The sequence below is a fragment of the Kushneria sp. AK178 genome, assembly GCF_053903105.1.
In genome coordinates, this window is the sequence record NZ_CP096381.1 from 1608209 (window position 1) to 1721441 (window position 113233).

Sequence of the window (113233 nt, forward strand, 5' to 3'; positions counted from 1 at the left end):
CAGTCGCTGACAGCCGTACAGCGGGTGCTCGAAGATGGCCCGGTTATGCCATCAGTGCAAAAAGGAGAAGTCGGGCAGTGCGAAGGGCATGGGGATGTTCTGCATGTAGCCGATCACCAGCGCCAGCATGATAGGGCTGAACAGGGCAAACAGGGTCAGCATCAGCCAGTTGACGCGTTCATACCAGAGCACATTGCGATAGCGACGGTTGGAAGGCAGCGGATCCCGCAGTGAGCGGTACCCCATCGGCAGCGCCTCTTCCGAAGGCTCGTCGGTCGTTACCCCGGTCTCCTGCTGTGCCATCATGACACCATCTGCGCCTGGATCAGTGAATCGATCAGCACATCCTCACCCATCTCCGGGCGTGTTACGCGCAGAATGATAAAGGCGGTACGATGGGCGGACTCGAACGTGTTCCACGCCTCGTCAGGAGATGCCAGAAACGACTCCACCCAGCGTGAGGCCCATGCTTGGCAGGGCGTGTGGTGCTGCGGATAGCAGGGACGCGTCATCACGAATACTCCCTCGAAAGCGGTGCGGGTCATGACAGTATATCAGCGAACGTCGCTGTCGCGATTATCGGTCGTCGCGCTGCGGGAGGAGCCGGGTGTCGAGGTCGTATTGCGCTGCTGGTAGCTGCGCCTTTGCTCTCTCAGGTTGCGCTGTGATTGCCGCAGCTGCTGCTGTTGCAGGGTACGCTCTCCCCGGGAATGGGTACTCTGCTGGTTGCGCAGGCTGGATTTCTGACGGTCGATGCTGTTTTGCTGCGACTGTATGCGGGAGTGCTGCTGAGCGCGTTCAAAGCGCTGCTGTGCGTCACTCCCGGCGCGCTCCTGTGAGGCGGCAATGCCCTGTGACGTGCCCAGTGCCAGCAGCAGGGCGGCAGACAATGACAAAAGACCTGCGCGATAATAATGCATGTTGGCGCTCCTGTTATCGAGCACGGACTGTAGCGTCGCTAGCCCGCCTTGCGCGTTATACCGGCACGATAAAATTGAAACTCCTCGGCCATGGCAAGCTCATGGGCGGCCTGGCGAAATTCCTGCATGGTGCAGATATAGTGCCCGTTGGGACAGCGTAGTTCATGATGGTCCGGTGCACGGGCCGGCCAGGAAAGCGTGACATTGCAGTCGGGACAGCGCGGTCCACTGCGAGAGCCAGTCGGGTTCATGACATTTCCCTTGTCAGTATGGGAGGTAACCGGTATCTGCCATCGAAGGCATTCCTTGCCGTTCGTGGCGACGCGGACTCTAGCATAGAGTAGCGGGCCGTACAGGCTTGCCGGTATAGCCAAATAGGCTGGCAGGGCGCTTATTTAAGGTTATCTAAAGCTCGTAAACCCCGGCGAGAGGGGGCCCATAAGACCCTTCAAATGATTTTCGAGAATAATTCACAAATCACGGAACCAATCCCGAGCGCCGGAGTCAGAGATAGTGCAAGACATCCTTCTGGGTTTCTTTGCCCCTCTTTTACGAGGGGCTTTTCTTTGTCCGGCACCGGCAAATCCGGTCCTGCCGGCTACGTCTATTGATTGACTGACATTGCGCAATGCGTACAATACGCCGCACTCGCGGGAGTGGTGGAATTGGTAGACACGCTGGATTTAGGTTCCAGTGCCGCAAGGCGTGAGAGTTCGAGTCTCTCCTTCCGCACCATCAAGAGCGTCGCTTTTTTCGTTATCTCTTCCTTTTCTACCTTTGCTCAAGGGGCTCAAGGGAGAGGCTGGCAGAGCCGCACCGGCCAGCCACGATGTTTTTTAATGGCCTTTAGTCCTTCTGCAAATCCTGACGCTGTTCCTCTTCGTTGAGCTCCTTGCAGGCGTCTCTGGCCGCCTCTTCTGTCGTGTAGGTCGCGATTTCCATTCTGGTGCCCTCCAGAAACACGACGAATCCTTCGACGTGATCGTTTTCACCCGTGGAGGTGAACTCGCCTGCCTGCGCGTATTGATAGGTATAGGGCATGGTGATCTCCGGTAGTTGCTGTAGTGATGTCCCTACATGGAGGCTAGGGGAGTCGCTACCGTCATGCCATGTGGGAACTGTTACCTTTGGTCGTCGTTTGATGAGGCTTGTGAAACGTGCGCCAAAAGTGCGTTCAGGACCCATCATGTCTGCCGATATCCTGCTGATAGGGTCAAGGGGCAGGTCATGAAGATGGGGTCAGGATACTCTCTGATGGCAAGAGGCAGGCGCCTGGTCGAACGGTTTGATCACGGGCTTGCCTGTTCCATGCCGGGCTATTGCAGCTTCTGTCTGGCAGGCACGGTAGGCGACAGGCCCTGGTGCGATGCCTGTTTCAGGGGACTGCCGTGGCATGACAGTGCCTGCCCCGTGTGCAGCGAGCCGCGCCCGGCATCGGTGCCTGAAGATGTCCCCTGTGGCCACTGTCTGAAACATCGGCCCGATTTCGATGACAGCCGGGTCCCGTTTCTCTATGAAGAAGAGATTGCGCAGCTGATCCAGCGCTTCAAGTTCAGTGCCGACCGCCGCGCCGGCCGGATCCTGTTGCAGCTCATGCTGCACGCGTTCAAAACGCAGCGCGGGTCGATGGAGGCCATCGTCACGGCCGATCTGCATCACCAGCGGGCACGAGAGCGCGGGTTCGATCAGACGCTGTGGCTGGGCAGGCGAATGGCCGAGGCGCTGGATCTGCCCCTGTACCGGGCGATGCGTCTTCGCTCGACGCCGACCCAGCGAGGGCTGTCGCGTTCGGCCCGGCGGCGTAACGTTCGTCGCGTTTATCGCGTCACGTCACCGCTGCCTTCTGCCGTGCTGCTGCTTGATGACGTCATGACTACCGGTGCCACGCTCGATGCGCTTTCACGCGCCTGTCGCGAGCAGGGGGCCACCCATGTCAGGGCCGGTGCGCTTGCCCGTACCCCGGCGGCACGCGCAATCTGATAGCATGGCGCCTTCGCACGCGGAGGTCACCATGATGGCTCACCCCTTTGAACAGCTCGATCCGGCACGCATCGTGGCGGCCATGGAAGCACAGGGCTTTCGTATCGAAGGCGAGCCCTTTGCGCTCAACAGCTACGAAAACCGGGTCTTTCTATGGCGCGACGACAACGATCAGCGCTTTATCGTCAAGTTTTACCGGCCCGACCGGCTCGGGGATGCTGCCATTCTCGAGGAGCATGCCTTTGTCGATGAACTTTATGCTGCGGGCTGTCCCGTCAATCGGCTCTGGCGCAACGACCTGGGCGAGTCGCTGCATTACCATGACGGTTTTCGCCTGGCGATCTTTTATTTTGTGCCGGGGCAGGCGCCGGAGCTGGATAACCCCGAACACCTTTTTGCGCTGGGAGAGGCGATCGGTCGAATCCACACCGTCGCCCGGCGCAGGCCCTTTGCGCATCGCTCCATACTGCGACCGCACACCATCGCGCTCGAGAGTCTTGAAAGCATTCGGGCCAGCCACTGGCTCAACGCGCGCCAGCGCCGTGCCCATGAACAGATCAGTCAGGCACTGCTGGATATGCTGCCTGACAAGGCGTGGCCGGATGATGCCTTTCAGCGTGTTCATGGCGACTGCCATCTGGGCAACATGCTGGGGCGCGAAAGCTATTTTTCGCTGGTGGATTTCGATGACTGTGTCATGGCGCCGGCCGTTCAGGATCTATGGATGCTGCTGACCGGCGAGGATGAGCCGTCCTGGCAGGCCCAGCTGGCCGAGCTGCTGGAAGGCTATGAAGAATACTGCACGCTGGATCGGCGCCAGCTGGGGTGGATCGAACAGCTACGAACCCTGCGTCTGGTGCGCTATAGTGCCTGGCTGGTAGAGCGCTGGAGCGATCCGGCCTTTCCCCGGGCCTTTCCCTGGCTTGCCAGTGAACACTACTGGGATCAGCATATCAGAACCCTCGAACAGCAGCGTGTGGCGCTGTCGTCGCCCCGCTGGCTGGCCTGACCCCGCGCCGGCGCGACCCGGCCGACCGGAAATGAAACATGCCACGGCGCCCTCACGGGCGCTGGATATACCCGAAACGCAGGAAAGAAACATGAGTCAGGAGATGGAAAACCACTACCGCGAGATCCTGTCTGCCCTGGGGGAAGACCCGGAGCGCGAAGGACTTCAGGACACGCCGGCACGGGCGGCCAAGGCCATGCAGTTCTTGACGCACGGCTATCAGCAAAGCCTTGGCGATATCGTCAATGACGCGGTGTTTTCATCGGATACCGATGAGATGGTGATCGTCAAGGACATCGAGCTCTATTCGATGTGCGAGCATCACATGCTGCCCTTTATCGGCAAGTGCCATATCGGCTATCTGCCGCGCGGCAAGGTGCTGGGGCTGTCCAAGTTTGCCCGTATCGTGGACATGTATGCCCGTCGCCTGCAGATTCAGGAAGAGCTGACGCGTCAGATTGCCAACGCCGTACAGGACGCCACTGATGCCCGCGGGGTCGGTGTGATCGTCGAGGCGCGCCACATGTGCATGATGATGCGCGGCGTGGAAAAACAGAATTCCAGCATGAAAACATCGGTCATGCTGGGCGACTTCCGTGACAACCTGCCTTCACGTCAGGAGTTTCTGACGCTCGTCTATAACTGAATGTTCCGCGTGGTTGCCGCAGGCGAGTGTCGCTCCCGGTGGCAACGGTTCTCCTGTTCGGTGGCATGTCCTATGCTTGGGGAATATCCCGAGTGCTTCAGGGACCTCAAGTCGACAGGAGAACGACATGGATACGTTGAACGACCAGAGCCTTTTCCGACCCTTTGCCTACATTGACGGCAACTGGGTCGCGGCCGACAGTGGCGAGCAGATCGAGGTCGACAACCCCGCCACGGGTGAGATCATCGCCCGGGTGCCGCGGCTGGGCACCGCCGAGGCCAATCGTGCCATCGAGGCAGCCCATGCTGCCTTTGCCGACTGGCGCGGCCGAACGGCCATCGAGCGTGCTGATATTCTCCATCGCTGGTATGAGCTGATGATCGAGCACAAGCGCGATCTCGGCCGGATCATGACGCTCGAGCAGGGCAAGCCCGTTGCCGAGGCTGAAGGCGAAATCGTTTACGCAGCCAGCTTCATGCGCTGGTTCGCCGAAGAAGCGCGGCGTGTCTATGGCGATACCATTCCGGGGGCGAAGGCCGATCAGCGCATCATGGTGCTCAAACAGCCGGTCGGCGTGGTCGGGGCCATCACGCCCTGGAATTTCCCGTCTTCCATGATTACCCGCAAGGCCGCCGCTGCGCTCGCCGCGGGCTGCCCGATTGTCATCAAGCCGGCCGCCCAGACGCCGCTGTCCGCTACGGCACTGGCGGTGCTGGCCGAGCGCGCCGGGGTACCGCGTGGCGTATTCAACGTTCTGCCGGGCAGCGCCAGCGAGATTGGCCGTGCCATGACCGATTCGACGCTGGTACGCAAGATCACCTTTACCGGGTCGACCGAGGTCGGGCGCAAGCTGATGGCCCAGGCGTCGAGCCATATTCAGAAGATTTCGCTGGAACTGGGCGGCAATGCGCCCTTTATCATCTTCGATGATGCCGACCTGGATGCCGCCGTGGCCGGCGCCATGGCGTCCAAGTTCCGCAACGCGGGGCAGACCTGTATCTGCACCAACCGCTTTCTGGTGCAGTCGGGCGTGATCAATGCCTTCTGCGAGAAGCTGGCGGCTGCCATGAACGGCGAGCTGGTCGTGGGAGAAGGCATGCAGGAGGGTGTCAACATCGGCCCCATGATCAATGAGGATGCCCTCAACAAGGTGCACGAGCACGTTCAGGATGCCATCGACAAGGGGGCCGAGCTCATGATCGGGGGGCATCAGCACACGCTGGGCGGGCGCTTTTATCAGCCCACGCTGATCAATGGTGCCGACACGTCAATGAAAGTGGCCTCCGAGGAGACCTTCGGACCGCTGGCGGCTGTCTTCGCCTTCGATGACGAGGCGCAGGCGATTCGCATGGCCAACGATACCGAATTCGGTCTGGCGGCCTATTTCTACACGCGTGATGCCGGGCGCATCTGGCGCGTGGGCGAGGCGCTGGAATACGGCATCGTGGGCGTCAATGAAGGGCTGGTCTCCAATGCGGCGGCACCGTTCGGCGGCATGAAGGAATCGGGACTGGGCCGTGAAGGATCACGCTACGGGCTGGAAGAGTACATGGAAACCAAATATCTGTGCATGACGATCCAGTAATACAGACAGCGGCCCGATCAATGGGCCGGACAACAGAAAACCCCGCCATCGCGGGGTTTTTTGGTCATCGGCGGGCTGTTTGCTTTCGAGCCGTGCCGATCGGGCATGAGGCTTCAGGAGCACATGCCGGTGCTGGCATGCGCCGCCGGTGTGAATGACCAGCTTTCCACCTTGGAGTAGTGGTAGGTGCCGGCTGTCGTGACGGCAGTCACGGCAACGGCGATGGTCAGTTTCTTGATGGTCAATCCCTTGAAGGCCAATGACTTCCACATGTGAATTTACTCCGAAGTTTTTTTGATTTTTTTGCCTTCGCAGGTGAGAACGGCCAGCACTGATCGGGCTGCGCATTATTATCCGAAACGTTGAAATTCACTGTGCCGTTTGGATTAAGAAATGCTTCAGCAGCGCATGGTGGACACTTGAGCCAACACGGGGTCATCGAAGCGACATTCAGGCCCCCTGGGGGACGGGTGTGATGGCCTGATCCAGCGCCGGCAATCTCAAATACAAGGGGCCGCCATCGCGAGATGGCGGCCCCTTTCGATGAGCGCTGTGTGGCTCTCGACCTCAGTGTCTGAAGTGTCGCATGCCGGTAAAGACCATGGCCATGCCGGCCTCATCGGCGGCCTTGATGACGTCCTCGTCACGCATCGAGCCGCCGGGCTGGATGACCGCCGTGATGCCGGCTGCCGCGGCGTTGTCGATGCCGTCGCGGAACGGGAAGAAGGCGTCGGACGCCATGACGCTGCCCTTGACCTCAAGCCCCGCCTGTTCTGCCTTGATGGCCGCGATCCGCGCGGAGTTGACGCGGCTCATCTGGCCGGCACCCACACCCACCGTCTGACCGTGGCGCGCATAGACAATGGCGTTGGACTTCACGAACTTGGCGACCTTCCAAGCAAACAGCAGATCATCGAGCTCCTCGGCCGAGGGCGCGCGCTGCGTGACCGTGCGCAGATCATCGGCCGTCACCATGCCGCTATCGCGTGACTGCACGAGAAGGCCGCCGGTGACGCGCTTGTAGTCAAAGCTTTCCGGCGCGCTGTCGGGCCAGGCGCCACACGCCAGCAGGCGCACGTTTTTCTTGCCGGCCACCGCGTCGCGCGCGGCGTCGCTGATGCTCGGGGCAATGATGACTTCGACAAACTGGCGCTCGACGATGGCGGCAGCCGTTTCACCATCCAGCTCGCGGTTGAAGGCGATGATGCCGCCAAAGGCAGATTCGCTGTCAGTGGCAAAGGCCAGTTCATAGGCGCTTTTGAGCCGGTCGTCACGGCTGATGCCCACGCCGCAGGGGTTGGCATGCTTGACGATGACACAGGCAGGCGCCTCGAAGGTCTTGACGCATTCAAGCGCGGCATCGGTGTCTGCCACATTGTTGTAGGACAGCTCCTTGCCCTGCAGTTGAGCGGCACTGGCGACGCTGCCCGGTGCCGGGTCACGTTCAGTGTAAAAGGCCGCCTGCTGGTGCGGGTTTTCGCCGTAGCGCATCTGCTGGCGCTTGTGGAACTGCGTCGACCAGGTACGGGGCAGGGCAGCGGTGTCACTGTCGTCGCGCTCGACGATGCCGCCGAGGTAGCTGGCAATGGCAGCATCATAGCCTGCCGTGTGCTCGAAGGCCCTGACGGCCAGATCAAAGCGCAGAGCGCTATCGCTACCCTGTGCTGAGCCTTCCAGAGAGTCGAGAACGCGCGTGTAGTCGCCCGGATCCACCACGACGGTGGTATGGGCGTGATTCTTGGCGCAGGCGCGAACCATGGTGGGGCCGCCGATGTCGATGTTCTCGATGGCGCGCGGCAGCGTGCAGTCCGGGTCGGCGACGGTCTCCTCGAAGGGATAGAGATTGACCACCACCATGTCGATTGGTGCGATGTCATGGGCTGCCATGACGTCATCGTCCTGACCGCGGCGGCCCAGAATGCCGCCGTGGATGCGCGGATGCAGGGTCTTGACCCGACCATCCATGATTTCCGGAAACCCCGTGTGCTCGGAGACTTCGGTGACGGCAATGCCCTGCTCATTGAGAAGGCGCCATGTGCCGCCGGTCGAAAGAAGCTCGACGCCCAGTGCGGCAAGGCGCCGGGCGAAGTCCACGATACCTTCCTTGTTGGAGACACTGATCAGGGCGCGGCGGACCGGCAAACAGGCGTTGGACATTGCAGTCTCGTCTTGATGAGTCATGAGGTTTCCGTGGCAGGCAGTAGACGTGTCATGCGTGATCAAGGCATTCGGCTCAGATCAGATCGTACTGTTTGAGCTTCTTGCGCAGCGTTCCGCGGTTCAGGCCCAGCATCTGTGATGCCTGGGTCTGGTTGCCGCGGGTATAGGTCATGACCGAGCGCAGAAGCGGCGCTTCCACCTCGGCCATGACCATGTTGTAGAGGTCGGTTACGTTTTCACCATCAAGATGGGAAAAATACTGCGACATGGCCTGATCGACCGCCTCACGCAGCGTCCGTGACTGTGATGGATGCTGGTGAAGCTGAATGGGGGGTTCACCCTGGTGATCAGACAATGGATGACTACTCATGCGGCACGCGTTCCATCTATAGGGGCGAACGGAGAATTTTCGGCGAAAAGCGTTTCCAGAAAGCGCTGCTGTTCATCGCGGCTTTCAAGGGTATTGAATTCGCGGCGCCAGCGTTCGCCATGCTCGGCGCCGGCGAGGTACCAGCCGATATGCTTGCGGGCAATGCGTACGCCCATGTGCTCGCCGTACAGCGTATAAAGGGCTTCCAGATGGTCGGCCATGACGCCGGCGCGCTCATCGGCGGTCGGTGGCGTCAGCAGGCTGTTGTGCGCCAGGTAGTGCTCGATCTCGCGAAAGATCCAGGGGTTGCCCTGGGCGGCACGCCCGACCATGACCGCATCGGCGCCGGTATGGGCCAGAACCTGGCGTGCCTTTTCGGGGCCATCGATATCGCCGTTGGCAAAGACCGGTATGGACAGTGCCGACTTGATCCGGGCAATGGTGTCGTATTCGGCCTTGCCCTGGTAGCGCTGCTCGCGGGTACGGCCGTGAACGCTCAGCGCTGCAATGCCGGCGTTTTCGGCCATGCGGGCAATGGTGAGCGCGTTGCGGCTCTGATCGCACCAGCCGGTGCGGATCTTGAGCGTTACCGGAATGTCCACGGCGCCGACCACGCGCTCCAGAATATCGGCGACCAGCGCTTCATCACGCATCAGGGCCGACCCTGCTGCCTTGTTACAGACCTTTTTGGCCGGACAGCCCATGTTGATGTCGATGATTTCGGCACCATTGTCGGCATTGACGCGCGCCGCATCTGCCAGCATGGCAGCGTCGCCGCCGGCGATCTGCACCGAGCGGGGCCCGGGCTCGCCGCTGTGATCCAGTCGCAGTCGCGATTTGGGCGTGTGCCACAGCCGTTTGTCGGCGGTCACCATCTCGGAGACCACCAGACCTGCGCCGAGCCTTCTGCAGAGCTGGCGAAAGGGGCGATCGGTGATTCCCGCCATGGGCGCAAGAATGACGCGCCCGGACAGCCGGTGAGGGCCGATACAGGGCAGTCCGCTAACCATTGAGAGCTTGATCCGGAAAAGGGAGGGACATGATAGCGACCTGAGCGCCGATCTTGAAGGGTCAGGTCGCGTTGCTTCGCCGAAAGAACGGGGGTCAGTCGGCCGCGGCCGGGCGATAGCCCTCGACGCAGACCCAGCCTTCGCGCTCGCGGGGCTCGTTCATGTGGAGTCCCTGATCGCGATAGGCCTCGAGAATCTCGTCGGCCTGGTGTGACAGAATGCCCGACAGCGCCAGACGACCGCCCGGGGCGACATGGCCGGCGATGGTGCCGGCCAGCTCGACCAGCGGCCCGGCCAGAATATTGGCCACCACCACGTCAAAGCGCGACTTCGGCGCCTGTTCGGGCAGGTAGAGATCGAAATCCTGTTCCCTGACCTCGTTGCGCTCGGCGTTGTCGCGGCTGGCCAGCAGCGCCTGCGGGTCGATATCGGTGCCGACAGCACGGGTCGCGCCGAGCTTGAGGGCCGCGATGGCCAGAATGCCCGAGCCACAGCCGATATCGATCACCTGCCTTTGATCAAGCTCGCCCGCCACGGCCAGCTCATCGAGCCACTGCAGACACAGCGCCGTGGTCGGATGGGTGCCGGTGCCGAAGGCGAGGCCCGGATCGAGCATCAGATTGACGGCATCGATTGCCGGCGGATCGAACCAGCTGGGCACGATCCACAGACGCTGACCCATTTGCATGGGCTCGAAGCCGTCCATCCATTCACGGCTCCAGTCGCGATCCTCCAGAACCTCGTATTCAATCTCGGGGCAGGGCTCATCGCCGACAGCGCTCGCCCAGTGCTCGCGTACCCGCGCGATCATGTCACTGACGCCTTCGAGATTGTCATAAAGACCGGTCAGAACGGTCTGATGCCACAGCGGTGTGGTGCCGCGTTCGGGCTCGAAGACCGGGTCGTCGACGGCGTCTTCAAGCGTAATGGCCTGCGCGCCCTCGTTGGTCAGAAGCTCTTCGAGCAGCTCGGCGTGTTCCGGCGCAATATGCGCCCTGAGTTGAAGCCAGGCCATGAGGCCTCCTGCAAACCGGGTGAAAGACAGGTGCGACTGCCATAAAAGCGTCAGGGGGCGATGCGATCGCCCCCTGAGGGTCCTGTACCATGGCCGCTATCCGGCGGATCTCATTGCAGGCCCAGTTTCTTTTCCAGATAGTGGATGTTGACCCCGCCGCGCTGGAACTCGCTGTCGCGGACCAGATCCTTTTGCAGATCGATATTGGTCTTGATGCCTTCGACCAGCAGCTCATCCAGCGCATTCTGCATGCGCGTCAGCGCACTCTCCCGGTGCTCGCCCCAGGTGATCAGCTTGCCGATCAGGGAGTCATAGTTGGGCGGTACCGTATAGCCGGTGTACAGATGCGAATCCATGCGCACGCCCAGCCCGCCGGGGGCGTGATAGAAGCTGATCTTGCCCGGCGAGGGCACGAACGTGCGCGAATCCTCGGCATTGATGCGGCACTCGAAGGCGTGGCCATTGATCACCACATCTTCCTGCCGAATCGACATGGGGATGCCGGAGGCGATCTTGAGCTGCTCCTTGACGATGTCGACACCGGTGACCATCTCGGTGACCGGATGTTCGACCTGAACACGGGTGTTCATCTCGATGAAGAAGAACTCGCCGTTTTCATACAGGAACTCGAAGGTACCCGCGCCGCGATAGCCGATCTCGATACAGGCATCGACGCAGGCCTTGAGAACGTGGGCGCGCGCCTCTTCGTCGATATCGGGCGCCGGCGCTTCCTCGAGGACCTTCTGGTGGCGACGCTGCAGCGAGCAGTCACGGTCATGAAGATGGATGGCGTTGCCCTGACCGTCGGCCAGTACCTGCACCTCGACGTGGCGAGGACGCTCCAGGTACTTTTCCATGTAGACGACATCGCTGCCGAAGGCGGCGTTGGCTTCCGATTTGGTCACTGCCACGGCCGAGACCAGCTGGGATTCTTCGCGCACCACGCGCATGCCGCGACCACCGCCGCCGGCGGCGGCCTTGATCATGACCGGGAAGCCGATGCGCCGACCGATTTCAAGAATGTCGGCTTCGTTATCGGGCAGCGGTCCGTCCGAGCCCGGTACCGTGGGGACGCCGGCCCTTTTCATCGACTCGATGGCCGAGACCTTGTCGCCCATGGTGCGGATGACGTCCGCTGTGGGGCCGACAAAGACAAAGCCCGAGCGTTCGACCTGTTCGGCGAAATTGGCGTTTTCGGAGAGAAAACCATAGCCCGGATGGATGGCAGTGGCGTCCGTGACCTCGGCGGCTGAAATCAGGGCCGGGATGTTGAGATAGGACGCCGGAGAGGGCGCAGGGCCGATGCATACCGCTTCATCGGCAAGGCGGACATGAATCAGGTCGCGGTCGGCCTTCGAATGAACGGCGACCGTTTTGATACCCAGTTCCTTGCAGGCGCGCAGTATGCGTAGTGCGATTTCGCCGCGATTGGCGATCAATACCTTTTCCAGCATGCTGAAATCCTGTCAGGCAATGACGATCATGGGCTGGTCGAATTCAACCGGCTCACCATCTTCAACAAGAATGGCATCGATGACGCCGTCCTTGTCCGCTTCGATCTGGTTCATCATCTTCATGGCTTCAACGATGCAGATGGTGTCCCCCTTTCTGACGGTCTGGCCGACCTCGACGAAGGACTTGGCACCGGGCGCCGGAGCGCGGTAGAAGGTGCCGACCATGGGAGAGAGCACCTGGTGGCCGCTGGGCGCCGCCGGGGCGGTGTCCTCGGCAGCGGGGGCCGGTGCTGCACCGCCGGTTCCCTGCTGCGGCTGTGCCTGGGTCTGCGGATAGTAGCCCATCGGTGCCTGGGGCATCATCGCCTGGCCCTGCTGGCCGGGCAGATTGCGGCTGATGCGGACGGACTCCTCGCCTTCCTGAATCTCGATTTCGCTGATGTTGGATTCTTCCAGCAGCTCGATGAGCTTCTTGACCTTGCGAATGTCCATGACAATACCTGTTGATCGACCGTGCGTCGTTTGGCACCGGGCACGGGAAAATAAACTCTGTTATCGGGCAGCCAGCGCGCCGTCAAACACCTCATGGTTAACCTGACGGTCAACCGGCAAGATGGCGACATGATCTCAGACGATCACGCCGCCGCAAATGTGTCGGGGAGTTTGCCGAAAAAAGCGAACGGTGTCCAGAAAGTCGCCGAAGCGGACACGCGAAATCCGCTCAGGTCGTGTTCGTGAGCTGCTTGATCAGATCGCGCATCCGACTTCGGTCGATTTCACCCTGGGTGCGCAGCGAGGTCAGCTCGCGGCCGTGGTCGAAAAAGAGCAGGGCCGGGGGGCCGAACAGGTTGTAACGCTTGAGCAGCGCCCGTGCTTCAGGGTCGTTGTCCGTGACATCCAGACGAACCAGGGAAAACGCCTGTAGTCGGGTGCGTATGTCGGGGTCGCTCAGGACATCGCGCTCAAAACGCCGGCAGCTGATGCACCAGTCGGCGTACACCTCCACCATGACGGGGCGGTTGGCGGTATCAACAAGGCGATCCAGCGCCTGCCGGGTGGTCACCGTGGTCATGTCGAGCGATACGCCGGCCTGTTCGGCTGATGCGACGTTATCGCCTGCCAGCGGCGCCCACGGATCGTCATGGCCCATGGCCGCACCGATCAGGCACAGGACGCCCCAGAGCACAACGATCAGAGCGAGCGCCCGGTGCAGCCGTGACCAGAGCGTCTGCCCGGCGTGGGAGAGCGCGCCCATGCCCATGCCGGTCAGTACGGCAAGTCCGCCCCACAGGGCCAGTGACAGCGTGTCGGGCAAAAGGCGTTCCAGCAGCCACAGGGCGACACCGGCCAGCGCCACGGCAAAGAGCTGACGAATGCCCTCCATCCAGGCCCCGCTGCGCGGTAGCCAGCCGGCGCCGAGCGTGGCCACCAGAATCAGGGGAATTCCCATGCCCACGCCCAGCGCCAGCAGGGCGAGCATGCCGGTCACGGGATCGGACCCCGCCGACAGATAGACCAGGACCCCGGCCAGCGGCGCGGAAATACAGGGAGAGACAATCAGGGTCGACAGGGCGCCGGCCAGGGCCGCTCCCGGCAGCCCCGCCCGGCGCAGCCGGTCCTGCCAGGCACTGATGCGCTGCTGAAAACGGGCCCCCGGAGAAAACTGCCAGACATCCAGCAGCCACAGGGCAAACACCAGAAACAGGGTGGCAAAGGGGATCAGCACCCAGGGCGACTGCAGTCGCGCCTGCAGGTTGAGACCGGCGCCAAACAGCCCCATCAGGGTACCCAGCGCGGCATAGGTCAGCGCCATGCCGGCCACGTAGGCGCACGACAGCGCCAGCGCGCGGCGTTTGCCCGCGTTCTGGCCGACCACCAGGGTGGTCACGATGGGCAGCATGGGCAGTACGCAGGGGGTAAAGGCAAGCCCCAGTCCGGCCAGCAGAAAGAGGCCCATCATGACCAGCGGGCTGGACTGTCCGGGCAGGGTGGCCGTCGTCGCCTCGGCATTGCGCGGTTGATCCGTACCCTGAGCCTTATCGTCCTGTGCTCCGGTGGCAGGGGCGGGGTCCCCCGGCTCCCGGGCGCCGACAAAGCGCTCGGGCGTGGCGCCGGCGGTGGCCCGGAGATGGCGTGTTTCGGGGGAGTAGCAAAGCCCCGCCTCGGCACAGCCCTGAAAATCGATGCGAAGCGGGACCGGGGTATCGTCGGGCAACGGGTCTTCCAGCGTTGCCGTGATGATCAGCGGGTGATGAAATACCTCCACATCGCCCAGAAACTCGTCATGGATGGCCTTGCCGCGCGGAATTGCCGGCTCGCCAAGGCGAATGGTGTCGCTGTCGCTCTGGACATTGAAGCGGTGCCGGTAGAGATAATATTCATCGGCACTGGCAAATCCCACCTTGATCGTATTGCCTTCACGCCATGCCCTGTAGGTAAATGCCTGATCGACAGGCAGGAAATCGCCGCTGTCGGAGGTATCTGCAGCGGAGGTCTGCCACGGGAGATCGGCTGTGCTGTCGTTTTCGACGCGGCTGGCGCCCTCGACGGCTGGCGCATCATCATCGGCACTGGAAAAGATGTTGCCGGCAGGCGCTGTGGTTGAAAGCATCGCGCCCAGCAGCGTGACGACCAGAAAAAACAGGGCGCGCGACATCATGAACTCCGCAGCGCTGGCATTCTACAATGCCGAGAGTGAAGGACGGGGTGGTTGAATAAAACATGTCGCGGCGCTGCTGCGCCGCGACATGCTGATAGGAAGACACTTTTGCAGCGAAAGGGTTCGCCGATCAGTGCTTCGGGACCACTGGATCAGCCATCGCGATCAGTGGTTGTCCTTCTGGAAGGCATCGACGGACTTCTCGATGGCCTTGACGGCGGCCGCCTTGTCGCCCCAGGTATCGATCTTGACCCACTTGCCCTTTTCAAGATCCTTGTAGTTTTCGAAAAAGTGCGCGATCTGCTGACGCAGCAGCTCGGGAAGATCGGTCACTTCCTCGACGTCGTCATAGGCCGCGGACAGCTTGTGATGGGGGACGCAGATCAGCTTGGCGTCCTCACCGGCCTCGTCGGTCATGTGCAGAATGCCCACGGGGCGGGCACGGATGACGCTGCCGGGCTGTACCGGGTAGGGCGTGACCACCAGCGCGTCCAGCGGGTCGCCGTCATCGGCCAGCGTATTGGGGATGAACCCGTAGTTGGCCGGGTAGAACATCGGTGTCGGCATGAAGCGATCGACCAGCAGCGCGTCGAGATCCTTGTCGATTTCATACTTGATCGGCGTATGGTTGGCCGGAATTTCAATCGCCACGAACAGATCGTGGGGAACATCCTTGCCGGCGGGGATCCTGTCGAAACTCATCGATCGAGTCCTTGCGTTTGCGGGTTGAAAATTCGAGAGTGAAAATCGTGGAAAATTATACGAACCAGGCAGCACGATTACCAATCCGCTCGATCGGCAGCTCCCGATCCGCACAATACGATAAATCCGTTGTCTCGTAAAAAGGATGTCAGTGACGTGCAAAATGGCCTGTCATTAAGTTTTGGACATGCGTTCGTGGCGCCCGATCATCGCCGGCATCGCTCCTCGATGTCGGTCCAGATTCCTGATAATCCCCGCCAGCTCGATAACAAGGGCGCCTGTGCGATCATCGCGGACTCGACCTGGCGCAACGCCATTGCCCGTCAGGCCGGTGACATTTCGGTGCGCGGCTTTCTCAGCGATTACTATTCGACGCCCGATCACTGGGACATCAAGACCTCGGCAACCCGGGTGCTGCGTGCGCTCAATGGCTGGTGCTACAGCCAGAGCCGTTACGTCCAGGGCGGCAGCTATATCAGCTCCCTGTCGGCCGTTATCTTCCGGGGGCGGGAGAGTTTTCTGTTTCACATGGGCGATACGCTGGTCTTTCGCCTGCGCGGTGCCGAATTCGAACAGCTCTCGCGCGATCACGTCACGGATCTGGGCGGCTATCGCTACCCCTCCCGCGCGCTGGGAATGGACAACAACATCGACATCGATCACATGAGCCTGCCGCTCAAACAGGGCGATGTCTTTTTGTTTACCTCCCAGGCGGTGCGCGGCACGCTCACCCCCACCGACTATGTGCACGCCATCCGCCAGAAGGACAATGATCTCGACGCTGCCTGCGAGCGCCTGGCCGGCATGGCGCGGGAGCGCGCTGGTGCCCGCGGTTACGGCGCTGAAACCTTCTGTTTTCAGCTGGTGCGCGTCGAGTCACTGCCCGAGGAGGACGCGGGCCCGCCCGTGCAGCTCCCCGGCCAGCTGCCGATTCCGGCCGAGCTCGAGGCGGGCGATCGCATCGACGGGTTTCTCATTGAATCGATCATCTCGAGAACGGCACGGGCCCATGTCTACGCCGTCAGGGACGAGGCCTCACTGCGACGGATGGTCATGAAGGTGCCCAGTCCCGAGCTGTCGTCCAGAAACCCCTATCTGGAGCATTTTCTGCTGCAGCAGTGGATCGGCGAGCGGGTCCGCTCTCCCTTTGTGGTGCGTATCGTGGCCCCGCCGCGTCCCCGGCGATATCTCTATTATCTGATGCGTCCCATCGAGGGGCAGTCGCTGGATCGCTGGCTGGAGCAGCATCCGGAGGCGGGCATCGAACAGCGTCTCGATATTGCACGCCAGCTGGCCCGCGCCGTTCATGCGCTGCACCGGCGTGACATTCTTCATCAGGCCATCCGGCCCGATAACATCATGATTGATGCGCATGAGCAGGTCGTTTTGATCGATTTCGGCGCCTGTGCCCGTCGGCTTGATGACGACAACAATGCCGCGCTGGCGCTGGCCCGTGATGGCGGGCTCGGCATGCACAGTGCGCCGGAGTACGCCCTGGGGCTGGGCGTCAGTCGGCGCAGCGATCAGTACTCGCTTGCCTCGACCATCTACTGGCTGCTGACCGGCGCCATGCCCTATGACCTCGCGCCGAACACGCTCGACAGTGAGCAGGCCCTGTCAGGACTTGCCTATCGTCGCGCCCGCGATGTCAATCCACGGATTCCCGCGCGTCTCGACGGGGCGCTGGAGCGTGCCCTGTCGCCGCGCCGGGCGCTGCGGTTCAGGCGCCTGTCCGAGCTGATCCAGGTGCTGCGTCAGGCCTCGACCCATATCGATGAAGGGGACAGTGACGACGTCTCGCCGCTGCCGGACAGACCACGGAATGCATCGCCCCGTCAGGGGACGCTGCGCCTGTGGCAGGGCATTGCGGCAGCACTGCTGGTACTGCTGGTGATCGTCATGCTGTTCAAGTAATGCATCCCGCCCGACCGCATACAAGGGACCCCGGCCACTGTGGGTGGCCGGGGTCCTGTCTTGACGTCGGCATCAGGGCCGTGCTGTCAGGCGCTGTCCGTTAGAGATGGTACTCGGGCAGCTTTTTGGCGATACGCTCCAGGCGCAGGCTGGCCACCTTCGGCAGGCCGTTTTCAAAGGGCGGGAAGTCTTCGCCCTGAATCAGCGGGCGCAGGTAGCGGCGGCCGGCGTCGTTGATGCCGAAGCCATCTTCACGGATATATTCCGCCGGCATGAACTTTTCCTGATTGGCGACTCGCTCCAGCGGGGCGTCCACGATCGACCAGCGGTAGGGCTCTTCGCTGTCACGCTGGATGGCCGGCATGACGGCGTTCTTGCCCTCGAGGGCGCATTCGACGGCGCGCTGGCCCACGGCGTAGGCCTGCTCGACATCGACGGCCGAGGCCAGATGGCGTGCCGCGCGCTGCAGGTAATCGGCCACGGCCCAGTGGTACTTGTAGCCCAGGTCCTGTTTGACCATGCCGGCCAGCGTCGGGGCGACACCGCCGAGCTGGCGATGGCCAAAGGCGTCGGTGTTGCCGGCATCGGCCAGGAAGGTGCCATCTTCATAGCGGGCGCCCTCCGAGACGACCACCACGCAGTAGCCGTGCTTTTTGACCGCGGCGTCGATGTGGTTCATGACACGCTGGCGGTCAAAGGGCACCTCGGGCAGCAGGATCATGTGCGGCGGGCCGTCATTGGTTTCGCTGGCCAGCGCGCCGGCCGCTGCGATCCAGCCGGCATGACGGCCCATGGCTTCCAGGATGAATACCTTTGTGGAGGTCGAGCACATCGAGGCGATGTCCAGCGCCGCTTCACGGGTGGAGGTGGCGATGTACTTGGCCACCGAGCCAAAGCCGGGCGAGTTGTCGGTAATCGGCAGGTCGTTGTCGACGGTCTTGGCGACATGGATCGCCTGCAGCGGGTAACCCATGTGCTCGGAGAGACGGGAAATCTTCAGGCAGGTATCGGCGCTGTCGCCGCCACCGTTGTAGAAGAAGTAGCGAATGTCGTGCGCCCTGAAGACTTCGATGAGGCGCTCGTACTGACTGCGGTGGGTCTCGATATCCTTGAGCTTGTAGCGACAGGAACCGAAGGCGCCGCCGGGAGTATGCCTCAGTGCTGCGATGGCCTCGTCACTTTCCAGGCTGGTATCGATCAGCTCTTCGGTCAATGCACCGATAATGCCATTGCGTCCGGCATAGAGCGTACCAATGCGGTCGCTGTGCTTGCGGCATGTTTCGATGACGCCGCAGGCACTGGCATTGATAACGGCCGTCACACCACCTGACTGCGCGTAAAAGGCGTTATTGGAGGTCATGAGCTTCCTGCTTCTTATGGATGAAGGTCGACCAGCGCCGTAGTGGCTGACCGCACTATCTCTCGGCAACGTGGCGCGCCTCTTGATGGGCAGCGCTGCTGTTGGGCGATCAGCCGGTCGATGGCCGGCATCGGGCATGGCCCGTGGGGCGATCATAGCGACTACCTGCAGGCCTGATCCAGTCAGGGATGCAGGATCAGCAGGTGAACCGGAGCCTGACGTTGATTCACGGCCCATGCTAGGCTGATCCGGCTTTTGACGGAGAGCCCTATTTTTCATGCATATTCACATTCTCGGCATCTGTGGCACGTTCATGGGCAGCCTGGCGCTGCTGGCACGCGAGCTTGGTCATCGGGTCACCGGCTCGGACAAGGGGGTCTATCCCCCCATGAGTACACAGCTTGCGGCCAGCGGCATCGAGATCGGCGACGGCTTTGATGCGGCCAATCTGATCCCCCGACCCGACCTGGTCATCATCGGCAACGCGCTGTCGCGCGGCAACGTCGAGGTCGAGGCCGTGCTCGATCAGCGCATTCCCTATACCTCGGGCCCCCAGTGGCTTTCAGACAACGTGCTGCAAAAGCGCCGGGTGCTGGCGGTGGCCGGCACCCATGGCAAGACCACCACGGCCAGTATGCTGGCGTGGATTCTCGAGCAGGCCGGGCTGTCGCCGGGCTTTCTGATCGGCGGTATCCCGCGCAATCTGGGCATTTCGGCACGGGCGGGGGCGCCCGGCGATGTCTTCGTGATCGAGGCCGACGAATACGACACGGCCTTTTTCGACAAGCGTTCGAAGTTCGTGCACTACCTGCCGGACGTGGCCGTGCTCAACAATCTGGAATTCGATCACGCCGACATTTTCAGTGACCTGGCGGCCATCGAGCGGCAGTTCCATCATCTGGTAAGGCTGGTACCCGGCAATGGTCAGCTGGTGGTGGCGGATAACGAGGAAGCGCTCTCTCGCGTGCTGGAGATGGGCACCTGGTCGCCGGTGGCGCGCTTCGGGCGCACGGGCCGGGCCCAGTGGCAGCTCGCGGATGGTGCCGATGACCGGCATTTTGTTGTCCGCGCGCCGCAGGGGGCGGTGACGGTCGAGTGGGGCATGAGCGGTGAGCACAACCGGCGCAATGCCCTGGCGGCGATGGCGGCGGCCAGCGCCGTTGGCGTAACGCCCGAGCAGTCCGCTGCGGCGCTGGCCACGTTTGCCTCGCCGCGCCGCCGGCAGGAGGTGCGCGGGCGTGTCAACGACATTGAGGTCATTGACGACTTCGCCCATCACCCGACGGCCATCGCCATGACGCTCGAGGGCCTGCGCGCCGCGCCCGCCAGCGGGCGGCTGATTGCCGTGATCGAGCCGCGCTCCAACACCATGAAGCTGGGCACCATGAAGGCCCGCCTGCCGGCAAGCGTGGCCAGCGCCGATCAGGTCTACTGGTACCAGCCGGCTTCTCTGGGCTGGTCGGTGGCCGAGGTTGCTGCGGCATGCCCGGTGCCGGCCCGGGCCATGACTACGACCGAGCAGTTGATCGAGACGCTGGTGGACCAGGCGCGTCCGGGGGATCGAATCGTTATCATGAGCAATGGCGGCTTTGACAACGTGCATGAGCGTTTATTGAACGCCCTTGAGCAGCGCCATGGCCACGCAGTGGAAAGCGGCGCCTGACCGGTCAGCCGGTGCCGGGACCATCGGCATGGTGCGATGGCCCCGGCACTGTCAGGACTGCAACAAGGCAGCGACAGGATGGCTAGAAGGCGGGCAGCCATACAATGCGCGCACTCACCAGCAGTATCGATGCCAGCGTCAGAAGGACCAGCTGCAAGGGCGTGGCGGCATTGGTCAGGGGGCGCCGGGCAAAAAGATGGTAGCTGATGCGGGTGGCTCCGCAGATGATCAGTCCCAGCAACGCGCCCCCGATCAGATCGCTGAGCCAGTGGACGCCAAAGGTCAGCCGTGACAGGGCCATGATGCTGGCGGCCACAATGGCAACCCAGTAGGGCCAGCGTCGGGCCCGGCTTGAAAGCCCTTCGGCGATGAAGGCCGCACTCAATCCCCAGAACACCACCGCTGTCGAGGCATGGGCGCTCGGATAGGAAAATGACCCGGTCAGATGCTCCGGCGTATCCGGCCGCGCGCGCCCGATCCACTGCTTGAGCGCCGTATTGCTGAAGGCCAGCAGCGTCAGGGCGCCGCCCCAGTGAATCACCGCGGCCAGCCGCTTTCTCAGCAGCAGCCAGACCAGCCAGGGCGTGAGCATGGCGATCACGCCCAGGGCGTCGCCGATGCGATCCAGTAGCGTCGAGGCGCGCAGCAGGGGCAGATTGTCGGGGCGGGAAAAGAAGCTCTGAGCCGCAATATCCAGCGACAGCGGCTGATGCAGTCCGGCCACCAGCCATGTCCAGCCGATAAAGGCGACGATGCCCGTCAGCAGCAGCACCATGGACGCCAGCGGTATCTCGCCACCGGCACGCCGCTGGCGAAGGCTCAGCCACAGCCGGCGCGTGATGGTGTGACAACGCGCCCGGATCAGAAGGGCGCGATAAAGGCGGCTGTCGCGATCCAGCTGTCGCCGCAGCGACGATAGCGCAAAGCCAAGGACAATGAGCATGAAAAACAGGGCGGAAAGCCACAGTTCTGCCCCCGGTGGCAGATGGACCATGCGCTGCCAGCTGCGCCCCAGATAGTAGCCGGGCAGCAGGTAGGCCGGTGCCCAGAGCAGCGCCGAGATCACGTTGACGATCAAAAAGCGCGCCGGCGGCATGTACATCATGCCGGCCACCATGGGAATGATGGGGCGTACCGGGCCGACAAAGCGTCCGAACGCCACCGACAGGGCGCCATGGCGGGTAAAGAAGCGCTCGCCCTTGTCGACCCAGTGGGGATGGCGATTGAACGGCCACCAGCCGCGCAGGCGATCACGCTGGGTGCGTCCGAGCCAGTAGCTGACGCCATCGCCGATCACGGCACCGATAAAGGCACTGAACATCAGCGCCATGATGGATACATTGTCATGGCCGGCCAGTGATGCCGCCGCCGTGAGCATGACCACACCGGGCATGATCAAACCGACCAGCGCCAGCGATTCGAGCAGGGCGACAGCGCCGACAATGAGGATCAGAATCATCGGGTCGTGTGCCCACTGATCGATCAGGGCAACAGGGTTCATCAGACAGGACTCCACACAATGACTGGCCGCGCCGGGCGCGGTTTTTACTGCTGCCGACAACTGGCTTATAGTGGCGATACATAAGTATCGGACGGGTAAACGTAAAATCGCCGGCCAGTATAGTCAGCCGCTGTGCTCTCCGATAGCGTCAGGAGTCGACGACAGACAAGCGCGGCCGCGCATTTGGGAAAAGGAGAACAGCGCAGATGATGTCTGAGATGCAGCAAGAGGGTAGCGATATTGCCACGCGCATGACGCGGCTGGGCCAGCAGGCGCGCCGGGCGTCCCGGACGCTGCGCAGCAGTACCACACAGCAGCGCAACGGCGCACTCATTGCCATGGCCGCCGAGCTGTCGCAGCAGCGCGATGTGCTGCTGGAGGCCAACGCGCGCGATGTCGCCCGCGGCGAACAGGAGGGGCTGTCGGAGGCGCTGATGGATCGGCTGCGGCTGACGCCGGCGCGCATCGACGCCATGATTGCCGGGCTTGAAACCGTGGCGTCCCTGCCGGATCCGATCGGCGGGGTCGATGATCTTCGCACCCAGGCCAACGGCCTGCGCATCGGGCGCATGCGCACGCCGCTGGGCGTGATCGGCATCATCTATGAATCGCGCCCCAACGTGACGGTGGACGCCGCCGCGCTGTGTCTCAAGGCCGGTAACGCCGCCATCCTGCGCGGCGGCTCGGAAGCCTTCGAGTCCAACTGTGCCATCGCGCGCTGTATCGCCTCGGGGCTTGAGCAGGCCGGGCTGCCGGGGCATGCCGTGCAGCTGATCGAAACGACCGATCGTGAGGCCGTGGGCGCGCTGATCACGGCTCGCGAGTATGTGGACGTGATCATTCCCCGGGGCGGAAAGTCGCTGATCCAGCGTGTCTCGGAGCAGTCGAGCATTCCGGTCATCAAGCATCTGGAAGGGCTCTGCCATATCTTCGTGGACCGCCACGCCTCGCTGGAGATGGCTTTTGATATTGCCTTCAATGCCAAGTGCTTTCGCTATGGCATCTGCGGTGCCATGGAGACGCTGCTGGTGGATCGGACCGTGGCCGAGACCTTTTTGCCCGGCATGATTGAGCGGTTCCAGAGCGAGGGGGTCACGGTGCGCGGCTGCGATCGGGTGCAGGCGCTGGCCGACGTCGAGCCGGCCACCGAGGAGGACTGGCTGACCGAGTATCTGGGCCCATACCTGTCCATTCGTGTGGTCGACGACATGGACGCCGCCATCGATCACATCAATCACTACGGCTCTCACCACACCGATGCCATTGTCAGTGACCATTTCGGACATACTCAGCGGTTTCTGGCAGAGGTGGATTCCAGCTCGGTCATGATCAATGCACCGACCTGCTTTGCCGATGGCGCGCAGTACGGGCTGGGCGCCGAGATCGGTATTTCCACCGACAAGCTGCATGTCCGGGGGCCGGTAGGGCTCGAGGGACTGACCACGCGTAAATATATCGTGCTGGGCGATGGTCATGTCAGAACATAAGCCACGTGTCGCCATGTTTGGCGGCACCTTCAATCCGGTACATATCGCGCATCTGCGCGCGGCGGTGGAGCTGCGCGATGCGCTTGCGCTGGATGCCGTGCATATGGTGCCGGCCCATCTGCCGCCACATCGCAGCGCGCCAGGGGTGAGTTCCGAGGATCGTCTGAGCATGCTGAAGCTGGCGCTGGCGGACACGCCGGGGCTGATGGCCGACGACCGCGAAATCCGTCGGGACGGGCCGTCATGGTCGCTGGACACGCTCGCCTCCCTGCGCGAACAGTACGGCGCATCGGCACGCCTTGTCATGGTGCTGGGGCGTGATGCCTTTTTGAAACTGCACGAATGGCACGAGCCCGAAGCGCTTTTCGGTTACGCCCATATTGTCGTGATCGGGCGTCCGGAAAGTGATGAAGCGCACTGTCAGGCGCTCGAGGAACTGATCAAAAATCGCCGTGTGGCGAGCGTTGATGCTCTCATGGACACGCCCTGCGGCAGGGTGCTTGATTATGATCGCACCACGGCAATGGCGATCTCTGCGACCGGCATTCGCCGGACGCTGGCGGCCGGTCGCAGCGTGCGGTATCTGATGCCGCCGGACGTTGAAGCCTTCATCGATCGCCACGGCCTTTACAGTGAGCCTCCGGCGTAGCATCGGTGACGCGCCAAAAGCTGCAAATGTCTATGGTGCATGCGCTCGACAGCGGTACAATGCGCTTTAAACCCTTTATCTCCGAGGAGCTATGCAGACAGAACTTTCCTCTCTGGTGGTTGACGCCCTGGAAGAGCTCAAGGGGCGTGATATCGCCGAGCTCGATGTCTCCGCCATGACCAGCGTGACCGATGTCATGGTGGTGGTCAGCGGTACGTCCAACCGACACGTGAAAGCCCTGGCGGATAACGTGCTGGAGCGCGCCAAAAACGAGGGCGTTCGTCCTCTGGGTGTGGAAGGCGAGGCCGGCAGCGACTGGGTGCTGGTGGATCTGGGAGATGTGGTGGTGCATGTCATGATGCCCGATGCCCGCAAGCTCTATGATCTGGAAAGACTCTGGAGTGAACTGCCCAGTGACCTGAAGCGTCACGAGGCTGTCGGTGAGCACCACTCTTGAAACTGAAAATGCTTGCCGTCGGCACGCGCATGCCGGGCTGGGTCACGCAGGGCGTTGAAGAGTATCGCAAGCGGCTGCCGCGCGAGATGTCGCTTGACGTGGTCGAGCTGTCCCCCGGACCGCGCCAGAAAAGCGCCGATCCGGCAAAAGCGATACGCGTTGAGGGCGATCGTCTGCTGTCGAAAATCCGGGACAATGAACTCGTGGTGGCGCTCGATGTCGAAGGCAGGCCATGGTCGACACCGGCGCTGTCAGAGCGCATGCGCGACTGGCAGATGTCGGGCAGCGATGTGTCACTGCTGGTCGGCGGCCCTGACGGGCTGGATCAACGCTGCCTGTCCCGGGCCGATCTTCGCTGGTCGCTGTCGCCCCTGACGCTGCCTCATCCGCTGGTCCGTGTGTTGCTGGCCGAACAGCTCTATCGCGGCTGGACGCTGATGACCGGGCATCCCTACCATCGCTAGCGGGGTCCGGGCGCGTATCGTTTAACGTGCCCCGGGTGGCTTATCCGCTCACTGTTTTTGGGCAATATCGTCAATGCGCCCACGTCGCGCCACGCTGAAGGATTCCGAACAACAGGCCCGCATCTTCCGCCATCGCAGCATTCTGGCGGCGTTTTTCGTGCTTATCATGTTCTCCGGCCTGATCGGGCGCATGGTGTGGCTACAGGTTGTTCAACACGATGTCTTTATCACGCGCTCGGATAAAAACCGCATGCGCGTCGAGCCGTTACCGCCCAACCGCGGTCTGATCTTTGACCGCAACCATCAGGTGCTGGCCGAAAATCGCCCGACCTACAACCTCACGCTGGTGCGCGAACAGGCCGGCGATGTCAGCCAGACCATCGATCGTTTGATCAATATTCTCGATCTGCCCGAGGATCAGCACGATGTGCTGATACAGCGCTCCCGGGAGCGGCTGCGCTCCTATGAGCCGGCACTGTTGCTCAGCGACCTTGATGAAGAGCAGATCGCCAGAATCGCGATCAATCGCTATCGCCTGCCCGGCGTGGAGGTCGAGGCCCAGCTGATTCGCTATTACCCCGACGGCGAGTGGATGTCGCACGTGCTGGGGTATGTCGGGCGTATCAGTCAGGAGGATCAGCAGCGCATCGATACCAGCAACTACGCCGGCACCCACTTTATCGGCAAGACCGGTATCGAGCGATTCTATGAAGATGAGCTGCATGGCCGGGCGGGGGTACGGCGGGTGGAAACCAACGCCCGGGGCAGGGCGCTGCGCGAGATCGATCGCACGCCGCCGCAGCCCGGCAAGAACCTGACGCTGACGCTGGATTCGGGGCTTCAAAAGCTTGGCCATGAGCTTTTGAAGGGCAAGCGCGGCGCGGTCGTGGCCATCGAGCCGGCGACCGGGGCCATTCTGGCCATGGTATCCGAGCCCGGTTTTGACAATAACCAGTTCGTGACCGGTATCGATACGAAATCCTACGCTGCCCTGCGCGACGATGTCGACATGCCGCTCTATAACCGCGCTGCCCGCGGGCAGTACCCGCCGGCCTCCACGGTCAAGCCCTACATGGCCTCCGCCGGTCTGGAGTACGGGCTGATCCAGCCTTCCGATACGGTGTACGACCCGGGCTATTATCAGCTGCCCAACGATTCCCGACGCTATCGCAACTGGCTGCGCTGGGGGCATGGCCGGGTCGACATGAAACGAGCCATTACGGTCTCCAACGACACCTATTTCTTCAGCCTTGCCCACCGCATGGGCATCGACCGACTCTCGGAGTTCATGCACAAGTATGGCTTCGGTGAGGATCACAGCCTTGATGTCTGGGGTGCCGGCGATGGCCTGATGCCCAGTCGTGACTGGAAGCGGGGCCGCTACAACCAGGCATGGTATCCGGGTGAAACGCTGTCGGTGGGCATCGGGCAGGGTTACTGGCTGGCGACTCCCCTGCAGATGGCGACGGCCGTGGCCGTGCTGGCCAACGATGGCGAATGGGTGCGTCCGCATCTTGCCATGCAGGTGGGGGACGAGAAGATCGCGCCACCTTTCGAGAATACGCCTGACGATGTGGAACTGGATAACCCGCGCTGGTGGGATCTGATTCACGATGCCATGGAAAACGTCATGACCGGCAGCGAAGGGTCGGGGCGTGCTTCGGGGCGCAATCTTCAATACCGCATGGCGGGCAAGTCGGGGACGGCGCAGGTCTTTACGCTGGGCCAAAAGGAGAAGTATAACGCCGCCGAACTCGAAGAGCGTTTGCACGATCATGCCCTGTTTACCGCTTATGCGCCGGTGGATGACCCGAAAATTGCCGTGGCCGTGATCGTGGAAAACGGCGGCGGGGGCAGCCGTGTCGCTGCGCCGATCGCCCGCGAAATGCTGGATGCCTGGCTTCTGCCGGGCATGAAATCCGGGGATGAGGCGCAGCATCATGCCCGGCAAAACGAACATGCCGCCGATCGGATGGCGACGGGGGACTGACAATGATGATCGACTACTGGCAGCGGGTGTATCGCCGCAGCCGTCGACAGTATCAGCGTCTTGGCTGGCGCACGCTGCATCTTGATCCGTGGCTGTTGCTGGCCCTTTTGACCATTGTCGGCGGCGGGCTGATCGTGCTCTATAGTGCCGGCGGCGAGTCCACCTATCTGGTAGAGGCCCAGGCGCTGCGCTTCGTGGCCGCCTTCGTGGTCATGCTGCTGATTGCCCAGATATCGCCGCGTACCATGCAGCGCTTTGCGTGGTTCTTTTATGTCGTCGTTACCCTGATGCTGGTCGCCGTGGATATCATCGGCACGCATGCCATGGGGGCGCAGCGCTGGCTGACCATTCCGGGCGTCATCCGCTTTCAGCCTTCCGAGCTGATGAAGCTCGCCATGCCGATGATGATCGCGGCCTATCTGTCGCGGCGGGTCCTGCCGCCCGGCTGGCTCGATCTGCTGGTCTGTTTGGCCCTGATGGGCGTACCGGTCGGGTTGATTGCCAATCAGCCCGATCTGGGAACATCCATGCTGGTGACGGCCTCGGCCGTATTCGTGATCCTGCTGGCCGGACTCTCCTGGCGCTTCGTGGCGGTCTGTGCAGGCCTTGGCATCGCGGCCATGCCGCTTTTGTGGTTCAACATGCACCAGTACCAGCGTCAGCGGGTGCTGACCTTTCTGAATCCGGAAAGCGACCCGCTGGGGACCGGCTGGAATATCATACAGTCCAAGACCGCTATCGGGTCGGGCGGTATTCACGGCAAGGGCTGGATGCAGGGCACCCAGTCGCAGCTGGAGTTTTTGCCCGAGCGTCATACCGACTTCATCGTGGCCGTTCTCGGCGAGGAGTTCGGACTGATCGGCATGGCCATGCTGATGAGCTGCTATCTGCTGCTGATATGGCGCGGGCTTTACATGGCCAATCAGGCGAATGACACCTTCGGCAGATTGCTGGGCGGCAGTCTGATCCTGACCTTTTTTGTCTATGTGTTTGTCAACGTGGGCATGGTCAGCGGCGTGTTGCCCATAGTGGGTGTGCCGCTGCCCCTGATCAGCTACGGAGGCACGGCCAGCGTGACCCTGATGGCCGGCTTCGGTATGCTGATGGCCGTTTTTACCCACCACAAGACCACGCCACGCTAGAGAGAGTCGGGATGAAGCCGGATCGATGTCATTCAGGTAGGAAATGGCGCTGGGCCATGGCAATGCTGCTGGCGGTATCGCCGCTGGTGAACGCGGCAGGGGAGTATGACCCGGCCAACAACGATCAGGCACGCGACATGGTCGATCGTCTTGCCGAAGACGGGCTGGATCGCCAGGCGCTGACCTCGACCCTGCAGCAGGCCAGTCGCCAGCAGGGCATCATCGACGCGATTTCAAAGCCTGCCGAGCGCCATCTGCGCTGGGATCAGTATCGCGATATCTTTATCAAGCCCGAGCGCGTGGCCGGTGGGGTGGATTTCATTCGTGCCCATCGCGATGCCATGGCCCGCGCCGAGCAGGAATACGGCGTGCCGCGCGAGATCATCGCCGCCATCATCGGCGTGGAAACCTGGTACGGGCGCCATACCGGCAGCCATCGCGTTCTCGATGCCCTGACCACGCTGGCTTTCGACTATCCGCCTCGCAGCGACTTCTTCGGCCGCGAGCTGGCAGCCTTTCTGACCCTGACCAGCGAACAGGGGCTGGACGCGCAGGCGCTCAAGGGCTCCTATGCCGGCGCCATGGGGCTGCCTCAGTTCATGCCCAGCAGCTATCAGGCCTACGCGGTCGACTTCAACCATGATGGCGTCAAGGATCTCTGGGAGGAGCCCGTTGATGCCATCGGCAGCGTGGCCAACTACTTTGCCGAGCATGACTGGCGTCCGGGGCGGCCGTTGACAGTGGCCGCACACCTCGAGGCTGACAAGGCGCCCGATGACATCGATTTCAATCAGGCCAAACCGCCCTATATGACGGTGGGGGCGCTCAGGGATCACGGCATCGTTGCGGATATCGACATTGCCGACAACGAGTCAGTGATTCCGCTGGCGCTCGATTACGCCGAGGGTCATGACGACTACCTGTTCGGCCTGCACAATTTCTATGTGATTACGCGCTATAACCACAGCCATCTCTACGCCATGGCCGTGACCACACTGGCCGAGCAGATTCAGGCGGCACTCCAGCGGGAGAGTTGACGTGTCATTGTTGAAGGGCTCGCGGGCCGGCCGTCTGCGCTACCCGGGGCTGCTGGTGATAACGGCCATGCTGATCGGGGGCTGTGCCAGCGGCAGCGGTGGCTCGGGCGGGCGCTATGCCATGTCCCATGATGCCTATCCGGACGAGCAGGTGGATGTCTCCCGGGTACCCGATGCCGTACCGCGGGTGGAACCGCTTTCACGCAGTGGCAACCAGTCCACATATCAGGTGCGGGGCAAGCGCTATCACGTGCTCTCCTCGAGCCAGGGGTACAGCCAGACGGGGCTGGCGTCCTTCTATGGCCGGAAGTTTCAGGGCTACGATACGGCCAACGGCGAGCAGTACGACATGTATGCCATGTCGGCAGCGCATCGCTCCCTGCCGCTGCCCACCTTTGCGCGCGTAACCAACCTGGCCAACGACCGCTCCGTGATTGTTCGCGTCAATGATCGCGGCCCGTTTCATGATGATCGTTTGATTGATCTCTCCTATGCAGCAGCGTCTCGACTGGATATGCTCGGCGATGGCACTGCCAGGGTGCGGGTAACCGCGATAGATCCGCGTCAGTGGCAGGCACAACACAACAATGATCAACGCATGGCTGCCCGGTCGGAAGGCGAGGGCGTTTCGGTGACGTCCGGAACCGACGCGCCGCGCCGACAGGGCGTCAATGCGTCGTCAATACAATCGCATGTTCCTGCCACCGGCAGCAGTAATCAGGCGGGTGCCGTTTATCTGCAGGTGGCAGCACTGGGATCGGACGCGCAGGCCCGGGCGCTCAGGGACAGGCTCGAAGCGCGGCTATCACGGCCGGTTCGGGTCACACGACATGCCGCCATGCACCGGGTACAGGTGGGGCCACTCGCGGATCCGATCATGGTGGAATCAGTCAGGTCCGAACTGCATGACGCAGGCTATGACCAGCTGCATCAGGTCACTGGTACGGACTGAATACAAGCAAACAGAGAAAGGCAATATGACCCTTTTTGCAGTAAACGTACGCCGTTGGCGCCACCTTGTCGCATTCTCCTCACTGGCGCTGACACTGACTGCGGCGCCCGCCATGGCATCCGATGGCCCGTCTCCTTCCAGTTTCATTCCGTCACCGCCGGGGCTTGCCGCCACCTCGTGGGTGCTGATGGATGCCAAATCCGGGCGTGTTCTGGTCGAGCATGATGGCAATGAGCGTGTGCCGCCGGCCAGTCTGACCAAGATGATGACCGCCTATATTGCCGAAAACGAGATCGAAAACGGCAATATGTCCGCCGAGGATGAAGTGCGCATCAGCAAGGAGGCCTGGCAGACCGGCGGGTCGCGCATGTTTGTCAAGGTCAACAGCTACGTGCCGGTCCAGGCGCTGATGCAGGGCATCGTGGTACAGTCAGGCAACGATGCCACCGTGGCGCTCGCCGAACACATCGCCGGCAGCCAGTCATCGTTTGCCGATCTGATGAACGAGCATGCGCGTCAGATGGGGCTGCAGAACACGCACTTCATGAACCCGACCGGTCTGCCGGACCCCGATCACTACTCCTCGGCCTATGACATGGCGGTGATCGCGCGCCATATCATCAATGATTTTCCCGAGCATTATTCCCTTTATGCCGAGAAATACTTTACCTGGAACGGCATCAAGCAGCCCAACCGCAACCTGCTGCTGTGGCGTGACAAGACGGTCGATGGACTGAAGACCGGCCATACCGAAGAGGCCGGGTACTGCTTGGTGGCCTCGGCTCAGCAAAGCGATACCCGCCTGATTGCGGCAGTCATGGGGACCAACTCGGAAGAGGCCCGATCGCAGGAGACCCAGAAGCTCTTGAGCTATGGTTTCCGCTATTTCCAGACCCAGAAGGTGTATGACGCCGGGCAGGTGCTCACGAGTGCGCGCGTATGGGGCGGCACCCAGGATGAGGGCAGCTTTGGCGTTGCCAACGACGTGTACCTGACCGCCTCGAAGCAAAACGATGCAGGGCTTTCCAACCGCATCAATATCGACGGGGACCTGCAGGCGCCCATCCAGGCCGGCCAGCGCTATGGCACCGTCCAGATCGTACAAAATGACGAGGTCATCGACGAGCAGCCGCTGGTCGCGCTTGAAAGCATCGAGCAGGGTGGTCTGTTCAAGCGTCTCTGGGACGGGCTCCTGAAGTTCGTTCAGGGCCTGTTCTGACGTCTGACGATCAAGTCAGGTCCATGACCATGAGGGGGGATTCGGCTGACGAATCCCCCCTTTTCCATTAAAATGGCCGGTAATCGGGCGAATTTTCTGCCTGCAATGATCAAGAGGTTTATCATGTCCGGGCCTTCATCCCAAAAGCCTGCTGCCATCCTGTCGTCTCCCGGTGATGCCGGTAAACACCAGGAGGCACCGAAAATCGAGTTTCCCTGTGATTACGCCATCAAGATCGTGGGGAACAACGATGTCGAGTTCGATCGTGACATGCTCGATATCGTGGAGCGCTTCTCACCGGAGCTTGACCGCTCCCGGGTGACCCATCGCGACAGCCGCAATGGCAAGTATCGTTCCCTGCATGTCACCATTTATGCCACCGGCGAAGAGCAGCTCAACGAGCTGTTTGTCGCGCTCAAGGCCACCGGTCGTGTGCAGATGGTGCTTTGATTCCTGCCGGCTTTCCCCGAGGTAGCCCTGATGAGCGACACAAGGCTGGATGATCAGTCCATTGGCGTATATCGTCTGGGGGTATGTGACTACACCACGATCTGGGAGGCGATGCGCCGTTTTACCGATGAGCGCGATGCCACGACTCAGGATCAGATCTGGCTGGTCGAACACTTCCCCGTCTTTACCCAGGGGCGAGCCGGCCGGCCCGAGCATCTGCTCAATCCCGGCAATATTCCGCTGGTGCACAGTGACCGTGGCGGACAGGTCACCTATCATGGGCCCGGGCAGCTGGTCATGTACCCCCTGATTGATGTCAAAAGGCGACGTATCGGGGTGCGTGCCATGGTGGATGCCCTTGAAAATGCCGTGATCCGCTCGCTGGGCGAGCATGGCATCAGCGCCCGCTCGCGCGCCGATGCGCCGGGCGTCTACGTGGCGGATGCCAAGATTGCCTCGCTCGGACTGCGTATTCGCCGGGGCAGCAGCTTCCACGGCATTGCCTTCAATATCGATATGGATCTTTCCCCCTTTGACCATATCAACCCCTGCGGTCATGCAGGGCTTAGAATGACACAGCTTCGCGATCTGTCGTCGCAACCACCGGACATGGCGCGTGAAGCACAAGGATTGCTCGGAGCCTTTGCCGCCGAACTCGGCAACCCCGAGCTTCAGGAGATGGTGAGCGCACCCGGGGTGCTGACCCACATTTCTCGAGTAACAGGATCAAACTGATGACCGAGACGACTGCTACCACCCCCAAACAGCGGGCCGAAAAAGGTGTCAAGCTGCGCGGCGCCGACAAGGTATCCCGCATTCCGGTCAAGGTCATCCCGACCGAGACCCTGCCGACCAAGCCGGACTGGCTCAAGGTGCGCATGCCCATCTCCCCGGAGGTGACACGCATCAAGGAGACCCTGCGCCGGCACAAGCTGGTCACGGTATGCGAAGAGGCGTCCTGCCCCAATCTGGGTGAGTGTTTCAACGGCGGTACCGCCACCTTCATGATCATGGGGGACATCTGCACGCGCCGCTGCCCGTTCTGTGACGTTGCCCACGGCCGTCCCAACGCGCTCAACGAAGACGAACCGCGCGAGCTGGCCGAAGCCATCGCGGAGATGCGTCTGAAGTATGTCGTGATCACCTCCGTGGATCGTGACGATCTGCGCGATGGCGGCGCGCAGCACTTCAACAACTGCATCGAAGAGATCAGAAAGCGCAGCCCCGACCTCGAGGTCGAGGTGCTGGTGCCGGACTTTCGCGGTCGCATGGAGAAGGCGATCGATATCATGCGTCAGGAGCCGCCGGATGTGTTCAATCACAATCTGGAAACGGTGCCGTCGCTGTATCGTCGCGTGCGTCCGGGCGCGGACTACCAGTGGTCGCTGGATCTGCTCAAGCGCTACAAGGAGGCCCGCCCCGAAGTGCTGACCAAGTCAGGGCTGATGCTGGGCGTTGGTGAAACCGATGACGAGGTGGTCGAGGTCATGCGTGACCTGCGCGCCCATAACGTCGACATGCTTACCCTCGGGCAGTACATGCAGCCCTCGCGTAGTCACCTGCCGGTCGATCGCTGGGTGCATCCCGACACCTTTGCCTGGTTTGCCGAGAAGGGCTACGAGCTGGGCTTCAAGCATGTTGCGTCGGGCCCGCTGGTGCGTTCGAGCTACCATGCCGACAAGCAGGCTCACGGCGAAAGAGTTTCCTGAGCCGTGTGACGCTGGCCACTACCCTTGTTGTTCAACGACGCCCGGCACTGCCGGGCGTTGTCGTTTTCGCTATCCTTATTAACAGTCACGATAATCGTCTCGATAGGTATGAACGTCTGAACCATTTCATGGTGTAACGGTCGGTAATCATGACGGTCGTCAAGTGGAGGGTGCCATGCTGATCAGGACACGAAAGCCTCACCACATCGGTGAAAACGAAACCACGCCGGAGTCGGTCTATCAGGCGCGCCGACGCTTCATGACAGGGGTGGCAAGCCTTGGCATGGCGGCAGCTCTGCCGCGCGGGGTATGGGCAGCGTCTCGATATGACGATGTCGAGTCGGGCAGCCGGCCCGACTGGTTCGCTTCACGCCTTGACGATACGCAGTGGCAGGCGGTGACGGCAGGGGAAAACGACAAGCTCACGCCTTTCGATGATGCCTCGCACTACAACAACTTTTTCGAATTCGGCACCAGCAAGGACGACCCCTATAAACATGCCGGTGCCATGACCACCGAGCCCTGGACTATCGAGATCGATGGCGAGGTGGCCCGACCCGGGACGCTGGATGTCGATCAGTTGCTGGGCGAACACCAGCTGGAGGAGCGCATCTATCGCCTGCGCTGTGTCGAGGCGTGGTCGATGGTCATTCCGTGGCTGGGCGTGCCGCTATCAAAGATCCTCAAGCGCGCCGAGCCGACCAGCGACGCGAAGTTCGTGCGCTTTCAGACCCTGGTGCGCCCCGAGGAGATGCCGGGGCAGCGCTCGCGCTTCGCCCTGATCGACTGGCCCTATCAGGAGGGGCTGCGCATGGATGAGGCGATGCATCCGCTGACGATTCTGAGCGTGGGCATGTACGGACGGGTGCTGCCCAACCAGAACGGCGCGCCCGTACGGCTGGTGGTGCCCTGGAAATACGGTTTCAAGAGCATCAAGTCGATCGTGCGTATTTCGCTAGTGAAAGAGCAGCCGCCGACCGCCTGGCCCTCCATCAATGCCAGTGAATACGGCTTTTACTCCAACGTGAACCCGGATGTGGACCATCCGCGCTGGAGCCAGGCACGTGAGCGACGCCTGCCCAACAGCCTGTTCAGTACCAACATGATCGATACGCAAATGTTCAACGGCTACGGGGACGAGGTGGCGTCTCTCTACAAGGGCATGGACCTGCGGAAGTACTTTTGATGCGACTCTGGCGAAGTGCGGTTTTCGTGGCAGCGCTGCTGCCGTTTCTCTGGTGGGCCTTTCAGGTGGCAGCAGGGCAGGCCGGTCCCGAGCCCGGGCAGTATCTGCTGCTCAATTTCGGCCAGTGTGCGCTGATCCTGCTGCTGGTGACCCTGAGTCTGACACCGCTGATGAAGCTGACCCGCTGGAAGGGATTTGCCGTGATTCGTCGTCAGCTGGGGCTCTGGACCTTCAGCTACGCCGCGCTGCACCTGACCAGCTATCTGCTGTTCATACTGGGACTGAATGTCTCGGCACTGGGCGAAGACCTGCAGCGTCGGCCCTATATCATTGTCGGCTTTGCCGCGCTTTTGCTGCTGCTGGCACTGGCGGTCACCTCCAATCGCTACTCCATGAAGCGTCTCGGCAAGCGCTGGAAGTTGCTGCACCGGCTGGCTTATATCGCGCTGGCGCTGGTGCTGTTGCACTTTTTCTGGGTCGTGCGTGCCGACATGGGGCAGTGGAGTGGCTATGCACTGGCCGGTGGAGTGCTGATGCTGCTTCGCATCCCGGTGATCTCGCGGGCACTCGGCAGGGTGGTTCCCCGGCGGGGCAGTACGTCCCGGGCGTGACGCATCTGATGACAACGCCGGCCCGGGGCCGGCGTTTTGAATCAACCGCTGTGGCGTGCTAGTCCATGGCGGTCAGTACCAGCTTGCCGATGGTGTGACCCTCTTCCAGCATCCGATGGGCGCGGGTCAGATTCTCGACATTGAGCGGCCCGACAATCTCGCCCAGCGTGCTGCGCAGCCGGCCTTCATCGAGCAGACGCGCTATGGTGGTCAGTGCTGCACCCTGCTGTTCGCGCTGCACGTCATGAAGCGGGCGGGCGAACATGAACTCCCAGTGGAAGCTGGCAGCCTTGCCCTGCAGCGCGTTGAGGTCTACCTGCTGCTTTGTCTCGGCAATCGCCACGATCTCGCCGAGCGGCCTGATCAGGGACACCATATTGTCCCAGTGCACCCCGATGTCGTGACAGTTGAAGATGTAATCGACGTTATCGAGGCCGAGGCGCTGGAGCTCGTTGACGAGATCGTGATGGTTTACCACGTCATGAGCGCCCATGTCGCGGCACCACTGTGCTGATTGATCGCGCGAGGCCGTGGCGATAACGCGAATGCCGGTCAGCTGGCGGGCCATCTGAATGGCGATCGAGCCCACGCCGCCGGCGCCATTGATGATCAAAAGCGTCTGATCACCGTGGTCGCTGGTATCCTGCGCCAGATGCAGCTTGTCAAACAGCGCCTCCCAGGCCGTCAGAGCCGTCAGCGGCATGGCCGCGATTTCCTCGATATCGAGCGTCTCGGGGGCGCGTGCCAACAGACGCGAATCGATCAGCTGGTACTGGGCGTTGCAGCCGGGGCGGCTGACTTCGCCGGAGTAGTAGACGCGCTCGCCAACGGCCAGACCGCTGACACGGTCGCCAATGGCTTCCACGATGCCTGTGGCATCCCAGCCCAGCACGGTGGGCTCACTGATCTCTCCCAGCGCACCCGCGCGCACCTTGGTATCCACCGGATTGACCGAGACAGCCTCGATACGCACCAGAACATCTTCTCCCTCGGGTGAGGGGCGCTCGATGTCGATGGCTTCAAAGGCGCCGGGGGCGTTGATATCGCTGGCGCCGCGTGTGGCAATGGCTTTCATGGTCTCTCCCTTGATTAACGGACGCAGGCTGATGCGTCATCCTCTAGACTATCAGCCACCAATCTGGACCATGATGCCAGCCGATGCCAGCCGCCGTGCTGGTGGTGACATGGCACGCTAGAAGAGAGAACGCATGACACATGACTGGTTAGCCTTTGCCAAGGAACTCCGATCCATTGCCCAGACCGGGCAGACCTATACCACCAACAAGTATGAACTGGCGCGCTATCAACAGCTGGAAGCGCTGACCAACCAGATGTTTGCCGTGCTCGGGGATGTGCCGATCGAGAAAATCGAAAACCTGATCATTCCCGACCGCGGCTACGCGACGCCCAAGGTGGATGTCCGCGGGGCGGTCTTTGATGATCAGGGCCGCGTGCTGCTGGTCCGCGAAATCAAGGATGGACTCTGGACGCTGCCCGGCGGCTGGGCCGACGTTAACGAAGGCCCCAGTGCCGGCGTGCTCAAGGAGATTGTCGAGGAGTCCGGCCATCGGGCGAGCCAGCCGCGTCTGGCCATGCTCAAGGACCGCAGCCTTCACCCCTATGCCCACTATTCGCCGGATCATATCTACAAGCTCTTTTATGTCTGTACGCATGAGGGCGGCGAATTCGTGCCCAATAACGAGACGGATGCGGCCGAATTCTTTGATCTCGACGATCTGCCGCCGCTGTCCGAGGGACGAACGCTGCCCATCGATATTCACGAATGCTGGGCCTTTGCCAACTCCGGGGCGGCCGGTATCTACAGCGACTGATGGCCATCGCCGGTATTGATCGGCTGCTGCATGCCGACTGGAGTCTGTCGCCTGCCAGGCGCTGGTACGCCCGGGCGCAGCGTATCGACGGCCAGTGGCAGGTCAGTGACCCGGTCCGCATCCGGGATGTCCACGGCTGGCGTGACAGCGTGCTGATGGCTTCTCGAGAGGGCGCCACCCTGGCCGGATTCGATTTTCCGATCGGCGTGCCCGAGCGATGGGCCGAGCAGGCCGACGTTACCCGTTTCAGGACTTTCCTTGAGGCGATGGAGGCCCCTCGATGGGATCAGTTTTTTGATACGGCTTCGATCCCGTCGGAGATCTCGCCGACGCGGCCCTTTTATCCGCAGCGGGCCTGCAAGGGAATACGTCAGTCTGACCTCACACAGGCGCTGGGGGTCGAGAGCTTCGACGCGCTGCGTCGGTCGTGTGAGCGGGATATGCCCGGACGCAAGCCCTGTCCGCTGTTCTGGACGCTGGGCGCCAATCAGGTCGGCAAGGCCGCTCAATCGGGCTGGCAGAGCGTAATCCAGCCGGGCATGGCCCAGGGCGCAGCGCTATGGCCCTTTGATGGTACGCTGGTCGAGCTTGCCGACACGCATCGCTGCATCCTGTGTGAGACCTGGCCGACGCTGGCGGCCCGGCTGATGGGGGTTGAGCTATCAGGACGTCAGAGCAAGCGCCGCCGGGCAGATCGCATCGAAGCCGGTCGTCATCTGTTGGACACCGCATTGCCGGTGACATGGGAGGCGCCTGCCAAAGCATCGCTCGAATCGGGGTTCGGCGAGCGCGCTGACGGTGAGGACCCCTTTGACGCCATGCTGGGGCTTTTGATGATGATCGCCGTGGTGGAGGGGCAGCTGCCGGCGTCATCCACGCTGTCGCCCGTGGCGCGCCATCTTGAAGGGTGGATACTGGGGTTTGATGACGCGATAGCGCCGAAAGGGTGATCGGGCGCTGATAACAGAAAAGGCCTTCAAGTGAAGGCCTTTTTTGAGACGGATCGATGTGTCGCGTGGCCGCTATCAGCCGATGTGTTCGCCGACCTGTACAATCTTCATGGCGTTGGTGCCGCCCTGGGCGCTGACGTGATCGCCGCGGGTCAGGATGACGTAGTCGCCCGGGTTGGCCAGCGCCCGCTTCTCGAGTTCGGAGACGGCGCGCTGGTTGACCTCGGCATTGGGCATGTCATCGGTATTGAACTCGATGGCAAACACGCCGCGGTAGAGCGCCATGCGACGCAGCGTACGCGGATGTGACGACAGGGCCACAATGGGCAGGCCGGAACGAATGCGCGAGGCGATCAGCGGCGTATAGCCGGTCTCGGTCAGGCAGGCGATCGCTGCCACGCCTTCGAGGTGGTTGGCCGCGTACATGGCCGACAGGGCCACGGTTTCATCAATGCGATGAAACTCATCGGCCATGCGATGCTTGGATTCCTGAGCGGCGCGTTCGCGCTCGGCACCCATGCAGCAGCGATCCATCGCCTCGATGGTCTCGACCGGGTAGCTGCCGGCGGCGGTTTCGGCGGAGAGCATGACCGCATCGGTGCCATCCAGCACCGCATTGGCCACGTCAAAGACTTCGGCGCGCGTTGGCAGCGGCGATTCGATCATCGATTCCATCATCTGCGTGGCCGTAATGACCGCACGATTGAGCGTGCGGGCACGGGCGATCATGCGCTTCTGGACACCGATGAGCTGCGCATCGCCGATCTCGACGCCCAGATCGCCGCGGGCCACCATGACAGCATCGGAAGCGATAATGATCCCGTCCAGCGTGGCGGCATCGGCCACGGCTTCGGCACGCTCGACCTTGGCGACCAGAGCAATGTTCTTGCCGGCCTCTCCAAGCAGATCACGCGCCAGCTGCATGTCAGCGCCGGAGCGCGGGAAGGAGACTGCCAGGAAATCGACTTCCAGGTCGATCGCGGTTTTCATGTCCTCGCGATCCTTGTCGGTCAATGCTGCCGCCGACAGGCCGCCACCCTGTTTGTTGATGCCCTTGTTATTGGAGAGGGTGCCCCCCACTTCAACGCTACATTCGATACGTCCGCCGTCGACGCGATTGACCTTGAGCACGACGCGGCCGTCGTCGAGCAGCAGAACATCGCCGCTTTGAACGTCGTCGGCAAGCGCCTTGTAGTCACAGCCGACCTGATGGTTATCGCCTTCGTCGCGGCCCAGATTCACGTCGAGAACAAAGTCCTGACCGTTTTCAAGCTCGACCGAACCGTTGGCAAAGCGGGCAATACGGATCTTGGGACCCTGCAGATCGCCCAGAATGGCGACGTTACGCTGCTGGTTTCTGGCCGCTTCACGCACGGCCTCGACGCGACGGCGGTGATCCTCGGCGCTGCCGTGGGAGAAGTTGATTCGAACGACATCAACGCCTGCGTGCACCATGGCCTCGAGAACGCCTTTTTCGTCACTGGCAGGACCCAGAGTGGCGACAATCTTGGTGCGGCGAATCGGGCCGGCAGTCGCTTTCGTCATGAAGCATTCTCCTGATGCGGTGTCTGAATATATTCACTATACCTTTTTCACCCCCATGGGTGCGACGGCTATGCGCCAAAGTCTTGATGACACCTTCGAGAATGTCGAGGCATTCGACGGGGGGCGGCGCAATGATGTGCCTGCCGTGAGGGCATCAACGCTTTCGCCCATCGTTTTTTATCCGGTGGCGCCATGGATAAGGCCAGGGTAGGGTAGTCGCATTTTTCAGGGTGTCTGAACCTGTCCCGGTCAATGGGCGGTCACACACGCTGCTTTTCTGACATGATAGTGCCGGCAGGACCGGCAAAAGAGACGGAGATCTATGGGCAAGTCACTGGTGATCGTCGAGTCGCCGGCCAAGGCCAAGACCATCAACAAGTACCTCGGCAACGATTTCATCGTGAAATCGAGTGTGGGCCATATTCGTGACCTGCCGACCAGTGGTGGTGGCAAGGGTGCCACTGACCCCTCCGAGCGTGCCCGTCAGGCCGCTGCCACGCGCAAGATGTCTGCCGAAGAGAAGGCGGCTTATAAAAAGCGCAAGAGCCATGACCAGCTGATCCGCCGCATGGGCGTCGATCCCGAAAATGGCTGGCAGGCGAACTACGAAATATTGCCGGGCAAGGAAAAGGTGGTCGACGAGCTCAAAAAGCTCGCCGAGAAGGCCGATGCCGTCTATCTCGCCACCGACCTTGACCGTGAAGGGGAGGCCATCGCCTGGCATCTGCGGGAAACCATCGGTGGCGACGAGTCGCGCTATCGCCGTGTGGTCTTCAACGAGATTACCAAAAACGCCATTGCCCAGGCGTTCGAGACCCCCGGCGAACTCAAGCTGGACCGCGTGCATGCCCAGCAGGCCCGGCGCTTTCTGGATCGTGTGGTAGGCTTTATGGTGTCGCCGCTGCTGTGGAGCAAGGTGGCTCGAGGCCTGTCGGCCGGCCGCGTCCAGTCGGTTGCGGTGCGGTTGATCGTTGAGCGTGAGCGCGAAATTCGTGCCTTTACGCCGGAAGAGTACTGGGACGTTCATGCCGACCTTGACGCCGGCAGTGGCGATAGCGTGCGGTTTGAGGTGGTCAAACATCACGGTGATGCTTTCCGGCCGACCAGTGAAGCGCAGACAGCCTCGCTGATTGCGCCTCTCGAAAAGGCGGCCTACGTCATTACCGGGCGTGAGGATCGCCCGACTTCCAGCAAGCCCGGCGCCCCCTTTATTACCTCGACCCTGCAGCAGGCGGCCAGTGGGCGTCTCGGGTTTTCGGTCAAGAAAACCATGACTCTGGCGCAGCGTCTGTATGAAGCGGGCTTTATCACCTACATGCGTACCGATTCGACCAATCTGTCCGCCGACGCCATCGCCATGGCACGCGACTACATCGAATCCAGCATGGGCAGTGACTACCTGCCCGACGCCCCCAATGTCTACTCCAGCAAGGCGGGCGCTCAGGAGGCTCACGAAGCCATCAGGCCGACCGATGCCGGTCGTCACGCCGATGATCTCGGCAGCATGGAGCGTGATGCCGAACGCCTCTACGAGCTCATCTGGCGTCAGTTTCTGGCCAGCCAGATGGTGCCGGCACAGTATCTGTCGACCACGCTCACCATTGAGGTGGCAGGGTTCGAGCTGCGGGCCCGCGGGCGAGTGCTGCGCTTTGACGGCTATACCCGGGTGCTCAAGCCCTCGTCCAGAAAGGAAGAGGATCAGCAGCTGCCGGATATCGGCAAGGGCGAGACGCTGGAACTCAGGGCGCTCGATCCGAAACAGCATTTCACCAAGCCAACCGCGCGCTATACCGAGGCCAGCCTGGTCAAGGAACTCGAAAAGCGCGGCATCGGCCGGCCCTCCACCTATGCGGCCATCATTTCGACGATTCAGGAACGGGGCTACGTCAAGCTGGACAGCCGCCGTTTCTATGCCGAAAAACTGGGCGAGATCGTCACCGACCGGCTGATCGAGTCCTTCCAGGATCTGCTGGACTATGGCTTTACGGCCCGCATGGAAGACGAGCTCGACCACGTCGCCGACGGCGAGCGTGACTGGCGCGAACTGCTGGACAGTTTCTATGGCGATTTCCGCGCCCGGCTGGAGCATGCCGAGGGCGAGGAGGGCATGCGCCCCAATCAGCCGGTCGAAACCGGCATCGAATGTCCCACCTGCGGTCGACCCATGCAGATTCGCATCGCCTCCACCGGCGTCTTTCTGGGCTGCTCGGGCTACAACCTGCCGCCCAAGGAGCGCTGCAAGACCACCATTGATCTGCTGCCCGGGGAAGAGGCGGTGCCGGCGGATGCCGATGAAAATGCCGAAACCGATGCCCTGAGGGCCAAGCGTCGTAATCCGAATACCGGCACGGCGATGGACAGCTACCTCATTGATGAGACGCGCAAGATTCACATCAGCAACGATGATGATGGCTACTACGAGATCGAAGAGGGCCACTTTCGCATCAAGGGCTATGAAGGCCCGACCATCGAGTGCGACAAGTGCGGCTCGGAAATGCAGCTGCGCTCGGGGCGGTTCGGCAAGTATTTCGCCTGTACCAACGATGACTGCAAAAACACCCGCAAGCTTTTGAAAAGCGGCGAGCCTGCGCCACCCAAGATGGACCCGATTCCGATGCCGGAGTTGATCTGTCAAAAGGTGGAGGATCACTACGTGCTGCGTGATGGCGCCAGCGGTCTTTTCCTGGCGGCCAGCCAGTTCCCGAAAAACCGTGAAACGCGACCGCCGCTGGTCAGCGAGATCAGACCGCATGCCGAGGCGCTGCCGGAAAAGTACCATTTTCTGCTGGAGGCGCCGGATCACGACCCGGATGGGCATCCGGCCCAGATCCGGTTCTCGCGCAAGACCAAAAGCCAGTATGTGTTGAGCGAGGCAGAGGGCAAGGCGACCGGCTGGAAGGCGCTGTGGGACGGCGAGCGCTGGCAGGTCGAGGATAACCGCAAGGGGAGCGGTGCCAAAAAGGGCGGCAAGTCAGGGAAGCAGGCATCATGAGCCATCAGGGCCGCACCAATCAGCTGCTGTATCAGGCCATGCTGCTGCTGGATCAGTCTGCCGGCGATGATGAGCATGCCGATGCCCGGCGACGAGCGCTCGAGGAAGGGGCGCTATCGATGCTCGAAATGGCACTGGAAAGCCTGATCAAGGAAATCGCGCATACCTGCCGCTGGCCTGACATGCACTGGCGCAGGGTCCTTGAACAGCCGCCGGCACCGGTGGCCGAAATCGAACTGCTGCGAGAGCTCATGGCCCGTCCCGACAGCTGGCTTGCCAGACTGCTGCAGCTGCTTGATCGTCTTCATGATGAAGGTGGTGCCGCGCGGCTGCGTCGGCACGACAACATGATTGCGTCCAGCCAGAGTGAGCCCCTTTCCCGGGAACTTGCAACGTGTCTTGATAGTTTTCGAACGCTGCTTCCCAGACTCCGTGAAACCAGCCATGAGTGGTAATGTCTTGTATTGGAACAACGTGACATCCCTTTTCAGGGAAATTAATATTGCGTTAATGATTGGCGCTGATCGGATCAGTGAGGTGGCTCATGACTGACGCCGCCGTATTCGAGATCGTCGAGCTTGAAGATGGTCAGTTTGTGCTTCGGGCCGCCGACAGTGACGAGACAAACGAGCCGCTGGCCAGTATCCGGTTTTCGTCCAGTACGCTTGAACTTTTGCGGCATCATCGCTTTGATGTGGCCCGGGAAATGCTGGACCATTTGATCTCCCGCTCCGTACTCGCAGAAGAGGATGAGGGCACTGAAGCCCCCGAGCCTGCCGCCATTCATTGATTCGCCTTTTTGACTCGCCCGATCCCCGTTTATGGGCGGGGATCGTCCTTTCGGCCCCCGGGGGCTGAAGATCCGGAATTGATCTGTTATGTCAGAGACCCTGCAGGGTGATTTTGACTTCTGGTGGCAAGCGCCGGGAGAGTGGGTAGAACCCCCCAACGAACGCAAGGGAGGCCTCAGCGGTGTTCGGTTCATCCGGCCCGATCCGCAGGGTCCCTCCTACTATGTCAAGATTCAGCACGGCCATCTGTTTCGTAGCCTGCGCTATCCGCTGGGACGGCCTACCACGGTGCGTGAATGGCAGGGCCTCAAACGGTGCCAGATGCTGGGGGTCAACGCGCCGCCTCCCGTTTTTTTCAAGGCCAGAAAAAGCGGGCAGGGGTGGCAGGCCGTCATGGTGACCGAGGCCCTCCACGGTTACCAGAGCCTGCAGGCCATGCTCAGGGCTGACGAGTACGATACCGGGCAGCGCATCGCCATATTCCGGGCACTGGCAAGCAATCTCATCAGGCTGCACCGCAGTGCCTACAAGCACGGCCATCTCTATCCCAAGGAGGTGCTGGTTCGACTCGATGCTGATGACAGCGCGAGTACGGCACTGGTGGATCTGGAAAAGTGCCAGCGTCGTCCGTCGACTCGCCTGGCCGCCATGCGTGATCTGACGCGTCTTTTTGGTGATGCCCGGCCAATGGGGATGCGTGACGACGAATGCCATCTGGTGATGGACCTCTATCAAGAGGCGGGGATGACGCTGGACAGGGCACGCCTCATGCTGCCGCGGGTGCGTTAGGTGTGCCCGCAGGCACACCCTTGAGAAAAGCCGGCGTGCCGGTTAAAGGTTGTTGCCGTCGCCGCCGCGAATCACGCCAACGCCGACGCCCTCTATTTCCAGGCTCTGTCTTGTCAGATCGATGGTGATGGGCTCAAAATCGGGGTTTTCGGCAATCAGGCTGACAACACTGCCCTGGCGCTTGAAGCGCTTGACCGTGACATCGTCTCCCAGGCGCGCCACCACGATCTGCCCGTCCCGGGCATCATGCGTGCGGTGGACGGCCAGCAGATCGCCGTCGAGGATGCCGGCATCGCGCATCGACAGGCCGCGCACGCGAAGCAGGTAATCCGCCCCCGGATTGAAAAAGTCGGCCGGCATCGGGCAGTAGCGCGCGATATGCTCGGCGGCGAGAATCGGGCTGCCGGCGGCGACTTCCCCGACAACGGGCAGGCCGGCAGCAGTGCTTTCCTGCTCCTGAATGGTCTGCTCCTGATGGGACAGGCGAATGCCGCGCGATGTCCCGGGGATCATCTCGATAACCCCCTTCTTGCGCAGTGCCCGCAGATGCTCTTCGGCGGCATTGGGCGAGCGAAATCCCAGAGCACCGGCAATTTCGGCCCGCGTGGGCGGATAGCCGAGCTCATTGATGGTGCTGGCAATAAAATCGAATACGGCCTGCTGGCGAGCGGTCAACGGTCGTGTCATGTGCAGTGGCCATTGTTGATGTATACAGTATGTGATTGTATCCAGTCGTCATGTCAATGCAAGTGCTGCGATGCTGCCTGAATGCAGGTGTCAGGCGGCAATGGTGATACCATCGATGACTGGCCCGCACGTTTTATTTTCATGAAAGAGAACTGATATTTTCCATGGTGCCATCCGATACCGTGACCCGAATCCTTGATGCGGCTGAAGTGCTGTTTGCCGAGCATGGCTTCTCTGAAACCTCCCTGCGTCGGATCACCGGCCGGGCCGAAGTCAATCTGGCGGCCGTCAACTATCACTTCGGCTCCAAGCAGGCGCTGATACAGGCCGTGTTTTTCCGGTATCTGGACCCGTTCAGTGCGGATCTGCACCGACGGCTTGATGCGCTGAAAGCCGGTGAGGCGGGCGCGCCGGATCTTGATGGGCTGCTTGATACGCTCTTTGCCAGCGTGCTGGAAATGCCTTCCGACAATCATGATCTGAGAACCTTCATGAAGCTGCTGGGGCTGGCCTACTCTCAGACGCAGCGCCAGCTTCGCGACGAGCTGCGCCGGCGTTACGGCGATATCTTTTCACGCTTTCTGGAGCTGCTCAGGCAGGCTACCCCGGAGCTGGCCGACGATGAACGCTTCTGGCGGCTGCATTTCATGCTGGGGTCGGTCATCTTTACGCTGTCCGGGCTCAATACCCTGCGCGATATCGCCGAGCATGACTACCATCAGCGCATCACGATCCGGGAGCTGGCCCAGCGGTTGAAGCCGGTGGCACTGCACGCCCTGCGGGCACCGGTGGCCGATGATGCATCAGTCGCACGGATCGATCAGCATATACCGCCAGAGATGACGTCCTACGCCAGAACAGGAACCCACTCATGACCGACTCAAAGGTCGCCACGTTCGGTGGCCCCCTCATGTGTGATCTTCAGGGCACGCACCTGAGCGAGCAGGAGCGGGACTGGCTTGCGCACCCTGCCGTGGGAGGCATTATTCTCTTTGCGCGTAATGTCGAGTCCCCCGGGCAGATGCGCCGGCTGTGTGACGACATTCGTCGATGTAATCCCGATATCGTGATCGGCATCGACCAGGAGGGTGGGCGTGTTCAGCGTCTGCGCAACGGTGTGACAGCCCTGCCGCCCATGGCGCGTCTGGGCCGGTACTATCGTCAGGCGCCCGAAAAGGCGCTGGCACTGGCGTGCGACACCGGCTGGCTGCTGGCGATGGAAATGGCCGCCTGTGGCGTCGACTTTTCCTTCGCGCCGGTGCTGGATCTGGATGATGCCCGCTGTCCGGCCATCGGCAACCGCGCCTTTTCCGATGACCCGCAGCATGTGACGGCCCTGGGCGGCGCCTTTATCGACGGGTTCGAGGAGGCTGGCATGGCCGGTATCGGCAAGCATTTCCCCGGCCATGGCGGCGTCACGCTCGATTCACACCTGGTGATGCCGGAAGACGACCGGACACTCGAGGTGCTCGAGTCGCATGACCTGATGCCCTTCAGGGCCCTGTCCGATCACCTGGTCGGCATCATGCCGGCCCATGTGCGCTTTACCCGGATTGACGATCGGCCTGCCGGGTTTTCGCAGTACTGGCTTGAGTATCTGCGTCACGATATCGGCTTTGATGGCGTGATCGTTTCCGACGATCTTTCCATGGAAGGGGCCGCCATGGCAGGCGGGCCCGGTGAGCGTGTCATGGCAGCACTACAGGCCGGCTGCGATCTGACCCTGTTATGCAATGACCCTGACGCGGCGGCACAGGCCCGCGACACACTGGCACGACACACCGTGCTGCCCGAGAGCCGGCAGCGTTTGAACAGGCTCTACTTCAGCGGCAAGCGCCTGACAATTGAAACGCTCATGACGCTGCCACGCTGGCAGCATACGTGTGAGCGGCTGCAGCGGATCGGCTGATGCGCCAGCGCACCCGATGATCTGAAGGAGCCCCTGCGTTATGGAAGCGACGGCACTCTGGCAACAACTGCTCACCGGTACGCGCGACCGGCTGGATCAGCTCTTCGGAATCCCGGGCTGGGCCCTCATGCTGATCGGACTGATGCTTTTGACGGTGGTCGTTGATATCACGGCGGCACTTCTGCTGCGTCGTCTGGAACGGCGTCTGCGCCACAGCCCGAGACGCTGGGACGATGCGCTGGTGCACGGGGCTCGTGTGCCCTTTCGGGTCTGGCTGTGGAGCGGTGCCCTGTGCATGATTCTGACCCTGGTGGCTCAGGAGGTCGAACTTGAAGGGGTCAGCCGCTATATGGGGCTGACGTTCGGCATGATCACCCTGGTATTGATCTTCTGGGGTGAAATCCGGCTGATGCAGCGTCTCGAGCAGCGCATGGTCTTCCCGCCCGGCAATTCCCGCTCGTCTCCGGTCGATCAGACCACGGCCTCGGCCGTGACCAAGATCGTGGGCGCGGTCACCCTGCTGACCGTCATGCTGCTGGCCATGCAGCTGCTGGGCGTCGACATGTCCAGTATTCTGGCAGTCGGCGGTGCCGGCGGGCTGCTGATCGGGTTTGCCGCGCGCGATGTCATGGCCAACTTCTTTGGCGGCATGGTGATTCATCTGGACAAGCCCTTTCGGGTGGGGCACTGGATCCGCTCGCCCGATCGCGACATTGAAGGCGTTGTTGAGGACATCGGCTGGCGTCTGACCCGCATACGCACCTTTGCCGGTCCGCCCATCTACGTGCCCAATGCCGCCTTCAACCGGATTACCATCGAAACCCCGTCACGCATGCAGGCGCGTCTTATCTGGGAAAATGTCGGCATCCGCTATCAGGATGCCGGGGCGATCGAGGCGATTACCGGTGACATACGTGACATGCTCGATCGGGACGAAGAGATCAACAGCGACGAGCTGATCACGGTGAATTTCAACCAGTATGGTGATTATTCGCTGAACCTGATGATCTATGCATTGAGCAGTGTCACCGACTGGCAGCGCTACAATGAGACCCGACAGCGCATCCTGCTCAAGGTTCGTGACATCATCGACCACCATGGGGCCGAGCTGGCGCTGCCGGCTTCAAGGGTTTATGTCCCCGATGAGATACGCCTGGGTAACACGGCGGAGCCGATGGACCTTGAGCCCGAAGGGGATTCACGTCAGGATAGCGCCCCTCAAAATTCCCGGTCGGCCACCGAGCGCCGGTCGCGGGACAAGCACCGGGGGCAACGGGCCCCGTTTGATACCGAACCCAACAGTGAGTCAGATGGCGATGGCTGAACAGCAGGATGGTCCCCCCGAGATAGCCCAGTATCACAACGATATGAAGGTCCTGATGGATGAGGCGGACTGTCTGATCGATCTACCGGCTGTCGAAAGGGCGCTGGATGACATGGCCGAACGATTAACGCAGAACCTTTCCGACAGCATGCCGGTCTTTTACTGCGTCATGAATGGCGGCCTGATCACGACCGGGCATCTGCTGACCCGGCTGGGCTTTCCGCTGGAAGTCGATTATCTACATGCCACGCGCTACCGGGGCGGGCTGCGCGGGGGGGAGCTGTTCTGGCGCGTTTCTCCCGAGATTCCGATGGCCGGACGCCACGTGGTCATCGTCGACGATATTCTGGATGAAGGCGCAACGCTGGCCGCCATTCTGGAATACTGTCGTCAGGCAGGGGCGGCCAGCGTCTCCTCGGCCGTACTGGTCGAGAAAATGCACGATCGCAAGGCCGTTCCCGATCTCAAGGCGGAGTACTGTGGCCTGGAGGTCGAGGACCGCTACGTGTTCGGTTTCGGCATGGACTACAAGGGCTACTGGCGCAACGCGCCGGGGATTTTTGCCCCGCGCGGGCTCTGAGCGGGCATCGATCATTCCCGGCCGACATATCGATGCCGGCGGGTGCCGCAGCGTCGAGAGGGCATCAGACCACACGACAGGGGGCCGGCCATCAGGGCCGGCCCCTGTTGTTTGCCCGGCAAGCCGGGCGCTTCAGCTTTTCTGGTTGAAGTGGTCCAGCAGCGATTCAATGGCGGCAAAGCGCGCCTCGGGTGTCTCCATGGGCTGCTCGAAGCGCAGGGTTTCGGCACCATCGAGCCGATACTGATCGGGTGATTGCTGCATCATTTTGACCAGCGTCATGGGATCCACCGAGGTCTCGGGGCTGAACTGTATACGGCCGCGCCTGTCCCCGGCTTCCAGCCGCGTAATGCCCAGCCGCTCGGCGCGAAAGCGCAGTGTGGCCTGACGGAAAAGGTGCTTGACCGGTTCCGGCAGCAGACCGAACCGATCGATCATCTCGACCTGCAGCTCCCGCAGCTCACCATCGTTTTTGGCATTGCTGATGCGCTTGTACATGATCAGGCGCTGCTGAACATCGTGCATGTAATCCTCGGGGATCAGCGCCGGCAGCCCGAGGCTGATGTCCACGCCTTCCGACATGGGCGCTTCAATGTTGGGCGTTTTGCCACTTCGGATGGCGTTGACGGCCCGATCAAGCATTTCCATGTAGAGGCTGTAGCCGATGGTCTCGATCTGACCGCTCTGCTCCTCGCCCAGTAGCTCCCCGGCACCGCGGATCTCCAGATCGTGACTGGCCAGGGTAAAGCCCGCGCCGAGATCCTCGGCCTGGGTGATGGCTTCAAGACGCTTGGTCGCATCCGTGGTCATCTGTCTGGGCGGCGGCGTCAGCAGGTAGGCGTAGGCCTGGTGGTGCGAGCGGCCCACCCGGCCGCGCAGCTGATGCAGCTGAGCCAGTCCGAACTTGTCGGCGCGCTCGATGATGATGGTGTTGGCGCTGGGCACATCGATGCCGGTTTCGATAATGGTGGAGCACACCAGCACATTGAAGCGCTTGTGATAGAAATCCGACATGGCCCGTTCCAGGGCGCGCTCGGCCATCTGCCCGTGGGCGACGCCGACACGGGCATCGGGCACCAGCTCGCGCACCTTCTCGGCCGTGGCCTCGATCGATTTGACCTCGTTGTGCAGGTAGTAGACCTGACCGCCACGCAGCAGCTCACGCAGTACGGCTTCCTTGAGCACGGCCTGGTTGCGCTGCTGCACGAAGGTCTTGACCGATAGCCGGCGCGCCGGCGGTGTAGCAATGATGGAAAGATCACGCATGCCGCTCATGGCCATCGATAGCGTGCGCGGAATCGGTGTGGCGGTCAGGGTCAGGATGTCGACCTCGGCGCGCAGCGACTTGAGTTTCTCCTTCTGATGGACGCCAAAGCGGTGCTCTTCATCGACGATGACCAGCCCCAGATTGGCGAACTCGAGCTCCTTGCCCAGCAGCTTGTGGGTGCCGATGACGATATCGATGCGGCCGTCATTGAGGCGCTCCAGCGTCTGTGACTGCAGCTTGCCGCCCTGAAAGCGCGACAGGATATCGATGTTGATGGCCGAGTCGGCGAAGCGGTCGCGGAAATTGTCAAAGTGCTGCTGTGCCAGCAGGGTAGTGGGCACCAGCACGGCCACCTGCCGACCGGACTGAACGGCCAGAAAGGCCGCCCGCATGGCCACTTCCGTCTTGCCGAAACCGACATCACCACAGATGACCCGGTCCATCGGCTGGGTCGAGGTCATGTCATGGATCACGGCATCGATGGCCATGCGCTGATCGGGGGTTTCCTCGAAGGGAAAGCTCGCTGCAAAACGGGCGTATTCCTGCCCCGGCGGTTCGCAGGCAAAGCCCTCGCGCGCTTCGCGTCGGGCATAGACATCGAGCAGTTCGGCCGCCGTGTCGCGGACCTTTTCCGCCGCCTTGCGTCGTGCCTTTTCCCACTGATCGCTGCCCAGCTTGTGCAGGGGGGCGCTGTCATCGCTGGCGCCGGCATAGCGCGAAATCAGATGCAGGCTGTCGACCGGCACATAGAGGCGGGCGCCACCGGAATACTCCAGCGTCAGAAACTCGGCCGGCATGCCGCCGGCGTGCAGGGTCTCGAGTCCCAGATAGCGGCCCACGCCGTGGGCCTGGTGAACGACCGGGGCGCCTTCCCTGAGCTCGGAGAGGTGGCGTACGGCCAGCTCATTGTCATCCGTGGCCCGACTCTGGCGCCGGCTCTGACGCACGATCTCGCCATGCAGTTCGGTCTCGGTGAGTACCAGCAGTCCGGCACTTTCCAGCCACAGACCATGTTCAAGCCCGCCTTCAACGATCGCATGACGCTGATCGGCCTCGAGAAAGGCCTGCCAGCTGTCCGTATCCCTCAGGGCCAGATTCAGGGGCGCCAGGGTTTCATGCAGGGCTTCCTGCCGGCCACGCGACTCCGCCACAAACAGCACGCGCAGATCGTCGTGAGCGCTCAAAAACTGTTCCAGCGATGCCAGCGGCCTGGTGGCCCGTCCGTCGATGGCAATATCGGGCAGGGCCGCGCCCTCGACCGGTGTGCCTTCGTCATCCGTGCGCCACTGCAGCCGTGGGTAACGGTTGATGTGTCCGAAAAGTTCGGCCACCGGGATAAAGGCCTTTACTGGTGGCAGCAGCGGCCGGGTGGGATCAACGCCGAGATTGTCATAGCGTCCGGTAATGGACTGCCAGTGGCCCTCGGCGGCCTCAAAGGTGCCCGGAAGCAGGGCACAGCGCAGGCTGTCCCCGATATGGTCAAAAAGCGTCGAGGTGCGCTCGAAAAACAGCGGCAGATACTGCTCGAGACCCGGCGAGGGAATGCCCTGTAGAGCGTCCAGATAGAGCGGGCAGTGGCGCGGGTCAACGTCAAAGAGCGTTTCGAAGCCCTCGCGAAACCGTGCGATGGCATCCTGGGTGAGCGGGTATTCATGCGCCGGCAGCAGTTCGATGCGCTCGATGCGATCCGTGGAGCGCTGTGTATCGGGGTCAAAGTGGCGAAGCGTATCGACCTCGTCGTCGAAGAGATCGATGCGCAGCGGGTGCTCGCTGCCGACCGGATACAGATCGATCAGGGCGCCGCGAAAGGCGTATTCCCCCGGTTCATAAACGGTTTCGACGGCACGATAGCCGGCCAGATGGAGCTGCTCGCGAAAATGCTGGCGGTCCAGCGACATGCCCGTTTCCAGTTGCAGGGCCTGTACGGCGACATAGTCGGTGGGCGGCAGGCGCTGCATCAGGGTGTTGACCGGCGCCAGGATGATGCTCTGGTACTGATGCTGCATCTGTCGCAGGGTGCGCAAACGCTCCGAGACGATGTCCTGATGCGGTGAGAAGCTGTCGTAGGGCAGGGTTTCCCAGTCGGGGAAGACCAGTACCTCCTGCGTGCTGAAAAAGCGCAGTGCCATGGCCATGCGCTGTGCACTGGCCGAATCCGGCGTGATCACGAGCAGGGGGGTATCTTCGGCACCGGCCAGGCGAGCCATGGCGAGCGCATCCGCGCTGCCCTGTGGCAGTTGCCAGCGAGTGTTTTCCCGGGCCGGGGCAAGCGCGGGGGGCGCAAGGGGGCTGATGGTGCTGCTATGCGATGGCATGGTTCACTTTGAATCGATGGGCACAGGGACAAAAATGCGGACAGTATCGTCGATATGAAAGGGATTTGCGTTAAGTCTGTCATTGCCGATACGCGTGGCTCCTTTCTGCAGCGCATCATGATGGCGCAAAAGCGACATCATGATGGGCTTTTCGGTCTACGGGCGACGCCAGTACCGGGGTAAAAAACGCTGGGGCGGCGCTTGTCAACCCATGCTTTGGTGTAGTCAGGCTACAATTTTTGCGACTACGCCATCATTGTGGGGAGGCCGAGCTCTTTCGATAATGCCGCCACCTCAGGATTGCAGCTGCCGAGAGAGTGCCCACGATACCGCCACGGATATCACATAAAACAAGGGCAGGCGCTGCAGGTTTTCAATCACTGCAAGGAAACCTGACGTGAGTATGGCAAAGGAAGACGCGTGTCTGCAGCAGTGGCAGGCACAGGAGGCCCTGGCCGAGGAGATGATCCCGTTGCTGGGACGTCTCTATCGGACCTGCCGGGTGGTGCCGCTGATGTATGGCCGCTCCCTGGTCAATCAGTCGGTCATTCAACTGCTGAAGCATCATCGTTATGCCCGGCATGCGGAAAATGTCGAGCTGGAAGTCGGGGATACCCTTGCTCTGGTCAAGCACCTGATCGAGCTTGAGCCCGGGCCCGCTCATATTGATATCGGCAAGCTGGCCGTGGCCTGCAAGCGCAGCGGCGAACACGATGTGATGGGCTTTTTGCGACAGGCCCTCGAGCCGGTCGTGGGTCAGCAGGGCAGGGAGCCTTCAGAACCTCCGCGTGACGTGGTGCTGTATGGCTTTGGCCGTATCGGCCGGCTGCTGGCAAGGCTGCTCATCGAGCGCGCCGGTAGCGGGCGCTCGCCGCGACTGCGGGGTGTTGTCGTGCGCGGTGACAGCTCGGATCTGGAAAAGCGTGCCAGCCTGCTGCGCCGCGATTCCATCCATGGGCCCTTTGCCGGCACGCTGATGCTCGATCATGACAATGACGCCATCATTGCCAACGGCAATCGTATCCAGTTCATTCGCGCCGACGCCCCGGACAGTATCGATTACACGGCTTATGGCATCGACAACGCCATTGTGGTGGATAACACCGGTCAATGGCGTGACCGTGAAGGGCTGTCGAAACATCTGACCTCGAAGGGGGCGGCGCGCGTGCTGCTGACGGCGCCGGGCAAGGGCGATATCAAGAATATCGTTTACGGCATCAACGAGCATGAAGCCGATGAAAACGAGTCGATCCTGTCGGCGGCATCGTGCACCACCAACGCCATTGTGCCGGTGCTGAAATGTCTGTCGGATCGTTACGGCATCGAGCGCGGTCATGTTGAAACGGTACACGCCTATACCAACGATCAGAATCTGACCGACAACTATCACGAGGCCGAGCGCCGTGGGCGCAGTGCGCCGATGAACATGGTGCTGACCGAAACAGGAGCGGCAAAGGCCGTAACGCGGGCACTGCCGGAGCTGGCCGGCAGGCTGACCGGCAACGCCATTCGCGTTCCCATTCCCAATGTCTCCATGGCGATTCTGAATCTAACGCTTGAGCAGGCCTGTGACAGGGACTCCCTGAACGGCTATCTGCGCGAGATGTCGATCGATTCGAAGCTGCGCCGCCAGATCGACTTCGTCGATTCGCCTGAAGTGGTCTCGTCGGATTTCGTGGGCAACCGTCATGGCGGCATCGTTGATGGCAAGGCCACCATCGTCGATGGCAGAAACATCGTGGTGTATGTCTGGTATGACAACGAGTTCGGCTACAGCGCTCAGGTAATCCGACTGGTACAGCACATGGCGCATGCACGTCTGCCTTCCTTTCCTTCGCCAGACTGACATCCAACCGTTTTCTCCTGGACTTTGGTCCAGGAGAGCTCTCGCCCCAATGTGAATCCCTTTTAACTCATATGGTTTTTCACGTTCCAGCTCCTTATAATACGGCTGGTTTTTAAACCGTGTTAAATCATGTCCGCTCTGGCGGATCACCGAAACATCTCATCTGATTGATCATCACCCAAGGGGATCACCGGTAATAACGGTTGCTATCAATAGCTTGCGTCAAACGGTTATCAAACCCTGCATGACAGCATCAGATTCGACTACTGGGCGAGACTATGATCGAAGTCAAACGAGGCCTGGATCTCCCCATCGCGGGTTCACCTTCCCAGACCATCGAAGATGGTCAGCCGGTGAAGCATGTGGCTGTTCTTGGCCCTGACTACATTGGCATGCGGCCAACCATGGAAGTCCGTGAGGGAGATCGGGTATCGCTTGGTCAGGTACTGTTCACTGACAAGAAAACCGAAGGTGTCAGCTATGTGGCGCCTGCTGCCGGTGAAGTAGTAGCCATCAACCGTGGTGAGAAACGCCGTCTTCTGTCGGTGGTCATTCGCATTGATGACAAAAGCGAGGCCCCGACTCCGACCTTTGAACGTTACGATGCCGGCCGTCTCGATACGCTGGAACGTCAGACGGTGGTCGATCAGCTGGTCGCTTCGGGGCTCTGGACCGGCTTCAGGAAGCGTCCCTTTTCCCGCGTACCGTCGGTGTCCGAGCAGCCGCTCAATATCTTTGTCACGGCCATCGATACGCACCCTCTGAGTGCTGATCCAGCACCCGTCATCCAGGAGCGCCGCGAGGATTTCGTCAACGGTCTCAGAGTCATCCGGCGCCTGACGCAGGGGCAGGTCTATCTATGTACGGCGCCTGATGCCGACGTTGCCGGTGGTGACCTGGAGGGGGTCAGCCACGAGCGCTTTTCCGGTCCTCATCCGGCAGGGCTTGCCGGCACTCATATCCATTATCTGTCGCCGGTAGGGATCAGCCGTCAGGTATGGCATCTGAACTATCAGGATGTCATGGCCATCGGCACACTCTTTACCGAAGGCCGACTGGATACGCGCCGTGTGGTGGCGCTGGGCGGACCGGCGGCCACGAGGCCGCGTCTGGTACGTACCCGTCTTGGTGCGAGCCTTGATGAGCTGCTTGCCGGGGAAGTGGCCAACGATCGCGACGTGCGTGTTATTTCGGGATCGGTGTTTGGGGGCAGTATTGCAAAAGAGAGCACGGCCTATCTGGGGCGTTACCATCTTCAGGTATCCCTGATTGATGAAGGGCGCAAGCGGGCGCTTTTCGGCTGGCTGTCGCTGGGTCTGGACCGGCACTCTGCTACCGGCATCTATCTGTCGCGTCTGACGCGGCCGGCCTCTTTCCGACCCAATACCAATACCAATGGCTCCGAGCGCGCCATGGTGCCGATCGGCTCCTATGAACAGGTCATGCCGCTGGACATTCTGCCGACCCAGCTTTTGCGTTCGCTGATCGTCGGCGACATTGAAGTGGCCATGCAGCTGGGTTGTCTGGAACTCGATGAAGAGGATCTGGCACTTTGTACCTACGTCTGCCCGGGCAAGTATGAGTATGGTCCAATCCTGCGCGACAATCTGACAACGATCGAGAAAGAGGTCTGATGATGGGGATTCGTCGTTTTCTGGATAATATCGAGCCCCATTTTCATGAGGGCGGAAAGTATCAGCGCTTTTACGCGCTGTACGAAGCGGTCGACACGATCTTTTATGCGCCGGGGCATGTAACCGGGTCCACGGCTCACGTTCGTGACGGTATCGACCTCAAGCGCATCATGATCACGGTCTGGATGTGCACCTTCCCGGCCATGTTCTTTGGCATGTACAACGCCGGCCTTCAGGCCAACGTGGCGATTGCCAACGACTACGGCATCCTGCAGGGGTGGCGGGAAGCCATCGTCATGGCACTGGCGGGGGGGCATGACCCGAGCAGCATCTGGGCCAACTTCGTGCTGGGGGCCACCTGGTTTATCCCCATTTATGCCGTCACCTTCGTGGTCGGTGGCTTCTGGGAAGTCCTGTTCGCCATCCGTCGCGGTCATGAGGTCAACGAGGGCTTTTTTGTAACTTCCGTGCTGTTTGCCCTGATTCTGCCGGCCACTGTCCCGCTGTGGCAGGTCGCGCTGGGCATTACCTTCGGTGTGGTCATTGGCAAGGAGGTTTTCGGAGGCACTGGCAAGAACTTCCTCAACCCGGCACTGACCGGGCGCGCCTTTCTCTATTTTGCCTATCCGGCGCAGCTGTCGGGCGACTCGGTATGGGTGCCCGCGGATGGCTATACCGGCGCGACGGCCCTGTCGACGGCCGCGCAGGGCGGGATGGATCAGCTGATGGCACAAACGCCCTGGCTCAACGCCTTTTTCGGGTTCATTCAGGGCAGTATCGGTGAAACCTCCACCCTGCTGATTCTGCTGGGCGGTCTGGTCATGGTCTGGACCCGGGTGGCCTCATGGCGCATCATCCTGGGGGTTTTCCTGGGAATGGTCGCCACGGCGACGCTTTTCAACCTGATCGGTTCCGATACCAATCCGATGTTTGCAGTGCCATGGTACTGGCATCTGGTCATCGGCGGTTTCGCCTTCGGCATGATCTTTATGGCAACCGATCCCGTATCGGCTTCGATGACCAATACCGGCAAGCTGATTTTCGGTGGATTGATCGGCTTCATGACGGTGCTGATCAGGGTCGCCAACCCTGCGTTTCCTGAAGGCATCATGCTGGCGATCCTGTTCGCCAACCTTTTCGCACCGCTGATCGACCACTTTATCGTTCAGGCCAATATCAAACGGCGGCAGAAGCGTCTCATGCCGTCAAGGGATAAGGAGGTTGCCTGATGGCCAGTAATGATTCGATCAAGAAAACGCTGACTGTGGCACTGTCACTGTGCGTGGTCTGCTCCGTGGTCGTCTCCACGGCCGCCGTGGCGCTCAGGCCCACCCAGCAGCAGAATCAGGAGCTTGACCGCAAGACCAACATCTTGCAGGTCGCCAATCTGCTGGAACCCGGACAGAGCGTCGAGCAGCAGTTTGGCGAGATCACCCAGCGCGTCGTGGATCTGCGCAGCGGCGAATACGTTGAGGATATCGACCCTGATCGCTTTAATCAGATCGCCTCGACTCAGGATCCGGCCATGTCGAGAACCCTGAGCGGCAGCCAGGATGTGGCAGGACTTGGCGGTCGCGTCGAAAATTACGCGACAATCTATCTGGTCGGTGACCCGGATAATCCCGATGAGATCATTCTGCCGGTACGTGGGCAGGGACTATGGTCACTGATGCTGGGCTATCTGGCACTTGAAGGTGATGGCAATACGGTGGTCGGTCTCTCGTTCTATGAGCAGGGCGAAACACCCGGACTGGGTGGCGAGGTTGACAACCCGCGCTGGAAATCGCTCTGGCCCGGCAAGGAAATCTACCCTGAAGGCAGCAACGATCCCGCCATTCGTCTGGTCAAGGGCGGCGTTGGCAGCAACACGCCCGAGGCCGAGCACAAGGTGGATGCGCTTTCCGGCGCCACCCTGACCAGCACCGGGGTCACCAACCTGCTGCAGTTCTGGATGGGCGACGAAGGCTTTGCCAACTACCTGGCACGCTTTCGTGACACTTCACAAGGAGCTTGATCATGGCAAAAACCGATACGGCCAGAGGTCTGCTGATAACTCCCATTTTTCAGAATAACCCCATTGCCCTGCAGATTCTGGGAATCTGTAGTGCACTGGCGGTGACCAACTCCATGAGCACCTCGCTGGTCATGGGGCTGGCGGTCATTGCGGTCACGGCATTCTCGAACATGTTTGTCTCGCTGATCCGTCATCACATGCCGTCGTCGATTCGTATCATCATCCAGATGACCATTATCGCGTCGCTGGTTATCGTGGTGGATCAGCTTCTAAGAGCGTTCGCCTACGATCTTTCCAAGCAGTTGTCGGTCTTTGTGGGCCTGATCATTACCAACTGCATCGTCATGGGGCGTGCTGAAGCCTATGCCATGCAGAATGGCCCCGGGCTGAGCTTTCTGGACGGCGTCGGCAACGGATTGGGTTACACCTTTATCCTGTTGGCGGTCGGATTTTTCCGCGAACTTTTGGGTTCGGGCTCCGTTTTCGGCATTACCATCCTGCAGACGGTCAACGAAGGCGGCTGGTATCTACCCAACGGTCTGATGCTGCTGCCACCGTCGGCATTTTTTGTGATCGGTCTGCTGATCTGGGCCATCAGAAGCTTCAATCCGGAGCAGGTTGAAAGCAATGAGTTCAGGATCACTACCAATACCAAGCCTCGAACTGCAGAAGGGAGTGTGTAATGTTCGAACATTACCTTAGCCTGTTTATCAAGGCCGTATTTGTCGAGAACATGGCGCTGGCCTTCTTTCTGGGCATGTGCACCTTTCTGGCGGTATCCAAGAAGGTCTCATCGGCCATCGGTCTGGGTGTGGCGGTCATTGTGGTGCTGACCATTACGGTGCCGGCCAATAATCTGATCCTCAATTATCTGCTCAAGGCCGGTGCCCTGTCATGGACCGGGATCGAAGGCGCCGAAAACATTGATCTCTCCTTTCTGGGGCTTTTGAGCTACATCGGTGTGATCGCAGCCATCGTGCAGATCCTCGAGATGTTTCTCGACAAGTTTGTGCCGGCGCTCTACAACGCCCTCGGCGTCTACCTGCCACTGATCACGGTGAACTGTGCCATCCTGGGGGCGGCGCTTTTCATGGTGCAGCGCGACTATGCCTTTGGCGAATCGGTGATTTATGGCCTGGGTGCCGGGTTTGGCTGGGCGCTGGCCATTGCGGCACTGGCCGGCATTCGTGAAAAACTCAAGTACAGCGACGTGCCGGCCGGACTTCAGGGTCTGGGCATTACCTTTTTGACGGTGGGTCTGATGTCACTGGGCTTCATGTCGTTTTCCGGCGTTCAGCTGTAAGCGGCGGATCATCGACTGAGCAAGGAAACGAGTCATGGTAGATATCTCTGTCATTGTCGTTGGCGTGGCCATGTTCACGCTGATTATTCTGGGCCTGGTGGCCATTATCCTTACCGCCCGCAGCCGGTTGGTCAGCAGCGGTGAGGTAACCATCGAAATCAATGGCGATCCGGAAAGCACCATCAAGACCCAGGCCGGGGGCAAACTGTTGCAGACTCTGGCCGGTCAGGGCATTTTCCTGTCTTCCGCCTGCGGCGGCGGGGGCTCTTGTGCCCAGTGCAAGTGCCGCGTGCAGGAGGGTGGTGGATCGATTCTGGCCACCGAAGAGAGCCATTTCACCATGGGTGAAAAGAAGGAAGGGTGGCGTCTCTCCTGTCAGGTACCGGTCAAGCAGGACATGAAAATCGAGGTGCCCGAGGATGTGTTCGGCGTCAAGAAATGGGAGTGCACCGTTGTTGACAACGACAATGTGGCCACCTTCATCAAGGAACTGACGCTGCGCCTGCCGGAAGGCGAGGACGTGGCCTTCCGTGCCGGTGGCTATATGCAGCTCGAGGCACCGCCCTACGATCTCGACTTCAGCGACTTCGACGTTGCCGAAGAGTATCGGGGCGACTGGGACCGGTTCGGTTTTTTTGATCTGAAGGCCAAAACGACCGAGCCGGTGATTCGCGCCTACTCGATGGCCAACTATCCGGAAGAGAAGGGGATTCTCAAGTTCAATATTCGTATCGCCACGCCACCGCCCAACGGCGGTCACCCGCCGGGGCTCATGTCCAGCTGGGTATTCAGCCTCAAGCCGGGGGACAAGGTGACGGTGTACGGCCCGTTCGGGGAGTTCTTTGCCAAGGAAACCGACGCCGAGATGATCTTTATTGGCGGCGGCGCAGGCATGGCGCCGATGCGCAGCCACATTTTCGATCAGCTCAAGCGCCTGCAGACCGATCGCAAGATCTCCTTCTGGTATGGTGCCCGCTCGGTTCGCGAGTCGTTTTATAACGACGAGTATGATCGGCTGCAGGAAGAAAACCCCAACTTTGAGTGGCACCTGGCGCTATCCGATCCGCAGCCCGAGGATAACTGGAACGGTGATACAGGGTTTATTCATAACGTTTTATATGAAAAATACCTGAAGGATCATCCCGCCCCCGAAGACTGTGAGTATTATATGTGCGGGCCGCCGATGATGAATGCCTCGGTGATCAAGATGCTCATGGACCTGGGTGTCGAACCGGAAAACATTCTGCTTGATGATTTTGGCGGCTGATTCAGCGCTTCCCTTGACGGCATCGGTACTCCCGATGCCGTTTTTGTTTGAGAGCCATTAAAGGCATTGTGCTGCCGATGTTGGTACTTGCAGGGGCAGGGTGGTTAAAATAGCGAGCAATGACCGGTCATCGGTTGATGAAGGTTGATAATGAACAGGAGCGATCCATGCTGTTATGGTTAATGGTTCTGGCGGTCATGCTGCTTATCGTGGGCGCCATGTCAGTCGGCGTTTTGCTGGGGCGCAAGCCCATCAGTGGTTCGTGCGGTGGCCTCAACAATCTGGGGCTCAAGCAGGGCTGCGATATCTGTGGCGGCAAGGATGAGGTCTGTGAAGAGCAGCAGCGCAAGGAGAAGCTGCTGCTGACGGCGCCCAGGCCCGAACTGGCTTTTGATGCCACCCGCAAGCCGGGGGCCTGAACAAGTCATGCCGACCTATCAATATGATGTCGTGGTGCTGGGCGCCGGGCCGGCAGGCGAAAGCGCTGCCGTCAATGCCGCCAAACACGACAAGCGGGTTGCCATTGTCGAACTGCAGTCGGCAGTAGGTGGAAACTGTACCCACAAGGGCACGATTCCATCCAAGACGCTGCGACATGCGGTCAAGCAGGTCGTGCAGTTCAACAATAATCCCATGTTCCGGGATCTGGGCGAGCCTCGCTGGGTCTCCTTTCCCCGCATGCTCGAGCGCTCCCGTCGGGTGATCGAGAACCAGGTCGCCATGCGGACACGCTTCTACGCGCGCAATCGCATCGATGTCTTTTTTGGTACTGCCTCCTTTGCCGATCCTCACACCATCCATGTAGCCGATGGCCATGGCGCCAGAGAGTCGCTGGTGGCCGATAACATCGTGGTGGCTACCGGCTCGCGCCCCTATCGACCTTCCGATGTCAATTTCCGGCACCCGCGCATCTACTGCTCCGATACGATCCTGGGGCTGTCGCATACGCCTCGACGCATCATGATCTACGGTGCTGGTGTGATCGGCTGCGAATACGCGTCGATCTTTTCCAATCTGGGCGTCAAGGTCGATCTGATCGACACTCGTGACCGGCTGCTGTCATTTCTGGATGATGAAATCAGCGACGCGCTGTCCTATCACCTGCGCAATAACGGAGTACAGATTCGTCACAATGAGGAGTATTCCCGTGTCGAGGGCGATGAATCCGGCGTGACCCTGCATCTCAAGTCAGGCAAGAAAATGCGTGCCGATGCCTTCATGTGGGCCAACGGTCGTACCGGCAATACCGACACCCTCAAACTTGAAAATACCGGGCTTGAAGCCAACTCGCGTGGGCAGCTGCAGGTCGATACGCAGTATCGGACCCGGGTTGAACATATTTATGCCGCCGGCGATGTCATTGGCTGGCCAAGCCTTGCCAGTGCCGCTTATGACCAAGGGCGATCGGCGTCCGGTGATGCACTGAGCAGGGCGTCACGCTTTGTTGATGACATCCCTACCGGCATCTATACCATTCCCGAGATCAGCTCGCTGGGCAAGACCGAGCGGGAACTGACGCAGGCGCGAACGCCGTATGAAGTCGGGCAGGCGTTTTTCAAGGATACGGCGCGTGCCCAGATTACCGGCGACACGGTGGGCATGCTCAAGATCCTGTTCAATCCGCGAACGCTCGAGATCTACGGTATTCACTGCTTTGGCGATCAAGCGTCCGAGATACTGCACATTGGGCAGGCGATCATGAACCAGCCCGGTGAATCCAATACGCTGGCGTATTTCGTCAATACCACCTTTAATTATCCGACCATGGCAGAAGCGTACCGGATCGCAGCACATAACGGTCTCAACCGGCTGCATTAGGGCAGCAGGTGCCATGCAGGCGATAGCGCCGGCCCCGAGCCGGCGTTGTTGTTTCAACATTACTGCCGGGAGGTCATGGTCATGTCTGGAACCAGGGGGCGTTCAGGTGAGCGGCATACGCAGGATCTGACGCTTCATTTCGATCATCACGCGCTTGTCATTCATCGTCGCTATGAAGTCGTCAGCATCATCAACGATGTGCTGATCGGTATCTGGTTTCTGGCGGGCAGTTTCTGCTTTTTCTATTCATCGCTAATGATACTCGGCACCTGGCTTTTTGTGGCCGGTAGTGCCCAGATGCTGATTCGACCTCTTATTCGCCTGAGCAGGCATCTGCACCTCAGGCAGTTGCCATCACCCGACAGCGATTTTTAAAGGCCTTCAGCGCCGATAGCGGTGAATGCGCAGACTGGGAATAAAGGGCTCGCTTTCGATTTTCGAGTCCCCACGCAGCGCGCGCGAGCGTTTTTCGGGCGGTTGAGGGGCGGGCTGATTGATCTGCGGCAGACGGTTATCCGGCGCCGGTACGAACAGTGGGAGGGCGACATTCATGGCGCGACGTGTGTGGCCGTCTTCCAGCGGCTCGCGAAAGAAGACATTGGCTCGCATCAGCGGGGCCTGCGTCTGAACCTGGGCCAGCATCTCCCCATCGGGAAGCGATGCCAGCAGCTGGTACTGAATCTGAACGTGAGCGGCTTCATTGTTCAGCCGGGCCAGTTTGGCTTCCACGTCAGCGACGCTCATGCGCTTGATGGATCGACCGCTCGCATACCAGGCGAGACGAATGCGTGACACCGGCGCGTCCGCGATCGGGATGCGCCGCCAGCACTGCTTGAGATGCAGGCGCGCCATGCCGCTGCCCTTGAGATGGTCATGCAGTACGGGATGGCGAAAGGGAAGCGTGGCCTTGAGTTCGGCCACCATCGAAGGGTGCTGCTGTCGGGCAACGCTCAGCTGTCGGGCAAAACTGTCCTTGCAGCGATTCACTTCGCAGACGTGTTCGAGCAGCGTCTCATCGGCGACCACCACACCAACATGATCGCGCGTTGTGCGTCCATCCTGGCCATCCTGATACCAGTAGTCGGTCAGGGCCTGCATCAGCCAGTCCAGATCGGCCTCACCATCAAAGCGCCACATCGCCGGCGGCTGCTGCCTTGCGGTGGCCATCAGGGCCTGTGTGGCCTCTACCAGATCATCAAAGGCCTTTTCCAGTTCTGCCATCAGTTGATACTGCAGCGACATGGCCGTTTCCATCCCCGTTTTGGAATATACCGTTATCTTGTGTCACTTGCTGAAACAGGGCAACCCCTGTAAAGCAATCGGCATCTCCCGTCATGTCATGACCGGCAGATGCCGAGGGTCAGGGGGGCCGGCTCAGCGGTCCAGGTAGCGTTCCGTGATGTCGCCGTAGGCGTCGATACGGCGGTCGCGCAGATAGGGCCAGATGCGTCGTACCTGTTCACTGCGTGCCGGTGACAGCGTGACCAGAAGTTCCTCGGTGCCTTCGCCGGCAAGCGCCAGAATCTCGCCCTGGGCGCCGGCAATAAAGCTGCCACCCCAGAAGTCAATGCCATTTCCCACCCGACCGGGATCCTCTTCATGGCCGACCCGATTGGCGGCCAGTACCGGGATGCCGTTGGCCACGGCGTGCGAACGCTGGATCAGCGTCCAGGCATCCTTCTGACGCTGCTTTTCATCGGGCTCATCGCTCGGGTCCCAGCCGATGGCCGTGGGATAGAGCAGCATATCGGCACCGGCCAGCGCCATCAGGCGGGCGGCTTCGGGATACCACTGATCCCAGCAGACCAGCACCCCCAGGCGGCCGACCGAGGTGTCGACGGGCGTAAACCCCTTGCCCCGGCCGGCGTCACCGGGGGTGAAATAGAACTTCTCGTAAAAGCCCGGGTCATCCGGAATGTGCATCTTGCGATAGGTGCCGACCAGGCCCTGATCGGTATCCAGCACCACGGCCGTATTGTGATAAATCCCCGGCGCGCGGCGTTCGAAAATGGAGCCCACGATCACGATCCCGAGCTCGCCGGCGAGTTCGGCCAGCCGCTGTGTGGTCGGGCCCTCCAGTGGCTCGGCCAGATCAAAGACGTCGGTATCCTCGCACTGACAGAAATAGCGCGTGGCGTGCAGTTCCTGAAGCAGAACAAGGCGCGCGCCGCGACGGGCCAGGGCGCGAATGCCGCGCTCGCTCTCGGCGAGGCTTCGTTGCTTGTCGTTCCAGGCCTGTTGCTGAACGACACCGACTTGAATGCTATCCATCATGTTATTTCTCCGCGCCTCGGTTTTTGGTCGCTTTTAACGTACCTGCAGGCAGCTGCATGGTCAGGCAGTGCAGGCTGCCGTGCTGTCGGATGACCTGGCGGCAATCGATGGGAATGATATCGCGCTCGGGGAAGGCTTCCGACAGCGCCTTCAGGGCGGTGACATCAGCCGGGTCGGCATAGCTTGGCATCAGGACCGCGCCGTTGATAATCAAAAAGTTGGCATAGGTCGCCGGCAGGCGATGGCCATCCTCCGGGTCGCGACAGGCGCCGGGCCAGGGCAGGGCAATCAGCCGATAGGGCTGACCATCGGCGCGGCGAAAGGCCTTCAGTTCCCGCTCCATGGCGCTCAGGGCGTCAAAGTGTGGATCCCGCGGATCGTCGCAGCGCACATAGGCAATGGTCTGCTCATCGCAAAAGCGTGCCAGCGTATCGATATGGCTGTCGGTATCGTCACCTTCCAGATGACCGTTTTCAAGCCAGAGCACGCGCTCGATACCCAGACTCTCCCGAAGATGCGCCTCGACGGCGATCTGGTCGAGATGCGGGTTACGGTTGGGATTCAACAGACAGCTGCGGGTGGTCAGCAGGGTGCCCTGACCATCCGTGTCGATGCCGCCGCCCTCCAGCACCAGAGATTGCATGTCCCGAAGTTCGGGCATGAAAATGGCCTGCTCGGCCAGTGCGCGGTTCAGCGCGTTGTCGCGTTCGGCCGGAAACTTGCCGCCCCAGCCGGTAAATCGATAGTCAAGCAGCAGCGGGCGGCCGTTGTCCATGACGGTCAGCGGGCCATGGTCGCGGGCCCAGGTGTCGTCACTCGGGGCAATGATCAGCGACAGTCGGTCATCGGCGATGCCGAGATGGGCCAGCGTCGCGGCCAGACGCTGACGGGTCGCGTCATCCGGCAGGGTAACAAGCACGTGCTGGTAGCGGGCAATCACCTCGATCAGGGTAATGAAGGTAGTTTCGATGGCCGCCAGCAGCGACGCCCAGTCGCTGTCACGACCGGGCCAGCTGAGCATGACGGCCTGCTGGGGTGTCCATTCGGGTAAAAACTGACGGTGTGAAGGGCCCTGGTTCATGGCAACAGTATTATCCGCTCGATCGATGGGTCAGGCATCTTCGGGGCCTGACATATGGCCTGGTGCTGCATTTTACCACCGACAGCGATTAAGGCGACGCCTGATGCGCCCCGGTCCAAAAGTCCGTACCATGGCACCTCCTGTCACTGGATCCCAGGCCAATAATGCTTGATCGAATTCCCTTCCTGATCGGGCTTCGCTATACGCGAGCCAAGCGGCGCAACCATTTCATCTCCTTTATCTCGCTGACCTCGATGCTCGGTCTGACGCTGGGTGTGGCAGTGTTGATTCTGGTGTTGTCCGTCATGAACGGCTTTGACCATGAATTGAGAACCCGCGTGCTGGGCATGGTCCCCCACACCCGCATCGAGGCGCAAAATGGCGTCAATGACTGGCGGGCGCTGGCGGAAAAGCTACAGCGACATGAGCATGTGGTCGGTGCGGCACCCTATATCGAGCAGCAGGGCATGTTCTCTTCCAACGGCCAGACACAGGGCGCCATGATCGAGGGTATCCTGCCGGAAGCCGAAGAGGAGGTCTCCATCATCGGTAACCACATGGTGGGCGGGGCGTTATCTTCTCTCCAGCAGGGGGAGTGGAATGTCGTGCTCGGCAGCGGCCTGGCCAGAAACCTGGGGGTGGGGCTCGGAGACAGCGTGACCCTGCTGGTGCCCGAGGCTTCCATTACGCCGGGCGGTGTCTTTCCGCGTTTGAAGCGTTTCACGGTCTCCGGCATTTTTCAGGTGGGCGCGCAGCTTGACAGCAATCTCGCCTACACGAGTCTCGGCGACATGAAGACCCTGGCGAGACAGTCCGGTGAGGCCCAGGGCGTGCGGCTCGAACTCGATGATCTCTTTCAGGCCCACAGCGTCACCCGTGACATCATCAATTCAATGCCGCCCGGCTATCGGGGGATCGACTGGACCTATACCCAGGGCAACCTGTTCCAGGCCATTCAGATGGAAAAGCGCATGATCGGGCTGCTGTTGATGGTGATCGTGGCCGTGGCGGCGTTCAATATCGTCTCGACGCTGGTCATGGTGGTCACCGACAAGCATGCCGATATCGCCATTCTGCGCACGCTGGGGGCAACGCCCGGGTCCATCATGGGCATTTTCATGGTGCAGGGCATTACCATCGGCATTATCGGCATTGTGCTGGGGGTGCTCGCCGGCATCGGTCTGGCGCTATCGATTGCCGACATCATCAGCTGGGTCGAGTCGGCCTTTGGCATTCAGTTTCTGGATCCCAGCGTCTATTTCATCAGCTATCTGCCGTCGCGCCTCGAGTTCTCGGATGTCTTCGTTGTCACCGGTGTGGCTCTGCTGTTGAGTTTTCTGTCGACCCTCTATCCGGCGTGGCGAGCCGCGCGGGTACAACCGGCCGAGGTGCTGCGCTATGAGTAGTCAATACGATGCGAACGTACAAGAGCGCGACGACATGCTGGCGTGCCGGGGGGTGACCCGCGTCTATCAGGAAGGCCCGCAGGATCTGACCGTCCTCGATCGTCTCGATCTGACGGTTGCCGCCGGCGAGCGGATTGCGGTGGTTGGCAGCTCCGGCAGCGGCAAGACGACGCTGCTCAATCTGCTGGGCGGGCTGGATCGTCCGACGCAGGGCGATATCCTGATCGGCGGTCGCTCCATCAAGGGGCTTTCCGAGGCCGCCATCGGCAAGTTTCGCAACCAGCACATCGGCTTTGTCTATCAGTTTCACCATCTGCTGGCGGAGTTCACGGCGCTGGAGAATGTCTCCATGCCGTTGATTATTCGCGGGCAGAGCCGCAGCGAGGCGGCCCGGAAGGCCAATACGCTGCTGGAACGGGTCGGCATGTCGCCCCGGGGAGAGCACAAGCCGGGCGAGCTGTCCGGCGGTGAGCGCCAGCGTGTGGCCATCGCGCGGGCGCTGGTGACAGACCCCAGCCTGGTGTTGATGGATGAGCCTACCGGCAACCTGGATCAGATCACGGCGCGTCAGATTCTGGATCTGATGGACGAAGTCGCCGAGCGCTCCCGCAGTGCTTTTGTAGTGGTCACTCATGACATGGCGATCGCCCGTCATCAGGATCGGGTTCTGCGTCTGGACAAGGGGCGTCTGGCCCCCGATGTCGCGAGCTGACAGTATCCGATGGCCATGAAAAAGGCCCGCCAGCACTGCTGGCGGGCCTTTTTTAATCCGGCGGCAAGCCGTTTCAGGCGGAGGTCAGTTCTGAACGGACATCACTGCGCCGCCGTCGACACGGATGTTGGATCCGCTGATAAACGACCCGCGTTCGGACACCGCCAGCGCAATGGCGGCAGCGACTTCTTCGGGCTGGCCGCGACGCTTTAACGTAATGCCCGGGCGGCACTCGCTCAGAAAGCTGGATACCGCATCATCGAAGGAGCACTGATGCTCGCCGGCGCGCTTTTCCATCATGCCATCGGTCATGGGGGATTCGATGAAGGCGGGGGAGACCGTGTTGCAGAGAATGCCGTTTTCCGCCTCGCCATAGGCCAGATTCTTGACGAAGGTGGCCAGCGCCGCCTTGGAGACGTTGTAAACAGCTTCATCCCAGTAGGGCTGCACGGCGTTTTCGGAGGTAATGCAGACAAAACGCCCCCAGCCCTTGTCGCGCATGGTGGGGAAAGTGGCGCGTGCCATTCGCACGGCGGACATGAAATTGATCTGCCAGGTATCAGCGTAGTCCTCATCCTTCATCTCGAGAGGATGGCCCTTGGCGCCGGTAATGCCGGCCGTGTGGACCACGATATCGATGGTGCCGAAATGCTCGATGGCCGCGCGGGCCAGTGCATCGGCATCCTCCTGCCGGGTCATGTCGGCCTTGTAACAGATGACCTGCGTCTCGAGCGCTGCCGCATCCCTTTCAAGCTGCTCGATGTCCATATCGGACAGCACAAGCCTTACGCCTTCATTGGCCAGCTCCTTCGCCGTGGCGAATCCCAGCCCGGCACTGGCGCCGGTAATAATGGCAACGCGATCGGTAATTCCCAGATCCATGGTGTCGGCTTCCCTGTCGATACTGGATAAATGTGCCTGAACCTCAGGCAGAATTAACATAGTTTAAAAATCGTCAGGGATAAACATGGATGTGGGGCGTTGTGCCGCCAGGCAGGCACTGGTGGCAGAGGAGACGCTCAGCGATGGCGTCGTTGCTGACGACGCTTGCGCCAGATGCGCAGGACATGCCAGCGCCAGCACAGGCGCGTCAAGATGTTGGCCACAATGCCGATAACCAGGGCACAGGCCAGTGACCCGATGATCAGGGACGGCATCATGTCGACCAGCTGATTGGCAAACCAGCTGACGCTGACTTCATCGGGCAGCGCGCGGGGCGGCGTCTGCAGTATCCAGGCGCCGGCACGATAGGTGACATAGAAGATCACGGGCATGGTCAGGGGGTTGGTCAGCCAGACCAGCGCCAGCGCCAGCGGCAGGTGACCGCGCAGCCACCAGGCCCCGATTGCCGCCACCAGCATCTGTCCGGGAATCGGGAGCAGCGCACAGAAAAGCCCCACGGACATGCCATTGGCGATGCTTCGCCGCGTGACCAGCCAGAGCGCGGGGTTGCCAAGCAATGGGTGAATCAGTCGAAGCGATTTTCGGCGCCGAATGGCCTCCGGGTCCGGCAGATAACGTTGAATAAATCGGCGCAGCATCAGGCAGCGTCCTGACAGAACGATGATGTCATTATCCCTGAACCCCGTGGGTTAGGAAAATCTTTCTGAATCTCATGAGCGCTTTGTGCCTGTTCGTCGTGAACTGATTGATTGTGCAAAAGGTATACGTCTTCCGCTGCTGTGTCTCGGGGCCGTTGTTGGCGCGCTGCTGGTACGACTTCCCCAGCAGACGTGGCTGTGGGGGCTCGCGCTTCTCTGGCTGGTGGGTGCGGCGCTGTACCATCGACTGCTGCTGGCTGTGGCGGCGGTTGTGACCCTCACGCTCTATCACGGGCTGGTTCAGTGGCCGGCGCCGCTGGCCGATGGCCTGGCCAGACAGGACATGACGCTGACCGGTCATATTGTCTCACTGGAGTCTCTGGAGGGGCGAGCAAGGATGAACCTTGCGGTCGCGGACTGCCAGAGCGCGGCCGGGCTGCCGCGCTGTGACGGGGTCAAAAACGTTCGCCTTGACTGGTATCGACCGCCGGCGCTCGAAACGGGAGAGCAGTGGCACCTGACGGCGCGCCTGAAGCCGCCACACGGTTTTCTCAATCCCGGGCGGTTCGATTATGGTGCCTGGCTTGTCGATCAGGGGTTCGGCGCGACCGGTTACGTGCGTGATGCCGACAGGGCACAACGTCTTCAATCGGGCAGCGGCCCGGCGCTGACCGAGCGCTGGCTTGACCGACAGGTTGACGATGACTTTACCCGACGCTGGCTGCAGGCCCTGACGCTGGGAGAGGGTAGCGCGCTCGAGGCGTCACAGTGGACGCTGCTCAGGGAAACCGGTACCACGCATCTGGCGGTCATTTCCGGTCTTCACGTGGGGCTGGTGTCGGGCTGGGTACTGATGCTTGGCCGGTTTCTGGCCCGGGTGTTTCAGCCCTGCCGCTGGCGCATGGTGACCTGGCCCTGGGCGCTGGCGGGCTTGGCCGCCATCGCCTATGCCGGCCTTTCGGGGCTGGCGCCGCCGGCCGTGCGCGCCGCCATCATGACGCTTGTTGCCCTGTGGACTGCCAGCGGTCGTCACGCGCCCGGCATATGGCAGGCGTGGTGGCTGGCGCTTCTGATCGTGATCATGACCGCACCGCTGTCACTGCTGCGTCCGGGGCTCTGGCTCTCCTTCGGCGCCGTTGCCGTGTTGATCCTGGCCTGGCGCTGGCGCGAAAAGCCCACCTGGTGGTATGCCGTTGTACGCAGTCAGGTTCTTTTGAGTCTGGCCACCGGGGCGGCCACGCTACTCTTGTTCGAACAGCTGGCCAGTCTGTCGCTGTTGATCAATCTGGTCGCGATTCCCTGGGTCTCCATGATCATGGTGCCGCTGGCACTGCTGGGCTGGCTGCTGTCGCCCCTGCCGGGTGCCGGGCAGCTGCTCTGGTGGCTGTTCGGCCGGACCGCTCATCTCTTCGAGACCGCCCTCGAGCTGGTCAGACAGTGGCAACCCCGGTGGCAGCCTGCGTCCGATCAGCTATGGCCCATCGCTGTCATGGCATTTCTGATCTGTTTGATATGGCTGCTGCCCGGGCTTGCCCGCTCATGGCGATGGGTAGCAAGTCTCATGGCGGTGTCGCTGTGCCTGGGAGGCAGCAATGCCGCTACTCTCGGAAGTGGTGAATTGTCGCTGACCGTTCACGATGTCGGGCAGGGGCAGTTGATCGATATCCGCACGGCCAGCGGTCGCTGGCTTTATGACAGCGGGCCGCGCACACGCTCCGGATTCATGGCGATCACCACACTCTGGGAAAAGCCGCAGCGCTTTGAGGGTGTCATCGTGTCGCACGGGGATGCCGATCATGCCGGTGGGGTGCCCGTGCTGAAGGCGCGTCACGAGGTGGAAAACTGGTGGGCGCCGCTGCCTGATACCATCGATGTCAAAGGGGTCACGCCCTGTCGCGCCGGGGCGTCGTGGCGACGTGATGGCGTCAGCTTTACCTTTCTCTGGCCGCGCAGTACGGCCACCATGCCGGCGGCCGAGAACGATCGCTCCTGTGTCCTGCTGATCGAAACCGCCCGTCACCGGCTGCTGATCACCGGCGATGCCGGCCGGGAGGTTGAAGCCCGCATCGTGGCGCATTATCAATTTCCCATCGATGTGCTCGTGGCCGGTCATCACGGCAGTCATGGCAGCTCCTCGCCGCGTCTGGTCGATCTGCTCGAACCGGCACGAGTGATCTACAGCGCCGGCTATCTCAACGCCTACGGCCATCCTGCCGACCGGGTGGTCAGGCGGTTTCGCCATGCCGGCAGCTGTCAGTGGAACACCGCCTTTGATGGGGCCATTACCGTGACCAGCAGCGACAGCGGTATCGGCATCGAATCCGCGCGGGGCGTCAGCGGTGTCGAACAGTGTCGACCTGGGGTAGAATCCGCCCGGTGATTGCCCGGGGGCAGTCTTCGATCATGATCGATAGCGGGACATCAGCGTGCGCCGTGCTGTCAGCGCTCCGGGACGTTGACCCGTTATCGCCATCGGCCAGGCAGGAGAGCCCGTGAAGTCAAACGCCAGTCTGACGCTGTATGCCCGTCTGCTGACCTATGTAAAGCCCTTCTGGAAGGCCTTTGCGATCGCGCTGATCGGTAACGCCATCTATGCGGGGTCCAGTACGCTCATGGCGCGCATCATGGAGTTTCTGACAGACGGGATACAAAATCCCGATGCCGATTTTCGTCAGGCCCTGCCGTTGATGATCATCGGCATCTTCCTTGCCCGTGGTTTTGGTACCTTTCTGGGCACCTACGGCATGGAGTACGTAGCGCGCAACGTGGTCCATCGTCTGCGCGTGTCGGTCTTTGATCAGATGCTGCATCTGCCGGGACGCTTTTACGATGAAAACAGCGGCGGCCATCTGATTTCACGCGTGACCTATCACGTGGAGCAGGTTACCGGGGCGGCCACCAAGGCGCTCAATGTCGTGCTCCAGGAGGGCATGCTGGTCCTGGGGCTGACGATCTATCTGTTCTGGGTCAACTGGAAACTGATGCTGATCTTCATCGCGGTCACGCCGCTGATCGGTTTCGTGGTGGCCTGGTGCAGCAAGCGTTTTCGCAAGCTCTCGCGACGCATCCAGAAATCGGTCGGGGAGGTCACCCATGTGGCCTCCGAGACCATCACGGGCTATCGCGTGGTGCGAACGCACGGCGCCGAGCAGCATGAATACGAGCGCTTTAATCGAGCGAGTCAGTACAACCGCGATCAGAGCCTGAAGGAGGCGCTGACCAAGGCCATCAGCGCGCCGGTCATTCAGACGATGGTGGCCGTGTCGCTGGCACTGCTGGTATGGCTGGCGCTGGCGCCCGAACTGTTGGGGAACATGACCCCGGGGCAGTTCATCGGCTTCATTACCGCGGCCAGCATGATCATCAAGCCCATCAAGTCGCTGACCGAAATCAACGGCGTCATTCAGAAGGGGCTGGCGGCGGCTCAGGAGCTGTTCGGGCTGATGGACAAGCCCCGTGAGCCCGACAACGGCACGCACGACCCGGGTCGCGTGCAGGGGCGGGTCAGCTTCGAGGCGGTTCGCTTTCGCTACGGCAGCGACCTGCCGGATGTGCTCAAAGGCGTCAGCCATGAGGTATGTCCGGGGGAAATGATTGCGCTGGTCGGTCGCTCGGGCAGCGGCAAGAGCACCATGATGAACATGCTGCCGCGGTTTTATGATGCCACGGACGGGCGGATCTGCATCGATGAGGTGGACGTTCGCGACTATTCAATGCAGGCGCTGCGTCGCCAGATTGCGCTGGTCACCCAGAATGTCACGCTGTTCAACGCCACCGTCGCCGACAATATCGCCTACGGGATCGAAAACTCATCACGCGAGGCGGTAGTGGCCGCTGCCCGGGCCGCCTATGCCGACGAGTTCATCGAGCGCCTGGCGCAGGGATATGACACCCTGGTCGGCGACAATGGCGTCATGCTCTCCGGCGGGCAGCGCCAGCGTATCGCCATTGCGCGTGCCATCTTCAAGGATGCGCCCATCCTGGTGCTGGACGAGGCGACCTCGGCGCTGGATACGGAGTCGGAGCGCTACATCCAGCAGGCTCTTGAGCGGGTCTGTGAAGGCCGTACGACCTTTGTCATTGCGCATCGGCTGTCGACCATCGAGCAGGCCGATCGCATTCTGGTCATGGATAACGGTGAAATCATCGAGTCGGGCGATCACGCCACGCTGATGGCAAGGGACGGGGCCTATGCGGCCCTGCACCGCATTCAGTTCAGCGAGGAGCGCAGCAATGTGCCAGTGTAAGCGTCTCCCGGGGGCCGTGAGCCCATGAAGTGTCTGGAGAAGGCCTGGTACAGCGAGGCGCGCTGGCCGGGGCTGCTGACACCGCTGGAAGCGCTGTACAAGGGCGTTGTGGCACAGCGGCGCCGGGCCTACCGGAGCGGTCGCCGTGAAACGTGGGCGTCGCCGGTACCGGTGATCGTCATCGGCAATATCACGGTAGGGGGCACCGGCAAGTCGCCGCTGACGGCGTGGCTCGGTCGCTGGCTGCAGGCGCGGGGCTGGCACCCCGGGATCATCTCGCGCGGCTATGGCGGGCATGCGCCGCGCTACCCCTTCTATGTCAGCGAAGACAGTGATGTGGCGCACGCCGGTGATGAGCCCGTCATGCTGGCACAGCAGACCCAGCTGCCCGTCGTGGTCGACCCGGACCGGCCGCGAGCGGCGCGCAAGCTGATCGCGGCGGGCTGTAATATCCTGCTGTCCGATGATGGCCTGCAGCACCATGCGCTCGGCCGGGATATCGAGCTGGTGGTGGTGGATGGCATGCGAGGCTTTGGCAACCGCCGCTGTCTGCCGGTGGGGCCGCTGCGGGAGCCGCTGTCCCGGCTTTGTGAGGTGGACGCCGTGATCTCCAACGGGGATCTGCAAACACCGGATGCTGCGGCGCAATACGCCATGTCGCTGGTGCCCAGTGCCTGGCGTCATCTCAACGATGGGGTTTGCTATAGTATCGAGGCCCGGCCTTTCAATGGACGGGTTCACGCCATTGCCGGTATCGGTCATCCGCAGCGTTTTTTCAAGACGCTCGAGACGCTGGGCGTGGCGTTCGATCAGCATCCGCTGCCGGATCATCACCGCTTTTCGGCCGGTGATGTGCGCTTTGCCGATAATCGACCGGTCGTGATGACCGCCAAGGATGCTGTCAAATGCCGCCCCTTTGCCAACGAACGGTGCTGGTCACTGGACATTGAGGCGTGCCCTGAACCAGCACTGATCAAGTGGCTGGCAGCGCGTCTTGAAACACTCTGATGCAGGAGAAGGACAATGGATCAGGAACTGCTGGCCATGCTGGTGTGCCCCGAAAGCGGGGGAAAGCTTGAATACAATCGTGATACCGGTGAGCTCCTGTGTCGTGAAAGCGGGCTGGCCTATCCCGTCATGGACGGTATCCCCGTCATGCTGGCCGGCCGTGCCCGTCGGTTGAGCGTTGAGGAAGCGCTCGGCAAGGCGTCGCAGGATACATCGGCTGCCTCATGAGTCGCCCCTTCAGCGTCGTGATTCCGGCCCGATTCGCCTCCCAGCGCCTGCCCGGCAAGCCGCTGCTGGAGATCGCCGGTCGGCCCATGATCGAACACGTGTGGCGACGTGCCATGGCATCAAGCGCTGCTCGTGTCCTGATCGCCACCGACAACGAGCAGATCGCCACCGTCGCCCGCGGTTTCGGGGCAGAGGTGGTCATGACTCGTGAGGATCACGTCAACGGCACCTCACGCCTGACCGAGGTCGTCGACCGGCTCGGGCTCGAGGATGACGCCTGCGTCGTCAACGTGCAGGGCGATGAGCCGCTGCTGCCCAGCGCTCTGATCGATCAGGTAGCAGCGTCGCTGCAAAAGGATGACAGCGCCGCCATGGCAACGCTTGCCGAACCCATCGATGACCGCGCCACCCTGATGCGCACCAGCGTGGTCAAGGTGGTGTGCAATCGGCAGGGGCGAGCACTGTATTTCTCGCGAGCCCCCATTCCCTGGGATCGTGATCGCTTCGAGCAGCCCGATGAGGGGCATGCCCTTGACCAGGGCTGGCTGCGACACATCGGTATCTATGCCTATCGCGCCTCCTTTCTGCGCGATTATCAACACCTTCCGATTGCGCCCGTGGAAGCCTGCGAGCAGCTCGAACAGCTGCGGGCGCTCTATCATGGCTATGCCATTTCCGTTGCCGTGGCCACCGAGCAGTATCCGGCCGGCGTGGATACCGCCGAGGATCTGGCGCGCGTACGCGAATGGCTGACAAGGAGAACAGATTGATTCGAGTCCTGTTTGTCTGTCTGGGGAATATCTGCCGTTCCCCCATGGCAGAGGGTCTTTTTCGCCGGATGGTGCAGCAGTCAGGGTCTGACGCCTGCGTCGAGACGGACTCCTGCGGCGTGGGCGACTATCACGTGGGCGAGCCACCCGACCCGCGCGCCATACGCGAAGCAGGGCAGCGCGGGGTCGATATTACCGATCTTCGCGGCCGTGTCATCCGCCGCAACGACTTTGATCGCTTCGATTACATCCTCTGCATGGACGCCGACAACCTGAGCGCCCTGCAGGCAATGGCGCCCGATAATGCCCGGGCGCATGTTGGCCTGCTGATGGATTTTGCAGGCGAGGGCGCCGGTGTCGAGATCGGTGATCCCTACTTCGGCAATACCGACAATTTCGGCAACGTGGGCGATCAGATTACCGCCGGCTGCCAGGGACTGCTTCGTCACCTGGCGCGCGGGGATGCGCCGGATTGAGCCTGCAGTACGACGTCTCCCTGCAGGCCTGCAACACGCTGGGCTTCGATGCCAGCGCCGAGGCGCTGGCCGAAACCGACTCGCTGCGCGCCCTGTCTCGTATGCTCGCGGTCGGCCGTCACCGGTTCAGCCGCATTATCCCGCTGGGCGGCGGCAGCAATGTGGTGATGAAACCCCGTGTCGAGGGGCTGGTGGTGCGCTACACCGGTCAGCGCATCTGGCGGGAAGCGGTCCATGCCGGCGAGGCGCTCTGGCACGTGGAGGCGGGCGTCAACTGGCATGCCCTGGTGGAGCGGACCACGCGCAAGGGCTGGTGGGGTATCGAGAATCTGGCACTGATTCCGGGCTCCGTGGGCGCAGCGCCCATTCAGAATATCGGCGCCTATGGCACCGAAATCGGTGATGTGATCGAGTGTGTGCATGTCATGCACATTGATGATGGTCGCTACGAAATCATCGACCGCAAACACTGCGATTTCGGCTACCGACACAGCATTTTCAAATCGGCGCTGGCCGGTCGGGTCGTGGTGGTCAGGGTGGTTTTGAGACTTCATCTTGAGGGCAGACCGCGCATTGGTTATGGCGATCTTGCCCGCCATGTCACCAGTGCGTCATCCGCGGCCGAGGTGGCTGCCGCCGTGGCGACGATTCGCCGGGAAAAGCTGCCGGACCCGCAGGTGCTGGGCAACGCTGGCAGTTTTTTCAAGAACCCGATCGTGCCGGCCGAGCAGGCTAAACGGCTTTTGGCGCAGTGGGCTGATATGCCGGTGTGGGAGACCGCGCAGGGCACCAAGCTGGCGGCCGGCTGGCTGATCGATCAGTGTGGCTGGAAGGGGTATCGTGACAGCCGTGTCGGGGTCCACCGTCATCAGGCACTGGTGCTGGTTCATTACGGTGGCGGCAGCGTGACCGATCTGCTGAGCATGGCCGAGCGCATTCGGAATTCCGTGCAGGCGCGCTTTGGCGTGGCGCTCGAGATGGAGCCCGGCATTATAGGACGCTAGTCCGGGAAGTATTTCCGACGATATCGGCGGCGCCCATATGAAAAGGCCCACTCCAATGGAGTGGGCCTTTTTGATCAGCCTCCGCGTTATTCGCTGGAGGACTGGTTCTCGCGCTGCTGCTGGCGACGACGCTCGCGCGGGTCATTGTGCGCGCGACGCCGCTGGCGGGACGGTGTGTTGTCCGAAGCGCCAGCTTCCTTTGCAGAGGCGTTGTCAGGCGTTGCTGCCTGGCCGGTACTGCTGTCGGCCGCGGTGGCTGTCCTGTTGCCGGTGGCAGCGGCGGTGCTGTCGGTCCGGTCAGGGGTGGCCTCGCTGCGTGTTGCAGCATCGGGTTTGCCGACATCGGTCGCGGCCGGCTGATCAGCATTGGAGGATGCGTCAGCCTCTGCCGTCTTTTCCGGAGCCTTGTCGCTCGCCGGGGCCGGACGTTTGGAGGTTGCCTTGTCGGCGCCCCTGTCCCGGGCGGTCACGCTCTGCTTGTTGATATCGCGTGCCGGTGCATCTGCAGAGGCGCGGGTCCCGTCAGACGAGTCATTCTCCCCGGAGACCAGATGAGGCTGCTCGCGCGGGGTCGCCTCGGTGGCCATGGCAGCCGCGGCCGACGTGTCGGTCGCAACGCCTTCCTTGTTGTCGCCGGCAGCCGCATCGGCCGAGGGACGTTCCTTGACGTCTTGCCCGGCTTTCGGGGTGTCAGCGGTAGAGACTGAGGTCTTTTCAGACTTGTCAGAGGTAGACGCTGCGCTCCCCTGGGCCTTGTCCCCGGCGTTCACGGCAGCCGGTTTGTCAGCGGCTTTTGAAACCGCCGCGGCGGATTTTTTGTCGCCGCCCGCGTCAGAAGCCTTTTTTGACGACTTTTTCGGTGACGCGTTCTTGTCCTGACGATCGCTCCCCGTCTCCGGCGTGGTGGCGGTAGCGTCCGTCGTTTCGGCCGCTCTGCCGGTGGTCGCCTTCTGCTGATCCTGAACGGTATCAGAGGGCTGCGATTCACGGCCAAAGGTGGCGCTGACGGATTGGCGACCGCCGCCTGACGCTGCCGAGTCCTTTTCGCCGGCGTTGGACGCTGTCTCTTCCGTAGCGGCAGCCTTATCGGGTGTAGCCTCTGGCGTACCGGACGTGAGCGCCTTGTCCTTCGAAGGAGCGTCCTTTTTCGACGTGGCAGCATCTGTCGCAGCCGCGCTGTCGGTCTCGCTGGCAGCGGCTGCGACGGGCCTGACCGTGCTGTCATCGCCGCTTCCGGCCGGCTCGCCATCGGTCGCTGCCTGACGGGCCTCGGCCTGCAGTCGCTCCTGTTCGGCAACGGCTTCGGGGCTCAATGCCTGCTTGCGGCTGCGCTGGCGCGGGTTGTTGCGGGTACGGCGCGGCTTGCCGTCGTTGTCGTCCGGCGCCTGGGCAGGCGATGAGGTGGCGCGCGCCTCCTGACCGCTGTCCGTTCCGGTAGCGGCGTCGGCCGTCGGCTTTTTGCCATCATCCTCGCCGCGCGGCCTGTCAGCACCCTTGTCGGTCTGCGGGCTCTGCTGACGCTTGTCGCTGCGCTCGGAGGCGTTGTTGTCGCTTTTCGAAGCGCCGTTTTGCTGACGCTTGTCGCTGCGCTCGGAGGCGGTGTTGTCGCTTTTCGAAGCGCCGTTTTGCTGACGCTTGTCGCTGCGCTCGGAGGCGGTGTTGTCGCTCTTCGAAGCGCCGTTTTGCTGACGCTTGTCGTTGCGCTCGGAGGTGGTGTTGTCGCTCTTCGAAGCGCCGTTTTGCTGGCGCTTGTCGTTGCGCTCGGCACCGGCGTTGTTCCCCTTGTTGTCCTGCTGGCGCTTGTCGTCGCGGGCCTTGTCGGATGAGGACCGTTTGTCGTTGCGACCGTTTTTGCCATCCGCGCTGTCATCGCGTCGGGTATTGTCGCGACGGTTGTTGCGCTGCTCTCCGCCTGCCGAAGAAGACCTTTGTTCTTCGCGGGCAGGGGTGTCCTGTGTCGAAGGCTGTGGCTTGTCTTCCCGGGCGGTCGGCTGAGTGCTTTCCTTGTCGGTCCGGGGGGCGGCAGTGTCCTGACTGCTGCTCTCGTCGCTGCCCATCAGGCGGTTAAAGCCCTTCATGAGGCGGCTCAGAAAGCCTGATGGTTCTTCACTGGCCGGGGCCGTCGTGGTGGGCTCCGGTGCCGGCGTGCGATGCGCCACGGAACGCACGGCCGCTTCGGCGCGCTTGACGGGCTTGCGGTAGGTGTCGCTTTCATCTTCCGGCGCTTCGAAATCGTCGGACATTTCAAAGCTTGAGCGGGCGGCTTCTTCAGGGTCGACCTGATCGTCGCGATAGCGCTGCACGTCGTAATGCGGGGTTTCAAGCCCGGGCTGCGGCAGCAGCATGACGCGCACGCCCTGGCGGCGCTCGATATCGGCAAGGACGTTGCGCTTTTCGTTGAGCAGATAGGTGGCGACCGGTACCGGCAGCATGGCGCGAATCTGCGAGCTGCGATCCTTCATCGCTTCTTCTTCAATCAGACGCATGATCGACAGCGACAGCGAGCGCACATCGCGGATGGTGCCCTGACCGTTACAGCGCGGGCAGACCACGCCGCTGGTTTCGCCCAGCGATGGCCGCAGACGCTGGCGCGACATCTCCATCAGGCCGAAGCGGGAGATACGTCCGATCTGTACGCGGGCGCGATCAAGCTTGAGGGCATCGCGAACGCGGTTTTCGACTTCACGCTGATTGCGGGCGGGTGACATGTCGATGAAATCGATCACCACCAGACCCCCGATATCGCGCAGGCGCAGCTGTCGAGCGATCTCGTCGGCCGCTTCCAGATTGGTCTGAAGGGCCGTTTCCTCGATGTCACCGCCCTTGGTGGCGCGTGAGGAGTTGATATCGATGGACACCAGCGCCTCGGTATGGTCGATCACCACCGAGCCGCCCGAGGGCAGCTTGACTTCACGCTCGTAGGCCGTCTCGATCTGGGATTCGATCTGAAAGCGTGAGAAGAGGGGAACATCGTCGTTGTACAGCTTGATCTTCTGCTGGTACGACGGCATGACCTGCTTGACGAAGTTGAGGGCTTCTTCATGCACGTCGCCGTGATCGATCAGCACTTCACCGATGTCCTGACGCAGGTAGTCGCGCATGGCGCGAATGATCACGTTGGACTCGCGATAGATCAGAAAGGGCGCCGAGCGCTGGCCGGCTTCCTCGGTGATGGTCTCCCAGACCTGTACCAGATAGTCCAGGTCCCACTGGAGTTCCTCGCTCGAGCGGCCGATGCCGGCCGTGCGTACGATCACGCCCATCTTGTCGGGCATGGTAAGTTGGCTCATGGCCTCTTTCAGCTCGGTACGCTCATCGCCTTCGATGCGACGCGAAATGCCGCCGGCCCGGGGATTGTTGGGCATCAGGACCAGAAAGCGACCGGCGAGACTGATAAAGGTGGTCAGGGCTGCGCCCTTGTTGCCGCGCTCTTCCTTGTCCACCTGGACAATGACTTCCTTGCCTTCCTTGATGACTTCACGAATATTGGGGCGGCCGTTGCCGGAAGGCTCCTTCGAGAAATATTCGCGCGAGATCTCCTTGAGTGGCAAAAAGCCGTGGCGGTCGGCGCCAAAATCGACAAAGGCGGCTTCGAGGCTGGGTTCGACCCGCGTAATGCGTCCGCGGTAAATGTTGGCCTTTTTCTGTTCCCGGGCCCCGGATTCGATGTCGAGATCGTAGAGTCTCTGGCCATCGACCAGCGCGACTCTCAGCTCTTCAGGCTGAGTCGCGTTGATAAGCATGCGTTTCATATGGTCTCACTGACTGAGCGTATCGCCAGACGGATGCCATGCCATGGGCAGTATCAACCTCCAGGGTTGACTGACCACGGCATCAGGCATCGGTGCCACCGAGTCGCGGGCCAGAGTGTTTGTGCTCAGCGCATGTCTACAAGTATGTTTCAATTCCTCGGGCGCCATACAGACGTGCCCCGGAAAGGCTTCATGATCATGTTGAGTACGTGACCGCCCGAAGACATGTCGCGGCAGCATGGTTGCTTAACCGGTCTTTCAGTGAGGCGGTCACACCTGATGGCCATCGATTCGGCAGCACCGGCCTTCGATACGGAAATGGTTTATCCCGTGATGCAAAATCCGGGTACTTCTGATACTGCCAGGTGCCGGATTGATCTCTTCCGACGACTGTTCTGTTGCTTCGGCCTGCGTGTCATTCGGTGCAGGCGCTATCAGGTCCTGCGGACCTTAAGGAAGCTCCCGGAATATAACAGCAAAGCCTGGTGCCCACAATCGGGGCCATCCCTGCGTTATTTCGCTACAATGCCGGCCCTTACAGCCGGTAAAAGAGGAAGACGACATGGCCGAGGGGCGCGGCGTTCAGTGGGTTGACATCGATAGGCATCATGATGGACAGCGGCTGGACAATTTTCTCATGACCCATCTCAAGGGCGCGCCTCGTACGCTGATCTACCGGATCATTCGCCGCGGCGAAGTGCGTATCAACGGTGGGCGGGGCAAGGCGAGCCGGCGTCTGGTGACAGGCGATCGTGTGCGGGTGCCGCCACTGCGACTGACCCCGCAGGAGGCCGTGCAGGAGGTCAGCGATAACCTGCGCCATGTCATCGAGACCAGTCTTTTGAAGGAAACGCCGGAGTGGATGGCGTTCAACAAGCCCTCGGGGCTTGCCGTGCATGGCGGCAGCGGGGTCAGGATCGGACTCATCGAAGCCCTGCGCCAGATACGAAACGATCTGCCCTATCTGGAGCTGGTGCATCGACTGGATCGCGATACCTCGGGCTGTCTGCTGGTAGCCAAGTCCCGCGAGGCGCTCAACTTCCTGAGTCATGAACTGCGCGAGCATCGGATGCAAAAGCGCTACCTGGCGCTGGTAGAGGGCGCCTGGCCCAGTGAGCGCCACGAGGTGACGGCACCCTTGATGCGCTTCGAGCTGCCCAGCGGTGAACGCCGTGTAAGGGTCGACGATACCGGCAAGGCGTCGCAAACGCGCTTTGCGCTTCTGGAGTCCTTTCGCAAGGCTTCCTTGATAGAGGCAGAGCCCGTAACAGGACGTACCCACCAGATCCGGGTACATGCACTTCATGCCGGTCATCCGCTGCTGGGCGATGTCAAATACGGCAGTGCCAGCGGCGAGCGCCTGGCCACGAGATGTGAGCTGTCCCGCCTTTTTCTGCACGCCCGGCGGCTCGGGTTTACCGATCCGGCCTCACAACAGAACGTGCAGCTTCAGGCGCCACTGAGCGAAGATCTTGAGCGCGTACTGGCGCGCCTGCGCTGACACGCCGGGCAGAATTTTCCTGATGACCCCATGGTGAAAGAGGAGCACGACAGCAATGCGGTATCGCCTGGTGATCTTTGACTGGGATGGCACGCTCATGGATTCGGCCGACCGGATCGTTGAGTGCATGCAGCGTGCCGCCATCGATGCCGGCTGGCCCGCGCTGAGTCGGGAGGCGGTGTGCGATATCATCGGGCTGGGCCTGCCGGAAGCCATTGCACGGTTGTGTCCGGGCATCGGCGGCGCGCAGGCCGAGCATCTGCGCCAGCGCTACGCCCACCATTTCGTGACGGCCGAGCGGGAAGGGCCGGCACTGCCTTTTTTTGCGGGCGTGGAAAAAGGCATCGCTCGATTGAAAGCGATGCCGGACGTCAGGCTGGCGGTGGCCACCGGCAAGAGTCGTCGGGGACTGGATCGCATTTTTACCGAGCGGCGCTGCGGACACTGGTTCGACGACAGCCGTACGGCCGACATGACGCGCTCGAAGCCTGATCCGCTCATGCTGACCGAGCTGCTTGAGTCGCTGGATGTCGCGCTCGATGAAGCGGTCATGATCGGTGACAGTGTTCACGACATGGGCATGGCGCAGGCCCTGGGCATGGATCGTGTGGCCGTCACCTGGGGGGTACACAATGCGCAGCAGCTGTCTGAATTCTCGCCTGCCGGCGTGGTGAAGGATTTTCATGAACTGATGTCATGGCTGGACGCAGGTACCGGCCAGCCTGCAGGGAGCAGCGTACATGAGTGATCGGAAGGATCAATGGACCGGACGTGACATGGCGGACAGGGATGGCTCGGACGCAGAGCGGGCCCACGAGGGTGTGTCACGTGAGGCGGTGATGGAGCGGTGGCTGCTCGAGATGGTGCGTGAACAGCGCCGCAGTCGTCGCTGGAAGATCTTTTTTCGCCTTTTATTCTGGTTGTTCTGGATCGTTGTGGTCGCTGCCGTGGCCTTCATGATCACCGGTGAGCGTGAGTCGCTGGCCGGTGACCGGGTCGGGGTCGTCAAGGTGGACGGGGTGATCGACAGTCGTTCGACGTCCAGTGCCGAAAGGGTCATTCGGGGGCTGAACGACGCCTGGCAGGGCTCTGATACAGCAGTGGTGCTGCAGATCAACAGTCCCGGTGGTTCTCCGGTTCAGTCGCAGCGCATTTATGACGAGATTCGTCGTCTGCGCGATGCCGGTGACAAGCCCATCATTGCTGTCATCGAGGATATCGGGGCCAGCGGGGCCTACTACATTGCCTCTGCAGCGGACGAGATTTATGCGGCCCCGGCAAGCCTGGTGGGCTCCATCGGTGTGGTCTATTCGGGGTTCGGTCTCGAAGGCGCGATAGACAGGCTGGGGATCGAGCGGCGCGTGTTCACGGCAGGCGAGAACAAGGACATGCTTGATCCGTTCCAGCCTGTCAGCGACGAGCAGCGGCGCTACTGGCAGCACGTGCTGGATCAGACGCACGATCAATTCATCAATGCCGTCAGGGCCGGTCGCGGAGATCGTTTGTCGGACGATCCGGCGCTGTTTTCCGGTCTGGTCTGGACCGGCGAAGAGGCCGTGGACAAGGGGCTTGCGGACGGGCTCAAAAGCGTTGATGAAATTGCGCGCGATTTGACCGGCACTGCCGAAACCACGGACTACACCCGAAGCGGTGATCCGCTCGAGCAGCTGTCGCGTCATTTTGGCCGGGTGGCGGCGCAATATCTGGGGATCGATCTGCGCTCGGGCGAGTCCCCCGTTCGACTGCGCTGAGCTGTCGGCCCGGCGCAGGGAGCCGATCGCTTCGGGGCATGATCATTCAAGCAGCGGGTTGATGCCGGCCTCACGCAGCAAACGACACAGGGCGATGAGGGGAAGGCCCATCAGGGCACTGGGGTCGGTGGTCTCAACGCTTTCGAAAAGCGCCGTGCCCAGTTTTTCCATATAAAAGCCGCCGGCGCTGTCGATGGCCGGCTCTTTGGTGACATAGCCTTCGATCTCGCTGGTGCTCAGCGTTCGAATGTCGACGCTGGTGAGATCCACATGCGTCTCACAGCGATCGTGGCGTGTATCCAGCAGCGCCACGCCTGTCCAGAAGCTGACGCGTCGACCGGAGAAGCGTTCAAGCTGGCGGCGTGCGCCATCGGGACTGCCCGGTTTGCCCAGCAGATCGTTATCGATGCCGACCACCTGATCACTGCCGATGATCAGATGCTGCGGATAACGCTGTGCCAGTGCGCGGGCCTTGTCACGTGACAGGCGCTCGGCCAGCCCGCGCGGCGTTTCACCTTCCCGGGGCGTTTCATCGATATCGGGGGCATCACAATGAAAGGGCAGGCCGAGACGCTTGAGCAGCACGCGACGTGAACCGGAACCGGAGGCGAGAATCATCAGGGGCATCATTGTTCCTGAAACGGTGGCTGTCGAAAGGGCCGCGAAACCGGATGTCCATCCCGGGCCGGCCGCTGTCGTTTCAAGTGCATCATTGATCACAACCTTTTTGACACTTTCATGGACAATCCCTATTATTGCGCGCCTATGTCAACCACGCGACTACCAAAAACGGTCGAACCCTATCGACTTGCTGCCAGCGGCGAGCGCCTGGAAGGGAGTATTACGCTCTCTGCCATGCCGCGTATTGTCGATGCCATCGGCCGGCAGGAGGTCGAATGTCATGTTGTCATGACGTTTGATCGTGATGAACAGCGCCAGCATTACATTGAAGGCTCACTGGTTGCCGATGTTGAAATGCCCTGTCAGCGATGCCTGCAGCCCATGCCGGTTCATCTCGAGAGCACTTTCCTGCTGGGTATGGTCACCAGCGACGCGCTTGCAGCAACGCTACCGGCACGCTATGAGCCGGTGCTTGTGGAAGACGAACATCTGGATCTGCTGCCGGTAGTCGAGGACGAGCTGCTTCTGACGCTGCCGCAGGTGGTCTATCACGATGAAGCGGATTGCGCCGTTTCTCGCGATTCGCTGCAAAGCGGCGACGAAGCCGAGCAAGCGCCGGCGAGAGCCGATAACCCGTTCAGTGTGCTTCGTTCCCTGAAGGATCACTGAGTCATTTCTGACGTTACGTTACAACCGGAGACACCCCCATGGCTGTCCAGAAGAACCGCAAGTCCCGTTCCAAACGCGGTATGCGTCGTGCACACGATGCACTGACGACGCCGACGCTTTCCCAGGACAAGGAAACCGGTACGACCCATCTTCGTCATCATGTGGCGCCGGATGGTTACTATCGTGGCCGCAAGGTCATTGACGTCGAAGAATAAATGATTCGGGCGATGTCGCCCCTGCGTATCGCCATCGACGCCATGGGCGGGGACCACGGTCCCCGCGCTACCGTTTCCGGGGCTGCCCTTGCCCTGGCGCAAAGGCCGAATGCCAGTGCCATCTTCCATGGCAGGCGTCATCTGCTTGATGTCGAACTCTCCCGCTTGCCGGCCTCTCTTGTTCATGTTCGTGATCGCATCGAAATCGTCGAAGCCGGCGACCGCCTTCCCGCTGACATGACACCTTCCCGTCTTTTGCGCGATGCCGCTTCCGGCAGTCTTCATGCCAGTCTTGCAGCCCTTCGGGACGGTCAGGCCAGTGCCTGTGTCAGTGCCGAGCATACCGGTGCCATCATGGCGCTGGCGCGACGCGAGGTCGGCATGCTGGACGCAGTGACACGCCCTGCCATCAGCGCCGCCATCCCGACCGTTTCCCGAAGGCCGTGTTACATGCTTGATCTGGGAGCCAACGTGGATGCTCGTGCCGAACACCTGGTGGATTTTGCCTTCATGGGGGCTGCCATGGTCAGGCTGCTGGACAGGGTTCCTTTGCCTCGGGTAGGGCTTTTGAACGTGGGAACGGAAAGTGGCAAGGGCGAGCGACGCGTACGAGAAGCTGATGTCCTGCTTCGTGCCAGAGCTCATTCGCATTTCGAGTATGTCGGCTATGTCGAAGGAGACGCCCTGTTTAACGGTTATACGGATGTGGCGGTCTGTGATGGCATGGTGGGCAATGTTGCCCTCAAGAGCAGTGAAGGACTGGCGCGCATGCTGGCCGAGCGTCTTCAGGCCGGATTTCGGACCGGGCTGTATGCCCGAATGGCCGGGCGGCTGGCAGCGCCCGTGTTACGTCGCTTCCTGCAGGAGCTTGATCCCGTGCGATATAATGGCGCCAGTTTACTGGGTCTCAGGGCCACCGTGGTCAAGAGTCATGGCAGTGCACGCTCTGAAGGGTTCGCCTATGCTGTGCGCCGTGCCGTGGATGAAGCCGCAATGAATCTGCCGGGCAGATTGATGTCATAAAGGTCGTTTTCGTATGGCGAAGCCGGAAGCGAGCCGGCATCATGGTCTTTATGATATTTCGCTTATTCAATCTTCAATGAGTTAGTACAGGTGAATCAGATGAGCAATGCCCTCGCCCTGGTCTTTCCCGGTCAGGGCTCTCAGCAGCTGGGCATGCTGCGAGAGCTCGCCGAACGCTATAGCGTGGTGCGGACGACCTTTGAAGAGGCTTCCGATGCGCTGGGATATGACCTCTGGCATGTGACCCAGGAAGGCCCCGAGTCAGTGCTCAATACCACGGCCTGCACGCAGCCGGCACTGCTGACCGCCAGCGTTGCCATCTGGCGTGTCTGGCAGGAGCTGGAGGGCCCGCGACCGGCAGCCATGGCCGGGCACAGTCTGGGCGAGTACAGCGCACTGGTGTGTGCCGGGGCAATGAGCTTCGCCGATGGCGTTCGGCTGGTGCGACTGCGAGGCGAGGCCATGCAGGACGCCGTGCCGGCAGGTCAGGGTGGCATGGCCGCCATACTGGGACTCGACGACGAGGTCGTGGAAGCGGTCTGTGAACAGGCAGCCCAGGGCAGTGTGGTCTCTGCCGTCAACTACAACTCGCCCGGGCAGGTGGTAATCGCCGGCGAAAAGGCGGCAGTCGAGCGTGCCATTTCCCTTTGTCAGGAGCGCGGTGCGCGTCGTGCCATGCCCCTGCCGGTGTCGGTGCCTTCCCATTGTGCATTGATGAAACCGGCTGCCGAGCGCCTGGAGCAGGCCATGGCCGATATCGATCTGCGCCAGCCGCGCTATCGTGTTATCCAGAATGTGGATGCCGCCTGGCACAATGATCTTGATACCATCAGAGCGTGTCTGGTGCAGCAGCTGTATCGGCCGGTACTCTGGACACAGTGTGTGGAAACGCTGGGCGAGCAGGGCGCCGGTGTGTTCATCGAATGCGGTCCGGGCAAGGTGCTGACCGGGCTGGGCAAGCGCATCGCGCGTCAGAGCCGCGGGCTTGCCGTCAACGACCCCGAGTCGCTGGCCGCCGCCATTGAACTGGCAAAAGAGATGCCGGATGGGCATTGATGACATATCGATGTGCCATACAGGACAACAAGCCCAAAAGGGACAGTAAGCATGAGTGAAGCAAGAGTGGCACTGGTTACCGGTGCAACACGCGGCATTGGCCAGGCCATCGCGCGTGAGCTGGGTCGACAGGGCCATACGGTCATCGGGACGGCCACCAGCGAGGATGGGGCGCGCCGGATCGAGAACGATCTTGCCGCGCATTCGATTGCCGGCACGGGGATGATACTCAACGTGACCGACAGTGAGGCCATCGAGCAGGTACTCGGCGAGATCACCGAGCGTTTCGGTGCGCCCCTGATCCTGGTCAACAATGCGGGGATCACTCGTGATAACCTGTTGATGCGAATGAAGGATAACGAGTGGGATGAGGTTCTGGATACCAATCTTACCTCGGTTTATCGTGTCTCCAGGGCCTGCATGAAGGCGATGACACGTGCGCGCTTTGGCCGTATCGTCAATATCAGTTCCGTTGTCGCAACGCTGGGCAATGCCGGGCAGAGTAACTATGCTGCGGCAAAGGCCGGCATGGAAGGGTTTACCCGTTCACTGGCGCGCGAGCTTGCATCACGCAATGTCACCGTCAACGCAGTGGCGCCGGGGTTCATTGCCACCGACATGACCAGTGAGCTGCCGGAAAAACACAGGGAATCGTTGCTGAATCAGATTCCGCTGTCGCGCCTGGGGCAACCCGAGGAAATTGCAGCGGCAGCGTGTTTCCTGACCAGCGATGTCGCCGGGTATATCACCGGTGAAACGCTGCATGTCAACGGCGGTATGAACATGCGCTAGAGCCGGCAAAGGACGCTGTTGCGTCCGGGAAAGACGGTCTATAAACTACCGCCAGTTTTGATCTGGCGACTCGTAAACCAGGAGTGATGATAAATGAGTACCATCGAAGAGCGCGTTAAAAAAGTTGTTGCCGAACGTTTGAACGTCAAGGAAGAAGAGATCCAGAACAGCTCTTCCTTCACTGAAGATCTGGGCGCCGACTCGCTCGACACCGTGGAACTGGTAATGGCGCTCGAAGAGGAATTCGACACCGAAATCCCCGACGAAGAAGCTGAAAAGATCACGACCGTGCAGGAAGCGATCGACTATATCGTCGCTCACCAGTAAGTTTCTGGCGCAATCCGGTCCTCAGGGTCCGGGTTGACCTGTAAAGCCGCCCCATTCGGGAGCGGCTTTATTTTTAGATAGCATTGACCGGCAAACAGCGCATGTTGCGCCGGCCCTTTCAGGCTGAGTCATTAAGCTGTATCAGTCAGCGACCGGGTCGGCAGAATCGGTATAATGGCTGCGCTATATCATGCAGCAGGCGGTCGGGTATCCAGCAGAAATTCAGGCTCTCGAGCGCACTCATCTGTCTTTTTTGGAGGAAAAACGATGCCTCGCAGAAGGGTCGTGGTGACCGGCATCGGTCTGGTAACACCGGTAGGCAACACTACTGATGCCACCTGGGACAATATCAAGGCTGGCAAGAGCGGTATCGGATCGATCGAGCACTTTGATGCCAGTGGTCTGAACACTCGTTTCAGCGGCGCCGTAAAGGGATTTGATCCAGCCCCCTGGTTCAACCCCAAGGATGCCAAGAAGATGGATCTTTTCATCCAGTACGGCATTGCGGCTTCCGTTCAGGCGATCCGGGATTCGGGCATTACCTGCAGTGACGAGAATGCTCATCGCATCGGTGTGGCCATCGGGTCGGGCATCGGTGGGCTGCCCATGATCGAAAGCAATCACCAGTCGATGCTAAAATCGGGCGCACGCCGTATTTCTCCCTTTTTCGTGCCCGGCTCGATCATCAACATGATCTCCGGCAATCTGGCGATCCAGTTCGGTTTCCGCGGTCCCAACATCGCCATCACGACCGCCTGTACGTCGGGGACGCACAATATCGGCTACGGCGCGCGCACGATCGCCTACGGCGATGCCGATGTCATGGTCTGCGGCGGTGCCGAAATGGCCAGTACACCGCTGGGCGTGGGAGGCTTCTCCGCCGCGCGTGCGCTGTCGACCCGCAACGATGACCCGCAGGGGGCCAGTCGCCCCTGGGACCGCGACCGCGATGGCTTCGTGCTGTCGGATGGCGCCGGCATTCTGGTGCTGGAAGAGTATGAGCATGCCAGGGCGCGCGGGGCCGACATTCTGGCGGAGTGCTCCGGGTTTGGCATGAGCGATGATGCCTGGCACATGACCGCGCCGCCGAGCGATGGTGCCGGGGCAGCACTTGCCATGAGCAACGCCATTCGTGATGCCGGTCTCGACCCCTCAAGCATTGACTATATCAATGCTCATGGCACCTCCACACAGGTGGGTGATGTGGCGGAAAGCCTTGCCATCGAGAAGGTGCTGGGCGCTGCTGCGCAGGATGTTGCCATCAGCTCCACCAAATCGATGATCGGACACCTGCTGGGGGCGGCCGGTGCCGTCGAGGCTGCCTTCTCCATTCTGGCCCTGCGGGATCAGGTCGCACCGCCGACCATCAATCTGGACCACCCCGACGAGCAGTGCCGTCTGGATTACGTGCCGCATACTGCCCGTGACATGAAGATCGATCACGCGCTGTCCAACTCGTTCGGTTTCGGCGGTACCAACGGCTCGCTGGTATTTTCGCGAATCTGACGGCGTCAACATGACGGACATGGATGAAAACGGGTCAACCGTTCCCCTGACGGATCGCGGACTGGCCTATGGCGATGGTCTGTTTGAAACCGTACTGGTCAGGGACGGCGTGCCCTTTCTCTGGAACGAGCACCTTGCGCGTCTGACACAGGGGGCGCAAAGACTCGGCTTTGAACCGCCTGCGCGAGCGTGGCTCGACACGCTGCCCGAAAGGGCGCCGGCGGGTGAGCACGTGCTCAAGATCGTGCTGACGCGCGGCAGCGGCGGTCGCGGCTATCGACCGCCGGTACCGGCAGCGCCGCGCTGCTGCTGGCAGTTCACGCCCTTCACGCCCAGGCCCGCGCACTGGGCGCAGGGGATAAGCGTTCGGCTGTGTCGACTGCGACTGTCGCGCCAGCCCGTACTGGCCGGTCTCAAGCACCTTAACCGACTGGAAAACGTACTGGCACGCCAGGAGTGGCAGGACGATGCCATTGCCGAGGGCATTCTGCTCAACGATCGTGATCAGCCCATCGAGGCGACCGCCATGAATCTGGCCTGGCGTGACCAGGGACGGTGGTGGACGCCGGCCCTGAATGAATGCGGCGTGGAAGGCACGCTGCGTCGCGCTCTGGTGGAAAAAGGCCACCTGAGTGTTGTAGCTGATGCGCCGCTGTCACGGTTTCTGTCGGCGCAGGCCGCCTGCCTTTTCAATTCGGTACAGGGGGTATGGCCGATCGTGCTCTGCAACGACCCGGATGATCGGCATGTGCTGGCGCAGTGGCCGATTGATGCGTCGCTGCGTCATTTACAGCGTGACGCGCATGCCCTGCTGGGCCATGACACCGCTTTCTCGACTTCCTGAGCAGGGGCTCACGTATGCGATGGTTGAAGGGTGTTCTTCTGATACTGGTGATCATGGCGGCCACGGCAGGTGGCGGCTGGCTCTGGTGGCAGCACAAGCTGGGGGAGCCGATTGCCCTGCAATCGCCTGAAATCTACGAAGTGCGCGCCGGCATGGGTGCCAGACAGATCATCGACGAGCTTCACGAGCGCGGCATTATCGATGAGCGCTGGCCCTATCAGCTGCTTGGCGTAGTGGATCCCGCGCGCCTTCGGGCGCTGCGCGCCGGCGAGTTTGAAATCCGGCCCGACATGAATGCCCATGCGCTGCTGGGCAAACTGTCCAGCAACGACGTCGTTCGCCACCATCTGACGATTCCGGAAGGACGCACCTTTGCCCAGATGCGCGAGATTCTGAATCAGGCCGAGCCGCTGGTGCATGACACTCGCGACATGAGCGATGAAGAGATCATGGCCGCGCTGGGAGAGGAAGGCGAGTTTCCCGAAGGCTGGTTTTTTCCGGATACCTATCAGTGGCGCAAGGGGGCCACGGATCTGGAGCTGTTCGGGCGCGCGCATGACAGAATGGTCAATACGCTGGATGAAGTCTGGGCCGATCGACAGCCCGATCTGCCGTTTGACAGCCCCTATGAGGCCCTGGTACTGGCTTCTCTGATCGAAAAGGAAACCGGTGCGCCTGCCGAGCGGACCCGAATTGCCGGCGTGTTCGTGCGTCGTCTTGAAAAGGGAATGCGTCTTCAGACCGACCCGACCGTGATCTATGGTCTGGGACAGGCCTACGACGGCTCCCTGACGCGTGCCGATCTGACGAAGTCCACCCGATGGAATACCTATGTCATTGACGGGCTGCCGCCCACACCGATTGCCATGCCGGGACGCGCTTCGCTGGAAGCCGCGGTCAATCCGGCCGAGGGTGACGAGCTCTACTTTGTGTCCAAGGGCAATGGCGAGCATCAGTTTTCCGCCACGCTTGAAGAGCACAACGCGGCAGTACGTCGCTATATTCTGAATCGTTGAGAGTTGCCATGACCCAGCCAGGCCGCTTTATTACGCTGGAGGGCGGAGAGGGTGCCGGCAAGAGTACCAATCTCGCCTTCGTTCGCGATTACCTCAAGGCCCGGGGCATCAGCGTTGTCACCACGCGCGAGCCCGGTGGCACGCCCATGGCAGAACGCATTCGGGCGCTGTTGCTTGGCGGTGACAACCAGGAGCCGCTGGACGATCTGGCGGAGCTTTTGCTGGTATTCGCGGCCCGTGCCCAGCATCTGGCCCGTGTTATTCGCCCGGCACTGGCCCGGGGCGAGTGGGTCGTCAGCGACCGCTTCACCGATGCCACCTTTGCCTATCAGGGCAGCGCCCGTGGCATCGACGCCGAGCGTATCGTCATGCTCGAACAGGTGGTGCAGCAGGGCCTTGCGCCGGATCTCACCCTCTGGCTGGATATGCCGGTGGCGCATGCCGCCGTTCGTCTGGCGGCGCGAGGCGGGGAGCGCGACCGCTTTGAACGCGAACGGGAAGATTTCTTCGAGCGGGTACGACAGGGCTATCGCGCTCGTGCCGAGCAGGCACCCGAGCGCATTGTCGCCGTCGACGCTGCGCAGCCGCTCGAACGGGTCCAGCACGATATCGCCATGTTGCTCGACAGACAGCTTGTGTCATGGAACTGACGCCCTGGCCCTGGCAGACTGCGATCTGGCAGCGTCTGACCGCGCTTGCCAATGAATCACGGTTGCCGCATGCGCTCATGCTGACCGGCCCTTCGGGCGTGGGCAAGGAGCGCCTGGCGCAGGCCCTGATCGCCCGACAGCTCTGCCAGACGCCCCGGGACACTGCCTGCGGCGAGTGTCATGCCTGCCAGATGCTGATGTCGGGCTATCATCCCGACCTCATGGAAATCATGCCGGCCGAGCAGGGCAAGCAGATCCGGATTGATGCGATTCGCGACATCAATGCCTTCGCCTCTCAGACGGCCCAGCAGGGTGGCTATCGCATCATTCATCTGGCCCCGGCCGAGGCGATGACCGTTGCCGCCTCCAACGCGCTGCTGAAAAGTCTCGAAGAACCGGGCAGTGACACGCTGTTTATCCTGCAAAGCGATATTCCCTCCCGCACGCTGCCGACCATTCGTAGCCGCTGTCAGCAGTGGTCGCACCCTCGGCCTGCGCGCGAGGCGTCCATGGCCTGGCTGACCGAAGCGCTGGAAGATCGGGAGCAGGCCGAATTCTGGTGGCAGGTGGCCGGCGGTCGACCGCTGCTGGCGCGCGATCTGGCTGCGCCCGAAGCCCGACAGCTGCGTCAGGATCTGCGGGAACTTTTTGAATCCCTGGTGCGCGGTGGCGACCCGGTTGCCGAAGCCGCCCGACTGGATAAGCAGACGTTGCCTGACATCCTGTGGCATGGCGTGCTGTGGCTCGAGGATCTGATCCGGCTGGGCGTCTCCGGTGACATGGACAGTGTCCGCAATCGGGATCTGCTGCCGCTGTATCGACAGGCGATCAAGAACGCCCGCGTCCGCGACTGGTTTCGCCTGCTGGATTACGCCCACGAACAGCGGCGGCTGCTGGCCGGTGGAGGCAATCCCAACGCTCAGCTGGTCATCGAATCCTGGCTGATCCGGTGGTCGGCACTGCTGCGCTCGTAAGTGTCACCGCAACTTCTGCTGTTACCGGCCGATAAGGAGAGCATTCCTTTTCTGTCAGGAGATTGTCATGAGCGCCCGGGCACTGTCTCTCACCTTCAACGACACGGAAGCGCTCAAGGCGGCGTGGATGCCGATTCTTGAGCGCGGCGGCCTGTTTGTGCCTACGTCGGTGCGTCATCATCTGGGGCAGCGGGTCTATCTGCTGCTGACACTGCCGGAAGAGCAGGCGCCGCGCCCGGCATCCGGCATTGTTGTCTGGCTGTCGCCATCAGGGGGCCCCGGTCAGCGTGAAGGCGGCATCGGTGTGCATCTTGATGCCGAAGAACAGGCACTGCGCGAGCATATTGAAGCGCTATTGGCCTGACGTTGCCGTGACACGTCGACAGCGGGGCGGGATAACGTAATTTATACCGTTATCTCGTTATTGACTGTTTTCAGAAGCACATCTTTCATCCCCCGAGCGCCAGTGATCTGCGATAATTCCCGGTCTGTTCATCGCCAATCGGGTAAGTTTAATGAACCAGTTAACCGAACAATTGTCATGGCCTTCGGTGCTGATCGATTCCCACTGCCACCTTGATCGTCTTGATGCAGCAAGCGGTGACGTGGACACCGTGCTGGCGCGTGCCCGCGAGGCAGGAGTGCGGGGCTTTCTGGCGGTGGCCACCAGCCTGGAAGGCATGTCGACGCTGGCCGGGCTGGGTCGTCGTCATGATGATGTCTTTTACGGCGTTGGTGTTCACCCGATGCAGCGTCTCGACAGCGAGCCGACGCTCGAGGAGATCAGTGCCTGTATCGAACAATACGAGCCGGTGGCCGTCGGCGAAATCGGTCTGGACTTTCAGGCCGATGACCAGGGCGCGCTGCGCGTGCCGCGGGACGTACAGCTGACACGCTTCGAGCGCCATCTACGCGCGGCCCGTGAGGCCGAGCTGCCGGTCAGCGTCCATACCCGCGGTGCGCGTGACGAGACGATGTCACTGATCGAGCAGCATCTCGACCCCGGCGTCGGCGGCGTACTGCACTGCTTTACCGAAGATCCGGCCATGGCACGGCGTGCCGTGGCGCACGGTTTCATGATTTCGCTGTCCGGCATCGTGACCTTTGCCAGTGCCGAGAACGTGCGCGCCCTGGCCCGCGCACTGCCGCTGGATCGGCTGCTGCTGGAGACCGACAGCCCATGGCTGTCGCCGGTGCCGCACAGGGGCCGGCCCAATGAACCGGCGCGCGTGCTGGAGGTGGCCCGTATCATTGCCCGGGAGCGCCATATCAGTCTCGATGAGGTGGCCATGCAGACCACGGCCAATTTCCATCGGCTGTTTCGCCGCGCCACGCCCGCCCACGACGCTGTTTCCAGCATCGCGACTGCCTGAGGAGCCTGCCGTGTCCCTGGAGAGACTGCTGACGGTTCAGACGCAGGATCAGCCCCTGCCACTGGAAAGCTGGGATCCGGCCCTGTCGGGGGAGATGGACATGGTGGTGGATCGCCAGGGCCTCTGGTGGCACGAGGGGGCGAAGGTCGAGCACCCGCGTGTGCTGCGGGCGCTATCGCGGCTGCTGCGCCGCGAGTCGGACGGGCACTACTATCTGGTCACGCCGGCCGAAAAGTGGCGGATTCGCGTCGAGGCGTATCCGCTGCTGATCGTGGACGCGACCCGTCAGGAAACGGCCGATGGCCAATCCGACTGGGTGCTGACCACGCAGACCGGCGAGCGTGCCACCCTGAACGGTGACTGTCGTCTGAGCCTTGATGACGACACGTCGATACCGCGGGTCGAGCTGCGCCATGGGCTTTCGGCCCGGCTGTCGCGGCAGTGCTGGTACTATCTGGTCGAACAGGCCGAGTGTGTCGAGGATGCCCGGGGACGCTGGCATCTGGGGCTTCACAGTGGCGGTCACTGGCATGCGCTGGGCGCGCCGATGGATGCCGACGACGGACAAGCGCCACCATCATGACGCTGACCGAGCAGCAGCAGGCCGTGGTGCACCATGGCGGGGGGCATGCGCGGGTCTTTGCCGTGGCCGGTGCCGGCAAGACATCGACCATGGTGGCCAGGGTACTGCATCTCATGGCCGCGGGCACGCCGCCCGATCGCATCCTGATTTTGATGTTCAATCGTGCCGCCCGCGAGGACTTTGCCGCACGTCTGCGCCTGCTGGCCCCCGCCGGGAGCCGACTGCCGCAGGTGCGTACCTTTCACTCCATCGGCCATCGGCTCGGGCAGAGCCTGATGCGCTGGGGCGCTCTTCCTGCCCGCCGGCTGATCGAAGGGGAGTGGCAGCGGGAACGTCTGGCCCGTCAGGTACTGCAGCAGCTGCTCGTCGATGAGCCCGCCCAGCTGGCCCTGGCGCTGGAAGAAGAGCGTATCGAGGCGCTGCTGCAGTTCTGTGATCTGGTCAAGTCGGAATGCCTGCCGCCCGCCAGGCTCCACGAGCGCGGCGACTACGGCGCCGATACCGAGCACTTTGTGCCGGCCTTTCTGGAGATGGAGCGCCAGATGCACGAGCAGGGCGTCATGACCTATTCCGATCTGCTCTATCGCCCGCTGCGCGCGCTGGTTCGCGACGACACGGCACGTCAGCGCATTCAGGGGCGCCTGGATCACATCATTGTCGACGAGTATCAGGACATCAACGAGGTGCAGCTGCGTCTGCTGTCGATGCTGGCCGGCGAGCGCGCCAGCGTGATGGCCGTGGGCGATGCCAATCAATGCATCTACGAGTGGCGCGGGGCACGGCCGGATGCCATGAATGCCCGCTTTGGCGAGCTTTTCGGCACGCCGACCGACTACCCCCTGAGCTGGACCTTTCGCCACGGCCATGCCGTCTCGCTGATGGCCAACCATGTCATTCGCGCCAATGCAGGTGCAGCGGATCAGCTGACGCTGTCGGCGCCGGACAACCCCGCAACGCGGGTGGAACATGACAGCGATGGTACGCGTCTGGTGCGGCTGCTCAGGGAGTGGCAGTCCCAGGGGCGTGACCTGACATCGTGTGCGGTGCTGGTGCGCAGCTGGTCGCTCAGCGTGCCCGTGCAGCTGCGACTGCTGCGGGACAACATCCCCTTCCAGCTGGGTCAGCAGGACCGCTTCGTCTTTCGTCTACCGCTGGTCAGGGCGCTGGCGGGCTATCTGGAGCTGACCCGACGTCCGGAGCTTTTAAGGGACAGCGACCATCTGCTGCTGCTCTATAGCCAGCCCAGCGCCTTCGTCAGCCAGGACCGTCTGGGGCCGCTGACGGCAGAGCTGGCACGCACCGGCCGCTGGCCCGAACACCATGCCATACTGGATGGCCTGAAGCCCTTTCAGCGCCGCCATCTCAAGAAACGCTGGGCGCTGCTGCAGAAGCTGCCGACCATGCGCGACCGGGCGCCGGCCGATGTCCTGTCCCACGTGGTGGACACGCTGGAGGCCGAAAAGCTGCTGCGGCGTGCCGCCGCCCGGCGCGACAAGGGCGAGGAGGATATTCGCCTGCTGGATGTCCTGATCGAGCAGGCCGGCGAGCTGGCCGACGACCCGGAGGCTTTCATTGCGCTGCTCAAGGACCCGGTCATCAACCAGGAGGAGGGCGTACTGCTGTCGACCATCCACGGTGCCAAGGGGCTCGAATGGCCGACGGTAGTGCTGGCGGGGCTCAACGAAGAGGACTTTCCCCTCTATTCCAGAGACAATCCGCTGACCCCGCAGGCGCTGGAAGAGGAGCGGCGGCTGTTTTATGTCGGCATTACCCGGGCCCGTGAGCGGCTGCTGCTGCTCTCCGATCCGGCACCGCATCGAGTGAGTCGATTTGTCGAGGAAGCCGCCTGGGAGGACAGTGTCAGGGTGACACGCACCATTGCGGCCGAACAGGAGGCGGCTCCCGGCGTGCGCGACCCGGCACTGGTCAACCGCTATCTTGATGGAATCGGCGTGGCCGCCTCGCTTCGCGCCTGTGCCGGTGGTAAAACACCGGCGGTGCTGTCCCGGGCCACTGACTGGCAGCCGGGGGAGCAGGTGCGCCACGCCGTTTTCGGGGAGGGGCGCATCGAACTGGTCGAAGGCGACCGCGAGCGCTGCGTGCTGGAAGTCCTGTTTCATCGGGTCGGTCGTCGCCGGCTCATTGCTTCACGCGCGCCGATCGAGCGCGTCAGTTAAATTCAGGGAGTTTTCATGACCACTGCACTGACAGATGTCACAACCCTTTTGATGTGGCAGCGCGATAACACACCGCTGGTCATTCTTGACTGTCGGGCGCGGCTGGATGACCCGCAGGCGGGCGCGCGACTCTACCGGGAAGGCCATCTGCCCGGCGCGCTGCGTGCCGACATGGACGAGGATCTATCGGCGCCCCCGGGGGGCGCGAAAGGCGGCCGTCATCCGCTACCGGTGCCGGAGACCTGGCAGCAAACCCTGCAGGGCTGGGGGATCACGCCCGAGACCCGGGTGGTCGTTTATGACGATCTGGGCGGCCAGCTGGCGGCCGCCCGCGCCTGGTGGATGCTGCACTGGGCCGGTCACGACAATGTGTTTGTGCTCAACGGCGGCATTCAGGTATGGCAGGCCGTGGGCGGGGCGCTGGAGCGTGACACCCCCGAGGTGCCCACCCCCAGCAACTGGCAGTGTGACTTTCAGCATCAGATGGTTGCCGGTGCCGATGAGGTGGCCGAAGGCGATGCCCTGCTGCTGGATGCCAGACCGCCGGCGCGCTATCGCGGCGAGAGCGAGCCGATCGATCAGGCGGCAGGCCACATTCCCGGTGCCGTCAACGTGCCGGGGGCCTCGCTGCTGGATGACAACAACTGTCTGACCGAAAGCGAGGCGCTGGAGCAGCTCATACCCGCCACCGGGCAGTCGAGCATCGCCTACTGTGGCTCCGGCATTTCCGCCTGCATGATCGTTCTGGCGCATGCGGCACTGGGCAGACCACTGCCACGGCTCTATCCGGGATCATGGAGCGAATGGAGCCGGGACCCCGCTCGACCCGTGGCGACCGATACCAGCGCCCCCACGGTCTGATTGCCTCATGCTCCAATAATAAAAAGGCCCCGATGTTCAGGCATCGGGGCCTTTTGCGTGACGGCATTGTGCATGACTACATGTTGGGATAGCCCGGGCCGTTGCCGCCTTCCGGTGTGACCCAGCGGATGTTCTGGGCGGGGTCCTTGATGTCGCAGGTCTTGCAGTGAATGCAGTTCTGAAAGTTGATCTGAAAGCGCGGGGCGCCCTCGCTGTCCTCGACGACCTCATACACCCCCACGGGGCAGTAGCGCTGGGCCGGCTCTGCGTAGCGGGGCAGGTTGACCTCGATGGGCACGCTGGCGTCATGCAGCTGCAGATGACAGGGCTGGTCCTCCTCGTGGTGTGTATTGGAAAGATACACCGAAGAGGGCTTGTCAAAGGAGAGCACGCCATCGGGGCGTGGGTAGTCGATTTTTCGGGCCTCTTCTGCGGGTTTGAGGCGAGCATGGTCTGCCACGTTGTCATGCAGCACGGGCAGTGGCAGGCGCAGTTTCTGCTCCAGAAAATTCCACGCACCGCCTGCGACCATGCCAAAGCGATGCATCGCCGGGCCAAAGTTGCGATGCTTCGCCAGCGCTTCATGGGCCCAGCTGCCCTCAAAGCGTGTTTTGAATGCACTGAGCGTACTGCCCCCCTCGTCGCCGCCGGCGAGTGCTTCCACCACGCTTTCGGCGGCCAGCATGCCGGACTTCATCGCCATGTGGAGCCCCTTGATGCGGGCGAAATCCAGCGTGCCGGCGTCACAGCCGATCAAAAGACCGCCGGGAAAGACCATCTCCGGCAGGCTGTTGAGACCACCCTTGGTAATGGCGCGAGCCCCGAAGGCGACCCGGGTACCGCCCTGAAGATGGCGCGCGATCTCCGGGTGATGCTTCATGCGCTGGAATTCATCGAAGGGGGAGAGCCAGGGATTCTCGTAGGCAAGATCGACGATCAGCCCGACCATGACCTGGCGGTCGCTGCCGTGATACAGATAGCTGCCGCCGTGCGCCTCGGCGGAGAGCGGCCAGCCCGCGGTATGGACCACCAGCCCCGGCTCGTGCTGCTCGGCAGGGACGTCCCAGAGCTCCTTGAAACCGATGGCGTAGTGCTGTTCGTCGCGTCCGGCGGCCAGATCGTAATGCCTGATCAGCTCCTGACCCAGATGGCCGCGGGCGCCCTCGGCAAAGAGGGTGTAGCGTCCGTAAAGTTCAATGCCCGGCTCGTGGGCCGGTTTGGGGGTGCCGTCGTGATCGAGCCCCATGTCACCGGTAATGACGCCGGTCACCTCGTTGTGGTCACCAAACATCAGTGACCGGGCGGCAAACCCCGGGAAGATATCGACCCCCAGCGCTTCGGCCTGCTCGGCCAGCCAGCGGCACAGATCGCCGGCGCTGATCAGATAGCTGCCCTCATTGAGCATGGACGGCGGGACCAGTGCATCGGGAAAGCGCACGGAACGTTCGCTGTCGCGCAGATACAGGAGCTCATCGCGCTGCGCCGGGGTATGCAGCGGTGCACCGCGCGCTTGCCAGTCAGGGAAGAGCTCATCGAGAGCGCGCGGGTCAAAGGCGGCACCCGAGAGGATGTGTGCGCCTACCTCGGATCCCTTTTCCAGCACGCAGACGCTGATCTCGTGGCCCTGATCATGGGCCGACTGCATCAGCCGACAGGCGGCGGAAAGTCCGGCAACACCTGCACCCACGATAACCACATCAAATGACATGGACTCTCTGTCCATTGGGCAACTCCTTGTGCGTGATTCATCCCCCATCCTGATGACGTCTGGCGTGTTACACTAACGCTTTGGGATAGCAATGATTCTCAGCCGCTTTCGGGGCAGCTTCGGGGGGACTCAAAGATGATTGATTATCGCATCAAGTCGCGCTCCGGCCCAATCCGAACGCTTTTTTCGGGGGTGATCGATTGTTCTGGACCGTCGACATCCCCATGTAGACCGGCAGTTGTCTTGCACCCACCGTTTCAGAGCGTTTTGTTTGTCGCCAATGGGCGGTAACACTGATGAATTTCGAGATATCCGACACCACGAGGAAGGCATGAAAGTACTCGTCGCCATCAAGCGCGTGATCGATTACAACGTCAGGGTGCGCATCAGGGAGGACCACAGCGATGTGGATCTGACGCACGCCAAAATGGCCATGAACCCGTTTTGTGAAATTGCGCTCGAAGAAGCCGTTCGCCTGAAGGAGCAGGGCATCGCCGATGAAGTAGTGGCCGTCTCCATCGGCGATAAGAGCGTGCAGGAGCAGCTCCGGACGGCCATGGCCCTGGGGGCCGATCGCGCCATTCACGTGAGCAGCGACACGGCAGTGGACTCACTAGGTGCCGCCCGGGTGCTGGCAGAAGTGGTCAAGCGTGAAGCGCCCGGCCTGGTGCTGCTGGGCAAGCAGTCCATCGACAGCGACAGCAGTCAGACCGGTCCCATGCTGGCGGCGCTGACAAGAATGCCGCAGGCCACTTTTGCCTCCAGCATCACCATTGACGGTGAGCGTCTGGAAGTGACTCGCGAAATCGATGGCGGGCTGGAGACGCTGGCGATGTCGCTGCCGGCGGTGGTCACCACGGATCTGCGTCTCAATGAACCGCGCTATGCCAAACTGCCTGCCATCATGAAGGCCAAGAAACGGCCCATCGAAAGTCTGGAAACAGGCGAGCTGGGCATCGACGTGACGCCTCGCCAGGAACTGCTTCGGGTCGATATCCCGAGAGAGCGCCAGGCCGGGGTGCGCGTGGATAGCGTGGATGAATTGATTGACAGACTCAAGAATGAAGCGAAGGTGATCTGATGAGCGACGCACGTATTCTGGTCATCGCCGAGCAGGAAAAGGGCCATCTTTCCAGCGCCACGGCCCGGGTGCTGGACGCCGCCGGCAGGCTGGACGGCAGCATCGATGTACTGGTGGCCGGTAGCCAGGCGGGTGAGGCCGCGCAGCAGGCCGCCCGTCTGAGCGGAGTCAGCAGCGTCATCAGCGTGGAAGACAGCGCCTTCGATCACATGCTGGCGGAGAACATGAGCGAGCTGATCGTCTCGCTGGCAGCGCCCTACACGCATCTTCTGTGCGCCTCGACCACCAGCGGGCGCAATGTCATGCCGCGGGTTGCAGCACTTCTGGGCGTCGGGCAGATATCCGATGTTGTGTCGATCGAATCCGGCGACACCTTTGTGCGACCCATCTACGCCGGCAGCGTGCTGGCCACGGTGCGCAGTCTGGATGCCCAACGGGTACTGACCATTCGCCCGACCGCCTTTGAGCCGGTGGGCGAGCAGAGCGCGGCCGGCGTCTCGAGCGCTGACAGCACCGGTGAGCAGGGGCTGGTCACGTTCGTTGAAGAGCAGCTGGCCGGCGGCGAGCGGCCCGAACTGGGCGGTGCCCGCGTGATCATTTCCGGCGGGCGAGGCCTGGGCAGTGCCGAGAACTTCCGCCTGATCGAAGGGGTGGCCGATCGCCTGGGGGCTGCCGTGGGGGCCTCGCGTGCCGCCGTGGACGCCGGCTATGTGCCCAACGATCTGCAGGTCGGCCAGACCGGCAAGATGGTGGCGCCGGAGCTCTATATTGCCGCCGGCATTTCCGGTGCGGTACAGCACCTGGCCGGCATGAAGGACTCGAGGGTGATCGTGGCCATCAATTCCGACGAAGAAGCGCCGATCTTTCAGGTCGCCGACTACGGTCTGGTCGCCGATCTGTTTCAGGCCCTGCCCGAGCTTGAACGCAAGCTCTGATCCGCGGTCTGAAGAAGTGGCATGAGCCGGCCCCGTGCCGGCTTTTTCATGGATGGCCGGTGCAGGCGGATGACCACTGCGCTGCCGCGGCGATGTTAGTGATGATCATTTGATAATTGTTCTTGTTTCTATTAAGTTGCCTCGAGTATCCGGCACTGTCTGCCCGGATAGCCTCCCATCCTTATCGTACGCCTCTTCCTGGAGAACCATGTGAGGACCCGACGTCGTAATTGTTGCCTGAGAGGCGCTGCCTTGTCCCTGATGACGATAATGGCCTTGCCGACGCTGGCAGAGGCGTCGTCACTGCGTGATGAAACCGCTCGGCAGCAGCAGCAGCAGCAGGCCATTCAGGACCGTATCGACCAGGCCGATGACGACACGCGCGCGCTTCTGACAAGGCTGCGCGATGCCCGCTCATCGGCGCAGCGCCTCGAGCGCTACAACGATCAGCTCGCCTCGACGCTGGAAGAACAGCAGGCGCGGATCGACCGGCAGCAGCATGCCCTTGAAACGCTCGACGACACCCGCGAGGCGCTGCCCGACACGCTGCATGACATGCTGGATCGCCTGCGTTCGCTGGTCGAGGCCGACATCCCCTTTCGACACGATGAGCGCATGGCGCGTCTCGAGGGGCTCGAACGAACGATTTCGAACCCCACCATCCCCCCCGAACAGCGCATGGAACAGCTGCTCTCCGTCTGGCACACCGAGCTTGACTACGGGCGCGGCATGGACAGCTGGCGGGGTCAGCTGACCCAGGGGGACCAGCAGCGCGACGTTCAGTTTTTGCGCATGGGGCGCATCGGTTACTACTACCTCACGCCGGACGGCGAGCAGGGTGGCGTCTGGAAACACCGTGATCGTCAATGGCATCCCCTGGACAGCGCCGAGCGCACCATGGTCAATCGCGGCATTCGCATCGCCAACGATCAGCGCGCGCCGGAGCTGCTGTCGCTGCCGCTGTCCATCGAACCGGACAGGGCGTCATCCGAATCCGCGTCGCAGGGGACATCATCATGACCGTGGTAAAATACATGGCCGGACAGCTGGCGGGCGTCACGCTGGCCCTTGTGATGGGGACCGCGCTGCCGGTGTCTGCCGCCGAGCCATCGGCCCCGTCGCTTGACGACATTGTTCAGGACTACCAGAAGGACTCGGCGCAGGCGCGCGAACGTGACATGTCGCGGCTGGAGAGCCTGCTGGATGATCGCGAGCAGCTCGAGCAGGCGGTGGCAGAGGCCGAAGCGCGCCAGCAGCAGGCACAGCAGCGTCGTGACAGCCTCGACAGCACGCGCCAGCGTCAGGAAGCGGCCATCGCCGACATCAACGAGCGCCGCAGCACCGAAGGAGAGGATCTCCAGCCCATGTTCGACCGGCTGCGTCAGGAGATCAACGCGACCCGCGATGACCTGCACAACAGCTGGCTGATGCTGGGCAGCGATATCCATCTGCCGACGCTGGAAGAGGACAGCATCGCCGCCACCGATGACCTCGAGCAGTATGCCCGCACCATGAGCGAGCTGATCGCGCGCAGTGCCCGGGCCGAGCATCTGCAGCTGAGCGTGGCCGGGCAGGATGGCAATATCACCGAGCGCGATGTCATGCGCCTGGGCGGCATGAGCGCCTTCAGCGAGAGCGATCTGCTGCGCGCACCGGCCGACGACCGGCCGCTGGCCGTGGCGGCCCATACGCCGGGCGGGGTGGCCGGCGAGCTCGAGGCGCTGGCAAACGGCAATGGCGACACCATGGCGCTGGACCCCACTGATGGCGAGGTGCTGGAAGCGCTGGCACAACAGCCCACGCTGACCGAGCGTATCGCTCAGGGCGGCGTGATCGGCTACATCACGCTGGCGCTGGGCGCCATCGGCCTTTTGATTGCTCTGGCCCAGTTCGTGTGGCTGGCGCTGGTCAGTGCGCGCACGCGTCAACAGGCGCGCCGGTTCGAGGATCTTCGCGACGACAACCCGCTGGGCCGCGTGCTCAAGCGCTTCGGGCAGCAGCAGCGCTACCACGAGCCGGAAGTGCTCGAGGCGCGCATGGATGAAATGCTGCTGGCCGAGCAGCCCGGGCTCGAACGGGGCCAGGCGGTGGTCAAGGTAATTGCCGCCATCGCGCCCCTGATGGGGCTGCTGGGCACGGTCACCGGCATGATCGGCACCTTCCAGGCCATTACGGTGTTTGGCAGTGGCGATCCCAAAATGATGGCCGGCGGTATCAGTCAGGCGTTGGTGACCACTGTGCTGGGCCTGATCGTGGCCATTCCGCTGCTGTTTGCCAATACCGCGCTCAATAGCCGCAGCCGCAGCCTGATGAACATGCTGGAGCGACAGGCCAGCGCCCATCTGGCCGATCGTCTGGACGAGCAGCAGGCCGGGCTGGACACCGATACCCGCCTGCATGGAAGTGCCTCATGATCGAGGCACTGCTGCACCCCATCGGCCGGCTGGCCAGCGCCGGCGGGCCCGTGCTGGTGGTTATCGCGCTGGTCGCCGTCGTGCTGTTCACCCTGGCGCTGGAGCGGCTGATCTACTGGCAGTGGCGTTATCGGCGCCAGCGTCAGGCGCTGATCGCCCGGTGGCAGAGCCGCCACGAGCACGTCAGCTGGAGCGCGCGCACGCTGCGTGAGTGCTGGTGCGGCGAGCTGATCAGTGCACTGAGAGCCTCGCTGCCGTGGCTGAAACTGCTGGTGGCGCTGTGCCCGCTGCTGGGGCTGGTCGGCACCGTGACCGGCATGATCCAGGTGTTCGACACGCTGGCCATTACCGGTGTGGGTCAGGCGCGCAGCATGTCGGACGGCGTGGCACGGGCCACGCTGCCCACGCTGGCCGGCATGGCGGTGGCCGTGGTGGGCATTTTGTTTACCAGTCGGTTTGAACATATCGTGCGGCGTGAGGATCAGCATCTTCACGATCGACTGACCCGAGCCACGGAGATCGATCATGCGTAGACGGCGAGCCCGCATGGAGGAAGAGACCACCGGGGTCGATCTGACGCCGATGCTGGATGTGGTCTTTATCATGCTGATCTTTTTTATCGTCACCACCAGTTTCGTGCGCGAAAGCGGTGTGGAGATCGAGCGTCCCGAATCCAGTGAAGCGACCCAGCGCAACGATACGCAGGTGCTGGTGGCCATCACCTCGGAAGGCGCCGTCTGGGTGGACGGGCAGGCCGTTGACAGCGACGTCGTGGGTGATCGCGTGCGCGAAGCGCTCTCCGGCAGCGATGGCAACGTCGTCATTCAGGCCGATCGCGCCTCGCAGACGGGACTGTTGATCCAGACCATGGACCGTATCCGTCAGGCAGGTGTCGAGAACGTGGCGGTCGCGGCCTCGCAAGGAGAGAGCTGATGCGTCAGGCGCTTGCGCTTCTGGGCGCGCTGGCCCTTGCACTGCTGCTGTTCTGGGGGCTGGCCCTGATGGTCGCGCCTCCCGAGCCGCGTGAAACGCCTCGGGAAACCGTGACCATGTCGGTCGTCGACGACGTGGCCGCACCGGCTCAGGCGCCTGAAGCTGCCAACGAGATTGCCGCCGCGGCACCGCCGCCGCCACCCCCGGCCGCCCCCGCGCGGCCGGCACCGGCGCCCCAGCCGGCAGAGGATGTGCAAAGCGATATCGCGCTGCAGACGCAGGATGTCAGCGAGCCCCGGCCACCGGATGTGGCGATGAACGATAACCTGCCGGCGCTGGAGGTCGAGCGGCCCGAGCCGGCGCCCGAACCGGAGCCCGAGCCCGAGCCGGCACCGCAGCCGACGCCCACGCCGCCGCAGGAGCAGACCACGCCGACGCCGGCCTCGCAGGGCACGCAGCAAAGCGAGCAGCAGGCCGAACGCAGCGGCGGTACGCCCGATGGCGCGCCCGCGGCACAGGGCGGCGGTACGGTTCAGGCACAGCCCACCAGCCGGGTGCAGCCGGAATACCCCATGCGGGCGAGACGGCGCGGTGAAGAGGGCTTCGTCGAGATGAGCTTTTTGATCAACACCGATGGCAGCGTTGATGCTTCCTCTATTCAGGTCACGGCATCGGAGCCCGGCGGCGTATTCGACAGCGCCGCCCGCGAGGCCATCGAGCAGTGGCAGTTCCCGTCCCGGGAGGCGCCGGCCCGCACGCGCCAGCGCCTGGTCTTCAAGCTGAGGTAATGCCATGTTTTGCCACTATCCAACAGGGCATCGACGTCGTCGCCGGGGGCCGCTGAAGGCGCTGATGGCGATGGGCGTCGGACTGGTCATGCTGATGGGCGGGGAGCAGCGCGCCACGGCCGCCGGCCCGGCGCTGTCCCAGCAGAGCGTCGATCGATTGCAGGGGCTGGAGCGTGAGCTCTCCGCCGGCCACTACCAGCAGGTCGTGGATACGGCGCGTGCCCGGGCCTCAAGCGCCGGCAGCAGTCAGGGCGATCAGTGGGCCCGGGCGCTCTATCTGCAGCTGGCGGCCAGCGCCGCGCAGCGACTGGATCAGCCCGGTCGCGCCGCCGATCTGCTGTATCAGGCGCGCAGCATCGAGACGGCCCCGCTGTCGCAGCGCCTGCAGTGGCTTGAACAGGAAGCAAGGCTTCGGGTTCGGGCCGGGCAGTTCGGGCAGGCGGCGGCACTCTTTGATCGCTGGCAGGGGCAGGCCTCGCTGGCCCCCGATGATCTCTGGCTGGGGGCGCGCATTCATGCCCGTCTCGAGCAGTGGGACAATGCCCTTCGCTGGGTCAGGCTGGCCCGCCGGGGTGACACGACGCCGGACAGCGAGCAGCTGGCGCTGGCCGCCAGCGTCTATCAGCAGGCCGGCCAGTTCAGCGAGGCCTCTGATGTGGTCGAGGCGCAGCTGGCCCGCGACGACAGCGACCCGGCGCGCTGGCAGCAGGCCGCTGCCCTCTATCAGCGTATCGATCAGCCGGGGCGAGCCGCTGCGCTATGGGAGGCCGGCTGGCGGCGGGGCATTCTGACCGGCGAGCAGGCCCTGCTGACCCGGGTCAGACTGCACATGGCCGGCGGTACGCCGGCGCGTGCGGCCGAAATACTCCAGAAGGCACTGGATAACGGCGACATCGAGGACAGTGACGCCCATCGTCGCCTGCTGGCTCGCGCCTGGGCGCAGACGCGTGATCATCAACAGGCGCTGCAGGCCTGGCAGACAGTAGCCGAGCGCACCGATGATGCCCATGACTGGTACATGCTGGGCGATCTTGCCTATGGCTGGGGTGTCTGGGAACAGGCAGAGCAGGGCTTTGCCAGGGCACGCGCCAGGGGTGGGGACAATCCCGGACAGCTGCTGCTGATGGAAGGGGTTGCGATGTATGAACAGGGCCGTCTGGAACAGGCACAGCAGGCCTTTCAACGGGCCGGGCAGTTTGAGGGCAGTGCGGAACAGGCGGATCAGTGGCTGGCCCTGATCGATAATGATCGAAAGCAGCCCGAACGATCGTCGTAGCCCCGGTGGCCCGCCGGGGAGATGGCCCGCGCCGGGCGGGCCATCGGCTCAGCAGCCGTTGCCTGTCACAACACCGGTCAGATCAGTCAACGGACAGGGTGGTCCAGACCGGTGCATGATCGGACGGTTTTGTCATGGCGCGCAGATCGTAGTCGATACCAGCATCCTGCACGCGAGGCGACAGGCCCGTGCTGGTCAGGATGTAGTCGATGCGAAGCCCGCGTCGGGGGTCGCGCTCGAAACCCTTTGAGCGATAGTCAAACCAGCTGAACAGGTCGTCGCGCTGCGGGTAGCAGCGACGATAGCTGTCCTCGAATCCCCAGGTGATCAGGCGCTCGAGCCAGCCGCGCTCTTCGGGCTGAAAGCTTGTCTTGCCCTCGCGCAGCCAGCGCTTGCGCGCCGATTCGCCAATGCCGATATCGATGTCGGCAGGCGAGATATTGAAATCGCCCATGACCGCAATCAGCTCGTCGGGCCGATGCTGCTGCTCGAGATGACGCGAAAGCTGGTCATAGAAATGGCGCTTGTTGGGAAACTTGGTCGGATGGTGAATGCTCTCGCCCTGCGGGAAGTAGCCGTTGTAGACGGTCAACTCTCCGGCGGGCGTGGTCAGCGTCACCGCGATCATGCGCCGCTGGGCATCGTCGCTGTCGTCCGAAAAGCCCAGCTGTACGTGCGTTGGTGCCTGTCTTGTCAGAAGCGCCACGCCATAGTGGCCCTTCTGGCCGTGGTAGTGCACGTGGTAGCCAAGGTTTGAGACGGCATCGAGGGGAAATTCGCTGTCCTGAACCTTGGTTTCCTGTAGCCCGATGACATCGGGGGCATGGGTCTCTACCAGCGCTTCGAGCTGATGCTGGCGGGCACGAATACCGTTGATATTGAATGAAACCAGGCGCATGTCAGCTGTCTTGTGATGAATCGGATGGGGCATTATCGTCCTGCGGGTGAAGCGGTAGCGTGACCCCTTCCCGGCGCTGGCGCGCCAGCTTGCTGGCCGCCTGGCTCTTGCGCTGGTCGCGCTTTTTGGCCGCAAACCGCGGTGTGGACGTTACTTCATCGGGATTGTCATGTCGCCAGCGGCGATAATCCTTGCGCTTGCCGGTACGGATCGTCACCTTGTCGGCCAGCGAGCGCGTCTTCTTGCGACGGGTCATGGGAACCTCTCGTGTCTCGCCTGAAGCAGTGTGCTGCAGTGTCATGCAGTTTAACAATTTGCGCGCGCGCTGGCTTGTATCGGACACGGTTGATGCACAACTGAGTCAGCGGTGCTGATACAATGACGCGTTGTCTAGTCTATTCATCTCAATCCAAAGTGATCGCAGCATATGAGTGAGTCGGAAAACTCTCAGCCGGCACAGACGTCGGCGGAGGCGCCCACCAATGCCAATCGTCGGCCCAAGCGCCGCCGTCGCAAGCCCCGTCGAAGCCAGTCGCGCAACAATGCCCGGACCGGCAGCCCGCAGGGCCATCAGGCAGCGGGCGGCGACGCCGCGGCTGCCCTGCCGGAAGTGCCCGCCGTGGCCGGCAAGTGGCGCTTTCAGGATTTCAATCTGCCGCTGCCCCTGATGCAGGCCATCGCCGAGCAGGGCTTTCACTACTGCACCCCGATCCAGGCGGAAGCGCTGCGCCACACCCTGCTCGGGGGCGACGTGGTCGGCAAGGCGCAGACGGGCACCGGCAAGACGGCAGCCTTTCTGATCTCGATTCTGGCCTACTTCCTCGAAGAGCCGGCGCCGGCCGGGCAGAAGCCGGGCGCGCCCCGGGCACTGATCATCGCGCCGACGCGGGAACTGGCGATGCAGATCGAAAAGGATGCGAAGGCGCTGATGACCCACACCTCGCTGCGGGTGGCCAGCGCGGTCGGCGGCATGGACTATCAGAAGCAGCGTCAGAAGCTCGAAAAGCCGCTGGACATTCTGGTGGCCACGCCCGGGCGCCTGCTCGATTTTCATCAAAAGCGCGATGCCGATCTCTCCCAGGTCGAGGTGCTGGTGCTGGACGAGGCCGATCGCATGCTGTCGATGGGCTTTATTCCGGACGTCAAGCGCATCATTCGTGCCACGCCGAAAAGCACCGAGCGTCAGACCTTTCTGTTCTCGGCAACCTTTACCCAGGACATTCTCAACCTGGCCAGCCAGTGGACGCATGAGCCGGCCCACGTCGAGATCGAGGTCGATACCAGCGCCGCATCCAACATCGACCAGCGGGTCTATCTCGTCAGCGATGCCGAGAAGTTCACCATTCTCCGGCGTCTGATCGAGCGCGAGAAGCTCGAGCGGGTCATGGTCTTTGCCAACCGGCGCGATCTGGTGCGCAAGCTGGATGAGCGCCTGCGCAAGGCGGGCATCAATGTTGCCATGCTCTCGGGGGATGTGCCGCAGAAAACCCGCGTTACCACGCTCGAGCGCTTTCGTGAAGGCAAGGTCGCCGTGCTGGTGGCCACCGACGTGGCCGGTCGCGGCATCCACATCAACGACATCAGCCACGTGGTGAACTACACGCTGCCCGAGGATCCGGAAGATTACGTGCATCGTATCGGTCGAACCGGCCGGGCGGGCGCGCAGGGCACCTCGATCAGCCTTGTGGGCGAGGAAGACGGCTACGCACTGCCGGAAATCGAGGCTTACATCAAGGATCGACTGCCCTGTCAGCAGCCGCCGGCCAATCTTCTCAGCGATGACTGATTGCGGCGGCTACCCGAAGGCGGAGAGGTACTGTGCTCGACGACGCGCTTAAAAGCGATATCCAGGCGGCCTATCGACGCGTGATCGAAGCGCGCTCGCTCAGGCCCCGCTATGGCCAGCGTCTGATGATGGCCGAGATTGCCCGGACGCTTGGCGATATCAAAAGCGACGAGCAGGGCAAGCGCGTCAGTCAGGAGCACGTCTGCGTGCTGGAAGCCGGCACCGGTACCGGCAAGACACTGGCCTATCTGCTCTCGGCGCTGCCGATCGCGAAGGCCCGCGGCAAGCGCCTGGTCATTTCGACGGCCACCGTCGCCCTGCAGGAGCAGGTGCTGCATCAGGATCTGCCGATGCTCAAGGCCAGCAGCGGGCTCGATTTCGAGTACGCGCTGGCCAAGGGGCGCGGGCGCTATGTCTGCGTGGCAAAGCTTGATCAGCTGATGGACGGGGTGGAAGAGAACCCGACCATGTCGCTGTTCGAGCAGAGTCTGGTCAGCAGTCAGGAAGACATCGGCGAACTGGCCCGGGAGCTGGCCGAGGCCTACGGCAGCGGCGAGTGGCAGGGCGATCGGGACAGCTGGCCACAGACCATTGCCGATCCGCAGTGGCGTCGCCTGACGGTCGATCATCGTCAGTGTACCAATCGGCGCTGCGGGCATTTCGGCGCCTGCGCCTTCTTTCGTGCCCGGCGCGGCATGGACGAGGCCGATGTCATCGTGGCCAACCACGACCTGGTGCTGGCGGATCTGTCGCTGGGCGGCGGCGTTGTGCTGCCCGAGCCGAAGGAGACGATCTACGTCTTTGACGAGGCGCATCATCTGCCGGACAAGGCGCTGGAGCACTTTTACCATCGCCAGGGCGTCAATGCCGCCATGCGCTGGCTCGGCCAGCTCAAGAAGTCACTGACCGATCTCAATACCGGGCTGGGCGCGCAGCACACGATTGCCCGGCTGCTGAGGCAGTTCCCGGAGCTGCTGGCGGATATCGAGCCCCGGCTGGGAGAAGCCTTTCGGCTGGCGCAGCCGCTGGCCGAACGCACGCCGGAGGATAACGAGCGGCTGAATTACCGCTTCCCCATGGGGAAGCTGCCGGCCGCCTTCCGCGATCTGGCGCAGCAGCTTGTCACGCCCTTTGCCGAGCTGTCGCGCCATCTGGAAACCATCAGCGATATCCTGCGCGAGAGTCTTGATCCGGACAAGTCGACCGGGCTGGCCCGTGAGCAGGCCGAGGCGTGGCTGCCGCTGATCGCACTCGTGCACGGCCGGGCGCTTGAGGCGCATGCGCTCTGGGAGGCGTTCGGCGCCGACGATGGCGAAGAGGCGCCGCCCCGGGCGCGCTGGCTGACGTTCGAGCAGCGCTCGGGCGAGGCGGAGCTGACGTTCTCGGCAAGTCCTGTCAGCGCGGCCGACACACTGGCCCGCTATCTGTGGGGCAGCTGTCACGGGGCGGTGCTGACGTCGGCCACCCTGACGGCGCTGGGGCGCTTCGATCGCCTGCAGGAGCGCGCCGGGCTTGCCAATCGCTACCGCTATCAGAGTCTGCCCAGCCCGTTCGACTACTCGCGTGCGGTACTGTCGGTGCCGCGTGCGGCGGTTGATCCCGGCGATCGGGACGCGCACGAGAGCGCCATCGTCGAATTTATCGAACAGCTCGGGTCGGATGAGGCGGCGCTGGTGCTCTTTTCATCGCGCAAGCAGCTCCGGGCGGTCACGGCCAGGCTCGAAGCGGCTACGGCCGCCCGCACGCTCTCTCAGGATGACATGCCGCGACGCGAACTGATCGAGCGCCATCGACAGCAGATCGATGATGGACGCGGCAGTATCATTCTGGGGCTGGCCAGTTTTGCCGAGGGGATCGATCTGCCGGGGGATTATCTGACCCACGTCGTGATCACGCGTCTGCCCTTTGCCGTGCCCGATGATCCGGTAGGAGCCACGATGGCAGAGTGGATCGAGTCACAGGGGGGCAATCCCTTCATGCGGATTTCGGTGCCCGATGCGTCGATCAAGCTGGTACAGGCCTGCGGTCGACTGATTCGCAAGGAGGTCGACAGCGGGCGTATCACGCTGCTGGACCGGCGCGTGCTGACGCGACGCTACGGTCGGGCGCTGCTGGATTCGCTGCCGCCGTTTCATCGCGAGATCGAGGGCGAGGGTGCCCCCGCAACGCTTGCTTCCTGACACCACGCTGTACATGAAAAACCCGGCCATGGCCGGGTTTTTTTGATAGCGCATCGAGTCCGGACAGGTCCCTCAGCGCTGTCGCGCCTTGAGCGCCTCACTCAGCTTGTCGTTGACGTCCGTCAGCAGCTGCTCGCTGGTGTCCCAGCCGATGCAGGCGTCGGTGATTGAGACGCCATATTCAAGCTGCGACGGGTCGCTGGTCAGTTTCTGCGCGCCCCGATGGATGTGGGACTCGATCATCAGTCCCATGATGGACGTGTCGCCTTCCAGAATCTGCTGGACGATGTTGTCCACCACCAGCGGCTGCAGATCCGGATCCTTGTTGGAGTTGGCGTGGGAGCAGTCCACCATGATGTTGGTCTTGAGCCCTGCCTTTTCCAGCTCCTTCTCGGCCAGCGCGACGCTGACGCTGTCGTAGTTGGGCTTGCCGTTGCCGCCGCGCAGGACGACATGGGCATTGGCGTTGCCGCGGGTGCGAATGACGGCGACCTGCCCCTTCTGATCGATGCCGAGAAAGTTGTGCGGTGACGCTACCGAGCGAAGCGCGTTGATCGCCACGTCCAGGCTGCCATCGGTGCCGTTTTTGAAGCCGACCGGGCCGGACAGGCCGGAGGCCATCTCGCGGTGCG

The 113233-nt window shown here is 62.0% G+C and carries 110 protein-coding genes and 1 tRNA gene (2 of these 111 cut by a window edge); 80 read left to right on the top strand and 31 right to left on the bottom strand.

Annotated elements, in window-relative coordinates:
* On the top strand, positions 1 to 10 hold the 3' end of the coding sequence (gene cobA, locus M1D97_RS07165; RefSeq protein ID WP_456270186.1) for a uroporphyrinogen-III C-methyltransferase. Its footprint begins 803 nt before the window's first position; 10 of the gene's 813 nt are visible here — the last part of the coding sequence; the start codon falls outside the window, past its left edge; it ends in the stop codon at positions 8 to 10.
* A 41-nt stretch (positions 11 to 51) separates the two neighbouring features.
* Here the strand turns inward: cobA and M1D97_RS07170 are convergent, their stop codons facing one another.
* The 4 genes from M1D97_RS07170 to M1D97_RS07185 are packed head-to-tail and all read right to left on the bottom strand — an operon-like array spanning position 52 to position 1171.
* A complete protein-coding gene (locus M1D97_RS07170) occupies positions 52 to 306 on the bottom strand; it encodes a hypothetical protein (RefSeq protein ID WP_456270046.1) in 255 nt (84 codons plus the stop codon).
* On the bottom strand, positions 303 to 545 hold the full coding sequence (locus M1D97_RS07175) for a hypothetical protein (RefSeq protein ID WP_456270047.1): 243 nt from the start codon (positions 543 to 545) through the stop codon (positions 303 to 305). Before M1D97_RS07175 ends, M1D97_RS07170 begins: the two co-directional genes overlap by 4 nt.
* 9 nt (positions 546 to 554) lie before the next feature.
* Positions 555 to 920: a hypothetical protein gene (locus M1D97_RS07180; RefSeq protein ID WP_456270048.1), complete on the bottom strand. Its 366-nt coding sequence runs from the start codon at positions 918 to 920 to the stop codon at positions 555 to 557.
* 38 nt (positions 921 to 958) lie between these two features.
* Positions 959 to 1171 (bottom strand): hypothetical protein, encoded by a 213-nt coding sequence (locus M1D97_RS07185; RefSeq protein WP_456270049.1) that lies wholly within the window; start codon positions 1169 to 1171, stop codon positions 959 to 961.
* A gap of 399 nt (positions 1172 to 1570) precedes the next feature.
* Between M1D97_RS07185 and M1D97_RS07190 the strand changes: the two genes are divergently transcribed.
* Positions 1571 to 1655, top strand: a tRNA-Leu gene (locus M1D97_RS07190).
* Between the two features lie 111 nt (positions 1656 to 1766).
* Here the strand turns inward: M1D97_RS07190 and M1D97_RS07195 are convergent.
* The gene (locus tag M1D97_RS07195) at positions 1767 to 1961 is read right to left on the bottom strand and encodes a hypothetical protein (protein WP_456270050.1); all 195 of its coding nucleotides are present in this window, start codon (positions 1959 to 1961) and stop codon (positions 1767 to 1769) included.
* A gap of 213 nt (positions 1962 to 2174) precedes the next feature.
* Here M1D97_RS07195 and M1D97_RS07200 point away from each other — a divergent pair, with 213 nt between their 5' ends.
* The 4 genes from M1D97_RS07200 (at position 2175) to M1D97_RS07215 (ending at position 6140) form a co-directional block, all read left to right on the top strand.
* Positions 2175 to 2900 carry a ComF family protein gene (locus M1D97_RS07200; RefSeq protein ID WP_456270051.1) on the top strand — a complete coding sequence of 242 codons (726 nt, stop codon included), beginning with the start codon at positions 2175 to 2177 and terminating at the stop codon, positions 2898 to 2900.
* Positions 2901 to 2934: 34 nt separating this feature from the next.
* A complete protein-coding gene (locus tag M1D97_RS07205) occupies positions 2935 to 3909 on the top strand; it encodes a serine/threonine protein kinase (RefSeq protein WP_456270187.1) in 975 nt (324 codons plus the stop codon).
* A gap of 91 nt (positions 3910 to 4000) precedes the next feature.
* A complete protein-coding gene (gene folE, locus M1D97_RS07210) occupies positions 4001 to 4555 on the top strand; it encodes a GTP cyclohydrolase I FolE (protein WP_217639618.1) in 555 nt (184 codons plus the stop codon).
* 127 nt (positions 4556 to 4682) lie between these two features.
* Positions 4683 to 6140, top strand: coding sequence for an NAD-dependent succinate-semialdehyde dehydrogenase (locus tag M1D97_RS07215; RefSeq protein ID WP_456270052.1), 1458 nt, complete (start codon positions 4683 to 4685; stop codon positions 6138 to 6140).
* A 113-nt stretch (positions 6141 to 6253) separates the two neighbouring features.
* Here M1D97_RS07215 and M1D97_RS07220 read toward each other — a convergent pair whose 3' ends face one another.
* The 9 genes from M1D97_RS07220 to ppa form a co-directional block, all read right to left on the bottom strand.
* Positions 6254 to 6412: a hypothetical protein gene (locus M1D97_RS07220; RefSeq protein WP_456270053.1), complete on the bottom strand. Its 159-nt coding sequence runs from the start codon at positions 6410 to 6412 to the stop codon at positions 6254 to 6256.
* Between the two features lie 295 nt (positions 6413 to 6707).
* Positions 6708 to 8321, bottom strand: a complete 1614-nt coding sequence (gene purH, locus M1D97_RS07225; RefSeq protein ID WP_456270054.1) for a bifunctional phosphoribosylaminoimidazolecarboxamide formyltransferase/IMP cyclohydrolase — start codon at positions 8319 to 8321, stop codon at positions 6708 to 6710.
* Between the two features lie 52 nt (positions 8322 to 8373).
* Positions 8374 to 8670 (bottom strand): DNA-binding transcriptional regulator Fis, encoded by a 297-nt coding sequence (fis, locus tag M1D97_RS07230; protein ID WP_456270055.1) that lies wholly within the window; start codon positions 8668 to 8670, stop codon positions 8374 to 8376.
* The gene (gene dusB, locus M1D97_RS07235) at positions 8667 to 9680 is read right to left on the bottom strand and encodes a tRNA dihydrouridine synthase DusB (protein ID WP_456270056.1); all 1014 of its coding nucleotides are present in this window, start codon (positions 9678 to 9680) and stop codon (positions 8667 to 8669) included. The genes fis and dusB overlap by 4 nt, the downstream gene beginning before the upstream one ends.
* Positions 9681 to 9774: 94 nt before the next feature.
* On the bottom strand, positions 9775 to 10695 hold the full coding sequence (prmA, locus tag M1D97_RS07240; protein ID WP_456270057.1) for a 50S ribosomal protein L11 methyltransferase: 921 nt from the start codon (positions 10693 to 10695) through the stop codon (positions 9775 to 9777).
* Positions 10696 to 10805: 110 nt separating this feature from the next.
* Positions 10806 to 12149 carry an acetyl-CoA carboxylase biotin carboxylase subunit gene (accC, locus tag M1D97_RS07245; RefSeq protein WP_456270058.1) on the bottom strand — a complete coding sequence of 448 codons (1344 nt, stop codon included), beginning with the start codon at positions 12147 to 12149 and terminating at the stop codon, positions 10806 to 10808.
* A gap of 12 nt (positions 12150 to 12161) precedes the next feature.
* The gene (gene accB, locus M1D97_RS07250) at positions 12162 to 12641 is read right to left on the bottom strand and encodes an acetyl-CoA carboxylase biotin carboxyl carrier protein (RefSeq protein ID WP_456270059.1); all 480 of its coding nucleotides are present in this window, start codon (positions 12639 to 12641) and stop codon (positions 12162 to 12164) included.
* Between the two features lie 229 nt (positions 12642 to 12870).
* Positions 12871 to 14805: a protein-disulfide reductase DsbD gene (gene dsbD, locus M1D97_RS07255; RefSeq protein ID WP_456270060.1), complete on the bottom strand. Its 1935-nt coding sequence runs from the start codon at positions 14803 to 14805 to the stop codon at positions 12871 to 12873.
* A 168-nt stretch (positions 14806 to 14973) separates the two neighbouring features.
* Entirely contained in the window at positions 14974 to 15510 is a 537-nt protein-coding gene (ppa, locus tag M1D97_RS07260) for an inorganic diphosphatase (RefSeq protein ID WP_456270061.1), read from the bottom strand.
* A gap of 228 nt (positions 15511 to 15738) precedes the next feature.
* On the opposite strand from ppa, the gene M1D97_RS07265 reads away from it, so the two are divergent.
* On the top strand, positions 15739 to 17424 hold the full coding sequence (locus M1D97_RS07265; protein WP_456270188.1) for a protein kinase domain-containing protein: 1686 nt from the start codon (positions 15739 to 15741) through the stop codon (positions 17422 to 17424).
* 100 nt (positions 17425 to 17524) lie between these two features.
* Here the strand turns inward: M1D97_RS07265 and M1D97_RS07270 are convergent, their stop codons facing one another.
* The gene (locus tag M1D97_RS07270; RefSeq protein WP_456270062.1) at positions 17525 to 18784 is read right to left on the bottom strand and encodes a 6-phosphofructokinase; all 1260 of its coding nucleotides are present in this window, start codon (positions 18782 to 18784) and stop codon (positions 17525 to 17527) included.
* 277 nt (positions 18785 to 19061) lie between these two features.
* Between M1D97_RS07270 and mpl the strand changes: the two genes are divergently transcribed.
* Complete coding sequence (mpl, locus tag M1D97_RS07275) at positions 19062 to 20447, top strand: UDP-N-acetylmuramate:L-alanyl-gamma-D-glutamyl-meso-diaminopimelate ligase (RefSeq protein ID WP_456270063.1); 1386 nt, start codon at positions 19062 to 19064, stop codon at positions 20445 to 20447.
* A gap of 82 nt (positions 20448 to 20529) precedes the next feature.
* Here mpl and M1D97_RS07280 read toward each other — a convergent pair whose 3' ends face one another.
* Positions 20530 to 21948 carry a bifunctional DedA family/phosphatase PAP2 family protein gene (locus M1D97_RS07280; RefSeq protein ID WP_456270064.1) on the bottom strand — a complete coding sequence of 473 codons (1419 nt, stop codon included), beginning with the start codon at positions 21946 to 21948 and terminating at the stop codon, positions 20530 to 20532.
* 206 nt (positions 21949 to 22154) lie between these two features.
* Between M1D97_RS07280 and M1D97_RS07285 the strand changes: the two genes are divergently transcribed.
* From M1D97_RS07285 to msrQ, 14 genes are all read left to right on the top strand, one after another.
* Entirely contained in the window at positions 22155 to 23435 is a 1281-nt protein-coding gene (locus M1D97_RS07285; protein WP_456270065.1) for a glutamate-5-semialdehyde dehydrogenase, read from the top strand.
* On the top strand, positions 23422 to 24084 hold the full coding sequence (gene nadD / locus M1D97_RS07290) for a nicotinate-nucleotide adenylyltransferase (RefSeq protein ID WP_456270066.1): 663 nt from the start codon (positions 23422 to 23424) through the stop codon (positions 24082 to 24084). Before M1D97_RS07285 ends, nadD begins: the two co-directional genes overlap by 14 nt.
* 91 nt (positions 24085 to 24175) lie before the next feature.
* Entirely contained in the window at positions 24176 to 24541 is a 366-nt protein-coding gene (gene rsfS / locus M1D97_RS07295; protein ID WP_456270067.1) for a ribosome silencing factor, read from the top strand.
* On the top strand, positions 24538 to 25005 hold the full coding sequence (gene rlmH, locus M1D97_RS07300; protein WP_456270068.1) for a 23S rRNA (pseudouridine(1915)-N(3))-methyltransferase RlmH: 468 nt from the start codon (positions 24538 to 24540) through the stop codon (positions 25003 to 25005). Before rsfS ends, rlmH begins: the two co-directional genes overlap by 4 nt.
* A gap of 73 nt (positions 25006 to 25078) precedes the next feature.
* Positions 25079 to 26995 carry a penicillin-binding protein 2 gene (mrdA, locus tag M1D97_RS07305; protein WP_456270069.1) on the top strand — a complete coding sequence of 639 codons (1917 nt, stop codon included), beginning with the start codon at positions 25079 to 25081 and terminating at the stop codon, positions 26993 to 26995.
* Positions 26996 to 27000: 5 nt separating this feature from the next.
* Entirely contained in the window at positions 27001 to 28137 is a 1137-nt protein-coding gene (gene rodA, locus M1D97_RS07310) for a rod shape-determining protein RodA (RefSeq protein ID WP_456270189.1), read from the top strand.
* A gap of 56 nt (positions 28138 to 28193) precedes the next feature.
* Entirely contained in the window at positions 28194 to 29174 is a 981-nt protein-coding gene (mltB, locus tag M1D97_RS07315) for a lytic murein transglycosylase B (protein ID WP_456270070.1), read from the top strand.
* 1 nt (position 29175) lies between these two features.
* Positions 29176 to 30126, top strand: a complete 951-nt coding sequence (locus M1D97_RS07320; protein ID WP_456270071.1) for a septal ring lytic transglycosylase RlpA family protein — start codon at positions 29176 to 29178, stop codon at positions 30124 to 30126.
* A gap of 112 nt (positions 30127 to 30238) precedes the next feature.
* Positions 30239 to 31345, top strand: a complete 1107-nt coding sequence (locus tag M1D97_RS07325; protein ID WP_456270072.1) for a D-alanyl-D-alanine carboxypeptidase family protein — start codon at positions 30239 to 30241, stop codon at positions 31343 to 31345.
* Between the two features lie 123 nt (positions 31346 to 31468).
* The gene (locus tag M1D97_RS07330) at positions 31469 to 31795 is read left to right on the top strand and encodes an HP0495 family protein (RefSeq protein WP_456270073.1); all 327 of its coding nucleotides are present in this window, start codon (positions 31469 to 31471) and stop codon (positions 31793 to 31795) included.
* A 30-nt stretch (positions 31796 to 31825) separates the two neighbouring features.
* The gene (lipB, locus tag M1D97_RS07335; protein WP_456270074.1) at positions 31826 to 32530 is read left to right on the top strand and encodes a lipoyl(octanoyl) transferase LipB; all 705 of its coding nucleotides are present in this window, start codon (positions 31826 to 31828) and stop codon (positions 32528 to 32530) included.
* Complete coding sequence (gene lipA, locus M1D97_RS07340) at positions 32530 to 33504, top strand: lipoyl synthase (protein WP_456270075.1); 975 nt, start codon at positions 32530 to 32532, stop codon at positions 33502 to 33504. Before lipB ends, lipA begins: the two co-directional genes overlap by 1 nt.
* A 175-nt stretch (positions 33505 to 33679) precedes the next feature.
* Complete coding sequence (gene msrP / locus M1D97_RS07345; RefSeq protein WP_456270076.1) at positions 33680 to 34690, top strand: protein-methionine-sulfoxide reductase catalytic subunit MsrP; 1011 nt, start codon at positions 33680 to 33682, stop codon at positions 34688 to 34690.
* Positions 34690 to 35301: a protein-methionine-sulfoxide reductase heme-binding subunit MsrQ gene (gene msrQ, locus M1D97_RS07350; RefSeq protein WP_456270077.1), complete on the top strand. Its 612-nt coding sequence runs from the start codon at positions 34690 to 34692 to the stop codon at positions 35299 to 35301. Before msrP ends, msrQ begins: the two co-directional genes overlap by 1 nt.
* Before the next feature lie 58 nt (positions 35302 to 35359).
* Here msrQ and M1D97_RS07355 read toward each other — a convergent pair whose 3' ends face one another.
* A complete protein-coding gene (locus M1D97_RS07355) occupies positions 35360 to 36376 on the bottom strand; it encodes a zinc-binding alcohol dehydrogenase family protein (protein ID WP_456270078.1) in 1017 nt (338 codons plus the stop codon).
* 133 nt (positions 36377 to 36509) lie between these two features.
* On the opposite strand from M1D97_RS07355, the gene M1D97_RS07360 reads away from it, so the two are divergent.
* On the top strand, positions 36510 to 37133 hold the full coding sequence (locus M1D97_RS07360) for an NUDIX hydrolase (protein ID WP_456270079.1): 624 nt from the start codon (positions 36510 to 36512) through the stop codon (positions 37131 to 37133).
* Positions 37133 to 38083: a hypothetical protein gene (locus M1D97_RS07365; RefSeq protein ID WP_456270080.1), complete on the top strand. Its 951-nt coding sequence runs from the start codon at positions 37133 to 37135 to the stop codon at positions 38081 to 38083. Before M1D97_RS07360 ends, M1D97_RS07365 begins: the two co-directional genes overlap by 1 nt.
* A gap of 75 nt (positions 38084 to 38158) precedes the next feature.
* On the opposite strand, the gene pyk is transcribed toward M1D97_RS07365, so the two are convergent.
* Positions 38159 to 39628 carry a pyruvate kinase gene (gene pyk, locus M1D97_RS07370; protein ID WP_456270081.1) on the bottom strand — a complete coding sequence of 490 codons (1470 nt, stop codon included), beginning with the start codon at positions 39626 to 39628 and terminating at the stop codon, positions 38159 to 38161.
* 322 nt (positions 39629 to 39950) lie between these two features.
* Between pyk and topA the strand changes: the two genes are divergently transcribed.
* The 4 genes from topA (at position 39951) to M1D97_RS07390 (ending at position 44200) form a co-directional block, all read left to right on the top strand.
* On the top strand, positions 39951 to 42620 hold the full coding sequence (gene topA, locus M1D97_RS07375) for a type I DNA topoisomerase (protein WP_456270082.1): 2670 nt from the start codon (positions 39951 to 39953) through the stop codon (positions 42618 to 42620).
* Positions 42617 to 43075 (top strand): DUF6586 family protein, encoded by a 459-nt coding sequence (locus M1D97_RS07380; RefSeq protein WP_456270083.1) that lies wholly within the window; start codon positions 42617 to 42619, stop codon positions 43073 to 43075. Before topA ends, M1D97_RS07380 begins: the two co-directional genes overlap by 4 nt.
* A gap of 89 nt (positions 43076 to 43164) precedes the next feature.
* The gene (locus M1D97_RS07385; RefSeq protein ID WP_456270084.1) at positions 43165 to 43410 is read left to right on the top strand and encodes a hypothetical protein; all 246 of its coding nucleotides are present in this window, start codon (positions 43165 to 43167) and stop codon (positions 43408 to 43410) included.
* A gap of 88 nt (positions 43411 to 43498) precedes the next feature.
* A complete protein-coding gene (locus tag M1D97_RS07390; protein ID WP_456270085.1) occupies positions 43499 to 44200 on the top strand; it encodes a lipopolysaccharide kinase InaA family protein in 702 nt (233 codons plus the stop codon).
* 42 nt (positions 44201 to 44242) lie between these two features.
* Here the strand turns inward: M1D97_RS07390 and lexA are convergent, their stop codons facing one another.
* Positions 44243 to 44887, bottom strand: a complete 645-nt coding sequence (lexA, locus tag M1D97_RS07395; protein ID WP_456270086.1) for a transcriptional repressor LexA — start codon at positions 44885 to 44887, stop codon at positions 44243 to 44245.
* A 164-nt stretch (positions 44888 to 45051) separates the two neighbouring features.
* On the opposite strand from lexA, the gene M1D97_RS07400 reads away from it, so the two are divergent.
* Genes M1D97_RS07400 through M1D97_RS07415 form a run of 4 tightly spaced genes read left to right on the top strand, consistent with a single transcriptional unit; the run spans position 45052 to position 48700 of the window.
* Positions 45052 to 45762, top strand: coding sequence for a TetR/AcrR family transcriptional regulator (locus M1D97_RS07400; RefSeq protein ID WP_456270087.1), 711 nt, complete (start codon positions 45052 to 45054; stop codon positions 45760 to 45762).
* Positions 45759 to 46796: a beta-N-acetylhexosaminidase gene (nagZ, locus tag M1D97_RS07405; protein ID WP_456270088.1), complete on the top strand. Its 1038-nt coding sequence runs from the start codon at positions 45759 to 45761 to the stop codon at positions 46794 to 46796. Before M1D97_RS07400 ends, nagZ begins: the two co-directional genes overlap by 4 nt.
* Before the next feature lie 40 nt (positions 46797 to 46836).
* Positions 46837 to 48120 carry a mechanosensitive ion channel family protein gene (locus M1D97_RS07410; protein WP_456270089.1) on the top strand — a complete coding sequence of 428 codons (1284 nt, stop codon included), beginning with the start codon at positions 46837 to 46839 and terminating at the stop codon, positions 48118 to 48120.
* Positions 48113 to 48700 (top strand): hypoxanthine-guanine phosphoribosyltransferase, encoded by a 588-nt coding sequence (locus M1D97_RS07415; protein ID WP_456270090.1) that lies wholly within the window; start codon positions 48113 to 48115, stop codon positions 48698 to 48700. The genes M1D97_RS07410 and M1D97_RS07415 overlap by 8 nt, the downstream gene beginning before the upstream one ends.
* A 132-nt stretch (positions 48701 to 48832) precedes the next feature.
* Here the strand turns inward: M1D97_RS07415 and mfd are convergent, their stop codons facing one another.
* On the bottom strand, positions 48833 to 52282 hold the full coding sequence (gene mfd, locus M1D97_RS07420; protein WP_456270091.1) for a transcription-repair coupling factor: 3450 nt from the start codon (positions 52280 to 52282) through the stop codon (positions 48833 to 48835).
* A gap of 397 nt (positions 52283 to 52679) precedes the next feature.
* Between mfd and M1D97_RS07425 the strand changes: the two genes are divergently transcribed.
* The 10 genes from M1D97_RS07425 (at position 52680) to M1D97_RS07470 (ending at position 62539) form a co-directional block, all read left to right on the top strand.
* The gene (locus tag M1D97_RS07425; RefSeq protein WP_456270092.1) at positions 52680 to 54128 is read left to right on the top strand and encodes a glyceraldehyde-3-phosphate dehydrogenase; all 1449 of its coding nucleotides are present in this window, start codon (positions 52680 to 52682) and stop codon (positions 54126 to 54128) included.
* Between the two features lie 278 nt (positions 54129 to 54406).
* Positions 54407 to 55762, top strand: coding sequence for a Na(+)-translocating NADH-quinone reductase subunit A (locus M1D97_RS07430; protein WP_456270093.1), 1356 nt, complete (start codon positions 54407 to 54409; stop codon positions 55760 to 55762).
* The gene (locus M1D97_RS07435) at positions 55762 to 56991 is read left to right on the top strand and encodes an NADH:ubiquinone reductase (Na(+)-transporting) subunit B (RefSeq protein ID WP_456270094.1); all 1230 of its coding nucleotides are present in this window, start codon (positions 55762 to 55764) and stop codon (positions 56989 to 56991) included. The genes M1D97_RS07430 and M1D97_RS07435 overlap by 1 nt, the downstream gene beginning before the upstream one ends.
* The gene (locus tag M1D97_RS07440) at positions 56988 to 57776 is read left to right on the top strand and encodes a Na(+)-translocating NADH-quinone reductase subunit C (protein WP_456270190.1); all 789 of its coding nucleotides are present in this window, start codon (positions 56988 to 56990) and stop codon (positions 57774 to 57776) included. The genes M1D97_RS07435 and M1D97_RS07440 overlap by 4 nt, the downstream gene beginning before the upstream one ends.
* A 2-nt stretch (positions 57777 to 57778) precedes the next feature.
* Positions 57779 to 58459, top strand: a complete 681-nt coding sequence (locus tag M1D97_RS07445) for an NADH:ubiquinone reductase (Na(+)-transporting) subunit D (protein WP_456270095.1) — start codon at positions 57779 to 57781, stop codon at positions 58457 to 58459.
* On the top strand, positions 58459 to 59079 hold the full coding sequence (gene nqrE / locus M1D97_RS07450) for an NADH:ubiquinone reductase (Na(+)-transporting) subunit E (protein ID WP_456270096.1): 621 nt from the start codon (positions 58459 to 58461) through the stop codon (positions 59077 to 59079). The genes M1D97_RS07445 and nqrE overlap by 1 nt, the downstream gene beginning before the upstream one ends.
* A gap of 34 nt (positions 59080 to 59113) precedes the next feature.
* Positions 59114 to 60346: an NADH:ubiquinone reductase (Na(+)-transporting) subunit F gene (nqrF, locus tag M1D97_RS07455; protein WP_456270097.1), complete on the top strand. Its 1233-nt coding sequence runs from the start codon at positions 59114 to 59116 to the stop codon at positions 60344 to 60346.
* A 167-nt stretch (positions 60347 to 60513) separates the two neighbouring features.
* Positions 60514 to 60765: a (Na+)-NQR maturation NqrM gene (nqrM, locus tag M1D97_RS07460; protein ID WP_456270098.1), complete on the top strand. Its 252-nt coding sequence runs from the start codon at positions 60514 to 60516 to the stop codon at positions 60763 to 60765.
* Between the two features lie 7 nt (positions 60766 to 60772).
* On the top strand, positions 60773 to 62164 hold the full coding sequence (gene sthA, locus M1D97_RS07465; RefSeq protein WP_456270099.1) for a Si-specific NAD(P)(+) transhydrogenase: 1392 nt from the start codon (positions 60773 to 60775) through the stop codon (positions 62162 to 62164).
* A gap of 81 nt (positions 62165 to 62245) precedes the next feature.
* The gene (locus tag M1D97_RS07470) at positions 62246 to 62539 is read left to right on the top strand and encodes a YrhK family protein (protein ID WP_456270100.1); all 294 of its coding nucleotides are present in this window, start codon (positions 62246 to 62248) and stop codon (positions 62537 to 62539) included.
* A 6-nt stretch (positions 62540 to 62545) separates the two neighbouring features.
* Here M1D97_RS07470 and M1D97_RS07475 read toward each other — a convergent pair whose 3' ends face one another.
* The 3 genes from M1D97_RS07475 to M1D97_RS07485 form a co-directional block, all read right to left on the bottom strand.
* Positions 62546 to 63406 carry a DNA replication terminus site-binding protein gene (locus M1D97_RS07475; RefSeq protein ID WP_456270101.1) on the bottom strand — a complete coding sequence of 287 codons (861 nt, stop codon included), beginning with the start codon at positions 63404 to 63406 and terminating at the stop codon, positions 62546 to 62548.
* 132 nt (positions 63407 to 63538) lie between these two features.
* Positions 63539 to 64438 (bottom strand): carbon-nitrogen hydrolase, encoded by a 900-nt coding sequence (locus M1D97_RS07480; protein ID WP_456270102.1) that lies wholly within the window; start codon positions 64436 to 64438, stop codon positions 63539 to 63541.
* 1 nt (position 64439) lies between these two features.
* Positions 64440 to 65459: an agmatine deiminase family protein gene (locus M1D97_RS07485; RefSeq protein WP_456270103.1), complete on the bottom strand. Its 1020-nt coding sequence runs from the start codon at positions 65457 to 65459 to the stop codon at positions 64440 to 64442.
* 224 nt (positions 65460 to 65683) lie between these two features.
* Here M1D97_RS07485 and M1D97_RS07490 point away from each other — a divergent pair, with 224 nt between their 5' ends.
* Together M1D97_RS07490 and M1D97_RS07495 are read left to right on the top strand one after the other, a co-directional pair.
* The gene (locus M1D97_RS07490; RefSeq protein WP_456270104.1) at positions 65684 to 66925 is read left to right on the top strand and encodes a lipoprotein-releasing ABC transporter permease subunit; all 1242 of its coding nucleotides are present in this window, start codon (positions 65684 to 65686) and stop codon (positions 66923 to 66925) included.
* A complete protein-coding gene (locus M1D97_RS07495) occupies positions 66918 to 67637 on the top strand; it encodes an ABC transporter ATP-binding protein (RefSeq protein ID WP_456270105.1) in 720 nt (239 codons plus the stop codon). The genes M1D97_RS07490 and M1D97_RS07495 overlap by 8 nt, the downstream gene beginning before the upstream one ends.
* A gap of 84 nt (positions 67638 to 67721) precedes the next feature.
* On the opposite strand, the gene M1D97_RS07500 is transcribed toward M1D97_RS07495, so the two are convergent.
* Both M1D97_RS07500 and M1D97_RS07505 read right to left on the bottom strand, forming a co-directional pair.
* Positions 67722 to 68579 (bottom strand): SDR family NAD(P)-dependent oxidoreductase, encoded by an 858-nt coding sequence (locus tag M1D97_RS07500; RefSeq protein WP_456270106.1) that lies wholly within the window; start codon positions 68577 to 68579, stop codon positions 67722 to 67724.
* A 77-nt stretch (positions 68580 to 68656) separates the two neighbouring features.
* Positions 68657 to 69178 carry a DUF2062 domain-containing protein gene (locus M1D97_RS07505; RefSeq protein WP_456270107.1) on the bottom strand — a complete coding sequence of 174 codons (522 nt, stop codon included), beginning with the start codon at positions 69176 to 69178 and terminating at the stop codon, positions 68657 to 68659.
* 85 nt (positions 69179 to 69263) lie between these two features.
* On the opposite strand from M1D97_RS07505, the gene M1D97_RS07510 reads away from it, so the two are divergent.
* The 7 genes from M1D97_RS07510 to murB all read left to right on the top strand — a co-directional run bounded on the left by M1D97_RS07510 (position 69264) and on the right by murB (position 76911).
* Positions 69264 to 71558 (top strand): DNA internalization-related competence protein ComEC/Rec2, encoded by a 2295-nt coding sequence (locus M1D97_RS07510; RefSeq protein WP_456270108.1) that lies wholly within the window; start codon positions 69264 to 69266, stop codon positions 71556 to 71558.
* A 112-nt stretch (positions 71559 to 71670) separates the two neighbouring features.
* Positions 71671 to 73425 carry a lipid A export permease/ATP-binding protein MsbA gene (gene msbA, locus M1D97_RS07515; protein ID WP_456270109.1) on the top strand — a complete coding sequence of 585 codons (1755 nt, stop codon included), beginning with the start codon at positions 71671 to 71673 and terminating at the stop codon, positions 73423 to 73425.
* A gap of 24 nt (positions 73426 to 73449) precedes the next feature.
* A complete protein-coding gene (lpxK, locus tag M1D97_RS07520; protein ID WP_456270110.1) occupies positions 73450 to 74433 on the top strand; it encodes a tetraacyldisaccharide 4'-kinase in 984 nt (327 codons plus the stop codon).
* Positions 74434 to 74448: 15 nt separating this feature from the next.
* The gene (locus M1D97_RS07525) at positions 74449 to 74661 is read left to right on the top strand and encodes a Trm112 family protein (RefSeq protein ID WP_456270111.1); all 213 of its coding nucleotides are present in this window, start codon (positions 74449 to 74451) and stop codon (positions 74659 to 74661) included.
* On the top strand, positions 74658 to 75431 hold the full coding sequence (gene kdsB / locus M1D97_RS07530; protein ID WP_456270112.1) for a 3-deoxy-manno-octulosonate cytidylyltransferase: 774 nt from the start codon (positions 74658 to 74660) through the stop codon (positions 75429 to 75431). The genes M1D97_RS07525 and kdsB overlap by 4 nt, the downstream gene beginning before the upstream one ends.
* Positions 75432 to 75475: 44 nt before the next feature.
* Positions 75476 to 75907, top strand: coding sequence for a low molecular weight protein-tyrosine-phosphatase (locus M1D97_RS07535; protein WP_456270113.1), 432 nt, complete (start codon positions 75476 to 75478; stop codon positions 75905 to 75907).
* A complete protein-coding gene (murB, locus tag M1D97_RS07540; RefSeq protein WP_456270114.1) occupies positions 75904 to 76911 on the top strand; it encodes a UDP-N-acetylmuramate dehydrogenase in 1008 nt (335 codons plus the stop codon). Before M1D97_RS07535 ends, murB begins: the two co-directional genes overlap by 4 nt.
* An 86-nt stretch (positions 76912 to 76997) precedes the next feature.
* Here the strand turns inward: murB and rne are convergent, their stop codons facing one another.
* Positions 76998 to 80663 carry a ribonuclease E gene (gene rne / locus M1D97_RS07545; RefSeq protein ID WP_456270115.1) on the bottom strand — a complete coding sequence of 1222 codons (3666 nt, stop codon included), beginning with the start codon at positions 80661 to 80663 and terminating at the stop codon, positions 76998 to 77000.
* Between the two features lie 562 nt (positions 80664 to 81225).
* Here rne and M1D97_RS07550 point away from each other — a divergent pair.
* From M1D97_RS07550 to sppA, 3 genes are read left to right on the top strand one after another with little or no spacing between them, the layout of a single operon-like run.
* Positions 81226 to 82164, top strand: a complete 939-nt coding sequence (locus M1D97_RS07550) for an RluA family pseudouridine synthase (protein WP_456270116.1) — start codon at positions 81226 to 81228, stop codon at positions 82162 to 82164.
* Between the two features lie 55 nt (positions 82165 to 82219).
* On the top strand, positions 82220 to 82912 hold the full coding sequence (locus M1D97_RS07555; protein ID WP_456270117.1) for an HAD-IA family hydrolase: 693 nt from the start codon (positions 82220 to 82222) through the stop codon (positions 82910 to 82912).
* Complete coding sequence (gene sppA, locus M1D97_RS07560) at positions 82905 to 83915, top strand: signal peptide peptidase SppA (protein WP_456270118.1); 1011 nt, start codon at positions 82905 to 82907, stop codon at positions 83913 to 83915. The genes M1D97_RS07555 and sppA overlap by 8 nt, the downstream gene beginning before the upstream one ends.
* Before the next feature lie 42 nt (positions 83916 to 83957).
* Here the strand turns inward: sppA and M1D97_RS07565 are convergent, their stop codons facing one another.
* Positions 83958 to 84542 carry a Maf family protein gene (locus M1D97_RS07565; protein WP_456270119.1) on the bottom strand — a complete coding sequence of 195 codons (585 nt, stop codon included), beginning with the start codon at positions 84540 to 84542 and terminating at the stop codon, positions 83958 to 83960.
* Positions 84543 to 84680: 138 nt separating this feature from the next.
* Between M1D97_RS07565 and M1D97_RS07570 the strand changes: the two genes are divergently transcribed.
* From M1D97_RS07570 to M1D97_RS07645, 16 genes are all read left to right on the top strand, one after another.
* Positions 84681 to 85205: a YceD family protein gene (locus tag M1D97_RS07570; RefSeq protein ID WP_456270120.1), complete on the top strand. Its 525-nt coding sequence runs from the start codon at positions 84681 to 84683 to the stop codon at positions 85203 to 85205.
* 38 nt (positions 85206 to 85243) lie between these two features.
* Positions 85244 to 85420: a 50S ribosomal protein L32 gene (gene rpmF, locus M1D97_RS07575; protein ID WP_456270121.1), complete on the top strand. Its 177-nt coding sequence runs from the start codon at positions 85244 to 85246 to the stop codon at positions 85418 to 85420.
* A gap of 12 nt (positions 85421 to 85432) precedes the next feature.
* Entirely contained in the window at positions 85433 to 86443 is a 1011-nt protein-coding gene (gene plsX, locus M1D97_RS07580; RefSeq protein WP_456270122.1) for a phosphate acyltransferase PlsX, read from the top strand.
* A 99-nt stretch (positions 86444 to 86542) separates the two neighbouring features.
* Positions 86543 to 87499 (top strand): ACP S-malonyltransferase, encoded by a 957-nt coding sequence (gene fabD, locus M1D97_RS07585; RefSeq protein WP_456270123.1) that lies wholly within the window; start codon positions 86543 to 86545, stop codon positions 87497 to 87499.
* Between the two features lie 51 nt (positions 87500 to 87550).
* The gene (fabG, locus tag M1D97_RS07590; RefSeq protein WP_456270124.1) at positions 87551 to 88291 is read left to right on the top strand and encodes a 3-oxoacyl-ACP reductase FabG; all 741 of its coding nucleotides are present in this window, start codon (positions 87551 to 87553) and stop codon (positions 88289 to 88291) included.
* Positions 88292 to 88384: 93 nt separating this feature from the next.
* Complete coding sequence (gene acpP / locus M1D97_RS07595; RefSeq protein WP_019951639.1) at positions 88385 to 88618, top strand: acyl carrier protein; 234 nt, start codon at positions 88385 to 88387, stop codon at positions 88616 to 88618.
* Positions 88619 to 88885: 267 nt separating this feature from the next.
* Positions 88886 to 90124, top strand: a complete 1239-nt coding sequence (gene fabF, locus M1D97_RS07600; RefSeq protein WP_456270125.1) for a beta-ketoacyl-ACP synthase II — start codon at positions 88886 to 88888, stop codon at positions 90122 to 90124.
* Between the two features lie 10 nt (positions 90125 to 90134).
* Positions 90135 to 90968 carry an aminodeoxychorismate lyase gene (pabC, locus tag M1D97_RS07605; RefSeq protein ID WP_456270126.1) on the top strand — a complete coding sequence of 278 codons (834 nt, stop codon included), beginning with the start codon at positions 90135 to 90137 and terminating at the stop codon, positions 90966 to 90968.
* A 14-nt stretch (positions 90969 to 90982) separates the two neighbouring features.
* Positions 90983 to 91984 (top strand): endolytic transglycosylase MltG, encoded by a 1002-nt coding sequence (gene mltG, locus M1D97_RS07610; protein WP_456270127.1) that lies wholly within the window; start codon positions 90983 to 90985, stop codon positions 91982 to 91984.
* 8 nt (positions 91985 to 91992) lie between these two features.
* On the top strand, positions 91993 to 92634 hold the full coding sequence (gene tmk / locus M1D97_RS07615; RefSeq protein WP_456270128.1) for a dTMP kinase: 642 nt from the start codon (positions 91993 to 91995) through the stop codon (positions 92632 to 92634).
* A complete protein-coding gene (locus tag M1D97_RS07620; RefSeq protein ID WP_456270129.1) occupies positions 92625 to 93608 on the top strand; it encodes a DNA polymerase III subunit delta' in 984 nt (327 codons plus the stop codon). Before tmk ends, M1D97_RS07620 begins: the two co-directional genes overlap by 10 nt.
* 67 nt (positions 93609 to 93675) lie before the next feature.
* Positions 93676 to 93972, top strand: coding sequence for a PilZ domain-containing protein (locus M1D97_RS07625; RefSeq protein WP_456270130.1), 297 nt, complete (start codon positions 93676 to 93678; stop codon positions 93970 to 93972).
* 187 nt (positions 93973 to 94159) lie between these two features.
* The gene (locus tag M1D97_RS07630) at positions 94160 to 94981 is read left to right on the top strand and encodes a TatD family hydrolase (RefSeq protein WP_456270191.1); all 822 of its coding nucleotides are present in this window, start codon (positions 94160 to 94162) and stop codon (positions 94979 to 94981) included.
* A gap of 10 nt (positions 94982 to 94991) precedes the next feature.
* Positions 94992 to 95564 (top strand): DUF1285 domain-containing protein, encoded by a 573-nt coding sequence (locus tag M1D97_RS07635; RefSeq protein ID WP_456270131.1) that lies wholly within the window; start codon positions 94992 to 94994, stop codon positions 95562 to 95564.
* On the top strand, positions 95561 to 97741 hold the full coding sequence (locus tag M1D97_RS07640; RefSeq protein ID WP_456270132.1) for an ATP-dependent helicase: 2181 nt from the start codon (positions 95561 to 95563) through the stop codon (positions 97739 to 97741). Before M1D97_RS07635 ends, M1D97_RS07640 begins: the two co-directional genes overlap by 4 nt.
* A 15-nt stretch (positions 97742 to 97756) precedes the next feature.
* Positions 97757 to 98602, top strand: a complete 846-nt coding sequence (locus M1D97_RS07645) for a sulfurtransferase (protein WP_456270133.1) — start codon at positions 97757 to 97759, stop codon at positions 98600 to 98602.
* A gap of 76 nt (positions 98603 to 98678) precedes the next feature.
* Here M1D97_RS07645 and M1D97_RS07650 read toward each other — a convergent pair whose 3' ends face one another.
* Positions 98679 to 100310: an electron transfer flavoprotein-ubiquinone oxidoreductase gene (locus tag M1D97_RS07650; RefSeq protein ID WP_456270134.1), complete on the bottom strand. Its 1632-nt coding sequence runs from the start codon at positions 100308 to 100310 to the stop codon at positions 98679 to 98681.
* A 331-nt stretch (positions 100311 to 100641) separates the two neighbouring features.
* Here M1D97_RS07650 and M1D97_RS07655 point away from each other — a divergent pair, with 331 nt between their 5' ends.
* The 8 genes from M1D97_RS07655 (at position 100642) to M1D97_RS07690 (ending at position 107737) form a co-directional block, all read left to right on the top strand.
* On the top strand, positions 100642 to 101391 hold the full coding sequence (locus M1D97_RS07655; protein WP_456270135.1) for an electron transfer flavoprotein subunit beta/FixA family protein: 750 nt from the start codon (positions 100642 to 100644) through the stop codon (positions 101389 to 101391).
* Positions 101391 to 102326, top strand: a complete 936-nt coding sequence (locus M1D97_RS07660; protein ID WP_456270136.1) for an electron transfer flavoprotein subunit alpha/FixB family protein — start codon at positions 101391 to 101393, stop codon at positions 102324 to 102326. The genes M1D97_RS07655 and M1D97_RS07660 overlap by 1 nt, the downstream gene beginning before the upstream one ends.
* A gap of 270 nt (positions 102327 to 102596) precedes the next feature.
* Positions 102597 to 103346: a DUF3450 domain-containing protein gene (locus tag M1D97_RS07665; protein ID WP_456270137.1), complete on the top strand. Its 750-nt coding sequence runs from the start codon at positions 102597 to 102599 to the stop codon at positions 103344 to 103346.
* Positions 103343 to 104740 (top strand): MotA/TolQ/ExbB proton channel family protein, encoded by a 1398-nt coding sequence (locus tag M1D97_RS07670; protein WP_456270138.1) that lies wholly within the window; start codon positions 103343 to 103345, stop codon positions 104738 to 104740. Before M1D97_RS07665 ends, M1D97_RS07670 begins: the two co-directional genes overlap by 4 nt.
* The gene (locus tag M1D97_RS07675) at positions 104737 to 105273 is read left to right on the top strand and encodes a MotA/TolQ/ExbB proton channel family protein (protein WP_456270139.1); all 537 of its coding nucleotides are present in this window, start codon (positions 104737 to 104739) and stop codon (positions 105271 to 105273) included. Before M1D97_RS07670 ends, M1D97_RS07675 begins: the two co-directional genes overlap by 4 nt.
* The gene (locus M1D97_RS07680) at positions 105266 to 105673 is read left to right on the top strand and encodes an ExbD/TolR family protein (RefSeq protein ID WP_456270140.1); all 408 of its coding nucleotides are present in this window, start codon (positions 105266 to 105268) and stop codon (positions 105671 to 105673) included. The genes M1D97_RS07675 and M1D97_RS07680 overlap by 8 nt, the downstream gene beginning before the upstream one ends.
* Entirely contained in the window at positions 105673 to 106461 is a 789-nt protein-coding gene (locus tag M1D97_RS07685) for a TonB family protein (protein WP_456270141.1), read from the top strand. Before M1D97_RS07680 ends, M1D97_RS07685 begins: the two co-directional genes overlap by 1 nt.
* A gap of 64 nt (positions 106462 to 106525) precedes the next feature.
* Complete coding sequence (locus tag M1D97_RS07690) at positions 106526 to 107737, top strand: hypothetical protein (protein ID WP_456270142.1); 1212 nt, start codon at positions 106526 to 106528, stop codon at positions 107735 to 107737.
* Positions 107738 to 107819: 82 nt separating this feature from the next.
* Here M1D97_RS07690 and xthA read toward each other — a convergent pair whose 3' ends face one another.
* Both xthA and M1D97_RS07700 read right to left on the bottom strand, forming a co-directional pair.
* Positions 107820 to 108635: an exodeoxyribonuclease III gene (xthA, locus tag M1D97_RS07695; protein ID WP_456270143.1), complete on the bottom strand. Its 816-nt coding sequence runs from the start codon at positions 108633 to 108635 to the stop codon at positions 107820 to 107822.
* A gap of 1 nt (position 108636) precedes the next feature.
* Positions 108637 to 108891: a hypothetical protein gene (locus tag M1D97_RS07700; RefSeq protein WP_456270144.1), complete on the bottom strand. Its 255-nt coding sequence runs from the start codon at positions 108889 to 108891 to the stop codon at positions 108637 to 108639.
* A gap of 171 nt (positions 108892 to 109062) precedes the next feature.
* On the opposite strand from M1D97_RS07700, the gene M1D97_RS07705 reads away from it, so the two are divergent.
* Positions 109063 to 110421: a DEAD/DEAH box helicase gene (locus M1D97_RS07705; RefSeq protein WP_456270145.1), complete on the top strand. Its 1359-nt coding sequence runs from the start codon at positions 109063 to 109065 to the stop codon at positions 110419 to 110421.
* Positions 110422 to 110453: 32 nt separating this feature from the next.
* A complete protein-coding gene (dinG, locus tag M1D97_RS07710; protein WP_456270146.1) occupies positions 110454 to 112601 on the top strand; it encodes an ATP-dependent DNA helicase DinG in 2148 nt (715 codons plus the stop codon).
* A gap of 72 nt (positions 112602 to 112673) precedes the next feature.
* Here dinG and M1D97_RS07715 read toward each other — a convergent pair whose 3' ends face one another.
* Positions 112674 to 113233, bottom strand: partial view of a 3-deoxy-7-phosphoheptulonate synthase gene (locus M1D97_RS07715; protein WP_456270147.1) — the 3' portion only. 514 nt of this gene lie beyond the right edge of the window; 560 of the gene's 1074 nt are visible here — the last part of the coding sequence; the start codon falls outside the window, past its right edge — the gene reads right to left on this strand; it ends in the stop codon at positions 112674 to 112676.

Bases quoted from the DNA above. Each gene is read 5' to 3' on its own strand.
- M1D97_RS07170 (WP_456270046.1), bottom strand. From the start codon at position 306: ATGATGGCACAGCAGGAGACCGGGGTAACGACCGACGAGCCTTCGGAA.
- M1D97_RS07175 (WP_456270047.1), bottom strand. From the start codon at position 545: ATGACCCGCACCGCTTTCGAGGGAGTATTCGTGATGACGCGTCCCTGC.
- M1D97_RS07180 (WP_456270048.1), bottom strand. From the start codon at position 920: ATGCATTATTATCGCGCAGGTCTTTTGTCATTGTCTGCCGCCCTGCTG.
- M1D97_RS07185 (WP_456270049.1), bottom strand. From the start codon at position 1,171: ATGAACCCGACTGGCTCTCGCAGTGGACCGCGCTGTCCCGACTGCAAT.
- M1D97_RS07195 (WP_456270050.1), bottom strand. From the start codon at position 1,961: ATGCCCTATACCTATCAATACGCGCAGGCAGGCGAGTTCACCTCCACG.
- M1D97_RS07200 (WP_456270051.1), top strand. From the start codon at position 2,175: ATGGCAAGAGGCAGGCGCCTGGTCGAACGGTTTGATCACGGGCTTGCC.
- M1D97_RS07205 (WP_456270187.1), top strand. From the start codon at position 2,935: ATGGCTCACCCCTTTGAACAGCTCGATCCGGCACGCATCGTGGCGGCC.
- folE (WP_217639618.1), top strand. From the start codon at position 4,001: ATGAGTCAGGAGATGGAAAACCACTACCGCGAGATCCTGTCTGCCCTG.
- M1D97_RS07215 (WP_456270052.1), top strand. From the start codon at position 4,683: ATGGATACGTTGAACGACCAGAGCCTTTTCCGACCCTTTGCCTACATT.
- M1D97_RS07220 (WP_456270053.1), bottom strand. From the start codon at position 6,412: ATGTGGAAGTCATTGGCCTTCAAGGGATTGACCATCAAGAAACTGACC.
- purH (WP_456270054.1), bottom strand. From the start codon at position 8,321: ATGACTCATCAAGACGAGACTGCAATGTCCAACGCCTGTTTGCCGGTC.
- fis (WP_456270055.1), bottom strand. From the start codon at position 8,670: ATGAGTAGTCATCCATTGTCTGATCACCAGGGTGAACCCCCCATTCAG.
- dusB (WP_456270056.1), bottom strand. From the start codon at position 9,680: ATGGTTAGCGGACTGCCCTGTATCGGCCCTCACCGGCTGTCCGGGCGC.
- prmA (WP_456270057.1), bottom strand. From the start codon at position 10,695: ATGGCCTGGCTTCAACTCAGGGCGCATATTGCGCCGGAACACGCCGAG.
- accC (WP_456270058.1), bottom strand. From the start codon at position 12,149: ATGCTGGAAAAGGTATTGATCGCCAATCGCGGCGAAATCGCACTACGC.
- accB (WP_456270059.1), bottom strand. From the start codon at position 12,641: ATGGACATTCGCAAGGTCAAGAAGCTCATCGAGCTGCTGGAAGAATCC.
- dsbD (WP_456270060.1), bottom strand. From the start codon at position 14,805: ATGTCGCGCGCCCTGTTTTTTCTGGTCGTCACGCTGCTGGGCGCGATG.
- ppa (WP_456270061.1), bottom strand. From the start codon at position 15,510: ATGAGTTTCGACAGGATCCCCGCCGGCAAGGATGTTCCCCACGATCTG.
- M1D97_RS07265 (WP_456270188.1), top strand. From the start codon at position 15,739: ATGTCGGTCCAGATTCCTGATAATCCCCGCCAGCTCGATAACAAGGGC.
- M1D97_RS07270 (WP_456270062.1), bottom strand. From the start codon at position 18,784: ATGACCTCCAATAACGCCTTTTACGCGCAGTCAGGTGGTGTGACGGCC.
- mpl (WP_456270063.1), top strand. From the start codon at position 19,062: ATGCATATTCACATTCTCGGCATCTGTGGCACGTTCATGGGCAGCCTG.
- M1D97_RS07280 (WP_456270064.1), bottom strand. From the start codon at position 21,948: ATGAACCCTGTTGCCCTGATCGATCAGTGGGCACACGACCCGATGATT.
- M1D97_RS07285 (WP_456270065.1), top strand. From the start codon at position 22,155: ATGATGTCTGAGATGCAGCAAGAGGGTAGCGATATTGCCACGCGCATG.
- nadD (WP_456270066.1), top strand. From the start codon at position 23,422: ATGTCAGAACATAAGCCACGTGTCGCCATGTTTGGCGGCACCTTCAAT.
- rsfS (WP_456270067.1), top strand. From the start codon at position 24,176: ATGCAGACAGAACTTTCCTCTCTGGTGGTTGACGCCCTGGAAGAGCTC.
- mrdA (WP_456270069.1), top strand. From the start codon at position 25,079: ATGCGCCCACGTCGCGCCACGCTGAAGGATTCCGAACAACAGGCCCGC.
- rodA (WP_456270189.1), top strand. From the start codon at position 27,001: ATGATCGACTACTGGCAGCGGGTGTATCGCCGCAGCCGTCGACAGTAT.
- mltB (WP_456270070.1), top strand. From the start codon at position 28,194: ATGGCAATGCTGCTGGCGGTATCGCCGCTGGTGAACGCGGCAGGGGAG.
- M1D97_RS07325 (WP_456270072.1), top strand. From the start codon at position 30,239: ATGGCATCCGATGGCCCGTCTCCTTCCAGTTTCATTCCGTCACCGCCG.
- M1D97_RS07330 (WP_456270073.1), top strand. From the start codon at position 31,469: ATGTCCGGGCCTTCATCCCAAAAGCCTGCTGCCATCCTGTCGTCTCCC.
- lipB (WP_456270074.1), top strand. From the start codon at position 31,826: ATGAGCGACACAAGGCTGGATGATCAGTCCATTGGCGTATATCGTCTG.
- lipA (WP_456270075.1), top strand. From the start codon at position 32,530: ATGACCGAGACGACTGCTACCACCCCCAAACAGCGGGCCGAAAAAGGT.
- msrP (WP_456270076.1), top strand. From the start codon at position 33,680: ATGCTGATCAGGACACGAAAGCCTCACCACATCGGTGAAAACGAAACC.
- msrQ (WP_456270077.1), top strand. From the start codon at position 34,690: ATGCGACTCTGGCGAAGTGCGGTTTTCGTGGCAGCGCTGCTGCCGTTT.
- M1D97_RS07355 (WP_456270078.1), bottom strand. From the start codon at position 36,376: ATGAAAGCCATTGCCACACGCGGCGCCAGCGATATCAACGCCCCCGGC.
- M1D97_RS07360 (WP_456270079.1), top strand. From the start codon at position 36,510: ATGACACATGACTGGTTAGCCTTTGCCAAGGAACTCCGATCCATTGCC.
- M1D97_RS07365 (WP_456270080.1), top strand. From the start codon at position 37,133: ATGGCCATCGCCGGTATTGATCGGCTGCTGCATGCCGACTGGAGTCTG.
- pyk (WP_456270081.1), bottom strand. From the start codon at position 39,628: ATGACGAAAGCGACTGCCGGCCCGATTCGCCGCACCAAGATTGTCGCC.
- topA (WP_456270082.1), top strand. From the start codon at position 39,951: ATGGGCAAGTCACTGGTGATCGTCGAGTCGCCGGCCAAGGCCAAGACC.
- M1D97_RS07380 (WP_456270083.1), top strand. From the start codon at position 42,617: ATGAGCCATCAGGGCCGCACCAATCAGCTGCTGTATCAGGCCATGCTG.
- M1D97_RS07385 (WP_456270084.1), top strand. From the start codon at position 43,165: ATGACTGACGCCGCCGTATTCGAGATCGTCGAGCTTGAAGATGGTCAG.
- M1D97_RS07390 (WP_456270085.1), top strand. From the start codon at position 43,499: ATGTCAGAGACCCTGCAGGGTGATTTTGACTTCTGGTGGCAAGCGCCG.
- lexA (WP_456270086.1), bottom strand. From the start codon at position 44,887: ATGACACGACCGTTGACCGCTCGCCAGCAGGCCGTATTCGATTTTATT.
- M1D97_RS07400 (WP_456270087.1), top strand. From the start codon at position 45,052: ATGGTGCCATCCGATACCGTGACCCGAATCCTTGATGCGGCTGAAGTG.
- nagZ (WP_456270088.1), top strand. From the start codon at position 45,759: ATGACCGACTCAAAGGTCGCCACGTTCGGTGGCCCCCTCATGTGTGAT.
- M1D97_RS07410 (WP_456270089.1), top strand. From the start codon at position 46,837: ATGGAAGCGACGGCACTCTGGCAACAACTGCTCACCGGTACGCGCGAC.
- M1D97_RS07415 (WP_456270090.1), top strand. From the start codon at position 48,113: ATGGCTGAACAGCAGGATGGTCCCCCCGAGATAGCCCAGTATCACAAC.
- mfd (WP_456270091.1), bottom strand. From the start codon at position 52,282: ATGCCATCGCATAGCAGCACCATCAGCCCCCTTGCGCCCCCCGCGCTT.
- M1D97_RS07430 (WP_456270093.1), top strand. From the start codon at position 54,407: ATGATCGAAGTCAAACGAGGCCTGGATCTCCCCATCGCGGGTTCACCT.
- M1D97_RS07435 (WP_456270094.1), top strand. From the start codon at position 55,762: ATGATGGGGATTCGTCGTTTTCTGGATAATATCGAGCCCCATTTTCAT.
- M1D97_RS07445 (WP_456270095.1), top strand. From the start codon at position 57,779: ATGGCAAAAACCGATACGGCCAGAGGTCTGCTGATAACTCCCATTTTT.
- nqrE (WP_456270096.1), top strand. From the start codon at position 58,459: ATGTTCGAACATTACCTTAGCCTGTTTATCAAGGCCGTATTTGTCGAG.
- nqrF (WP_456270097.1), top strand. From the start codon at position 59,114: ATGGTAGATATCTCTGTCATTGTCGTTGGCGTGGCCATGTTCACGCTG.
- nqrM (WP_456270098.1), top strand. From the start codon at position 60,514: ATGCTGTTATGGTTAATGGTTCTGGCGGTCATGCTGCTTATCGTGGGC.
- sthA (WP_456270099.1), top strand. From the start codon at position 60,773: ATGCCGACCTATCAATATGATGTCGTGGTGCTGGGCGCCGGGCCGGCA.
- M1D97_RS07470 (WP_456270100.1), top strand. From the start codon at position 62,246: ATGTCTGGAACCAGGGGGCGTTCAGGTGAGCGGCATACGCAGGATCTG.
- M1D97_RS07475 (WP_456270101.1), bottom strand. From the start codon at position 63,406: ATGTCGCTGCAGTATCAACTGATGGCAGAACTGGAAAAGGCCTTTGAT.
- M1D97_RS07480 (WP_456270102.1), bottom strand. From the start codon at position 64,438: ATGATGGATAGCATTCAAGTCGGTGTCGTTCAGCAACAGGCCTGGAAC.
- M1D97_RS07485 (WP_456270103.1), bottom strand. From the start codon at position 65,459: ATGCTCAGCTGGCCCGGTCGTGACAGCGACTGGGCGTCGCTGCTGGCG.
- M1D97_RS07490 (WP_456270104.1), top strand. From the start codon at position 65,684: ATGCTTGATCGAATTCCCTTCCTGATCGGGCTTCGCTATACGCGAGCC.
- M1D97_RS07495 (WP_456270105.1), top strand. From the start codon at position 66,918: ATGAGTAGTCAATACGATGCGAACGTACAAGAGCGCGACGACATGCTG.
- M1D97_RS07500 (WP_456270106.1), bottom strand. From the start codon at position 68,579: ATGTTAATTCTGCCTGAGGTTCAGGCACATTTATCCAGTATCGACAGG.
- M1D97_RS07505 (WP_456270107.1), bottom strand. From the start codon at position 69,178: ATGCTGCGCCGATTTATTCAACGTTATCTGCCGGACCCGGAGGCCATT.
- lpxK (WP_456270110.1), top strand. From the start codon at position 73,450: ATGAAGTGTCTGGAGAAGGCCTGGTACAGCGAGGCGCGCTGGCCGGGG.
- M1D97_RS07525 (WP_456270111.1), top strand. From the start codon at position 74,449: ATGGATCAGGAACTGCTGGCCATGCTGGTGTGCCCCGAAAGCGGGGGA.
- kdsB (WP_456270112.1), top strand. From the start codon at position 74,658: ATGAGTCGCCCCTTCAGCGTCGTGATTCCGGCCCGATTCGCCTCCCAG.
- M1D97_RS07535 (WP_456270113.1), top strand. From the start codon at position 75,476: ATGGCAGAGGGTCTTTTTCGCCGGATGGTGCAGCAGTCAGGGTCTGAC.
- rne (WP_456270115.1), bottom strand. From the start codon at position 80,663: ATGAAACGCATGCTTATCAACGCGACTCAGCCTGAAGAGCTGAGAGTC.
- M1D97_RS07550 (WP_456270116.1), top strand. From the start codon at position 81,226: ATGGCCGAGGGGCGCGGCGTTCAGTGGGTTGACATCGATAGGCATCAT.
- M1D97_RS07555 (WP_456270117.1), top strand. From the start codon at position 82,220: ATGCGGTATCGCCTGGTGATCTTTGACTGGGATGGCACGCTCATGGAT.
- sppA (WP_456270118.1), top strand. From the start codon at position 82,905: ATGAGTGATCGGAAGGATCAATGGACCGGACGTGACATGGCGGACAGG.
- M1D97_RS07565 (WP_456270119.1), bottom strand. From the start codon at position 84,542: ATGCCCCTGATGATTCTCGCCTCCGGTTCCGGTTCACGTCGCGTGCTG.
- M1D97_RS07570 (WP_456270120.1), top strand. From the start codon at position 84,681: ATGTCAACCACGCGACTACCAAAAACGGTCGAACCCTATCGACTTGCT.
- rpmF (WP_456270121.1), top strand. From the start codon at position 85,244: ATGGCTGTCCAGAAGAACCGCAAGTCCCGTTCCAAACGCGGTATGCGT.
- plsX (WP_456270122.1), top strand. From the start codon at position 85,433: ATGTCGCCCCTGCGTATCGCCATCGACGCCATGGGCGGGGACCACGGT.
- fabD (WP_456270123.1), top strand. From the start codon at position 86,543: ATGAGCAATGCCCTCGCCCTGGTCTTTCCCGGTCAGGGCTCTCAGCAG.
- fabG (WP_456270124.1), top strand. From the start codon at position 87,551: ATGAGTGAAGCAAGAGTGGCACTGGTTACCGGTGCAACACGCGGCATT.
- acpP (WP_019951639.1), top strand. From the start codon at position 88,385: ATGAGTACCATCGAAGAGCGCGTTAAAAAAGTTGTTGCCGAACGTTTG.
- fabF (WP_456270125.1), top strand. From the start codon at position 88,886: ATGCCTCGCAGAAGGGTCGTGGTGACCGGCATCGGTCTGGTAACACCG.
- pabC (WP_456270126.1), top strand. From the start codon at position 90,135: ATGACGGACATGGATGAAAACGGGTCAACCGTTCCCCTGACGGATCGC.
- mltG (WP_456270127.1), top strand. From the start codon at position 90,983: ATGCGATGGTTGAAGGGTGTTCTTCTGATACTGGTGATCATGGCGGCC.
- tmk (WP_456270128.1), top strand. From the start codon at position 91,993: ATGACCCAGCCAGGCCGCTTTATTACGCTGGAGGGCGGAGAGGGTGCC.
- M1D97_RS07620 (WP_456270129.1), top strand. From the start codon at position 92,625: ATGGAACTGACGCCCTGGCCCTGGCAGACTGCGATCTGGCAGCGTCTG.
- M1D97_RS07625 (WP_456270130.1), top strand. From the start codon at position 93,676: ATGAGCGCCCGGGCACTGTCTCTCACCTTCAACGACACGGAAGCGCTC.
- M1D97_RS07640 (WP_456270132.1), top strand. From the start codon at position 95,561: ATGACGCTGACCGAGCAGCAGCAGGCCGTGGTGCACCATGGCGGGGGG.
- M1D97_RS07645 (WP_456270133.1), top strand. From the start codon at position 97,757: ATGACCACTGCACTGACAGATGTCACAACCCTTTTGATGTGGCAGCGC.
- M1D97_RS07650 (WP_456270134.1), bottom strand. From the start codon at position 100,310: ATGTCATTTGATGTGGTTATCGTGGGTGCAGGTGTTGCCGGACTTTCC.
- M1D97_RS07655 (WP_456270135.1), top strand. From the start codon at position 100,642: ATGAAAGTACTCGTCGCCATCAAGCGCGTGATCGATTACAACGTCAGG.
- M1D97_RS07660 (WP_456270136.1), top strand. From the start codon at position 101,391: ATGAGCGACGCACGTATTCTGGTCATCGCCGAGCAGGAAAAGGGCCAT.
- M1D97_RS07665 (WP_456270137.1), top strand. From the start codon at position 102,597: ATGGCCTTGCCGACGCTGGCAGAGGCGTCGTCACTGCGTGATGAAACC.
- M1D97_RS07670 (WP_456270138.1), top strand. From the start codon at position 103,343: ATGACCGTGGTAAAATACATGGCCGGACAGCTGGCGGGCGTCACGCTG.
- M1D97_RS07675 (WP_456270139.1), top strand. From the start codon at position 104,737: ATGATCGAGGCACTGCTGCACCCCATCGGCCGGCTGGCCAGCGCCGGC.
- M1D97_RS07680 (WP_456270140.1), top strand. From the start codon at position 105,266: ATGCGTAGACGGCGAGCCCGCATGGAGGAAGAGACCACCGGGGTCGAT.
- M1D97_RS07685 (WP_456270141.1), top strand. From the start codon at position 105,673: ATGCGTCAGGCGCTTGCGCTTCTGGGCGCGCTGGCCCTTGCACTGCTG.
- M1D97_RS07690 (WP_456270142.1), top strand. From the start codon at position 106,526: ATGGCGATGGGCGTCGGACTGGTCATGCTGATGGGCGGGGAGCAGCGC.
- xthA (WP_456270143.1), bottom strand. From the start codon at position 108,635: ATGCGCCTGGTTTCATTCAATATCAACGGTATTCGTGCCCGCCAGCAT.
- M1D97_RS07700 (WP_456270144.1), bottom strand. From the start codon at position 108,891: ATGACCCGTCGCAAGAAGACGCGCTCGCTGGCCGACAAGGTGACGATC.
- M1D97_RS07705 (WP_456270145.1), top strand. From the start codon at position 109,063: ATGAGTGAGTCGGAAAACTCTCAGCCGGCACAGACGTCGGCGGAGGCG.